Origin of the sequence: Terriglobus sp. 2YAB30_2, assembly GCF_052114765.1 — a bacterium.
GTDB lineage: Bacteria > Acidobacteriota > Terriglobia > Terriglobales > Acidobacteriaceae > Terriglobus.
The window spans coordinates 115,344-230,686 of the sequence record NZ_JBFRFJ010000004.1 but is presented as its reverse complement, the minus strand read 5'-3'; the positions used below and the strand labels follow the sequence as shown (position 1 = coordinate 230,686).

89 protein-coding genes and 1 tRNA gene (1 of these 90 only partly in view) are annotated in these 115,343 nt (G+C 59.6%); 46 read left to right on the top strand and 44 right to left on the bottom strand.

Going from position 1 to position 115,343, the window contains the following annotated elements; all coding sequences use genetic code 11:
- The first annotated feature begins 121 nt into the window (after nucleotides 1-121).
- Nucleotides 122-2,329 (top strand): GH92 family glycosyl hydrolase, encoded by a 2,208-nt coding sequence (locus AB4Y89_RS08605; RefSeq protein WP_442300506.1) that lies wholly within the window; start codon nucleotides 122-124, stop codon nucleotides 2,327-2,329.
- A 127-nt stretch (nucleotides 2,330-2,456) separates the two neighbouring features.
- On the opposite strand, the gene AB4Y89_RS08600 is transcribed toward AB4Y89_RS08605, so the two are convergent.
- From AB4Y89_RS08600 to AB4Y89_RS08590, 3 genes are read right to left on the bottom strand one after another with little or no spacing between them, the layout of a single operon-like run.
- Nucleotides 2,457-3,701, bottom strand: coding sequence for an RNA polymerase sigma factor (locus AB4Y89_RS08600; RefSeq protein WP_442300505.1), 1,245 nt, complete (start codon nucleotides 3,699-3,701; stop codon nucleotides 2,457-2,459).
- Nucleotides 3,698-4,090 carry a YciI family protein gene (locus AB4Y89_RS08595; RefSeq protein WP_442300504.1) on the bottom strand — a complete coding sequence of 131 codons (393 nt, stop codon included), beginning with the start codon at nucleotides 4,088-4,090 and terminating at the stop codon, nucleotides 3,698-3,700. The genes AB4Y89_RS08600 and AB4Y89_RS08595 overlap by 4 nt, the downstream gene beginning before the upstream one ends.
- A gap of 44 nt (nucleotides 4,091-4,134) precedes the next feature.
- Nucleotides 4,135-4,665, bottom strand: a complete 531-nt coding sequence (locus AB4Y89_RS08590) for a VOC family protein (RefSeq protein WP_442300503.1) — start codon at nucleotides 4,663-4,665, stop codon at nucleotides 4,135-4,137.
- A gap of 122 nt (nucleotides 4,666-4,787) precedes the next feature.
- Here AB4Y89_RS08590 and AB4Y89_RS08585 point away from each other — a divergent pair, with 122 nt between their 5' ends.
- The gene (locus AB4Y89_RS08585) at nucleotides 4,788-6,665 is read left to right on the top strand and encodes a mechanosensitive ion channel domain-containing protein (protein WP_442300502.1); all 1,878 of its coding nucleotides are present in this window, start codon (nucleotides 4,788-4,790) and stop codon (nucleotides 6,663-6,665) included.
- 182 nt (nucleotides 6,666-6,847) lie between these two features.
- Here AB4Y89_RS08585 and AB4Y89_RS08580 read toward each other — a convergent pair whose 3' ends face one another.
- Nucleotides 6,848-8,854: a M3 family metallopeptidase gene (locus tag AB4Y89_RS08580; RefSeq protein WP_442300501.1), complete on the bottom strand. Its 2,007-nt coding sequence runs from the start codon at nucleotides 8,852-8,854 to the stop codon at nucleotides 6,848-6,850.
- Nucleotides 8,855-9,232: 378 nt separating this feature from the next.
- The gene (locus AB4Y89_RS08575; RefSeq protein ID WP_442300500.1) at nucleotides 9,233-10,132 is read right to left on the bottom strand and encodes an SDR family oxidoreductase; all 900 of its coding nucleotides are present in this window, start codon (nucleotides 10,130-10,132) and stop codon (nucleotides 9,233-9,235) included.
- Nucleotides 10,133-10,246: 114 nt separating this feature from the next.
- Here AB4Y89_RS08575 and AB4Y89_RS08570 point away from each other — a divergent pair, with 114 nt between their 5' ends.
- Nucleotides 10,247-11,260 (top strand): AraC family transcriptional regulator, encoded by a 1,014-nt coding sequence (locus AB4Y89_RS08570; RefSeq protein WP_442300499.1) that lies wholly within the window; start codon nucleotides 10,247-10,249, stop codon nucleotides 11,258-11,260.
- A 2-nt stretch (nucleotides 11,261-11,262) separates the two neighbouring features.
- Here the strand turns inward: AB4Y89_RS08570 and AB4Y89_RS08565 are convergent, their stop codons facing one another.
- From AB4Y89_RS08565 to AB4Y89_RS08550, 4 genes are all read right to left on the bottom strand, one after another.
- A complete protein-coding gene (locus AB4Y89_RS08565; protein ID WP_442300498.1) occupies nucleotides 11,263-12,522 on the bottom strand; it encodes an MFS transporter in 1,260 nt (419 codons plus the stop codon).
- Between the two features lie 19 nt (nucleotides 12,523-12,541).
- Nucleotides 12,542-17,032, bottom strand: coding sequence for a M14 family metallopeptidase (locus AB4Y89_RS08560; RefSeq protein ID WP_442300497.1), 4,491 nt, complete (start codon nucleotides 17,030-17,032; stop codon nucleotides 12,542-12,544).
- Nucleotides 17,029-18,255: a DUF2891 family protein gene (locus AB4Y89_RS08555; RefSeq protein ID WP_442300496.1), complete on the bottom strand. Its 1,227-nt coding sequence runs from the start codon at nucleotides 18,253-18,255 to the stop codon at nucleotides 17,029-17,031. The genes AB4Y89_RS08560 and AB4Y89_RS08555 overlap by 4 nt, the downstream gene beginning before the upstream one ends.
- Nucleotides 18,256-18,333: 78 nt before the next feature.
- On the bottom strand, nucleotides 18,334-21,159 hold the full coding sequence (locus tag AB4Y89_RS08550) for a TonB-dependent receptor (protein ID WP_442300495.1): 2,826 nt from the start codon (nucleotides 21,157-21,159) through the stop codon (nucleotides 18,334-18,336).
- A 241-nt stretch (nucleotides 21,160-21,400) separates the two neighbouring features.
- On the opposite strand from AB4Y89_RS08550, the gene AB4Y89_RS08545 reads away from it, so the two are divergent.
- From AB4Y89_RS08545 to mtgA, 6 genes are all read left to right on the top strand, one after another.
- Nucleotides 21,401-22,090 carry a GntR family transcriptional regulator gene (locus tag AB4Y89_RS08545; RefSeq protein ID WP_442300494.1) on the top strand — a complete coding sequence of 230 codons (690 nt, stop codon included), beginning with the start codon at nucleotides 21,401-21,403 and terminating at the stop codon, nucleotides 22,088-22,090.
- A gap of 46 nt (nucleotides 22,091-22,136) precedes the next feature.
- On the top strand, nucleotides 22,137-24,119 hold the full coding sequence (locus AB4Y89_RS08540) for a hydantoinase/oxoprolinase family protein (protein WP_442300493.1): 1,983 nt from the start codon (nucleotides 22,137-22,139) through the stop codon (nucleotides 24,117-24,119).
- Nucleotides 24,116-25,726: a hydantoinase B/oxoprolinase family protein gene (locus AB4Y89_RS08535; RefSeq protein ID WP_442300492.1), complete on the top strand. Its 1,611-nt coding sequence runs from the start codon at nucleotides 24,116-24,118 to the stop codon at nucleotides 25,724-25,726. The genes AB4Y89_RS08540 and AB4Y89_RS08535 overlap by 4 nt, the downstream gene beginning before the upstream one ends.
- A gap of 228 nt (nucleotides 25,727-25,954) precedes the next feature.
- The gene (locus AB4Y89_RS08530) at nucleotides 25,955-27,244 is read left to right on the top strand and encodes a DUF2252 domain-containing protein (protein ID WP_442300491.1); all 1,290 of its coding nucleotides are present in this window, start codon (nucleotides 25,955-25,957) and stop codon (nucleotides 27,242-27,244) included.
- Nucleotides 27,245-27,296: 52 nt separating this feature from the next.
- Nucleotides 27,297-27,758 (top strand): ankyrin repeat domain-containing protein, encoded by a 462-nt coding sequence (locus tag AB4Y89_RS08525; RefSeq protein WP_442300490.1) that lies wholly within the window; start codon nucleotides 27,297-27,299, stop codon nucleotides 27,756-27,758.
- 643 nt (nucleotides 27,759-28,401) lie between these two features.
- On the top strand, nucleotides 28,402-29,121 hold the full coding sequence (gene mtgA, locus AB4Y89_RS08520) for a monofunctional biosynthetic peptidoglycan transglycosylase (RefSeq protein WP_442300489.1): 720 nt from the start codon (nucleotides 28,402-28,404) through the stop codon (nucleotides 29,119-29,121).
- 136 nt (nucleotides 29,122-29,257) lie between these two features.
- Here the strand turns inward: mtgA and AB4Y89_RS08515 are convergent, their stop codons facing one another.
- The 4 genes from AB4Y89_RS08515 to AB4Y89_RS08500 form a co-directional block, all read right to left on the bottom strand.
- Entirely contained in the window at nucleotides 29,258-31,264 is a 2,007-nt protein-coding gene (locus AB4Y89_RS08515) for a hybrid sensor histidine kinase/response regulator (RefSeq protein WP_442300488.1), read from the bottom strand.
- Nucleotides 31,265-31,271: 7 nt separating this feature from the next.
- Entirely contained in the window at nucleotides 31,272-37,574 is a 6,303-nt protein-coding gene (locus AB4Y89_RS08510; RefSeq protein ID WP_442300487.1) for a HAMP domain-containing protein, read from the bottom strand.
- Between the two features lie 130 nt (nucleotides 37,575-37,704).
- Complete coding sequence (locus AB4Y89_RS08505) at nucleotides 37,705-37,911, bottom strand: OsmC family protein (RefSeq protein ID WP_442300486.1); 207 nt, start codon at nucleotides 37,909-37,911, stop codon at nucleotides 37,705-37,707.
- Nucleotides 37,912-37,971: 60 nt separating this feature from the next.
- Nucleotides 37,972-38,463, bottom strand: a complete 492-nt coding sequence (locus AB4Y89_RS08500; protein WP_442300485.1) for a rhodanese-like domain-containing protein — start codon at nucleotides 38,461-38,463, stop codon at nucleotides 37,972-37,974.
- A gap of 299 nt (nucleotides 38,464-38,762) precedes the next feature.
- Between AB4Y89_RS08500 and AB4Y89_RS08495 the strand changes: the two genes are divergently transcribed.
- From AB4Y89_RS08495 to AB4Y89_RS08465, 7 genes are all read left to right on the top strand, one after another.
- Complete coding sequence (locus AB4Y89_RS08495; protein WP_442300484.1) at nucleotides 38,763-39,728, top strand: alpha/beta fold hydrolase; 966 nt, start codon at nucleotides 38,763-38,765, stop codon at nucleotides 39,726-39,728.
- On the top strand, nucleotides 39,729-40,991 hold the full coding sequence (locus tag AB4Y89_RS08490; RefSeq protein ID WP_442300483.1) for a DUF4331 family protein: 1,263 nt from the start codon (nucleotides 39,729-39,731) through the stop codon (nucleotides 40,989-40,991). It begins immediately after the preceding gene.
- The gene (locus AB4Y89_RS08485) at nucleotides 40,988-42,121 is read left to right on the top strand and encodes a tetratricopeptide repeat protein (protein WP_442300482.1); all 1,134 of its coding nucleotides are present in this window, start codon (nucleotides 40,988-40,990) and stop codon (nucleotides 42,119-42,121) included. The genes AB4Y89_RS08490 and AB4Y89_RS08485 overlap by 4 nt, the downstream gene beginning before the upstream one ends.
- A gap of 85 nt (nucleotides 42,122-42,206) precedes the next feature.
- The gene (locus tag AB4Y89_RS08480; protein ID WP_442300481.1) at nucleotides 42,207-43,067 is read left to right on the top strand and encodes a helix-turn-helix transcriptional regulator; all 861 of its coding nucleotides are present in this window, start codon (nucleotides 42,207-42,209) and stop codon (nucleotides 43,065-43,067) included.
- A 65-nt stretch (nucleotides 43,068-43,132) separates the two neighbouring features.
- Complete coding sequence (gene kdsA / locus AB4Y89_RS08475) at nucleotides 43,133-43,945, top strand: 3-deoxy-8-phosphooctulonate synthase (protein WP_442300480.1); 813 nt, start codon at nucleotides 43,133-43,135, stop codon at nucleotides 43,943-43,945.
- A gap of 365 nt (nucleotides 43,946-44,310) precedes the next feature.
- Entirely contained in the window at nucleotides 44,311-45,672 is a 1,362-nt protein-coding gene (locus AB4Y89_RS08470; RefSeq protein ID WP_442300479.1) for an Nramp family divalent metal transporter, read from the top strand.
- A 150-nt stretch (nucleotides 45,673-45,822) separates the two neighbouring features.
- Nucleotides 45,823-46,584 carry an alpha/beta hydrolase gene (locus tag AB4Y89_RS08465; protein ID WP_442300478.1) on the top strand — a complete coding sequence of 254 codons (762 nt, stop codon included), beginning with the start codon at nucleotides 45,823-45,825 and terminating at the stop codon, nucleotides 46,582-46,584.
- A 46-nt stretch (nucleotides 46,585-46,630) separates the two neighbouring features.
- On the opposite strand, the gene AB4Y89_RS08460 is transcribed toward AB4Y89_RS08465, so the two are convergent.
- Nucleotides 46,631-47,464: a hydroxypyruvate isomerase family protein gene (locus tag AB4Y89_RS08460; RefSeq protein WP_442300477.1), complete on the bottom strand. Its 834-nt coding sequence runs from the start codon at nucleotides 47,462-47,464 to the stop codon at nucleotides 46,631-46,633.
- A 158-nt stretch (nucleotides 47,465-47,622) separates the two neighbouring features.
- Here AB4Y89_RS08460 and AB4Y89_RS08455 point away from each other — a divergent pair, with 158 nt between their 5' ends.
- The 4 genes from AB4Y89_RS08455 to AB4Y89_RS08440 are packed head-to-tail and all read left to right on the top strand — an operon-like array spanning nucleotide 47,623 to nucleotide 50,435.
- The gene (locus AB4Y89_RS08455) at nucleotides 47,623-48,018 is read left to right on the top strand and encodes a GntR family transcriptional regulator (protein WP_442300476.1); all 396 of its coding nucleotides are present in this window, start codon (nucleotides 47,623-47,625) and stop codon (nucleotides 48,016-48,018) included.
- Nucleotides 48,015-48,953: an ABC transporter ATP-binding protein gene (locus tag AB4Y89_RS08450; RefSeq protein WP_442300475.1), complete on the top strand. Its 939-nt coding sequence runs from the start codon at nucleotides 48,015-48,017 to the stop codon at nucleotides 48,951-48,953. The genes AB4Y89_RS08455 and AB4Y89_RS08450 overlap by 4 nt, the downstream gene beginning before the upstream one ends.
- On the top strand, nucleotides 48,940-49,677 hold the full coding sequence (locus AB4Y89_RS08445; RefSeq protein WP_442300474.1) for a hypothetical protein: 738 nt from the start codon (nucleotides 48,940-48,942) through the stop codon (nucleotides 49,675-49,677). The genes AB4Y89_RS08450 and AB4Y89_RS08445 overlap by 14 nt, the downstream gene beginning before the upstream one ends.
- Nucleotides 49,678-49,688: 11 nt before the next feature.
- Nucleotides 49,689-50,435, top strand: coding sequence for a hypothetical protein (locus AB4Y89_RS08440; protein ID WP_442300473.1), 747 nt, complete (start codon nucleotides 49,689-49,691; stop codon nucleotides 50,433-50,435).
- A gap of 234 nt (nucleotides 50,436-50,669) precedes the next feature.
- On the opposite strand, the gene AB4Y89_RS08435 is transcribed toward AB4Y89_RS08440, so the two are convergent.
- On the bottom strand, nucleotides 50,670-52,607 hold the full coding sequence (locus AB4Y89_RS08435) for a hypothetical protein (RefSeq protein ID WP_442300472.1): 1,938 nt from the start codon (nucleotides 52,605-52,607) through the stop codon (nucleotides 50,670-50,672).
- A gap of 150 nt (nucleotides 52,608-52,757) precedes the next feature.
- Nucleotides 52,758-54,380 carry an inorganic phosphate transporter gene (locus tag AB4Y89_RS08430; RefSeq protein ID WP_442300471.1) on the bottom strand — a complete coding sequence of 541 codons (1,623 nt, stop codon included), beginning with the start codon at nucleotides 54,378-54,380 and terminating at the stop codon, nucleotides 52,758-52,760.
- Nucleotides 54,381-54,614: 234 nt separating this feature from the next.
- Between AB4Y89_RS08430 and AB4Y89_RS08425 the strand changes: the two genes are divergently transcribed.
- The 3 genes from AB4Y89_RS08425 (at nucleotide 54,615) to acnA (ending at nucleotide 59,276) form a co-directional block, all read left to right on the top strand.
- Nucleotides 54,615-54,974, top strand: a complete 360-nt coding sequence (locus AB4Y89_RS08425) for a YciI family protein (protein WP_442300470.1) — start codon at nucleotides 54,615-54,617, stop codon at nucleotides 54,972-54,974.
- 6 nt (nucleotides 54,975-54,980) lie between these two features.
- Nucleotides 54,981-56,225, top strand: coding sequence for an RNA polymerase sigma factor (locus AB4Y89_RS08420; protein ID WP_442300469.1), 1,245 nt, complete (start codon nucleotides 54,981-54,983; stop codon nucleotides 56,223-56,225).
- A gap of 270 nt (nucleotides 56,226-56,495) precedes the next feature.
- Nucleotides 56,496-59,276 (top strand): aconitate hydratase AcnA, encoded by a 2,781-nt coding sequence (gene acnA / locus AB4Y89_RS08415; RefSeq protein WP_442300468.1) that lies wholly within the window; start codon nucleotides 56,496-56,498, stop codon nucleotides 59,274-59,276.
- 602 nt (nucleotides 59,277-59,878) lie between these two features.
- Here acnA and AB4Y89_RS08410 read toward each other — a convergent pair.
- Nucleotides 59,879-61,447, bottom strand: coding sequence for a hypothetical protein (locus AB4Y89_RS08410; protein ID WP_442300467.1), 1,569 nt, complete (start codon nucleotides 61,445-61,447; stop codon nucleotides 59,879-59,881).
- A 201-nt stretch (nucleotides 61,448-61,648) separates the two neighbouring features.
- On the opposite strand from AB4Y89_RS08410, the gene AB4Y89_RS08405 reads away from it, so the two are divergent.
- From AB4Y89_RS08405 to AB4Y89_RS08390, 4 genes are all read left to right on the top strand, one after another.
- Nucleotides 61,649-62,029 (top strand): hypothetical protein, encoded by a 381-nt coding sequence (locus AB4Y89_RS08405; RefSeq protein WP_442300466.1) that lies wholly within the window; start codon nucleotides 61,649-61,651, stop codon nucleotides 62,027-62,029.
- A 106-nt stretch (nucleotides 62,030-62,135) separates the two neighbouring features.
- On the top strand, nucleotides 62,136-64,385 hold the full coding sequence (locus AB4Y89_RS08400) for a glycoside hydrolase family 31 protein (protein WP_442300465.1): 2,250 nt from the start codon (nucleotides 62,136-62,138) through the stop codon (nucleotides 64,383-64,385).
- 451 nt (nucleotides 64,386-64,836) lie between these two features.
- Nucleotides 64,837-66,534 carry an RNA polymerase sigma factor RpoD gene (rpoD, locus tag AB4Y89_RS08395; protein ID WP_442300648.1) on the top strand — a complete coding sequence of 566 codons (1,698 nt, stop codon included), beginning with the start codon at nucleotides 64,837-64,839 and terminating at the stop codon, nucleotides 66,532-66,534.
- Nucleotides 66,535-66,595: 61 nt separating this feature from the next.
- The gene (locus AB4Y89_RS08390; protein ID WP_442300464.1) at nucleotides 66,596-67,333 is read left to right on the top strand and encodes an endonuclease III domain-containing protein; all 738 of its coding nucleotides are present in this window, start codon (nucleotides 66,596-66,598) and stop codon (nucleotides 67,331-67,333) included.
- A 118-nt stretch (nucleotides 67,334-67,451) separates the two neighbouring features.
- On the opposite strand, the gene AB4Y89_RS08385 is transcribed toward AB4Y89_RS08390, so the two are convergent.
- Both AB4Y89_RS08385 and AB4Y89_RS08380 read right to left on the bottom strand, forming a co-directional pair.
- A complete protein-coding gene (locus AB4Y89_RS08385; RefSeq protein WP_442300463.1) occupies nucleotides 67,452-70,247 on the bottom strand; it encodes a M16 family metallopeptidase in 2,796 nt (931 codons plus the stop codon).
- Between the two features lie 384 nt (nucleotides 70,248-70,631).
- Complete coding sequence (locus AB4Y89_RS08380; RefSeq protein ID WP_442300462.1) at nucleotides 70,632-70,835, bottom strand: hypothetical protein; 204 nt, start codon at nucleotides 70,833-70,835, stop codon at nucleotides 70,632-70,634.
- Nucleotides 70,836-71,018: 183 nt separating this feature from the next.
- On the opposite strand from AB4Y89_RS08380, the gene AB4Y89_RS08375 reads away from it, so the two are divergent.
- A complete protein-coding gene (locus AB4Y89_RS08375) occupies nucleotides 71,019-71,453 on the top strand; it encodes an NINE protein (RefSeq protein WP_442300461.1) in 435 nt (144 codons plus the stop codon).
- A gap of 394 nt (nucleotides 71,454-71,847) precedes the next feature.
- Here AB4Y89_RS08375 and AB4Y89_RS08370 read toward each other — a convergent pair whose 3' ends face one another.
- Complete coding sequence (locus tag AB4Y89_RS08370) at nucleotides 71,848-72,777, bottom strand: sugar phosphate isomerase/epimerase family protein (RefSeq protein ID WP_442300460.1); 930 nt, start codon at nucleotides 72,775-72,777, stop codon at nucleotides 71,848-71,850.
- A gap of 112 nt (nucleotides 72,778-72,889) precedes the next feature.
- On the opposite strand from AB4Y89_RS08370, the gene AB4Y89_RS08365 reads away from it, so the two are divergent.
- Together AB4Y89_RS08365 and AB4Y89_RS08360 are read left to right on the top strand one after the other, a co-directional pair.
- The gene (locus AB4Y89_RS08365) at nucleotides 72,890-73,300 is read left to right on the top strand and encodes a hypothetical protein (RefSeq protein WP_442300459.1); all 411 of its coding nucleotides are present in this window, start codon (nucleotides 72,890-72,892) and stop codon (nucleotides 73,298-73,300) included.
- Between the two features lie 24 nt (nucleotides 73,301-73,324).
- A complete protein-coding gene (locus tag AB4Y89_RS08360; RefSeq protein ID WP_442300458.1) occupies nucleotides 73,325-73,855 on the top strand; it encodes an SRPBCC family protein in 531 nt (176 codons plus the stop codon).
- Here AB4Y89_RS08360 and AB4Y89_RS08355 read toward each other — a convergent pair.
- Nucleotides 73,824-75,500, bottom strand: a complete 1,677-nt coding sequence (locus AB4Y89_RS08355; RefSeq protein ID WP_442300457.1) for a diguanylate cyclase domain-containing protein — start codon at nucleotides 75,498-75,500, stop codon at nucleotides 73,824-73,826. The two genes, AB4Y89_RS08360 and AB4Y89_RS08355, sit on opposite strands and share 32 nt — an antisense overlap.
- A 168-nt stretch (nucleotides 75,501-75,668) precedes the next feature.
- Here AB4Y89_RS08355 and AB4Y89_RS08350 point away from each other — a divergent pair, with 168 nt between their 5' ends.
- Nucleotides 75,669-76,424: an ROK family protein gene (locus AB4Y89_RS08350; RefSeq protein WP_442300456.1), complete on the top strand. Its 756-nt coding sequence runs from the start codon at nucleotides 75,669-75,671 to the stop codon at nucleotides 76,422-76,424.
- A 121-nt stretch (nucleotides 76,425-76,545) separates the two neighbouring features.
- Here AB4Y89_RS08350 and AB4Y89_RS08345 read toward each other — a convergent pair whose 3' ends face one another.
- Complete coding sequence (locus AB4Y89_RS08345; RefSeq protein ID WP_442300455.1) at nucleotides 76,546-77,628, bottom strand: SPL family radical SAM protein; 1,083 nt, start codon at nucleotides 77,626-77,628, stop codon at nucleotides 76,546-76,548.
- A 569-nt stretch (nucleotides 77,629-78,197) separates the two neighbouring features.
- Nucleotides 78,198-79,583 carry a TldD/PmbA family protein gene (locus tag AB4Y89_RS08340; RefSeq protein WP_442300647.1) on the bottom strand — a complete coding sequence of 462 codons (1,386 nt, stop codon included), beginning with the start codon at nucleotides 79,581-79,583 and terminating at the stop codon, nucleotides 78,198-78,200.
- 73 nt (nucleotides 79,584-79,656) lie between these two features.
- Between AB4Y89_RS08340 and AB4Y89_RS08335 the strand changes: the two genes are divergently transcribed.
- Nucleotides 79,657-80,433, top strand: coding sequence for an SDR family NAD(P)-dependent oxidoreductase (locus tag AB4Y89_RS08335; RefSeq protein WP_442300454.1), 777 nt, complete (start codon nucleotides 79,657-79,659; stop codon nucleotides 80,431-80,433).
- Nucleotides 80,434-80,630: 197 nt separating this feature from the next.
- On the opposite strand, the gene tldD is transcribed toward AB4Y89_RS08335, so the two are convergent.
- From tldD to AB4Y89_RS08310, 5 genes are all read right to left on the bottom strand, one after another.
- Entirely contained in the window at nucleotides 80,631-82,073 is a 1,443-nt protein-coding gene (tldD, locus tag AB4Y89_RS08330; RefSeq protein ID WP_442300453.1) for a metalloprotease TldD, read from the bottom strand.
- A gap of 60 nt (nucleotides 82,074-82,133) precedes the next feature.
- The gene (locus tag AB4Y89_RS08325; protein WP_442300452.1) at nucleotides 82,134-82,505 is read right to left on the bottom strand and encodes a helix-turn-helix domain-containing protein; all 372 of its coding nucleotides are present in this window, start codon (nucleotides 82,503-82,505) and stop codon (nucleotides 82,134-82,136) included.
- On the bottom strand, nucleotides 82,480-82,881 hold the full coding sequence (locus AB4Y89_RS08320; protein WP_442300451.1) for a type II toxin-antitoxin system RelE/ParE family toxin: 402 nt from the start codon (nucleotides 82,879-82,881) through the stop codon (nucleotides 82,480-82,482). Before AB4Y89_RS08320 ends, AB4Y89_RS08325 begins: the two co-directional genes overlap by 26 nt.
- Before the next feature lie 113 nt (nucleotides 82,882-82,994).
- On the bottom strand, nucleotides 82,995-83,921 hold the full coding sequence (locus tag AB4Y89_RS08315; protein ID WP_442300450.1) for a hypothetical protein: 927 nt from the start codon (nucleotides 83,919-83,921) through the stop codon (nucleotides 82,995-82,997).
- 164 nt (nucleotides 83,922-84,085) lie between these two features.
- Entirely contained in the window at nucleotides 84,086-85,420 is a 1,335-nt protein-coding gene (locus tag AB4Y89_RS08310; protein WP_442300449.1) for an alkaline phosphatase family protein, read from the bottom strand.
- 66 nt (nucleotides 85,421-85,486) lie between these two features.
- Here AB4Y89_RS08310 and murQ point away from each other — a divergent pair, with 66 nt between their 5' ends.
- Nucleotides 85,487-86,392, top strand: a complete 906-nt coding sequence (gene murQ / locus AB4Y89_RS08305) for an N-acetylmuramic acid 6-phosphate etherase (RefSeq protein WP_442300448.1) — start codon at nucleotides 85,487-85,489, stop codon at nucleotides 86,390-86,392.
- Between the two features lie 264 nt (nucleotides 86,393-86,656).
- On the opposite strand, the gene AB4Y89_RS08300 is transcribed toward murQ, so the two are convergent.
- The 5 genes from AB4Y89_RS08300 to AB4Y89_RS08280 form a co-directional block, all read right to left on the bottom strand.
- Nucleotides 86,657-87,895: a diguanylate cyclase gene (locus AB4Y89_RS08300; RefSeq protein WP_442300447.1), complete on the bottom strand. Its 1,239-nt coding sequence runs from the start codon at nucleotides 87,893-87,895 to the stop codon at nucleotides 86,657-86,659.
- A gap of 54 nt (nucleotides 87,896-87,949) precedes the next feature.
- Entirely contained in the window at nucleotides 87,950-89,002 is a 1,053-nt protein-coding gene (gene ruvB, locus AB4Y89_RS08295) for a Holliday junction branch migration DNA helicase RuvB (protein ID WP_442300646.1), read from the bottom strand.
- Between the two features lie 244 nt (nucleotides 89,003-89,246).
- Nucleotides 89,247-89,726, bottom strand: coding sequence for a DUF488 domain-containing protein (locus tag AB4Y89_RS08290; RefSeq protein WP_442300446.1), 480 nt, complete (start codon nucleotides 89,724-89,726; stop codon nucleotides 89,247-89,249).
- Between the two features lie 11 nt (nucleotides 89,727-89,737).
- Nucleotides 89,738-90,217 carry a group II truncated hemoglobin gene (locus tag AB4Y89_RS08285; RefSeq protein ID WP_442300445.1) on the bottom strand — a complete coding sequence of 160 codons (480 nt, stop codon included), beginning with the start codon at nucleotides 90,215-90,217 and terminating at the stop codon, nucleotides 89,738-89,740.
- Nucleotides 90,218-90,236: 19 nt separating this feature from the next.
- A complete protein-coding gene (locus AB4Y89_RS08280; RefSeq protein ID WP_442300444.1) occupies nucleotides 90,237-91,016 on the bottom strand; it encodes an SDR family NAD(P)-dependent oxidoreductase in 780 nt (259 codons plus the stop codon).
- An 83-nt stretch (nucleotides 91,017-91,099) separates the two neighbouring features.
- Between AB4Y89_RS08280 and AB4Y89_RS08275 the strand changes: the two genes are divergently transcribed.
- Both AB4Y89_RS08275 and AB4Y89_RS08270 read left to right on the top strand, forming a co-directional pair.
- A complete protein-coding gene (locus AB4Y89_RS08275) occupies nucleotides 91,100-91,327 on the top strand; it encodes an AbrB/MazE/SpoVT family DNA-binding domain-containing protein (protein ID WP_147650416.1) in 228 nt (75 codons plus the stop codon).
- Nucleotides 91,328-91,329: 2 nt separating this feature from the next.
- Complete coding sequence (locus AB4Y89_RS08270; protein WP_442300443.1) at nucleotides 91,330-91,722, top strand: type II toxin-antitoxin system death-on-curing family toxin; 393 nt, start codon at nucleotides 91,330-91,332, stop codon at nucleotides 91,720-91,722.
- 9 nt (nucleotides 91,723-91,731) lie between these two features.
- On the opposite strand, the gene AB4Y89_RS08265 is transcribed toward AB4Y89_RS08270, so the two are convergent.
- Nucleotides 91,732-92,049 (bottom strand): GNAT family N-acetyltransferase, encoded by a 318-nt coding sequence (locus tag AB4Y89_RS08265; protein ID WP_442300442.1) that lies wholly within the window; start codon nucleotides 92,047-92,049, stop codon nucleotides 91,732-91,734.
- Nucleotides 92,050-92,326: 277 nt separating this feature from the next.
- On the opposite strand from AB4Y89_RS08265, the gene AB4Y89_RS08260 reads away from it, so the two are divergent.
- Together AB4Y89_RS08260 and AB4Y89_RS08255 are read left to right on the top strand one after the other, a co-directional pair.
- The gene (locus tag AB4Y89_RS08260) at nucleotides 92,327-93,037 is read left to right on the top strand and encodes a methyltransferase domain-containing protein (protein ID WP_442300441.1); all 711 of its coding nucleotides are present in this window, start codon (nucleotides 92,327-92,329) and stop codon (nucleotides 93,035-93,037) included.
- A 145-nt stretch (nucleotides 93,038-93,182) separates the two neighbouring features.
- Nucleotides 93,183-93,956 carry a CHAD domain-containing protein gene (locus AB4Y89_RS08255; RefSeq protein ID WP_442300440.1) on the top strand — a complete coding sequence of 258 codons (774 nt, stop codon included), beginning with the start codon at nucleotides 93,183-93,185 and terminating at the stop codon, nucleotides 93,954-93,956.
- Between the two features lie 118 nt (nucleotides 93,957-94,074).
- Here the strand turns inward: AB4Y89_RS08255 and AB4Y89_RS08250 are convergent, their stop codons facing one another.
- Nucleotides 94,075-94,977, bottom strand: a complete 903-nt coding sequence (locus AB4Y89_RS08250; protein WP_442300439.1) for a LysR family transcriptional regulator — start codon at nucleotides 94,975-94,977, stop codon at nucleotides 94,075-94,077.
- Nucleotides 94,978-95,107: 130 nt separating this feature from the next.
- Between AB4Y89_RS08250 and AB4Y89_RS08245 the strand changes: the two genes are divergently transcribed.
- The 4 genes from AB4Y89_RS08245 to AB4Y89_RS08230 all read left to right on the top strand — a co-directional run bounded on the left by AB4Y89_RS08245 (nucleotide 95,108) and on the right by AB4Y89_RS08230 (nucleotide 102,759).
- The gene (locus AB4Y89_RS08245) at nucleotides 95,108-98,305 is read left to right on the top strand and encodes an efflux RND transporter permease subunit (protein WP_442300438.1); all 3,198 of its coding nucleotides are present in this window, start codon (nucleotides 95,108-95,110) and stop codon (nucleotides 98,303-98,305) included.
- Between the two features lie 14 nt (nucleotides 98,306-98,319).
- A complete protein-coding gene (locus AB4Y89_RS08240; RefSeq protein ID WP_442300437.1) occupies nucleotides 98,320-99,522 on the top strand; it encodes an efflux RND transporter periplasmic adaptor subunit in 1,203 nt (400 codons plus the stop codon).
- Nucleotides 99,519-100,955 carry an efflux transporter outer membrane subunit gene (locus AB4Y89_RS08235; protein ID WP_442300436.1) on the top strand — a complete coding sequence of 479 codons (1,437 nt, stop codon included), beginning with the start codon at nucleotides 99,519-99,521 and terminating at the stop codon, nucleotides 100,953-100,955. The genes AB4Y89_RS08240 and AB4Y89_RS08235 overlap by 4 nt, the downstream gene beginning before the upstream one ends.
- 133 nt (nucleotides 100,956-101,088) lie before the next feature.
- Nucleotides 101,089-102,759 (top strand): trehalase family glycosidase, encoded by a 1,671-nt coding sequence (locus AB4Y89_RS08230; RefSeq protein WP_442300435.1) that lies wholly within the window; start codon nucleotides 101,089-101,091, stop codon nucleotides 102,757-102,759.
- Nucleotides 102,760-102,763: 4 nt separating this feature from the next.
- Here the strand turns inward: AB4Y89_RS08230 and AB4Y89_RS08225 are convergent, their stop codons facing one another.
- Genes AB4Y89_RS08225 through AB4Y89_RS08210 form a run of 4 tightly spaced genes read right to left on the bottom strand, consistent with a single transcriptional unit; the run spans nucleotide 102,764 to nucleotide 107,532 of the window.
- Nucleotides 102,764-103,552, bottom strand: coding sequence for an NIPSNAP family protein (locus AB4Y89_RS08225; RefSeq protein WP_442300434.1), 789 nt, complete (start codon nucleotides 103,550-103,552; stop codon nucleotides 102,764-102,766).
- A gap of 30 nt (nucleotides 103,553-103,582) precedes the next feature.
- Complete coding sequence (locus AB4Y89_RS08220; RefSeq protein ID WP_442300433.1) at nucleotides 103,583-105,829, bottom strand: xanthine dehydrogenase family protein molybdopterin-binding subunit; 2,247 nt, start codon at nucleotides 105,827-105,829, stop codon at nucleotides 103,583-103,585.
- Nucleotides 105,830-105,838: 9 nt separating this feature from the next.
- Nucleotides 105,839-106,846 carry an FAD binding domain-containing protein gene (locus tag AB4Y89_RS08215; RefSeq protein WP_442300432.1) on the bottom strand — a complete coding sequence of 336 codons (1,008 nt, stop codon included), beginning with the start codon at nucleotides 106,844-106,846 and terminating at the stop codon, nucleotides 105,839-105,841.
- Complete coding sequence (locus tag AB4Y89_RS08210; RefSeq protein ID WP_442300431.1) at nucleotides 106,843-107,532, bottom strand: 2Fe-2S iron-sulfur cluster-binding protein; 690 nt, start codon at nucleotides 107,530-107,532, stop codon at nucleotides 106,843-106,845. Before AB4Y89_RS08210 ends, AB4Y89_RS08215 begins: the two co-directional genes overlap by 4 nt.
- 241 nt (nucleotides 107,533-107,773) lie before the next feature.
- On the opposite strand from AB4Y89_RS08210, the gene AB4Y89_RS08205 reads away from it, so the two are divergent.
- Entirely contained in the window at nucleotides 107,774-107,935 is a 162-nt protein-coding gene (locus tag AB4Y89_RS08205) for a hypothetical protein (RefSeq protein WP_442300430.1), read from the top strand.
- Between the two features lie 49 nt (nucleotides 107,936-107,984).
- Here the strand turns inward: AB4Y89_RS08205 and AB4Y89_RS08200 are convergent, their stop codons facing one another.
- Both AB4Y89_RS08200 and trpC read right to left on the bottom strand, forming a co-directional pair.
- Complete coding sequence (locus tag AB4Y89_RS08200; protein WP_442300429.1) at nucleotides 107,985-108,671, bottom strand: phosphoribosylanthranilate isomerase; 687 nt, start codon at nucleotides 108,669-108,671, stop codon at nucleotides 107,985-107,987.
- A 6-nt stretch (nucleotides 108,672-108,677) separates the two neighbouring features.
- A complete protein-coding gene (gene trpC, locus AB4Y89_RS08195) occupies nucleotides 108,678-109,460 on the bottom strand; it encodes an indole-3-glycerol phosphate synthase TrpC (RefSeq protein WP_442300428.1) in 783 nt (260 codons plus the stop codon).
- 33 nt (nucleotides 109,461-109,493) lie between these two features.
- On the opposite strand from trpC, the gene AB4Y89_RS08190 reads away from it, so the two are divergent.
- The gene (locus AB4Y89_RS08190) at nucleotides 109,494-110,042 is read left to right on the top strand and encodes an outer membrane beta-barrel protein (RefSeq protein ID WP_442300427.1); all 549 of its coding nucleotides are present in this window, start codon (nucleotides 109,494-109,496) and stop codon (nucleotides 110,040-110,042) included.
- Between the two features lie 164 nt (nucleotides 110,043-110,206).
- Here the strand turns inward: AB4Y89_RS08190 and AB4Y89_RS08185 are convergent.
- Nucleotides 110,207-110,293: transfer RNA gene (locus tag AB4Y89_RS08185), tRNA-Leu, on the bottom strand.
- 173 nt (nucleotides 110,294-110,466) lie between these two features.
- Between AB4Y89_RS08185 and AB4Y89_RS08180 the strand changes: the two genes are divergently transcribed.
- Nucleotides 110,467-110,706 (top strand): hypothetical protein, encoded by a 240-nt coding sequence (locus AB4Y89_RS08180; protein WP_147645933.1) that lies wholly within the window; start codon nucleotides 110,467-110,469, stop codon nucleotides 110,704-110,706.
- A gap of 6 nt (nucleotides 110,707-110,712) precedes the next feature.
- Here the strand turns inward: AB4Y89_RS08180 and AB4Y89_RS08175 are convergent, their stop codons facing one another.
- Nucleotides 110,713-112,302, bottom strand: a complete 1,590-nt coding sequence (locus AB4Y89_RS08175; RefSeq protein ID WP_442300426.1) for a M28 family peptidase — start codon at nucleotides 112,300-112,302, stop codon at nucleotides 110,713-110,715.
- Between the two features lie 259 nt (nucleotides 112,303-112,561).
- Between AB4Y89_RS08175 and AB4Y89_RS08170 the strand changes: the two genes are divergently transcribed.
- Nucleotides 112,562-113,701, top strand: coding sequence for an acyltransferase family protein (locus tag AB4Y89_RS08170; RefSeq protein WP_442300425.1), 1,140 nt, complete (start codon nucleotides 112,562-112,564; stop codon nucleotides 113,699-113,701).
- A gap of 8 nt (nucleotides 113,702-113,709) precedes the next feature.
- Here the strand turns inward: AB4Y89_RS08170 and AB4Y89_RS08165 are convergent, their stop codons facing one another.
- Nucleotides 113,710-114,639, bottom strand: a complete 930-nt coding sequence (locus AB4Y89_RS08165) for a LysR family transcriptional regulator (protein ID WP_442300424.1) — start codon at nucleotides 114,637-114,639, stop codon at nucleotides 113,710-113,712.
- 81 nt (nucleotides 114,640-114,720) lie between these two features.
- On the opposite strand from AB4Y89_RS08165, the gene AB4Y89_RS08160 reads away from it, so the two are divergent.
- Nucleotides 114,721-115,343 carry the 5' portion of an MFS transporter gene (locus AB4Y89_RS08160; RefSeq protein ID WP_442300423.1) on the top strand. The gene runs 586 nt beyond the window's last position, so only the first 623 of its 1,209 coding nucleotides appear in the window; its start codon is at nucleotides 114,721-114,723; the stop codon falls past the right edge of the window.

Genomic DNA, 115,343 nt, shown 5'->3' with positions numbered 1-115,343 from the left:
TGGCAAAAAGGTTCGCGCTACGCGCGAATACCCACGTCCCAAAAGCGGGATATGGGGCACCCAGGTATAGGCCGGGCCGGAACTATATGATGATCTGGCACTAGATAACACGAGGTTTCCCGTGGCATTGCTGATCCCCGCAAAGCAGCTTCTGTCTCGCATCGCCTGCCTGGCTGCTCTCTTTGTTGCAACCGTCTCGGTGCAGGCACAAGTGGAGTATGTCGATCCGACGATCGGCAACGTAGGCATCCTGCTTGTCCCGACGCGTCCAGCCGTTTACCTGCCCAACAGCATGGTGCGAATGTATCCGCTGCGGTCTGATGCGATGGACGACCGGATTCATTCCTTTCCGCTGACGATCAATTCACATCGCATCAACGAGTTATTCAGCATCATGCCCGGCGACGGCTCCCCTGCTGCCTACGATCAGGAGACAACGACGCCGTATTACTACGGGTCGCGGTTGCGGAACTCAGGCATCGTCACGGAGTTTACGGTAACCGAGCGCTGCGGCTACTTCCGCTTTACCTTCCCTTCCGGCAAAGCCGGCCTGGTGCTTGCTAATCGCATTGCCGGGACACTCGCGGTCCACGACGGCAATCTCGTCGAAGGGGAAGAGCGCTTCGATGGGATGAAGGCGTATGTGTATGGCGAGTTCAGCAAGCCGGTCACCGCCACCTCTCATGAGGCAAGCAACAAACAGAGCCTCGCGATCGCTTCCAATACCGGCACGCTCGAATTCCGCTACGGCATTTCGTTCATCAGCGTGGAGCAGGCAAAGAAGAACCTGCAGCATGAGATTTCATCGGAAAACTTTGAGAGCATTAAGACCGCCGGCAAAGCCCGCTGGAACCAGACGCTGGGACGAGTCGCAGTCGAGGGCGGCACTGAGGCACAGAAGAGAGTCTTCTATACCGCGCTCTATCGCAGCTCGGAGCGGATGATCAACGTCACCGAAGACGGACAGTACTATAGCGGCTTCGATCACAAGGTCCACGCCGACAGCCGTCCGTTCTATGTCGATAACTGGCTGTGGGATACCTTCCGCGCGCTGGAGCCGTTGCAGACCATCCTCAATCCGGAGATGGAAGCGGACAAACTGCAATCGTATGTGCGCATGTATCAACAGAGCGGCATCATGCCGACCTTTGCCATCCTGACCGGGCCATATGCGTGCATGAATGGCAACCACTCCGCTCCGTGGTTTGCCGATGCATGGTTCAAAGGCGTGCGCAACTTCGATCTGCCCACTGCCTATGAAGGTATTCGCAAGCGGTCGCTCGAAAGCACGCTGCTTCCGTGGCGACTGGGACCGAAGACAGCTCTTGATGAGTTCTACGCAGCTCACGGCTATATGCCCGCGCTACACCCTGGAGAAACTGAGACCGTCGCACAGGTGCATCCCTCTGAAAAGCGTCAGCCGGTTCCGGTAACACTGGGCAACAGCTTCGATGACTGGGCCATTGCACAGCTTGCACGCGAGCTGAAGAAGCCGGAGGATGAAACCCTCTTTCTGAAGCGCGCAGGAAACTACCGCAATCTCTTCCGCACCGATAAGTCACTGATGTGGCCGAAAGATGATGCCGGAAATTGGATTGAGCCGATGGACCCGAAGTTCGGTGGCGGCATGGGCGGACGCGACTTTTACGACGAGAACAATGCCTACACCTATACCTGGGACGTCGCGCATGACTATGCGGGCCTGGTCTCCCTGATGGGAGGCACGCAAAAGGCCGAGGCAAACCTCGATCAGCTCTTCCGGGAGCCACTGGGCCGATCGAAATACGAGTTCCAGGCAAAGTTCCCTGACTCCACCTCGATGGTGGGTCAGTTCTCCATGGGCAACGAGCCCAGCTTCGCGATTCCCTACATCTACGATCGCCTGGGAGCTCCGTGGAAGACGCAGGAGCGGGTGCGCATGCTGCTCGATGCCTTCTTTACCGACACGCTGCAGGGCATTCCCGGCGACGAGGACGGCGGCGGTATGAGCGCCTTCGTTGTCTTTTCGATGATGGGTTTCTATCCCGTCACACCCACGGTACCGGCGTACGATATCGCCAGCCCTGTCTTCGAGAAGACGACGATCCACCTGCAGAACGGCAAAGACTTCGTGATCGTTGCGAAGGGCGCGTCGAAACAGAATAAGTATGTGCAAGCTATCAAGCTGAATGGAAAGACGCTCGATCATGTCTGGTTCCGCCACACCGACCTGACGCAGGGAGGCACGCTGGAGCTGACGATGGGAGATACGCCGAACACGCAGCTTGGTGCGAAGCCGGAGACATTTCCTCCGGCTTCGATGGATGTGCATCCGGAGAGCTATCGGTGATCATTTTGTTCAGTTGGGAGCTGTGGGCTTCAGCCCGCTGCTCCCACCCGGCTTTGCTCGAATAGTTCACCCCACGAATCAAGTTCGTCGGAGCCCCGAATATCCCACCCGGATTTGCGTGCTCCCCTCATAGCCGTTCGCACAAACGGGCGGCCTGCGTCTGCAGATACTGCTGCTCTGGCAGGCTGGTCGTGCGAGTGGCAGCCAGGCGGTAATGAGTGATAGCGGCCTTGTAGTCCCCGGCCATCTCAAACAAGTGAGCGCGAGCAGCGTCGAGGCGATGATGCCTGGCAATGCGCTCATCGGCATCGAGAGCCCGCAACAGTTCGAGCCCTTTCGTTGGCCCATGAACCATAGCGGCAGCAATGGCATGATTCAACGCGACCATTGGGTTATCGGAGATGCGTTTCATCAGCTCATAGAGAGCCAGGATTTGAGGCCAGTCCGTCTCTTCGGCTCGTGAAGCTTCATCATGCAGCGCTGCGATGGCTGCCTGAAGCTGATAGGCTCCAACGGCTCCCCGGGAGATGGCTGTTTGCAGCAGTGCCGCACCTTCATTGATCTCAACTTGTTTCCACAATCTCCGATCCTGACGATCGAGTGGGATCAGTTTCCCGCCCGTTCCAGTTCGCGCCTCGCGCCGCGCATGGGTTAACAACATCAGGGCAAGCAGACCCTCTACCTCGGAGTTCTCCGGCATCAGGGCATGGAGCGATCGTGTCAGGCGGATCGCCTCCTGCGAGAGCTCGATACGCTGCGCCGATTCGCCGGCGCTGGCGACATACCCTTCGTTGAAGACGAGATAGAGGATATGCAGTACGGCCGCAAGCCGTTCGCTTTGTTCCCTGCCTTCCGGCATATGAAAGCGTGAACCAGCAGCCTTGATCGCCGCCTTCGCGCGGCTGATGCGTTGCGCCATCGTCGCCTCCGGCACAAGAAAGGCACGAGCGATCTGCGCCGTCGTTAAACCGCCAACTGCCCGGAGCGTTAGCGCAATGGCCGATGCCGGCGTCAGCGAGGGATGACAACAGAGGAAGAAGAGCGTGAGGGTGTCATCAGGATCTACATCCGTAACATCCTGACGAAGCGCTTCGAGGGCTACCTCCTGTTCGCGCTCTCTCCGTGCGATGTCGCTGCGGATCGCATCGAGCATGCGTCGCGAGGCCACGCGGATGAGCCAGCCACGCGGGTTCTCCGGAACGCCCATTTGTGGCCACTGCAGCGCTGCGGCAATCAACGCCTCCTGTACGGCGTCTTCCGCAGCAGCGAAGTCACGGTAGCGGCGAGCGACGATACCCAGCACCTGCGGCGCAAGATCGCGCAACAGGTGCTGGGAACGCTCGTCCAGCTCTCCGGTGAGACTGGCGCTCATAGATCGCCGGTCCTCCGTGTCATGATCTGCCGCACTTCGATCGGCATGGCAGTAGAACCACCTCCGGGCGCCGGCCCTGCGGAGATCCGCGCCGCGATCTCATAGGCCCGCTCCGGGCTTTCGACATCCACGATCCAATAGCCGAGCAGAAATTCTTTGGATTCGGGAAAGACGCCGTCGGTAACAGGCACGCCGTCTTTGCCGGCAGTAACTATACGCGCCTGTTCGGGGCCGGCCAGAGCTTCGGTGGCAACAAACTCTCCGGCTTCGGTGAGCTCCTGGTTCACGCGATGCAGGAAGGCGAAGTGCTTCTCCACATCGGCCTTTGGCCACTGACGGTACGAGTCCACGCCTGCCTTGTTGCTGGTCATCAACAAAATGTAGTTCATGTACTTTGCTCCTCAAGTCTCTTTCTGTTGTGTGAGATATGTTGCTACTTACCGGTGACAAACATCCAGCGGACACCGAATCTGTCGTTGAGAGCTCCGTAGGCGCCGAAGAACTGCTGCTGCAGCGGATCGGTGATCTCGGCCCCGTCGGAGAGCTTGTGGAAGAGCCCAGTAAGGGCTTCCAGCGTCCCTCCGCTGAGATAGAGACAGGTCATATTGCCGCGCGCCATCTTCCTGTCGGGATGCAGCCAGTCTGAAGCGGAGATCTCAAGCAGATCGCTACGCAGGTTGGCATTGAGAACCTTCTCCTGGTGCGCGGCCGGCATATGGTCCTTCACAGGCGAGTCTTTCACCTTGAGGACTTTTAGTTCGCCGCCCAGGCAGGAGCGATAGAACTCCATTGCCTGGAGGCAGTTGCCGTCGAAGAGAAGGTATGGGGTCAACGTGGTTCGTTCTGCATCGTAGGTGCGCATGGTTTGACTTACCTCCGAGTGGGATGGAGCCGCGACCAGGGCGGCAGCAGAAGCTGCAGTGGCGACGAACCGGCGGCGGGTGAGTGAGTTGGTGTGAGACATGGCTGACTTTCCCCTTTCACGCAATAGTCGGAGCCAGGGATCCGTTTCTCGACATGGCCATGAAAAAATTCAGCTTAGGGGAGATATCACCGGTCTTAATCAAAACCTGTGAGAATACAGGCATGACAACGCATCCCCATGCGCCGGCGCCCGCCCCCACAACACGGCGGACTGTTTTCGGACGCACAAAACTGCTGCTGCTTCTGGCGTTAGTGGCACTGCTGGTCTTTTTTCTGGCCGTCTCCTGGACGACCCGCGACTCGATGGCGCATCTTCCCTTCCTGAAAGGACAAGGCAAGGCACGGGTACTGGCTGACCAGGACACCCTTGTCGACACACGGCCGTGGCAGACGGCGCAGGCCCTGGCTCCGCTGGCAGTGACCGCGGAAGAGGTAGAGTATGCGCGCCAGGCTGAGAAGCTGGCCGACCATGAAGTCGACCAGGCTTTCGCTTCTGCATTGCGGATGGCAAGCGCACAGGTACAGCACAAGTCTCTCTCTGGAGAAGCTCTGGAGCTCTCACAAAAGGTCAAAGAGCTGCAGACGCTGGTGAAACAGGACCAGGCAGCGGTGCAGGCCTTAACTCCCGCGTCTGCTCCTGCGACAAGTGCGCCCGGTGGCGCCGCGCAGGCAGCCGCAAGCTCCGACGATCTGGAGATCGCTAAGGCGCAGCTTGGGCTCGATACGGATCAGCTTGCCGACGCACAGCAGGACCTGGCGCGCGCGGTGGGCGACCAGCGCAGTCGGATTCAGGAAGAGCTTGCCGAGCGCGAAGCCGCGGTAAAGAAGTATGACAGCGAAGCGCATGGCAACACCCAGACAGCGGTTCTCTCCGCGGGACAGTACGGCACCCTGGCGGGACGCATCCGGGCATGGATGAACCAGCGCAGCCGCTATCAACTGATTCAGCAGGCGCTGCAACAGGCGAACGCGGACATCGCAGCCCTGACCGCGCAACACAATGCGCTGGAGGCGAAGGCCAACACTGCAACCAACGGTGCAGCAGCCGGCGGCGGCGACCATGCCTCCCGGCTCGCCAGCCTGAAGGAGCGTGCCGCCGAGCGACAGATCCTCAGCATCTTTGACGACCGCATCCAATCGCAGCAGCAGCTCGCTGATGTCTATCGCAAGTGGAGCGACCAGGTACTGTTACAACACCGTATCCTGCTGCATCTGTTGCTGCAGTCGCTGGCGGTGATTGTGGCGATCCTGGTGTGCATCATCCTGACCGAAACTCTGATTCTGAAGTTGCTGGAGCGCCCCGCACTCGATCGCAGGCGCAAACAGACGCTGCAGACAATTTTGCAGTTGGGCGTCCAGGTCATGGGCATTCTGCTGGTCCTGCTGGTGATCTTTGGATCGCCGCGACAGATGACTACCATCCTGGGACTGGCGACCGCCGGCCTTACCGTTGTGCTGCAGGACTTCATCCTCGCCTTCTTCGGCTGGTTTGTGCTGATGGGCAGAAACGGCATCCGCGTCGGCGACTGGGTAGAGATCAATGGAGTCGGCGGAGAGGTAATCGAGATCAATCTCTTCCGCACGACGATGCTCGAGACCGGCAACTGGACCGACAAAGGACATCCCACCGGCCGCCGCGTGACCTTCATCAACAGCTTCGCCATCCGCGGACAGTACTTCAACTTCTCGACCACCGGCCAGTGGATGTGGGATGAGATCTCCGTGAGCATCCCTGCATCGGAGACCACCTACGAGGTAGTGGAGGAGATTCATGACGTCATCGTGCAGGAGACGGAGAAGAGCGCTCGACTCGCCGAAGACGAGTGGAGACGCAGCACACGGCAATACGGCCTCAGCCAGTTCAGCGCCGATCCAGCGATCAACCTGCGGCCTTCAGGTGCAGGAATCGATCTGGTGATCCGCTACATCACGCGGGCAGCCGAGCGGTTTGAGACAAAGAACCGGCTGTACCAGCGCGTGATCGATGTAATGCACAAGCCGCCTGCACTTGCAGGGCGTGCAGTGGAGAAACAGGGATAGACGAGTCACCTTTTGGTTTGTCATCCTGAACGAAGTGAAGGACCCGCCTCTCTACCGATGCCTCTTCGGCACCCTTAAGCAGGTCCTTCGCGTTGCTCAGGATGACAAGCAAGAACAAACGAGGGTTTGAGCAAAGCTCAAACCCTCGCCCCATTCAACCATTCAACGATTCCACCATTCAACTACCTCGCAAACTCCGCATTGATCCACTTCTTCGTCGCATCGTACTGCTGTGGACGGCCCAGGAAGTTTTTCACCAGGGTATTTGCGCTCGCCGCACCGCCCGGCTCCAGCACTGTCCTGCGATAGCGCATTGCCGCCGGACCATCGAGCAGGTTCTTCGGATCGAACTGTCCGAAGAAGTCCAGGGCAATCACCTTGCTGAGCTGGTACGTGTAGTAGTTCGACGAATAGCTGACCAGATGCGTGAAGGTCGCATACATGCGCACATCGGGTGACCCGGCGTAGGGTGAGTACTTCGCCTGTGCCGTATACCAGAGCTTATCGACGTCTACGTCCTTCGCCGGAAGATGGAACATCTCCAGCGCATAGGTGCAGAACTGTAACTGGCGCTCGACGCCGGTTCCACGGCCGAACTCATCGGCCCGGATCATGCCATCAAAGAGTTGCTGCGGCATCAGTTCGCCGGTCTTGTAGTGTCTGGCGAAGGTGTCGAGCACTGCCTTTGAGGCGAAGAACTCTTCCAGCATCTGTGAGGGAGCCTCGACAAAGTCCCACTCAATCGAGAAGGCACCGGTGCCTGCCCACTGCTGCCGGTTGCCGAAGATGCCATGCAGCATGTGACCGAACTCGTGAAAGAAGGTCACCACATCGGCATACTGCATCAGACCGGGATCGGTTGCGGTCGGCTCCGGGAAGTTTGCGTTCAGGCGAGCCTCGGGAAGAGCGATCCCCTTCTTACCCTGCACGACCGTGCCGGCGTTGAACCACTTGTTCTTGCCGGCACGCGGATGCATGTCGAGATAGATGATGCCGATCTTCTGACGATCTGGCGTGGAGCGGTCGAAGACATCGAAGGCCTTAACCGACGGATGCCAGAGCGCAGCGTCCTTCATCTGGACGAACTCGATATGGAACATACGAGCGGCGGTGTCGAGCACACCCTTCTCGACCTCTTCGTAGGGGAAGTAGGCACGCACCGCCTGGGAGTCGAAGTTGAAGTGGTCGCGGCGGAAGAGCTCGCCGAAGTATGAGGCGGAGTAGTCGGAGATCTGCGTCAGGCCGGGCTCCTGCTTCTGTGCGAAGGCGAGAAGCTGCGCATACTCCTTGTCCATGGCGGGACGGGCGGCCTTGTCCAACTCGTCGATCAGCGACTGGATGTTGGCGGGTGTGCCGATCATCTTGTCGGCGCTGGACAGTTCAGCCCAGCTCTTCATACCGATCAACTGCGAGATCTCTTCGCGTAGAGCGATGAGCTGTAGCAGGAGATCTTTATTGGCCGGATAGCAGCGGCCCATGTAGGTGAGGTAGAGCTGCTTCCGTAGCGCGGCCGACTTGGCATAGGTGATCACCGGGCGATAGTCGGGCTCGTCTGTGGTGATGGTAACCATGCCATGCTCATCGGGCTGATGACGGGCGATGTAGTCGGCGGGCAGGCCGTCGAGCTCACCGGCCTTGACCTGGATGCTGGCGGTACCTTCGGCGATGTTGCGATTGAACTGGAGGGCAACGGCGGTGAGCTTGTCGCGCAGGTCGCGGATCTTTGCGCGCGTGGCCTCGTCCTTATCAACACCAGCAAGACGATATCCCTTCAGCTCGCGCTCGAGATAATGCTTCGTCTCGGCGTCGAGACTGTCGGTCTTGATCGCAACCAGCGCGTCGTAGAGCTTGCGGTTGAGGGAGATCTCCGCACCGACGGAGGAGACACGCCGCAGCTCGGTCTGTGCTACATCGCGCAGCTCCTTCACCGGAGAGGCATTGTTCAACAGCGACGGCCCCATGCTCGCGGTGGAGAGAGCGCGACCCATCTCATCAAACGGGGCCAGGGTGTTCTCCACCGTGCGCGGTCCCGGGGCGTCAAGTATCTGTTTCTCCAGGCGGGCGACATCGTCGAGATGACGCTGCACCCAGGCCGTCACTCCGGCAGGATCAGGATTGCCGATCCAGACATGCAGCGGATCGTTGGCTGGCGTTTCGGCGATAACGGGGGCGGTGGTAAGTGTACTCATCAACAATCCTGCAACGAGAAGTTTGCGCACAAGAGACGTGCTCCAATTCGATCTGGATTGGGATGAGGATAACGCACTGAGAGACAAAAGCCCCGCTGCCATGAGCGGAGCTTTTCTTTACTGGGCGTACCGACAAATCCATTTAGCCTGAGGTGGTCTCAGACAACCGTGAAAATGGGTGGGAGCAGCGGGCTTCAGCCCGCTGATAAAGGATAAGAAGTGAATGGGCTTCAGCCCTGGGCTCGCTTGTCCATTAGAGGAAAGGCCCACGGCTCCATCCGATTCGAGCTTCGCTCGAACATCCCACCCATCGCGATGCGATGGATGGGGCACCCAGAGTTTGGGCTCCGAAACTTCGGACATCGCCCGGAGACTGCTTCAGGCTTCGACATAGCGCATATTCTTCAGGTCTTCGATCAGGCTTGGTCCAACAGGCTTCCAACCCAGCGCCTGTTGTGTCCATGCGCTGGAGGCCGGCATATCCAAACCGGCGAAGATAGCCAGCCAGCCGAAGTGCTCCGCCACCTGTTCTTGTGTGATGGAAACTACCGGGACCTTCAGGCCCTGGCCGACGACCTCGGCGATCTCACGCATGGAAACACCCTCTTCCGCCACGGCGTTATAGCGCTTTCCTGCTTCCCCCTTCTCCAGTACCAAGCGGTACAGCTCTGCTGCAGCAAACCGAGGCACGGCGGGCCAACGGTTACGCCCCTCGCCGATGTAAGGAGAGATGCCCTTCTGGCGTGCGATCTGAATGGCGTAGCTCACCAGGCCCTGCTTCTCGGTGTCGTGCACTTGGGGGAGACGAACGACCATCGTCCGGACTCCGCCTTCTGCCACCGCAGCCACGGCCTCTTCGGTTGCGCCACGGGGAATGATCTTCGAGCTCACCGGAGAATCGGTCTCCAGACCGATGTGGCCGTTGCCGCCATGGCCCGCAATACCGGTACCGGAGGTAACGATCAGCGGACGATCGGAACCGGCGAGTACCTCGCCCAGCGCCTGGATGACTTGGCGGTCGGTCTCGCAGTTGGCCGCGAACCGGGAGAAGTCGTGATTGAAGGCGGTGTGAATGACGGCGTCCGCATTCGCCGCCCCGTTCCGCAGACTTTGAAGGTCTTCGAGGTCGCCGCGATGCACCTCTGCTCCGGCCTTGCGGAGTTGCTCCGCACCAGCATCGGAGCGCGTAAGGCCAAGGACCTTGTGGCCCGCCTGAATGAGCTCCGGAACAATCGCCGAACCGATAAATCCTGTTGCACCCGTAAGGAAAACCCGCATCGATACTCTCCTAGTTAGAGGGGCAAGAGCCCCTCTAACTAGGACGATAGGCAATGCGCGGCATACGATCTATGCTTGAGAATCCGTAATACCTTCGCGAGCGTCCAATACAGCATGGATCCCCTTTCGGCCGTGCTGTCGTTGCTGAAACCGCGCAGTTACACCTCCGGCGGTATGGATATGGGCGGCGACTGGTCGATCCAGTTCGGTCCGCACGACGGCATCAAGTGCTACGCCGTGGTCTCAGGCGAGTGCTGGCTTGCGGTGGACGGTGCTCCCGAGTCGGTGCATGTCTCCGCGGGCGACTGCTACCTGTTGCCCTCGGGCCGGCGCTTCCGGATGGCAAGCGATCTCTCGCTGCCGCCGGTCGATGCACAGACCATCTTTCGCTTCCCTCTGAATGGCGCTATTGCAACGTACAACGGCGGAGGTGCGTGCTTCGGACTGGGCGGGCACTTTGCCCTCTCAGGAGACAGCAGCATGCTGCTGAAGGTACTGCCGCCGATCGTGCATCTTGCAAAAGAATCAGACCGCGCCGCGATGCGGTGGTGCCTGGAACGCATGATGCAGGAGTTGCGCGATCCGCAGCCGGGCGGATATCTGATCGCACAGCAGCTCACCCACATGATGCTGGTACAGGCGCTGCGCCTGCATCTGGCGGAGCCAGCCAACGGCAGTGTCGGCTGGCTGTTTGCGCTGGCGGATAAACAGATCAGTGCGGCGATGAGTTGCATTCACAATGAGCCGGCGCGGCGATGGACGCTGCAGCAGTTAGCCGAAGAGGCGGGTATGTCGCGGTCGAGCTTCGCGGTGAAGTTTAAAGAGACGGTTGGTTCTTCTCCGATGGAGTATCTGACACGGTGGCGTATGCTGCTGGCTGCCGATAAGCTGGCGAATTCTGCAGAGCCAGTCTCTGCGATTGCGTTGTCGCTGGGGTATGAGTCGGAGAGCGCGTTCAGCACAGCGTTCAAGCGGGAGATGGGATGTTCGCCGCGGCAGTATGTGCGTGGGCGTGATGCGACTCGGCTTCCGGGGACGACATCTCCGCGAGAAGCAAAAGGCGGTTCGCGCGACGCGCGAATACCCACGTCCCAAAAGCGGGACATGGGGCACCCGGTGCACGGGTGATTTTAGGAAACCACGACCTGCGGTTGCACTTCTTCCTGGCTAATCTTTGCCCAGTCCTGCTTCAGGAACAGCGCAATCGCTGCTGCTAGCAGAAAGCCTGCGGCGGTAATCGAAAGCCCGAAGCTGAACCCGCGCTCCTGCGCAATGCGGCCCACGGTAAAGGGCGCGACTGCGCTGGCGATGCGGCCGAGGTTGTAGGCGAAGCCCATCGCTCGCCCGCGTAACGCCGTGGGAAAGGCTTCGCTGGATATAACGGAGAAGCCGCTGAAGAAACCCGTGCCCCAGAAGCCAACCACCGGACCGAGCAGTAACAGCGCAGTCGGCGTCTTCACCACTGCATAGAGCGGCACGACCAGCGCGGCCATCAACAGAAAGGTGACGTAGACCGGTTTGCGTCCGAAGCGGTCTGCCAGCGGACCGAAGCTGACGTAGCCAAGAAACGTACCGAGTTGCATCACGATGGTGAACGTGGACGTATGCAGCACATCGAGACCGTGGCCGCCTTTGCTTACCGGAGCAGAGAGAAACGACGGAGCCCAGGAGAAAAGTCCCCACCAGGCGAAGAGGCTGGCGGCGTTCATGCTGGTGATGACCAGTGTGCGCTGAGCGAGCTTGCCGCGGAAGAGTGCGCTGGCAGATACGTTGGTCGCAGGCGTCCAGTGTTCCGGCTCCTTCACCTTACGGCGGATCCAGATCGTGATCAGTGCGGGAAACAGGCCTGCGAGAAAGACAGCGCGCCAGCCGAAGTGCGGCATGATGAGCGCGACAACTCCGGCAGCCAGCGCATAGCCGATAGCCCAGGCACTCTGCACCAGTGCCAGAGCCTTGGCGCGATGCTGCTGCGGCCAGGTTTCCGCAACCAACGCCGCGCCCGCAGCCCACTCGCCGCCCATACCGATACCGAGCAGGAACCGACAGATCGCAAGCTGCGGAACTGTATGGACAAAAGCACAAAGTCCCGTACAAACCGTATAGATCAGAATCGAAAGCGAGAGCGCACGCGTGCGTCCCAGGCGATCGGCGACGAAACCGAACCCGATACCGCCGCCCGCGGCGGCAAGCAACGTGAAACTCATGATGAGCCCGGCGGTGGCGGAGCTCATGCCAAGGTCTTTCTGTGCCGCAGGAATGACCATGGAGTAGAGCATGACGTCCATGCTGTCGAGCATCCAGCCGAGGGCCGCGGCCAGCAAGGCGTTACGCCGTGCCGGGTGCTTGGCCAGGGACCAGAAGGCTGGGTTGTCGACCAGGGTGTCCGTCACATGCGCTCCTGTCTGTGGGTTAGTGATGCGCCGGGGTTGGAGGTGCGGGCTGCGGCGTTGCGGGCGTCGGATTCGTCTCCAGCGGCTCACCAGCCGTGCCGGTAGGAGCGGTGCCTGCTGTTGCCGGCTGCCCCGTTGCCGGCTGCCCAGGTGCCGCCGCCGATGTGGCCTCTTTGGTCTCCGGCAGAACTGGGCGATCGCGGTTCACAGACCACTGCACGCCATCGAAGAACTCCTTCTGCGTGCGCTTGATCTTGAACTTGCCATCGGTAAGGAACTGCAGGTGAGCATGATCGTATGCGAGCCCGGCGCCGGCGACAAGATGTAACCACTCGCCGCGTGCGGTTTCGTCCGGAGCCTCGGTGTAGCCATCGTCATAAGTCACATCCGGGAAACGTGCGCTGAAAGCTGATGCGCGTGCGCCCGGTTGCTGCCCCGTAACCGCCATATAGACGCGCACACCTTTATAGATGGGCTGCTGGAAGGCGCGCGGATCCCACTGCTGACCATAGCGGAAATAGCGTGCGTTCATACGCGCGTTCATGTCGAGCACGCCCGGCGCCTTAGCCATACCGTCGACGATGTAATCGCGCAGCGTGTAATTCACAGTCTTACTCTGCGGATGGTCGGCATCGTTGAAGTAATAGAGGCTGGTGAACCATCCACGCGGAGCCCACCAGGCGCGTCCCAACTCTGCTCCGTTGCGGGAGATGACCCAGGCCGAGTACTCGGAGAAGGGCTGCACCCACTCGTGGGACGGATAGCCGTGCGGGTTGAGGAAGCCGTCAGGCAGCCACGCCTCCCAGAGCTGACGCCGCGTGCGCGACTCGGGATAGAGCGGGTCCTGCTCCCACAGGCCGGTGATCATGTCAGCCGTGAGCGAGGCGTGATAGCCGGCATGCAGCATGTTGTCTGGCGTGATCTTCGCCAGGTCCATCGCCAGCTCGGCGCCGTCAGGATTGGTGATGGGATGAAGAACGACGTTGACCTTCTCAAGCGACTTACGCCGCGCATCATCAAGGACAAGCTCTTCGGCGAACTTGTGGATGTGGCTGGTGCTGCTGACCTCATTGGCGTGCTGGCGGCCGGAGTAGACGATGGCCGCCTTCAGCGTCGTCTCCTTCGCCATGGAGCGCAACGCGGAGGGCGTGGGCAGCATGACGTCCGCCGCCCAGATGTTATTGCCCATGTAGCTGCGGCCCATCCAGTAGATGTTCACACCGGGGAAGGTAGACAGGCGCGAGAGCAGACGCTCATTCTCCTCAAGCCCGATGGGTTGATCCCACTGTACGTAAGTCTTGTCAGATTTCTGCACAGCGGGGGTAACATCAGCGATCTGCGGACGTGGATGCACCGGCACGGGTACGGCAGCCTGCGCAGTAAGAGTCTCGGGCTTGGTGTGCTCGGCCGGATGCAGTTCCAGAGGAAGATCGAACTCGAAAGCAAGCTGTTTCAGATGTGGGTAAGCAAGGCGCGCGGTATAGAGGCTGGCCGCGTGCATCTTCTCCAGCCATGCGAGCTCTGCCTTCGCCTGCTCGGCAGAGAGGACCGTACGCTCCAGCGTGTCCTCGGTGACGAGGTTGCGCCACTCTTCAAACTTGTCTTCATTGCTCGCGACCGGAAGGCTCCATGTAAGCGCGGTCACGGAATCGGAGCCCTGCTGGATGCGGGTTGCTACCAGCCGCGGGTCGCCGGCTTCAAGCGCCGAAAGATCGCGCTTGAACTCATCGCCCGCATCACCCGCCTTCCATGCAAGCTTGACTTGTGGATGCGAGGCATCGCTGCCATAAAACTCCACATGAATGCGCGGATCTTTGCCCTCATCGGAGAGATGCGCGATGGGGACGATGCGCCCCATATAGTCCATAATGCCGGTCGAGAAGGTATTGCCAAAGATATAGAAGGAGTTCTGCGTCGCGAAGAGAAGATCTTCCTGCAGGCCTTCGAGCGAGGAGATACGTTCCTGATCGAGACCGAGAGCGTAGTCGGGCTCGCTCATGTGAAAGTCGACCTTGATGGTGTCGAAGAGCGGCTGATACTCAAGCTTGGGTTTGCCGTTGCTCTGCGCCAGGATCTGATGAATGATCTTCGGCATGGTTGTGTCCTGGTAATGCTCCCAGAACATCTCCACGTCCGTGGGCACACGCTCGGTTACGATGCACGATCCATCGGCAGCGCTAAAGGTCACCCAGCCCGTCTCAATGCCGACCTGCTCGTAGTTATTGAACTCAGTGGAGTAGGGCCGTTGATGTACATAGGTCGTGAACTCGCGAGTCAGGATTTCCTTACCGGCTTTATCAAAGGCGCGGACGCGATAGGTGGGGCCGCCGTCGCTGCTCATCTTCTTGAAGGCAATGTTGACCAATGGAAGCTTAAGGTCGCGCGCGAGGATTTCGTCAACGGGATAGAGCTCCTGCACCCAGCGCTCTTCGGTGCGCATCGTGGATTCGCTCTTAGGATCGCGGTAGGGTGCGAACTCGATGATGAGCTTGTCTGCGTGCTTCGTGGCAAGTTCCGGCTCAACCGAGTCGACCAGCCAGCTATATCCCTGCTTGTAGGATGAGAGGACTTCCACACGCGCATTCTTCACACCTGCGGCCTCGAGCGCAGACTTGAGTTGTGTGGCGAGAAGCTTGCGTTGCCCGGGACTTTCGCTGACGCCTGCCTGCACCAACACAGGCTCGCCCGCATGCGCTTGCGCAGCGAGTTTCTGCGCCGTCGCCAGCATACGCTTGCCCTCCCACTCAAAGGTGAGATCTTCGGCGAAGGTAGGCGTGGTCTGCTTGAAGGGCGCAACCTCAGACTGCAGGTGCATGGGAACATCGCCGTCGCAGCACTTCACACCAGCGTGTTTGCTGCCGGTAACGACTTCAATGTTCGTCGTATGCAGACGCTCGGCAAGCATGCCGCGAATGAAGCTGTTCAGTTTGGGGTCAACCTCATCGACATCGACATCGGCGCGAATGCTGGTAAGTCCGGTGGGGTGATCTTTCGCAAGCTTCGCCGACCACTGATCGAGATGGTAGAGCGCCGCCGCGGCCTGCCCCACATCGGACTTCTGTCCGAAGAAATGCCGCAGGTCGTCACGCACCTCTTCGACAGAGGCGTAGCGTTTGTTCGGCTCCCAAAGATAGGGCAGATGGTTTGCAGCATAATCGAGTGCGGCCGTAGCGCCCGCACTGTCGCCGCGTATCAGCAGAGCATCGCTCTTACCGGCGGCATGATCCACGATGCGCAGCTCGCCCTCGCCGGCAGCAAGTGTCGGAAGAGCCTTGCCTGCGCCCGGTTGCATCTTGTCGAGGTCGATGTTCGGCTTGGCGGCGAGCAGGTCGCGCAGGTGGTCGGCCGCGGGCGATCCTTCCGCCATCACCGGAGTTCCCTGCAACTGCGAGGGCGTAACACCGGTTTCAGGCACAGCCAGCGGAAGCGTAATCCCGACCGTTTCAAGACCGATGCGTGCTGCCAGATTCGCCATCGCGATTCCCTGCGGACCTGCGGGAACGTAGAGCTTTGCGGCGGTACCGGCAGGAATAGGCTTCTTGGCGTTGCCGGTCAGCAGGCCTTTGATGGTGTAAAGCCGAGCGAGATCGAGGACGCGGGCATCACCGTTGCCTTCCGGCATCGCAGGTAGCGCACCGGCGCGAGCCGCCGCCGAACCAGCAAACGTCAGCGGTGTATCGCCAAGCATAATCTGCACCTCACGTACGGCGCCGAAGGATACGGGTGTTCCAGCTCCTTCTTCCGGTTTCAATAGCTTCTGCAGTGTGGCAACATCGATCGTTCCGTCCAGCTTCAACACCGCGCGGCGAATGCCGCCATTGTTACCGGCAAAGACCAGTGCCTGCAGTTCCGTCTTAGCGGTGCTCTTCCCTTTTACGAGTGCGGCATTGATGTTCTTTGCGGGTAGGCCGATCTTGTCCCCCGGAACAGACCATAGGAACGGCGCGCGCTGCGCATACGCATTGGCAGCATTCAGCAGACCTACGGGATCCGGACCGACGACCGCAATACCGCCGTCGACCGCGACCACGGCTCCTTCGCCGAAGCCCAGCGTACCGGCCACGGCACGAACAGCCGCGGACGCTGCCGCAGGAACTGCGCTCTCGCCAATCCAGATATTCGGTGCGCTGCCGGTACATCCTGTCACAGCCTGTGGAGCCCCATGAATCACCACRGGCAGCGTCAGTGCGGAGGTCTCATAACCTACACGGGCTGACAGATTGGCGGCAGCAGCGTTCTCGGCCGCATTTGGATTCGTTGGGACGATAATGTGTCCGCACACAGCATCCGCAATCTTGTCACCGTTGGTGTCCTGCAGCAGCATACCGGGCTGCCATGGGTTCTCGAGGAAGGTCTCCTTCTCCACCGCGGGTGCGGGAGCCGCGGCATCCGCCGCTGGGGTGGGCTTCGATGCCGCCGCTGGAGCAACAGGCTTCTTCTTCTGACTGTGCAGCGGCGACGCGGCTGCGAGCACAAGCGTGCATGCGATCGGCAGTGCAAGACGTTTCATCGAGATCTGTCTCCGTTCACAGGTTTGGTGGAGTCCACGGGAGGAAGAGCATTGGTGGGGCCCGAAGGCTGCGGTGGCGCATGACGCGCCGCGCGCAGATAAAGTACGGCATACGTACCCAGCCAGTGTGAACCCAGATAGCCCGCATCGGGAAGGCCCTTCAAACCGCCGGCAGCGTTAATGGCCGCAAGCTGCTGCAGCAGGGCGATGCGCGCGTCTTTCGCTGGAAGCGCATCGGCGATCTCGGTCATGGCGTAGGCACGATCGAAGGCAAGACCGATGAGGTGCGACTTGCCGGCGAACTCTTCCTTATCGGTGATCCTGGAGACGTCGACACTTTTTGCCAGCGTCTGGAACTGCGGCGACTCCAGCGGCGGAAGGAAATCGGCCAGCCACTGCGGAAACTGTTCCCGCGGAAGAATACGGCTCATCAGCTGAGCTTCTGCCAGGCAGGGCGAGAGGAACTCGGTGCCGCCGGGCTCAAAGGCAGTGGGGCAGTCGCGGTCCGTAGCAAAAAGCCGGTTGGCGTTGCGCGCCACAGCGTCCTTCAATTTGTCATTGGGCACAGCGCTCAGCGCATCGAGTACCAGCACCATCGACATCGCGGTATTCGGATGCACGCCCGCGCGGGAGGCGACGGGCAGATGATCGTAGTACTCAATCAGCTTGGTGGAAAAGAACTCCTGCAGCGGCTTGATATTCGCCGTGAGCTTGGCCGCTTCAGGATCGTTCCACATGCTGAGCTCGGCGTGCAGCTTCAAGAGCCAGGCATAGCCGTAGGGTTTCTCAAAGTTCTTTGCGGTCTTGAAGAACTCCAGCTCGCCGGCGATGTTCTTCTCTCCGAGATGTTCCGTGAGCTTCTCCTGCATAAGGCGGCGCAGGGGAAGATCGGGATAGTCCTTGGACAACGCGACCATCATCCAGGTACTGTTCACGGCGGAGTGCCAATCATAACAGCCATAAAAGGCGCGGGTTTTGTCGTAGTCGAACGGCAGTTTCGGGCGTTCTCCGTAGAGCCACAGATACTGTGCGCCTTCGGGCGCTGCCTGAGGATGATCGACACACGAGAGCGGCCATGCCGCCAGATAGGTGGCCTGTTCAAGCCCGAAGCTGGGGACTGTCACCTTTGGCAAAGACTTGCCGTAGGCAGCAAGCTTCGACGTATCCACAGAACGATGCTGGGCCACGGCAATAGCCGAGCCCAGCGTGATAACCAATGACACAGACTTCCATCCAACTGCCATGCCTGCCCTCGCAGAAAAAGGGTCCCGCCGCGCAGCGGGACCCGGGTCACGACGACGTTAGAAGGTGAAGCGGGCCGCCAGCTCACCCTGTTGACGATTGCCTGAGTCAGTAGCGCGGCCGAAGGTGGCCGATGCCGCCGAGGTTGTAATGCTGTTGTAGAGGTAGTTATTCGCGCCGAAGAGGTTGAAGGCCTGACCATAGACCTCGAGGCTGAAGCGGTCGTGGATGCGGAAGTTCTTCAGCAGCCGCAGATCGAAAGACTTGTACGCACTGTTCTGCACGGTGGATGGGTCGACCGCCGCCAGGCCGCGCGACGCGCGGTAGGTGTTGATCAACGAGAAGTCCACATCGCGGTTGACCTGGTTGCGGGTGGTGCCGGGCACATATTGCGTTACCGAGTCGGCATTCACCGTCGCGGCATAAGCACTGAACGGGGTGGCCGAGCGAAGCGTGAGGATGCCGCTGCTCATAATGCCCCAGGGAAGCTGATATCCGAAGCTGGCCACCAGGGCATGGCGACGGTCTGCGTTGCCAGGGCCCCAGTCGAGCCCCAGATTCAGTGGGTTGGTAGCCGTCGCCTGCGGGTTGTTATCACGCGTGCTCTGCAGCGTGTAGGAGACGGTGTACATGTGACGACGCGACAGCCGCTTGTCGACGCGGACAAAGAGCGCCTTGTACTTCGAGGCAGCGATCGGCGCACGCATGTTGATGATGTTCCATCCCGTCGTCGGGCGGGTGGTGCCGCTGGTGGGAAAGTTCAGGTCGATAGTGCGGTAGTCGTGCAGGCTGTAGCTGTACAGGCCATCGAGGTTGACCGAGAGATTGTTGGAGATCTGCCGCGAGTAACCTGCCGAATACTGCTGCGCGTAAGGGTTCTGGAAGTTCGGCGCCATGAAGGTCACGGTCGGCTTGTTCGTCGAGCAGTAGTCCGCCGCCGTCTTACCCGCACCGAACGGATTCGGATACGAAGGGTTGACGATGGAGATGCTGCAGCTTGCCAGGTTGCGGGCTTCAGAGAAGTTCTGCAGCGTCTGAATGTTGTTGTAGTAGATGCCGTAGCCAGCGCGGATCACATCGCGCGACTTGCCGGTAATATCCCACACCAGGCCGATACGCGGAGCGAAGTTGTTGCTGTCGCCGCGAGCCTTGTTGTTATTGATGAATGGAATCTGAGACTGAGCGGTCGTATAGTTCAGCCGCTCATTGAACGATCCGAACTGGCGTTCCCAGCGAAGGCCGAGATTGACAGTGATTTTGCGCGAAACCTTCCACTCGTCTTCGCCGTAGAGACCGAGCGGCGTGGTGGGAATCTTCGTCGAGATGAACGGAATCGTCTGCGTGTACGAAGTAGGATTCTTCAGCGCAGCGATGGTGGATGCGTTATTCGGATCGAAGACCTGGTCCGTACCGAAGGTCCAGGTGCCGTTGTAGTTGCTGGCCGCACCGTCGGTGAACGGAATGTAGCTGACGTCGAAGCCCGCCTTGAAGGTGTGCTTGCCAAGAACATAAGAGACGCTGTCGAGAAGCTGGAAGCGGCGCTCCACACCGGTGTCGGCATAGCCGAAACCATAGCTGAAGCCGGGGAAGGTGTACGCCGTCTGCAGGCTGTTGAGCACCTGCTGCGAGTAGCTACCAGGATTGGTTGGGATAGGGGCATTCGGCGGGCCGAGCTGGTAGGAGGCGTATGCGTACTGGAAACGAAGATCGTTCAACAGCCGCGGCGAGAGCGTGTAGGTATGGCCGACGACGAGCGACTGGCGTGGAATCTCGCCGTTGTAACAGTTACGGACGGTGGCGCCGCCGCAACCCTGGTAGCTAAGCAAGTTCCACTCCTGCGCGTAACGGGCGAACAGAGCCTGCTTCTCCGTCAGCTTATGATCGACGCGCGCTGTGAACATCTGGTCGTGACTGGGCTTTGTGAACGCTCCGTTGTTGGCGCTGTAGTAGGTCGGGCTAGCAGCGACGGTGTAGACCTCAGAGGTCTGCGTGCGCTCAAAGGCCAGATAGAAGTGCGTGCGGTCTTTCAGGATGGGGCCGCCGATATCACCTCCGAACTGATTGCGATTGAAATCGGGGTTGACGGTCTGGTTGAACTTCGGCGCGTTGATCGCCTTGTTACGCCACAGCTCGAAGGCTTCACCATGAAAAGCATTCGTTCCGCTCTTGGTAACGACGGAGATAAGGCCTCCCATTGAGAGGCCATACTCTGCCGGATACTGCGTGATGTTGACCTTGAACTCCTGCACGCCGCCCTGGGGGAAGTTCTGACGAGGCTCACCCATCTCAGCGAAGACATTGGAAACGCCATCGATCACGAAACCGTTGGTGTAGTAGCCGGAACCGCCACCGATCTGCACGTTGTTATAGAACGAGCGCGATGCATCCTGACTGGTGCCCGGAACAAGCAGCGCGAGATTCAGGTATTGGCGTGTGTTGACGGGCAGCTTGTCGATCTCGTCCTGAGTCACCACACCACCGACGCTGTTGCTCTCGGTATTGATCTGTGGAGAGTAGCCGTTAACCTCCACGACTTCGCCGGTGCTCCCCACGCTCAGAGTTACATCCTGTGTGAGGTGGGCATCCAGGTTCATGGTGAGGTTGCTGATACCCGTCTTGCTGAACCCAGCAGCCGCGATCTCCAGCCGGTAGTGACCGGGCGCCACCTGCTGAAAGCGATAACCGCCATCGCCTCCGCTGGTCTGGCTGGACTTGATGCCGGAGTCGGTGTTGACCAGCGTGACAGAGGCGTTAGCAATGTCTGCTCCGGTCACATCATGCACCGTTCCTGTGATGTCACCAAGAGTACTTTGGGCCGCAAGCGTGGCGGCCGAAGACAGGAGGAGTAGACAGAAGAAGACCTTGGTGCCAGACAATGGGCGCATCGCATCCTCCGGGCTCAGCCAGGAGGCAGCCGCGCCCTTTCACAGAGTTTTAACTGCGGGTTCCTTGCTTATAAAAACGAAATCTGTTTTTGTCAAGAAATAATTTATGGGCAGCACATGTCTCGGTTTCCTCAAAAAATCCCTGCAAATTGTGGCGTTGTTCAGTTTGCACGAGAATTAGTGCCTTTCGCAGATCTAAAAATTTCTGGATTGTATACAGGTTGCGTGCAATAATTCGCTCGTGACGGAAGCCATACGGATCTACAGCGAGATGCGCAACGACATCATCAGTTGCGATCTGGAGCCGGGAGCCTCGGTGTCGGAAGCGGAGTTATGCGCCCGCTACAACGCCAGCCGCACTCCTGTACGCGAGGCCTGCCGGCGGCTGCAGGAGGAAGGCCTGCTGCAGATTGTTCCCTTCCGGGGATACACCATCTCTCCGCTGACCATCGATGAGTACCGCAGCCTGAATGAGATGCAGCTTGTGCTCGACCCGGCCGCTGCCGCCATGGCCGCCGAGCGCGCCAGCGACGAGCAGATTGCAATGATCGAGCGCTGGGCCAACTACATCTACCACGCCGGCGAGAAGAAGAGTTACGAGACCTTTCTGGAATGGAACCGCAACTTCCATATCGAAATTGCGCAGGCAACCGGCAACGACATCATGGTCGAGATGACGGTAAACCTGCAGACGCGATTGATCCGTTACTTCTACCTGGTGATCTCCATGGCGAGTTACGGCAAGGAGCTGGTGAATGAACATCAGGCGATGGTGCGCGCCATCCGCGCGCGTAAACCGGAGCAGGCACGCGACCGGGCAACCGAGCACGTTATCCGTACGATGGAGAGAACATCGCTGATCCGTATTCCGCAGGGAGGCTTCCGCGGCGATCCGCGAAAGGATATACAGCCTGTCCGCAGCCGGGCATGATGCACCTTCCAGGAGTGCAGGCATATGATTCCTTCTAAATGGAGCAGTGTCTTTGCGAGTAGCGATCGATAGTGGCGGCACCTTTACCGACTGCGTGTATCTGGTGGACGGCGAAGTTCGGGTCTTGAAGTTGTTTTCGACTCCGGCCGATCCCGGCCGTGCGGTACTGGATGCGGTAAAGCAGGTAGCAGAAAGTCCTGCGGTTCCGGAGGTGCGTCACGGCACGACCGTCGGCACGAATGCAATGTTGGAGCGCAAAGGTGCGCGGGTCGCGTTCGTCACCACCGCCGGCTTTGAGGACACCATCGCGATAGGCCGCCAGGCGCGCACCAGCCTCTACGACTGGTTCCGCTCTCCACTGCCTCCTGTCGTTCCCAAAGAGCTTCGTTTTGGAGTGGACGAACGTGTAACTGCTGAAGGCCTTGTACTGCGCACTCCATCGGAAGAATCGCTGCGGCAACTTGCAGAGACAATTCGAACCAGCGGAGCAGAAGCGATCGCCGTCTCGCTGCTCTTCTCTTTTGCAAATCCTGCCAACGAGATCATGGTGGTCGAGGCGCTGCAGCCACTGGGGCTGCCAATCTCGATCTCTCATCGGATTCTGCCCGAGTTCCGGGAGTATGAGCGCGGCAGCACCGTCGTCACCAATGCCTATCTGGCGCCAAAGGTTAGTACCTATCTTCGCCGTCTGGGAACAGAGATCGAGACTGCGTTTCCCGGTGGAAGTGTTCAGGTGATGCAGTCCTCGGGCGGCATCATCGCCGCGTCGATTGCGGCCGAGGAGCCGGTACGTACGGTGCTGTCAGGCCCGGCGGGCGGCGTGATAGGAGCCTACCGGCTGGCTCGCCTGGCCGGCTTCGATAAGATCATCGGCTTCGATATGGGTGGAACATCCACGGATGTCTCGCTGATCGATGCCGCGGAAGGCGGACCACGCACCACCAGCGACGCCGTCGTCTCGGAGATACCGGTGAGCGTGCCCATGCTCGACATCCATACCGTAGGCGCAGGCGGTGGCTCCATCGCACGCTTCGATGCAGGTGGAGCGTTGCATGTCGGGCCGGAGTCCGCCGGCTCCGTTCCAGGGCCGATCTGCTATGGACGCGGAACACTGCCGACCGTTACCGACGCCAATGTCACGTTGGGACGGCTTGATCCCGATCTCTTTCTCGGCGGCAAGATCCGTCTGGATGACACACGCACGCTGCAGTTGATGGAAGAGGCGCGTGGTTCCCTTGGCAGTGTCGAGCAGTTTGCCGCAGGTATCGTACTGCTGGCCGAAACAGCGATGGAGAAGGCTATCCGTGTCATCTCTATCGAGCGCGGCTACGATCCGCGTGAGTTTACGCTGGTTAGCTTTGGCGGCGCTGGTCCGCTGCATGCCTGTTCGATGGCGCGCTCGCTGCAGATTCCGCGTGTGCTGGTGCCTCGGCTTCCGGGAGTACTGTCCGCGCTGGGAATCCTTCTTGCCGATACCGTCCGCGACTACAGCCGTACCGTCATGCTGCCTGCATCCGATGCGGAAACACTTGCAGCCCAGTTGCAGGAGCTCGAAACGCGAGCTACTGAAGAGTTGCAGCGGCAAGGGCTCTTCGGCGAGGCCGAACACTCTATTGACCTGCGTTACGTCGGTCAGGGGTATGAGCTGAATGTGCCCTACGGCACAAGCCATCTTGAGGAATTTCATTCTCTCCATCGCAAACGTTATGGCTATGCCAGTGCGGAAACTCCAGTCGAGGTGGTGAACGTACGCGTCCGTGTCACGGTGCGCACCACCCCAGTGGACCTGCCGAAGTCAGAGCTGATTGCAGGCGACGGGTCGCAGGCGGTACTCAGAACACGTCCGATCTACTTTGATGGAGCATGGAGAGAGAGCAAGGTCTATCAGCGTGAACAGCTCAGATCGGGCGATCGATTCGCAGGCCCTGCCCTGATCGCGGAGTACAGCTCGACCACCGTGGTTCCACCTGGATGCATCGCCGAGGTCGACGCCTTTGGCAACTTAGTGATCGAGGTATACGTCGCATGAGTACGGTGCAACTCTCAGAACCTCAAGCCGCGGCGGCTATCGATCCGATTGAGCTCGCGGTCTTCAAAAGCGCGACTCACTCCGTCGCCGAAGAGATGGGTGCTGCGCTGCGCCGCACCTCCTTCTCACCGAATATCAAAGAGCGCCGCGACTACTCCTGTGCGGTCTTCGACAGCATGGGTCAGGTTATTGCGATGGGCGACCATATGCCGGTGCATCTGGGATCGATGCCCATGTCCGTCAAAGCAGTGATGGAGAGCATGACACTGCGTCCCGGCGATATCGCCATGCTAAACGATCCGTACGCAGGCGGAACGCACCTTCCGGATATCACGCTGGTGCTTGGCGTCTTCTCAGAAACCGATACGGAGTCGCCGGTCATGTATGTCGCCGTGCGAGCGCACCATGCGGATGTGGGCGGGCTGTATCCCGGCTCCATGGGCCTGTGCCGCGAGATCTACCAGGAGGGCTTGCGAATTCCTCCCGTTCGTATTGTGGATGGCGGCGAGATCAACCGCGCGATCCTGCAACTTGTGCTGCATAACGTACGCACTCCCGAAGAACGCGAAGGCGATCTGCTCTCTCAGATCGGCGCATGCCGTGTGGGCGAGCTGCGTCTGTTGGAACTGATCGCAAAACACGGCGCTGAACGTCTTCGGCGTCTCACCGTCGCGTTGCTCAACTATTCCGAACGCCTGATGCGGGCACAGTTCGCACAGTGCGTGAGTGGCAGCTATGCCGCCGAAGACTTTATGGACAGCGATGGCTTCGACGAGATACCGCTGCCCATCCGCGTCACCATCACGCTCGACAGCGAAGCGCAGACGGCGAAGGTCAGCTTTAAAGATTGCCATCCGCAGGTGAGGAGCAGCATCAACGCCGTCTATGCCATCACTTATTCAGCGGTGTACTACGTGCTGCGCTGCCTGCTGCCAGAAGATGCTCCGGCCACCGCCGGCCTGATGCGCCCGGTCATCGTTGAGACAGAGCGCGGCAGCATCGTCGATGCGGTACTTCCAGCCCCTGTTGCCGGCGGCAATGTGGAGACCTCGCAGCGCATTGTGGATGTGCTGCTGCGCGCCCTTGCCAAGGCAATGCCCGACCGCATTCCCGCCGCAAGCTCCGGAACAATGAACAACCTCACCATCGGTGGCGTGGATCATCGCACCGGCAAACCCTTCGCCTACTACGAGACCATCGCGGGAGGCATGGGTGCGCGTCCCACGGCGGATGGCATCTCCGGCATTCACACCCACATGACCAACTCGTTGAATACACCGGTCGAGGCGCTGGAGTATGCCTATCCCTTCCGCGTCATCCAGTACGGCTATCGCGATCACTCCGGCGGCGAGGGGCAGTATCGCGGCGGCGATGGCATTGTGCGTGAGATCGAGCTGCTTTCGCCCAGCACCATTACGCTGCTGACCGAACGCCGCAAGTTTGCGCCGTATGGTTTGCAGGGAGGTGCGGACGGAGAGCGTGGCGTCTCCTATCTGCGGAGTGGAGAAACAGAAGAAGAGCTGCCGGCCAAATGCAGTATCCAGGCGAAGGCCGGTGACCGCATCCGCGTGGAGACACCGGGCGGAGGCGGATGGGGCAAGCCATAAAGAGAACTGCCGTAATCCGGGGTGCCCCATGTCCCGCTTCTGGGACATGGGTATTCGAGCGAAATCTCGAATAGTCTTTCGTCATTATCGGCACTTCGCTAGAGCATTTTCCCTGTGGGTGCAATGTAGGGCTTCCGCATCTATGGCGTTTTCCGCGATGAAAACGCCGCGGCATGCTCCTCCCGGGATACCCAGCAACAGGGAAAACGCTCTAGACTAGCAACCACCATGAAGAGAGACGCAACCGTTGCTGTGCAACGCGGGGCACAACATCGCAAGTCCGTTGCCCGTACCGAACTCGGTCACTGGGATGCCGCACAGCGCACCGCCGATCCGCGCAAACTGCTGGCGAAGGCAATGCGTGGACGTGTCCCTGCCTTGCTCCCGCTCAAGAACGAACGCATGGCTGCCTCCGCCTTTGCGTTCTTCCGGGGCGCTGCTCCAATCATGGCCTTCGATCTCTCGCTTGCGCCCCACACTCCCATCGCGTGCCAGCTCTGCGGCGACGCTCATGTGCAGAACCTCGGCGCCTATGAGGGCGACGATGGACGCCTTATCTTCGACATCAACGACTTCGATGAGACCATCCGCGGCCCCTTTGAATGGGACATCAAGCGCATGACCACCAGCATTCTGCTGGCAGGAGACGATGCCGGAGTCCACAAGACCGGATGCCATTCTGCCGCCGATATCTTTCTTGCCAGCTATTGCGGGCTAATGGAACACCTCGCTCGTCTGCCGGTGCTGGAGGCCGCACGTTTCCAGGTGCATCGGCTGCAGGCGGTATCGTCCATCTCTGAGATTCTGCGTAAGGCCGAGCGCTCCACACCCCTGCACACGCGCGAGCACCTGACGGAAGAAACCGCGCGCGGCCGCGTCTTTCGCACCCTGCCGCCGGTATTGCATCGCGTCAAAGGAGAGCGGAAACGTGCTGTGCTCGCCTCGCTTCGCCGTTATCGCGAGTCGCTGCAGCCGGAGCGCCAGCACTTCCTTGCCCGCTACAAACCGCTCGACGTTGCCTTCAAGGTCGTCGGCACCGGCTCCGTCGGTATGCGCGATTATGTGATTTACATGGAGGGCAACGGAGCTGACGATCCGCTTTTCCTACAGATCAAAGAAGAGGCCACCTCCGTCTACGCCCCTTACCTTGCAGCCAAGACTGTCATCGCGCCCAACCAGGGACAGCGCGTGGTGAACGGACATCGCGCCATGCAACTACAGAGCGACCCAATGCTGGGGTACACGCGCTTCGAAGGCCGCGATTACCTTGTTCGGCAGCTCAACGATCACAAGGCCACGCTCGACGTCACGCATCTGGATGAAGCCGCACTGCAGCAGTATGCTGAGGTCTGCGGAGAGCTGCTGGCCCGTGGCCATGCACGTTCAGGCGATCCGGGATTGATTCAGGGATACATCGGCAAAGGCAGACGCTTCCGCGAAGCCATGCTGGAGTTCGCGCATGCATACGCTGCGCAGAGCAGAGATGACTGGCAGAGGTTCAAGGCGAGTTTGGCGTAGCCTGTGTCATCGCAGTACCATGCTGTCGCCGTCGCGGAGATGAGGAGGACATATGGGAACCTTTGACGATCTGCTGGAAGCAGCCAAGCGCGGAGATGAGGAGGAGGTCAAAACCCTCGTCAGCCAACATCTGGAGCTCCTGCACCAGCGAGACGAACGCGGCGCCACCGTCCTGCATCATGCCGCGTTTGCCGGTCACCGTGTGATTGCGGAGTTTCTGATTCACCAGGGAGCAGAGATCAACGCGCGCGACAGCGAGTTCGGAGCCACACCTGCGGGCTGGGCCATCGAGTATCTCCGCGAGATGGGCGGCTTCCTCGCCATCGAACTGGACGATCTCGCCTTCGCCATTGAGAGAGGGGATGCGATATGGATTGCACGCCTTCTCAGGCGATTCCCGGCACTTCGGCGCGCCAATAACTCCGAAGGAACACCATTCTCACGGCTGGCTGAACAGACGGGAGATCCGCAGATAACAAGATTATTTCGGTTAACAGAACACATAGGTGAGTGATTCGGGACGTGACGAATATCATGGGCTCCGATGGCTCCGAATCCGTTGCTCTAAAGTACTCCCAACGCTCCGCGCTGCAGCGCACTACAAATTGCTCGCAATTTTACTTCTGGTGATCGATCGTCGCGGATGCCACCGTTTACCCAGAGATAACATCAATCCATTTCTTCTGAACCCATCCAGACCGGCATGCCTTTACCTTCTGCATATTGAGTCCATTTTCCGACGTGGGACCGCATGGGCCGCTAGGTTCGCTGTAAGAGGCCTTGAACCACTCGCCACGTTCGTCGCAAATATAGATCTCCTGTCCGGATCGCAGCCTGTCTACCCGTCGAAAGTCGCTTCCCGCTCCTGCCCGGACAGGAACAGAAGTTACTTTTCCTGAGCGGATTTTCACTTTCGCAAAGTTGCGCGTATAAGCGCCACTCGAACTCTGTGCGAATTCCAGCTTTGGGAAAATCGTTATCAATGCAATGAATAGGGTGACTCTTAGATACTGCTTCAATCGAAGTTCCCAAAATCCAAAGAACATCGCAGATGCAATCGTTGCGCAATATGTAACAGCTTTCAACCAGAACATCATGGGCCAGATTCTACTCTGCATGACGGCCAGCAATCCCGCTGCATTTTGACGGCGGACGCTATGATTCTGACAGTGGCTCTCACGTCAGACATGCAGCCCAGGCTCCGGACTCGCAGACCTTCTGTCCTGCGCCTTCTTCGATGGCTTGGTCTCGGCCTCATACTTCTCTGGTTGTTTGCGGCGTTATCTCTGATAACGCTGCGGTGGATCGACCCACCGACCACCGCCGTCCATATGCAGCGCCGCATCCAGTCATGGACGCATAGCGGGACCTACAACAAACGTTACAGGTTCGTTCCCCTTAGCCAGATCTCGCCCGACCTGCAGCATGCCGTCGTTGCTGCGGAGGATGCACGCTTCTACCAGCATCATGGCTTTGATTGGAGCGAGATTCAGAAAGCAGCCAAAGACGACATGGAGGGCGAGCGCACGCGCGGAGCCTCCACCATTACGCAGCAACTGGTGAAGAATCTGTTCTTCGGAACAGGCCGCTCTGTCATCCGCAAGGTTGCAGAGGCAACGCTGGTACCGGTGGCTGAGCTGGCGCTTGGGAAGCAGCGCATTCTGGAGCTCTATCTCAACCTGGTGGAGTGGGGGCCAGGAATTTACGGCGCCGACGCAGTCTGCCGCACGGACTACAGAACTTCAGCTCGCGGTATTAACCGGGCGCAGGCGGCACGGCTGGCCGCGATTCTTCCTGCTCCGCTGAAACGCAGGCCCGAACGCATGAACAACTACAGCGGAATCATCCTGAAGCGCATGACGCAGATGGGCTGGTAGAGCATTTCTCCTGTAGGTGTAGTGCAGGGTTTCCACATCTATGGGCGTTTTCCGCAAATGAAAACGCCACTGCACGCCCTTTCGGGATACCTAGGAACGGGAGAAATGCTCTAGCTCTGCCCTCACATCACGAACATCAGGACGTCTTGTGTGTTGAGAGGAAGATCTGGAAACAGGTGGCCGTTCCCTTGGCTCCGAAGTGGCTTCGGAAGGTAAGCGCGCCATCATGTTTTTCGACGATGCCGCGGCTGATCCACAGGCCGAGACCGGTGCCCTTGGTTGATTTGGTGGTGTAGAAGGGTTCGAAGAGACGCCGTGCATCTTCCGGTCGTATGCCACAACCGCTATCCGTAATGCTGACCACGATTCCCGGCAGGTATTCGCCGCGGCGGATGGCATTCCTCACCCGGATGCGGAGACGCCCTCCCTGGGGCATCGCCTGGATTGCGTTGGCAATCAAGTTCATGAACACCTGCTTGAGCTCTCCTGGGAAGCCGTGCACCTCACCCGCAACCTTGTACTGCGTCTCCAGCCGGATGTTATTCGAGACCAGGTTGGCGTGCTGCAACTCGAGAACGTCTTTCAGCAGATCACTAAGCTGTAACGGCACGGCGATCTGTGACTCGCGGTAGAAGCTGAGCGTCTGCTTGGTGATGTGCGAGACACGCGCCAGTTCCTGCTCGGCGAGTTGGGCATAGTAGCGTGCCTCCTGATCAAGCGAAGGATGGTTCTGCAGCAGGAAGAAGGCATTCGTAATCGCAGCGAGAGGATTATTGATCTCGTGAGCCACGATACCTGCGAGTTTGCCCATGGCTGCCAAACGATCGTTGCGCCGCAACGCCTCTTCCGCCTGGAGTTGTGCGGTGATATCGCGATTAATCTCGAGCACCATTCCACCGCTCATCGTCAGCGCCTGACGACTGGCGACGACGACTTCACGGCCATCCTTACAGCGGTGCACCAGATCGCCATCCCATCGGCTGTGCACCCGGAGCGCCTCCCGCATGTTTTCAAGACTGACGGGCCACCTGGTAGCAAGAAGGGCATGTGCGTTCTGTCCGATGGCTTCCTCACGGCTCCAGCCATAGAGAGCTTCAGCGCCCGCATTCCAGAAATGGATGCTACCCCACCAGTCGCGCACCATAATGGCCTCGGAGGCCAGCTCCAGCAGTTCCGCGCGTTCCCGGAGTGTCTCTTCCATGCGTTTCTGCTCGGTGATATCGAAGAATGCGCCGACAGCGCCGCGAACCTGCCCGGCTTCATCGAAAAGCGGAGACGCGCTCGCCAGAAGTGATTTCGCGAGGCCACCATTGCGGCGAAGCTCCAGCTCCGTGAGTCCGGTGGGCTGCATGGTGCGCAACGAGGTCTGCACCGGCATCTCCTCTGCATCCAATTGCCTTCCATGCTGGTAGGCGGTATAGCCCGCGGTTGCGAAGGCCTGATCGATCGGCTTGTCGGCGCTATCCAGACTGAGAATCTCACGCAGGGCCGCGTTGGTGGTGATTTCGTCGCCCTCGGGGCTCTGGGCTACGGCAACACCGACCGGCAGAACCTTCATGATAGATTCCAGCTCGGCGACGCGTTCCTGTAGCTGCGCATTGAGTGAACGTAGTGCCTCGCTGCGTTCGGCAACGCGAGCCTCCAGCTCGCGGTTCAACTGCTGCAGTTGGCGCGTGGTGCGGTGCAGCTCGGCGAAGACACTGACCTTTGCCCGCAGAACATCTGGCACCACCGGCACCGAGATGTAGTCCACAGCACCGCTCTGGTAGGCGCGAATGCGATCGACATCAGTAAGGTGTACGGCGGAGACGAAGATGATGGGCGTCATCTGGAACCGCGGATGCTGCCGCATCATATCGGCCAATTCGAAGCCGTCCATCTCTGGCATGCTGACGTCCAGAAGAACCACGGCCACGTCGAGCTTCAGAAGGCAGTCCAGGGCTTCGCGCGCAGACGTCGCTTTGACCAGCGCCTCCCCCAGATCGCGCAGGATGACCTCATAGCTGAGCAGCTTTCCGGGCTGGTCGTCCACCATCAGAATGGTGACCGGGGTCTTTCCTGTCTGCGGCTGAACCTGCACTTGGCCCTCTGCCGGAAGCGGTACGTCCGGGATAGTTTTTGGAGCGTCGATTTGAGCTGCCACGTTCATATCAGCGATGAAGCCACGTTCTTAGTCCGGAAAGCAGCTGGTCCGTATTAACCGGCTTTGCCATGTAATCAGAAGCTCCGGCTTCGAGGCACTTCTCGCGATCTCCCTTCATAGCCTTGGCGGTCAAAGCGATGATGGGCAGCCGGTGAAACTCAGGATTCTGCCGGATCACCTGCATGGTCTCATAACCATCCATCTCCGGCATCATGATATCCATCAGCACGATGGATATATCAGGTGTTTTTGCGAGTGTTTCGATAGCTTCACGCCCGGTTCCGGCGGTAAGCACCACCATCCCGCGCCGTTCGAGCACGCTGCTGAGCGCGAAGATATTCCGGACATCGTCATCCACCACCAGCACCTTAGTCCCGACCAGCGCCTCATCGGACTGATGCAGGCGGTCGAGCATCCGCTGCTTCTCCACCGGCAGATCGCTGACGACACGATGCAGGAAAAGGGCGGTCTCGTCCAGAAGGCGCTCGGGAGACTCGACGTCTTTCACAACAACGCTGCGGGCGAGCGTATGCAGGCGGGCATCCTCTTCTGGAGACAAATCCTTTCCGGTGAAGACCACGACGGGAAGCTCGTGCAGTCTCTCGATCTCATGGATCTTTTCAAGGACCTCGAAACCGGTCATATCCGGAAGGCGAAGGTCAAGGACAACGCAATCGAAGTTGTCCCGTTCGAGAGCGGCAAGGGCGGAGGCTCCACTGTCGGTGATCTCCACATCGATGTCGTCGTGCCCCAGCAGTGCACAGATGCTGGTCTGCTCAGCCGGGTTGTCTTCGACGATCAGCAGCTTCTTCCTGCGGGGCGTCGAAAACTCCTTGATACGTGCGATGGCATGCGCCAGACCTTCGGCGGTCGTGGGCTTGGTGACATAGGAAAATGCGCCACGCGAAAGGCCATGGTGCCAGTCCTCGTCCTGGGTAAGCATCTGGACAGGAATGTGACGGGTGAGTGGGTCCTGCTTCAGATGATTCAGGACGGCCCAGCCCAGCATATCGGGGAGGAAGACGTCGAGAGAGACAGCGGTGGGACGAAACTCGCGGGCGAAGGCCAGGGCCTCTGATCCGCGCATTGCCACCAGCACCTTGAAGCCCTTATCGCGCGCCATATCGCAGAGGATACGGGCAAAGTGGGGGTCGTCCTCCACGATAAGCAGCGTGGGATCGCCTGGCTCGACGTTCCCGCGGTCGTCTTCCACGCGATCGACAATCTGCTCCGCGGCCGCGGCGGGAAGAGTGAGATTGATGGCGTAGTGGGTAGCCGGCGTGCGCTCAGGATAAGAGACAACAGTCGCCGTCGGCCCGACATAGGTCTGCGGGATATAGAGGGTGAAGGTGCTGCCCTCACGGGGGATGCTGCGAAGCTGAATCTCGCCGCCGAGCAGGCTTGCGAGCTCACGGCTGATGGCCAGGCCGAGTCCGGTGCCGCCGTACTTACGGCTGGTGCCGGCATCCGCCTGCTGGAAGGCCTCGAAGATAATACGTTGCTTCTCCTGCGGAATACCGATACCGGTGTCGGTCACCTCAAAGGCGATGACGTTGCCGGCGCCGTTCAGGATGGGATGTCCGTCGCTCCATCCCGAGGCAACCGGGGAGACCTTGAGCTTCACGCTTCCCTTCTCCGTGAACTTGAACGCATTGGAGAGCAGGTTCTTCAACACCTGCTGCAGGCGCTTGGAGTCGGTAACCAGGCTGCGCGGCAGACGGGAATCAGCGTCGATCTCGAAGCTGAGTCGACGGTTCTCCGCTTCATGTCGGAAGGGCCGAGCGAGGGCTTCGAGCAAGGTGCCAAAGAAGAGCTCTTCGGCTTCGACGGAGACCGTTCCGGACTCGATCTTCGAGAGGTCGAGGATATCGCTGATCAGGTTCAGCAGATCCGTTCCGGCGCCGTGAATCGTCCGTGCAAACTCCACCTGCTTCGGTGTGAGATTGCCGTCCGGGTTGTCGGTCAATTGCTGGCCGAGGACCAGAATACTGTTCAGCGGCGTGCGCAGCTCGTGCGACATGTTTGCCAGGAACTCTGACTTGTACTTCGAAGTAAGCGCCAGCTCCTTGGCCTTGTCTTCCAAAGCGCGGCGAGCCTGCTCGATCTCCTGGTTCTTGCGTTCCACTTCCGCATTCTGTTCGGCAAGCTGTTGTGCCTTCTGCGCGAGCTGCTCATTCGTAGTCTGCAACTCGGTCTGCTGCGTCTGCAGCTCGGTTGCAAGCTGCTGCGACTGTTTCAACAGACCTTCTGTCTGCATGGTCGCCTCGATACTGTTCAGCACGATACCGATGCTGGCGGTGAGCTGTTCGAGGAAGGCCATGTGCGAAGCAGTGAAATAGTGCAGCGTGCCGAGCTCGATGACGGCCTTCACACGGCCTTCAAAGAGCACCGGAAGAACGATGACATTGCGCGGTACGGCTTCAAACAGTCCGGAGCGGATCGGCAACGTTCCCGGTGGAAGATCGTGAATCAGCAGACGGCGCTTCTCGAGCGCGCACTGCCCAATGAGTCCCTCGCCAAGAAGGATGCGTTCCTGATGTGCTTCCGGCGTGCCGGAGTAGGCCGAGAGCAGCACCATCGTCCGCGCATCTTCCTCATCCATCTGATAGATGAGTCCCTGCTGCGCGGCCACCAGCGGAACCAGCTCAGAGAGCAGCAAGCGGCCCACGGTTGCCAGATCGCGCTGGCCCTGAAGCATGCCGGTAAAGCGGGCAAGGTTCGTCTTCAGCCAGTCCTGTTCGTTGTTACGGTCGGTGGTGAGACGAAGGTTATCAATCATCGTGTTGATGTTGTCCTTCAGCTCGGCCACCTCACCACGCGCCTCCACCTGAATCGACCGGGTAAGGTCACCTTTGGTCACGGCGGTGGCAACCTCTGCGATAGCACGCACCTGGTTGGTCAGGTTGTCGGCCAGCAGGTTCACATTGCCGGTGAGATCTTTCCACGTTCCGGAAGCTCCGGGCACATTCGCCTGTCCACCGAGACGGCCTTCTACACCGACTTCACGCGCGACCGTGGTCACCTGGTCGGCAAAGATGGCCAGTGTGCCGGTCATGTTGTTGATGGTCTCGGCCAGCGCGGCCACTTCGCCCTTGGCGTTTACCGTCAGCTTCTGCGTCAGGTCACCGTTGGCGACGGCCGTCACTACCTTCACAATGCCGCGCACCTGTTCGGTGAGGTTGTAGGCCATGACGTTGACGTTGTCGGTAAGGTCTTTCCACGTACCGGCGACACCCTGCACCTCGGCCTGGCCGCCCAGCTTACCGTCGGTACCGACTTCACGCGCCACACGCGTTACTTCGCCGGCGAAGGCGTTGAGCTGATCCACCATGGTGTTGATGGTGTTCTTCAGCTCGAGGATTTCGCCCTTCACATCCACCGTGATCTTGCGGGAGAGGTCGCCGCGGGCGACGGCCGTCGTCACTTCGGCGATATTACGCACCTGACCGGTAAGATTACCGGCCATGGCGTTGACCGAGTCCGTAAGATCCTTCCAGGTACCGGCAACACCGGGCACGTTCGCCTGACCGCCAAGACGGCCTTCGGTACCGACCTCACGCGCAACACGCGTAACTTCGGCAGCGAACGAGCGGAGCTGCTCGACCATGGTGTTCAGCGTTTCTTTGAGCTGCAGAATTTCGCCGCGTACGTCTACGGTGATCTTCTTCGAGAGGTCGCCCGTCGCAATGGCTGTCGCCACTTCGGCGATGTTACGCACCTGACCCGTAAGGTTCGAGGCCATGAAGTTGACGTTGTCGGTAAGATCTTTCCACGTTCCGGCGACACCAGGCACCTCAGCCTGACCGCCAAGCTTACCGTCCGTACCCACTTCACGCGCCACACGCGTAACTTCGGCAGCAAAGGCGTTGAGCTGATCCACCATCGTGTTGATGGTGTTCTTCAGCTCGAGGATTTCGCCCTTCACGTCTACCGTGATCTTGCGTGAGAGGTCGCCACGAGCGACGGCCGTCGTCACTTCGGCGATGTTACGCACCTGGCCGGTAAGATTACCGGCCATGGAGTTCACTGAGTCAGTAAGATCCTTCCACGTTCCCGCAACACCGGGCACATTGGCCTGGCCGCCAAGACGGCCTTCGGTACCGACTTCGCGGGCCACACGCGTTACTTCACCGGCGAAGGCGTTGAGCTGATCCACCATCGTGTTGATGGTCTCTTTCAGCAGCAAGATCTCGCCGCGCACGTCCACCGTAATCTTCTTCGACAAGTCGCCGTTCGCGATGGCTGTTGATACTTCGGCGATGTTACGCACCTGGCCCGTCAAGTTGGAGGCCATGGAGTTTACCGAGTCGGTAAGATCCTTCCACGTTCCGGCCACACCAGGCACCTCGGCCTGTCCGCCCAGCTTGCCGTCCGTACCTACTTCGCGGGCGACACGCGTCACTTCGGAAGCGAAGGAGCGGAGCTGATCCACCATGGTGTTCAGCGTTTCTTTCAACTGCAGAATCTCACCGCGTACGTCTACCGTGATCTTGCGGGAGAGGTCGCCACGGGCCACGGCAGTAGCAACTTCGGCGATGTTACGGACCTGGCCCGTAAGGTTCGAGGCCATGAAGTTTACGTTGTCGGTAAGGTCCTTCCAGGTTCCGGCAACACCAGGCACAGCCGCCTGTCCGCCCAGCTTACCTTCTGTACCCACTTCGCGGGCAACACGTGTTACTTCGCCGGCGAAGGCGTTGAGCTGATCCACCATCGTGTTGATGGTGTTCTTCAGCTCGAGGATCTCGCCCTTCACGTCCACTGTGATCTTGCGCGAGAGATCTCCGCCCGCCACAGCCGTAGTCACTTCAGCGATGTTACGGACCTGGGCCGTCAGGTTGCCGGCCATGGAGTTTACCGAGTCGGTAAGATCCTTCCAGGTTCCGGCCACACCAGGCACCTCGGCCTGGCCGCCCAGCTTACCGTCGGTACCGACTTCGCGCGCCACACGCGTTACTTCGCCGGCGAACCGGTTGAGCTGGTCCACCATGGTGTTCAGCGTCTCTTTGAGCTGCAGGATCTCGCCGCGCACGTCTACCGTGATCTTGCGGGAGAGGTCACCGTTGGCGATAGCTGTTGCGACCTCGGCGATATTACGCACCTGACCCGTCAGGTTCGAGGCCATGAAGTTTACGTTGTCGGTAAGGTCCTTCCAGGTTCCGCCCACACCAGGCACCTGCGCCTGGCCGCCGAGTTTGCCTTCGGTACCGACCTCGCGGGCAACACGCGTTACTTCGCCGGCGAAGGCGTTGAGCTGGTCCACCATGGTGTTAATGGTGTCTTTGAGTTCGAGAATCTCGCCCTTCACGTCTACCGTGATCTTGCGGGAGAGGTCGCCACGGGCTACGGCCGTTGTTACCTCGGCGATATTACGCACCTGGGCCGTCAGGTTACCGGCCATGGCGTTTACTGAGTCGGTAAGATCCTTCCAGGTTCCGGCCACACCAGGCACCACCGCCTGGCCGCCCAGCTTACCGTCGGTACCTACTTCGCGTGCGACCCGCGTCACTTCGGAGGCGAAGGAGCGCAACTGATCGACCATCGTATTGATGGCCTCTTTCAACTGCAGAATCTCACCGCGCACGTCTACCGTGATCTTGCGGGAGAGGTCACCGCTGGCTACGGCCGTTGCCACCTCGGCGATGTTGCGCACCTGGCCGGTAAGGTTACTGGCCATCGAATTTACTGAGTCCGTAAGGTCTTTCCAGGTTCCGGCCACCCCGGGTACCTGCGCCTGGCCGCCCAGCTTACCGTCGGTACCTACCTCACGGGCAACACGCGTCACCTCGGACGTAAAGACGCTGAGCTGCTGAATCATCGTATTAACGATGTTGGCGGAGCGCAGGAACTCGCCTTCCAGGGGTCGACCGTCCACGTCAAGCCGCACGGTCTGCGTCAGGTTGCCCTGGGCCACAGCGCCGATCGCTCGGGTTACTTCGACCGTCGGACGGAGCAGATCCTCGACCAGCGTATTGACGCTGGCCTCCATCTCTCCCCAGGAGCCACGACGTTCCTGAAAGCACGACCGCTCGCGGGTTCGGCCCTCTTTACCGACAACCTGGCCGACGCGTTTCAACTCGCCGGCCATCTGCTGGTTGGCTGAGACGATGTCGTTGAAGGAATCTGCGACCTTACCTTCAACTCCCGTCCAGTGATTGGGGAGGCGCACCGAGAAGTCGCCATCGCGCATACGGCGCAAGGCGTCCAGAACGATCGCAATGTCAAACTGGGATCGGTCCGCGGCAGGGAGTTCAGCAGTAAGTACAGAAGCTGCAAGATCAGTCTTAGCTGACTTGCTGACAACTCGTTTCACGCATCACCCTCACTCAGGTGTTGAGCGCTTGTTGCTCACTACCAGAATTTAAATGAAAACCAGGCAAACGGTCAGATGCCAGATGCGTTAGGGGTGGTTGCTTAGTAACGAGGCCACCTCACACCGAACGTTATACAGATACTACGGCCACCGTACCTGCTTCCACTGTTACTTTTGGCGGATGGGTGAGTGTGTTGTGCAGAACACAGTGGTGCACGCTGTCATCGACGCCGGCCTGATGCTCCGGGGTCAGCTCCGAGGGCGTATGAACGACGATACGTATCTCCCCCAGCCGGGCCGGGGAGGTCAGCTTTTCAGCGGAGATAGGCCACCGCATAGAAGGCGGCACAGGCACCGCGGCACCCCTTCCGGGATACCCAGCTACAGGGAAAATGCTCTAACGATCCCTCAACGCCGTGAAGACAAGGCATATGCCGACGCAGGCGGTCGCCAGGAGCCATTTGGGGCTCATAAAAGCGGCGGCAAGCGTCGTAAGCAACACAACCACTCCGGAGACAAGACGAAGCGTCCTCTCGAACGACCAGCCTGCCGGCGCTTGATAGTGCAGAGGCCGCCCTTCGGTATACCACCCTGCCGTACCGCCGCGCAGCACGTAGGACTCGATGCCAAACTCCGCAAGGCGGTGCGCGGCCATCCGGGCACGCGCTTCGCCCTGGCAAACCAGTACGATACGCTCCCCGGGTTCTACTGGGATCGGCCCCAGCGTCTCCAGTGGTTGATTCACCGCCCCAGGCAGATGCCCGGCTGCAAATTCACACGCAGACCGAACATCGATCACTCGAACCGGCAGATGCCGTTGCCGCCACCCTTCGAGAATTGCGGAGGGAATCTCCACCACCGTCTTTTTATGTCGTGGCCCCGAGTTCATCGCTCGTTCTCCTCAGAGGAATAGAGCCTTTTTCCTGTAGGTGTAGCGCAGGGCTTGTGCATCTATGGGCGTTTTCCCCAATGAAAACGCCACTGCACGCTGCCCCCGGGATACCCAGCAACAGGAAAATGCTCTAACAAGGGCCCGCACCACGGCAACAAGGAGGCGCGATCACTCCTTTTTCTGCATCAACGGACTTCGGCGCCGACGACAAAATCGCTAAAGATTCTGACAGCGCCTCCCTTTACTGCAATGGCCTACTAAGGTTCAGTTCTTCAACGACAAGGGAGATGTCATCCATGCACCGTAGAGATTTTCTTCGCCTCAGCAGCGCCGCAGCGGCCTATGCAACCGCATGCCCTTTCTTCTTCGGCCAGATCTCGAAAAACTTGAGCGAGCTCAGTGCCTCTGACTTTCATGCGGCACGCCGGTTCCTCACCACATCGCAGGGCCGTATCTCTCATCTCGACCTTGGAAAGGGACCTGCCGCCCTCTTTCTGCATGGCTTCCCGCTGAACAGCTTTCAATGGCGCGGCGTCCTTCCGCAGCTCGCAAAGACACACCGCTGCATCGCTCCTGACTTCCTCGGCCTCGGCTACACCGAAGTTGCCGAAGGTCAGGAGGTTACGCCCCAGGCTCAGGTCGCGATGCTCGCGGAGTTACTCGATAAGCTTTCCATTGCGGATGTCGATATCGTCGCCAACGACAGCGGAGGCGCCGTCGCCCAACTCTTCAGTGTTCGCTACCCGCACCGGGTCAAAAGTCTTTTACTGACCAACTGCGATACCGAGCCCGACAGTCCCCCTCAGGCGGTAGCTCCCGTGATTGAGCTCGGCCGCAAGGGAAGGTTTGCCGACGAGTGGCTTGCCCCGTGGGTTGCGGACAAACCGCTTGCTCGCTCTGAGATCGGACTCGGAGGCATGTGCTACGCGAATCCCCAACATCCGGGCGACGAAGCCATCGACACCTATCTCACTCCTCTCGTCAGCTCTGAGAAACGCAAGAAGCTGACGAACGCCTACGCCGCCGCACTCGCTCCCAATCCGCTGGCCGGCATCAGCGCCAAACTCAAGACATCCTCCGTCGCAACACGGGTCCTGTGGGGCACAGGCGACACTATCTTCTCGCAGCAGAGTCCCCAGTACTTCCATGCCACTGTTGGAAACTCGCTTGGTTACCGTCTCGTGCCGGGAGCGAAGCTCTTCTTTCCCGAAGAGATGCCCTCTCTCATCGTCGAAGAAGCCGAGTTTGTCTGGAGCCTGTGAATGAATCTCTACAGATATACAGCCTCTTACCTGCTCTCGTTTGCCGCAGGGGTCGCGAGTTTCTTCTTCGTCGCAACCGCGCTTGCCTCCGACCATCTGGATACACCAACCGTTATCAAGGATCCTGCGGCGGATATCGGTGACCTCTATGCCTGGATGTCACCTGACGGCAAACGACTGAACCTGGTGATGGACATCGTGGCCCACAAGTTCTCCGACAGGCTACAGTATGTCTTTCACATCGACAGCGGGAACCGCTTTGGAGCGACTTCTGCAAGCGCCATCGTCATCTGTACATTCGACGTTGCCAACAACGTCGAATGCTGGACAGACAAGCCAGATCATGTCAGAACCGATCATGTCAGGGGCAATGCGAATGTGGAGACCGGCATTGAAAGTGACGCCCACAGCTTCACGGTCTTTGCAGGCCTGCGGGACGACCCGTTCTTCAACAATGTGAAAGGAACGCGGGCCGCATACGACGTTGCGAAAGCCGCACTGCAGCACGGAGCCCCTGTGGATGGTGCAGGCTGTCCCCGCTTCGACACATCAACCTCACACACCATCCTCGATACCTGGCGCCATACCAATGGTGGTCCGGCATCAAACTTCCTCGCTGGATGGAAGACCTCATCACTGGTCGTTTCCATCGATGTCGATACCATCGCGCGTGGAGGCAAGCTGCTGGCCGTCTGGGGATCGGTGCACAGGATGCCGCGCGCAGGAAAAAGCAAACACACAGGTGTTCCCGCGTTTGGCGAACAGATCGAGCGCACCGCCCGTCCCCTGATCAAGAACGCGCTCGTCGGCAGTCCGCTGGCGCCGGAGGCAATAAGCGATCGCCGGAAAGAAGCCTATAACCGTGTCTCGCGCTCAGGATGGTCGCAGTTCACGCGGGACATTGCAACAACACTCGGCCTGTATGACAGCTTCGATGGAGAGTGCGGAAACCAGTGGCTGGCTAATGCCCATGCCGCTCCGGCACAGCGCTATAAGCCGCTTGCGGTCCTGCTTGCGGACGATCGTATCTGGGTTAACAGCGCATCCGGTATATGCACACAGTTTCTTGCAGTCGAATTCAACGCTCTTCATCGGTCTGACGCTGTATCGGATGACTGTGGCGGCAGAACTCCAAACTACGACGCAAACAATATCTTCCGCTCGCTCCTCACTCTCGACCGGATGAACGGCGTCGACGATGGCCTGCTGCACGACGACCAACAACACTCCCCCAGTACCTTCCCCTTTTTGGCGAAACCATGAATAGACTCGGATTTTCTCTTATCGGCGTTGTGATCGGTCTCAGCCTGCAAACATCCGCCATCGGCGAAGGGCGCGCGGACATTGCACGGGAAACCACCGCAGGCGTGATCGCAATAGCGAACCTTGACGCCCAGATCGCGCAGATTGGAAATCTTCCCGGCGTGGAAGATCTGCTGCTTGCCAGAGCGCGTTATCTGGCAGATTACGATGCGCTGGAGCGGGCTTCTGCTCTCACCGAGCAGCAGCCGGCGAGCGCCAAGGCGTTGTTGCAGAGAGCTCGCACGCGGGCCGCGCTGCACCGGTTCAGCGACGCGCTTCACGATGTTGAGGACGCGGAGACCGAAGGAGCCGACCGCGGCCAGACCGTGCCACTGCGAGCTTCCATCCTCATCGCGACCGGCAATGCAGCCAAGGTAAGGCCATCCCTCGAAGCCGAGGTCAAACAACATCCAGGCATCGCCTCGCGCACCATGCTTGCCGCTGCCTACGCGATGCTCGGGCGCTTGCGCGAAGCAGACCAACTGTATGCCGCAGCTCTGGCCGATCTCCATACCACCCTTCCCTTCCCCTATGCCTGGATCTGTTTTGCGCGCGGCTTGATGTGGGCAGATCAGGGTCAGGATCTGGCGCGGGCAGAAGGCTTCTATCGGCAGGCGCTCAGTTATCTTCCCGAATTCGCAGCGGCCAACATCAACCTTGCCGAGATTGAAGCAGCTCGCGGTGAGACACAGTCTGCTATCGCGCGGCTAACCGGCGTTATCAAAGCCACGGATGAACCGGAAGCCTATGCCTTGCTGGGATCGCTGCATCTACGAAGCGGTCTTCTGGAACAGGGCCGGCAGGAGATCGATCACGCCCGGCAGCGCTTTGACCTGTTGCTGATGCATGCGCCACTCGCGTTCGCCGATCATGCCGCCGAGTTCTATCTCGGCCAGGGTCATGACGCCGAACACGCGTGGGTGCTTGCGTTGCAGAATCTTCACAATCGCGAGACCGATCGCTCCGTCGCGCTCGCCGTCAAGGCAGCTCTGGCCTCCGGCAGGCGGAACGAAGCAGACACGCTGCTCCGGACACATGGACCCTCTGTTGGGCTCTATCTTCAGAGCCTCGAGCGTACTCTTCCCAAGTAATATGCCCGCCCTCGTCGCGACCGTATATCGGAGAAAAACGTGCATCGGCCGGTGGTATGCTTCTTGGTGCCAGACCTCCAGAGCCGTGCGATCGAAGAGCCACAACAAACCGGTAACGCCGGAGCTTTCCGTCGATCTTCTGCTGCACTCCCCCAGTATCTCGGTGCGCGACATCTATTGCGCCGGTATCTGCAAGGGACACAGCCCGGAGGAACACGCGGCCGCAACCGAGCTTGTCTTTCCCTATCGCGGCATCTACGTTCGCCACGTCGGACAGGACCAGTCCGTTGCCGAAGCGAATCAGGTGCTGCTCTTCAATCGAGGTCAGGGCTATCGCGTCAGCCACCCCGTCGAAGGTGGAGACGCCAGTCTGTCCTTGTTTCTATCTCCGTCGTTGTTGGCAGAGCTTTCCCCCGTGTCGCTCCTGGTTGACCGCTCTGAGCCCACGTATAAGACACAACGGCTTCGCGTCGATACCCACACCCAATCTCTGCTCGCCACGCTGCGGCACCGGCTGCGCCAAGGAGTCGCAGCGCCGTTGGAAGCGGAGACACTCGCGCTGGAGCTGGTGCAACATACGCTGGGACCTCGTACCGCCCACGTCGCCGGCGGGAGTGCGGGTCATCAGCGTCTGGTTGACCGCGCCAAGCTGGTTGTCGCCAGCGACCTTGGACGCCGGTGGACGCTCGCGGAGGTTGCCGCTGAAGTTCGCTGTTCGCCGGTTTATCTCACACAGGTCTTTCAGCAGGTGGAGGGCATTCCTCTTTATCGTTATCAACTACGGCTGCGGCTCGCACGCGCGCTCGATCTTCTGGAAGAGTATGAGGATCTTACCCAGCTCAGCCTGGACCTTGGCTTCTCCAGCCATAGCCACTTCAGTGCTGCCTTCCGCGAGACCTACGGCAAGTCTCCCTCAGCTTTCAAACAGTCCGCCCTGGGACGCTGATCACCCACTCTCCGTCTTCGTCGGCGCCAAGTGCTGACGATACTTGTGTTCCAATCCTAAGAAGTATGAGTTCCTTTGATCTCTCCGGAGTTCGAGTCGGCGGCGGCAAGCTCTTTCTGATCGCAGGCCCATGTGTCATCGAGAGCGAGGCCCACGTCCGCAAGATGGCGGATGCGATTCAGCGCATTACCTCCGACCTCGGCGTTCCTTATATCTTCAAGGCCAGCTACGACAAGGCCAACCGCACCTCCATCAAGAGTTTTCGCGGCCCCGGCCTGGCAGAAGGCTGCCGCATCCTGAAGGCCGTGCGCGAAGCACACGGTTTGCCCGTGCTGACGGATGTACATACACCACAGGACTGTGCTCCGGTAGCCGAGTCGGTAGATGTGCTGCAGATTCCCGCTTTCCTCTGCCGGCAGACTGACCTGCTGATTGCAGCAGCCGAGACCGGCCGGGCCATCAACGTGAAGAAGGGCCAGTTCGTCGCCCCGCAGGACATGCGGCACGCCGCGGAAAAGATCCGCGAGAGCGGCAATGAACGCGTCTTCCTGACCGAGCGCGGCGCCAGCTTCGGCTACAACAACCTCGTCGTCGATATGCGCTCGCTGCCAATCATGCGCGGCTTTGCCCCCGTGGTCTTCGATGGAACGCATTCCGTGCAGACGCCCTCAGCCGCCAACGGCGTCAGCGGTGGTCAGCCGGAGTTCATTCCCGTACTCGCGCGCTCAGCCGTGGCCGCAGGTGTTGACGGCGTTTTCCTGGAGGTCCATGACGACCCGCCGAACGCCAAGAGCGACGGAGCCAATGCATTGCATCTGAATCACTTGAAGCAGGTGCTGGAGCAGCTACTGGCAGTGCATCAGGCTGTGCAGCCCTAAGAATTCTTCAAAGATAATTCGGCGGGAGTCCCCGGCTAGCCTTGCTGGCTGGAGTGTTCAGCGGGCTCCAGCCCGCTGAAAAAGAATAAGAAGCCCAGGTTTAAAGCCTTTTATTGAGCCGATAGACCGCGGGCTGAGAGCCCACGCCTTTTCCCATGTCCTCCCGCCTGATTCGTGCATAGCGCGAATGTCCCATCCATCGCGATGCGATGGATGGGGCACCCAAGGTATGGGCTTCCGAACTCTATCAAGCCATCTTAAATTCCTGTATCAGGAAAATGGAAAAGCAATATTTCGCGGATGACAAACAAAAACGTCTCGGTGCTAGAATTAGGCAAGCCTAAATTAGGTTTGCCTAAGGATTCGTGATCGAGACTCAGACCAACCCGGAGACGCCTGCAACTGAGACGGCCCCGCATGGGCGTTTCCGCCTGCTGCCGGAGCTGAAGCGCAGCGAGCTGTGGACGTACTTTGGTCCGGCATTCGTGGCCTCGGTGGCCTACATCGATCCCGGCAACTTCGCCACCAACATCGACGGCGGAACCCGCTACGGCTATCGCCTGCTGTGGGTCCTTCTGTGGTCGAATGTCATGGCCATCCTTATCCAGTACCTGTCGGCCAAGCTGGGCATCGTGACCGGTCTTACCCTCCCCCAGAACTGCCGCAAAACCTACTCGCGCGGCACCAACATCTTCCTGTGGGTGGCGGCGGAGATCGCCGCCCTGGCTACCGATCTGGCGGAGTTTCTGGGAGCGGCACTGGGCTTCTATCTGCTCTTTGGACCCGCGCTGCTGGAGCATGGATGGTCGCGCACCGGTGTGATGTTTGCCGCAGCGATGCTCACCACGGTCTGCGTCTTCTTGATCCTTGCGCTCGACCTTGCCGGCTTCCGCTTCCTGGAGTGGGGCATCATGGCCTTCGTCGGTGTGATCGGTATCTGCTACGCCATCGAGATCTTCCTGGTGCACCCGGACTGGAAGCTCGCAGCCTTCCACGCGCTGGTTCCATCCTTTGATCGCACAGATCTGCACGGCAGCATCTACGTCGCCGTGGGCATGCTGGGCGCTACCGTAATGCCGCATGTGGTCTATCTGCACTCCGCCCTGGTGCAGCCCCGCATCAAGCAGGCCACCCATCGTTCCGGCCTTCCGGGAAGGCTCTTCCGGTCACGCTATCTCCGCTTCGAGCTGGTAGACGTCTTCGTCGCCATGAACGGCGCCTGGCTGATCAACTCAGCAATGATCATCATGGCCGCCGGAGCCTTCGCCAGCTTTGCCGCTCGCGGCCTGGCGCCGGTAGCCAGCATCGAAGATGCGCACCATACGCTGGGCCCGTTGCTCGGCGGCATCTCGGCGACGGTCTTTGCCGTGGCCCTGCTGTGCTCCGGTCTCTCCTCCTCAACGGTCGGTGTCATGGCCGGCCAGGTGGTGCTGGAAGGTTTTCTCAACGTCAAGTTCTCCATCTTCCTGCGCCGTTTTCTGACGATCATTCCGGCGTTGGTGGTCATCGGTCTCGGCCTCGATCCGCTGAAGATCCTGATCCTCTCGCAGGTGGTCCTGAGCTTTGCCCTTCCCTTCGCTCTGGTGCCGCTGCTTCTGCTCACCAGCCGCCCCGATGTGATGAACAGCTTCGCCAACCGGAAACGGACGAAGTACACCGGCTGGTTGATCGTGACGATCATCGTGAGTTTGAATGCGCTGCTGTTGTGGCAGACATTTGTTCGCTAGAGCATTTCTCCTAAAGGTGTAGAGCGAAGCTTTGACTATTTGCGCCGTTTTCCTTCGGAGAAAACGGCATTCGCAGATTTATCCAACACTACAGTATTAGGAGAATTGCTCTAGTCCCCAGGCATGAAGCACTGCCGCTAAGCTAGAGTCATGTTGGAAACGCGTATCACGTTTGCAAACGGGCGCACCCTCACTCTCGTCGGTGACCTGGCCGTTGCCAGCCCCACCCATATCGTCATCCTTTCGCATGGCTTCGCCAGCGACCGTAATGGACGCGGACGCCTGCCTGCATTGGCTGCTGCACTGAATGCTGCAAGCATCTCCACACTGCGATACGACTTTGCCGGCTGTGGAGAGTCGGACGATGACACGCTCACACCTGAAGGCCTGCGCGACGACCTTCGCTCCGCGATCCGTTTCCTGCAGCAGAGGGGATTCACGCACATTGGGCTCTATGGGCACTCGCTCGGAGGAACCATCTCGCTGTGGTCGTTCACGCCGGAGATCAAGGCGCTTGCTACGACCGGAGCGGCTACGGGACCGGTGCATTACAACTTCGACGAGTTCTTTCCGCAGACAGCGGTCAATAAACTGCGTCGCACCGGCATCATGCCCGTGCCGTCAAAGTCAGAGCGCAGGCCTGTTGTGCTCGCGTCACAGGCGTTAATGGATAGCTTCAGTACGTTCTCTTCGGAAGAGTTGTTGAGCCCTATCACTGTGCCGGTTCTGCTGATTCACGGCGGAGGCGACGATGAGGAGCGCATGCTTGCAGCCACCTCACACGAGGGAATTCATCGGCTGCCAGAGGGATCAGTACTGGAAGTATTTCCCGAAGCACCGCACGACATGCACGCCGTCTGGCCGCAGGTCACGGAGAAACTGGTGATTTGGTTCCGGAAACATCTGGGGTGAATAGTAAAGTGCACCGCGGGCAATTGAGCTCGCATGCAGGCACGAATCACATCTTAGCGCCGCGCCCCTCAGCTAGCGCCTTCTGTGCATCAAGTCTCGCCTTCCGTAAGGAGGCCACCGGATCCGTAGTAGGTGCGTATTCCATCCCGATGACGCGGTTGTAATTCAGCTTCCCTAAGCTGCGATAGATGTTGGTGTAGTCGATTTCACCGGTTCCCGGTTCATTCCTACCCGGAACATCCGCGACGTGAACCAGCCCCACCCACTCGATATTTGCTTCGAGCTTCTCGATCAGGTTTCCGCCACCGCGCTGCTCGTGATAGAAGTCGTACAACACTTTCACGTTGGGACGGTTTACCGCGCGCACAATCTCAAAGCCCTCCTTCACTGACGTAAGGAAGATGGTGGGGTTCTCAATCAGATCAATTGGCTCAATCACGATATTGATTCCCTGCTTGTCTGCAATGTCGGAGGCACGCAGCAGATTTTCGACAGCGGCGGTATATTGCACCTGCGGATTGACGCCCGGTAGCTTCTTGCCGGATTTGATGTTGATCTGAGGGCATTCGAGCCCCTTGGCAATGCGGCAGTGTTCTGTCACACTCGTCGCAAATTCTTCAGATTGCCCCGGAATCGCAAAACTCGCCTGAAGTCCGCTCAACATATCGATTACTACGTCGAGGGATCGCATCTTCGCCAGAATGCGCCGCTGTTCCTCGGGTGTCCACTTCTGGAAGTATCCGATAAGCTCCACCCCCTGGTAGCCCGCCTCGGCGATGACTTCAATACAGCGGTCGTACGAGGGCAGCTTTAGCATGTGGATCTCGCAGGAGAACTTCGAGGCGGAAAGAGCCGGCGTCTGGGGGGTGAAGAGGTTCATAGAGCGCTCAAAGGCGGAATCTGTAGCGAAGATGAGTGTATCGGGCTACACGTTTCCGACTCAAACGAGAAGCCAACATCACGTTACCGCTGTCTCTGATTCCTTTTATTAAGACTCAGATTGACACTCTGTACCAATACTGTGGTACAGTTTGCGGCATGATCTTTCGCCTCAACCCGGCCTCCGGTCATCCTCTCTATCTCCAGCTCATGGAGCAGGTGCGTCATGCTGTCGAGACCGGCGTTCTACAGGACGGCGACCTCATGCCCAGTATCCGTACGCTCGCCGAAGAGCTTGTCATCAGCCACAACACCGTCGCCAAAGCCTACATGGAGCTGCAGCACGAAGGCCTGCTCGAACTGCGCCATGGCTCCGGCGCTTACATCTCCGCGCCGCGCAGTGGTAAGCTACGCGCCGCCAAGCTGCTCAAGGCACAGACTCGCGTCCGTGGTCTCGTTGAAGAGATGCTCGACGACGATTTCTCCGCCGATGAGATTCGGCGTCTCTTCGAGGCCCAGCTCATCCACTCCACCGTCACCGCGAGGAAGCCATGATTCCCGAGCGTGTCATCCAGACCAGCGAACTCACCAAGAACTATGGCAGTTTCCGTGCAGTCGACCATCTCAACCTCAGCGTCCGCGCCGAGCGCATCACCGGCTTTCTGGGCCGCAACGGAGCGGGCAAAAGCTCCACCATCAAGATGCTCCTCGGCATGATTCAGCCCTCCTCCGGCTGCGGCTCCGTTCTCGGCTACCGCATCGATGAACCCAAACAGAGCATTGAGATCCGCCGCCGCATCGCCTACGTCGGCGAAGACAAGGGCCTTTATGGCTATATGACCGTCGCCGAGCTTATTCGCTTCACCCGCTCCTTCTATCGCGACTGGCAAGCCGATACCGAACGGCGGCTCCTTGCCGAATACCGCCTTCCCTCCAACCGCAAGGTCAAAGCGCTCTCCAAAGGCATGCGCACCAAGCTGGCATTGCTGCTTGCACTCTCACGTCATCCGGCGCTCCTCATCCTTGACGAGCCCACCGAGGGCCTCGACCCTGTCTCGATCGAAGAACTCCTGCAGACGCTTGTCAGCGCACCCGCAAATGGCACTGCCGTCTTCTTCTCCTCGCATCAGCTCTCCGAGGTCGAGCGTATCGCCGATGACATCCTCATGATCGACCGCGGCACTGCCGTGCTTGATATGTCGCTTGAGCAGATTCGTGAGAACTATCGCCGCATCTCGCTCGGCTTCCCCAATCCCGCACCACAGCTTCAGTCCATCCTCGGCGTACAGAAGATGCGCAGCGAAGGCCGCCAGATCACCATTCTTGCCAGCAGCAACGCCGACGCCATCGCACAGATGGGCCGTGAGCATGGTGCTGTCGATATTGCCGTCTCACCCGTCAATCTGCGCGAGATATTCCTTGAGACTGTGCAGGAACGGAACCGGCAGGACCAGCAGCGCCATCTGGAGCGCGAAGATGCTCTGGTATAAATCCCTCCGCGAGATCCGCACCGTCACTCTCGTCGGCTCTGCCGCGATGGCCGCCGCCTGCGTGCTCATCGTTTTCTATCAGCAGGCCATGCGCGCCAGCACCGATGCACCCATGACTTACATTGCCTACATCTGGAAGTCGGTCTACAACAGCATCGGCCGCGATATCTTCCTTATCCTCTCTGTCATCCTGGGTTCCGGCGGTCTGCTGCAGGAGCGTGGGCACGGCACCTCGGGCTTCACCCTCTCACTGCCCGTCAGCAGGCGACACGTCGTCATCACCCGCGCCGTCATGGGCTATTGCGGCGTACTCATGATTGCCGCTGTACCCGTCTTCGCCCTGCCGATGGCTTCGCGTTACATCGGCGAGTACTACCCCGTCGCGCAGACCTGCGGCTTCTTCGCTCTCTGGGCCGGTTGCGGAGCAGTCTTCTATGGCTTCACCTTCCTCCTCGCTCACCGGTTCGAAGGCGACTACATTGCCGTACTGCTTGCTATTCCCTCGCTCATGCTTTACGGGGTGCTGCTCAATCTTCCCTGGCTCGCACGCATACCAATGCTCAATATCTTCCATGTCATCAATGGCGAGGACATGCCCTTCTTCAATGAAGCCCAGCATCTGCTCGCCGCTCCGCTTCCCTGGCTTACACTGGCCGCTATGCTTGCCGTCAGTGCAACCTTCATCCTTCTTGCCGCGCGGCGTATCCAGCCGCTCGATTTCTAAGGAGAGTACCTATGCTCTGGTACAAAGCCTGGCGCGAAAGCAGCCTTCGATTCCTGATCAGCAGCGCCGCCATCACTCTGATGTGCCTGATTTACACACTCTTTCAGAGTCGCCTCTATCCGATCGTCGTGCATGCACAACCGCGCATCCACAATTACACGCAATACATTCACTGGACCATCTTCGGTGGTGCCACACGCGGCATACTGCAACTCAGTTGCCTCCTCCTGGGACTCGGCGGGCTCCAGCGCGAACGCAAGCAGAACACGCTGGGCTTCACGCTCGCGCTTCCCGCCAGCCGCCTCAGCCTGATCGCCTCACGTGCTGCACTCGGCCTGCTGCAGGTACTTGCTCTCGCGATGATCCCGTCGCTCGTCATCACTGGCGCATCGCATCTGGTCGGCCAGCAGCTTCCGTTGAACTACTCCCTGCGCTTCATCCCGCTCTGGGCCGTGGGCGGTATCTTCACCTACGCCATCTCATTGCTCGCATCCGTACTCTTCCCCAGTGAATACGTCTCGCTTGCCGTCGCCTACCTCGCTTACATCTTTTATCTCGCAGCAGCTCGCCTTCCCAGCCTCAGCCCCTTTCATCTGCATGTAGCCGACTTCATGAGCGGCCTCTTACCCCACTACCTCGACCGCAGCACGATGCTCTGGACAAACTCTTACGCGATAGCACCAATTGCGGGATTTTTCATCGCGGCCACTATATTGCTCGTCGTAAGCGGACTCGTCACAACGAAACAAGCTCTATAGCCTGCCGGCAGCTCCCAACTTTATTCAGAGTTGCGGATAGACCGGCCCATCGGCCCTCAGGGGCTAAAAGCCCCGCTCTATTGGCTATTGGTGCGGGACGGCTGAAGCCGTCCTCTTAAGCAAACATTCGCACCTTGCGATGCGAACGGACGGCAGGTTCTTGTTATGTCAGCATAACTAAAAGAATGGGGAGGCCCCTTAGCCTCCCCATTCTCTGCTTGCATTATCCAACAACTACCGTCCGTGGCCGTGTTCGCCACCACGCGGTTGGTCAGGATGTCCGCCTCCCTGTTGTGGGCGCGGGGTTTCCATTCGCTGCTGCGGTTGTTGCTGGCGTTGCTGCTGTTGCTCTTGCCGCATTTGCTGCATCTGCTGCTGGCGCTGTTGGTCCATCTGCTGACGCTGCTGCTGTTGCATCTGTTGCTGGCGTTGCTGCTCCTGCTGGCGTTGTTGTTGCTGCATTTGCTGTTGTTGCTGCATCTGCCGCTGCTGGTCAGCCTGCCGCTGCTGCATCATCTGCTGCTGACGCTGTTGTTCCTGCACACGCTGCTGGTTCTGCATCTCCTGCTGGCGTTGCTGCTGCGGTTGTTGCTGACGCTGCTGATCCACCTGCTGACGTTGCTGCATCTGGCGTTGCTGATCGGCCTGACGCTGCTGCTGTTCCTGCATCTGTTGTTGCTGACGCTGCTGCATCTGCTCCTGCTGTGTCTGTTGACGCTGTTGCATCATCTGCTGCTGACGCTGCTGCTCCTGAACACGCTGCTGGTCCTGTATACGCTGCTGGTCAGGGCCGCCGCGGTTGATGTTCTGCTGCTGCCCGTTCGGATTCTGTCCCGGAGCCACCAGGCCAGGATTCCGCCCGAGGCCGCCGCGCACCGCCTGATTCTGCGATTGCTGGTTGGGCTGCTGCTGTTGCGTCTGTTGACGCTGTTGCATCATCTGCTGCTGGCGCTGTTGTTCCTGCACTCGCTGCTGCTCCTGCTGACGCTGCTGATCGAAGCCGCCGCGATTGATGTTCTGCTGCTGCCCATTCGGATTCTGTCCCGGAGCCACCAGGCCGGGGTTCCGTCCGAAGCCGCCACGGACCGCCTGACTCTGCGGTTGCTGGTTAGGCTGTTGCTGTTGTTGCTGGCGTTGCTGCACCATCTGCTGACGGGCCGCCCACTGCGGGTTCACTGCATTCGGAGCCGGACGCTGGAAGCCATGATCGGCCTGCAGCGGACGATTCACGGCGACAACCTGCGGACGTCCACGATTCGCCGCGAAGAACGCATTGCGGTTCTGCATCGCCTCGTGCTGTACGGCGACCTGCTGCGTCATCGGGCGCACATGCTGCTCGCGATAGGCGAAGCGCTCCTGCTGAGCCGGCGGACGGTTGATACCGCCACGCCCACCGTAGTACGCCACACGTGTGTTGTTGATGTACGTGTTGTTGATCACCGTAACATTGCGCTGGTAGACGTAGGTCACCCGCGGAGGAACACGGTTGCACACACGGTTGTAGTAAAAGTGCGGTCCATTCCAGTAACCGCCCTGATAGCCGAAACCGATGTAGCCGAAGCCATAATTAATGCCGCCGTAGAAACCGATGTGCGGTCCCCAGTAGCCGCGGTAGAAGCGGTAGTGGCCGCCATGCCAGCCCCAGTAGCCGGGGGTCCAGAGCGCGCCAGTATATGGCGGGTATACCCACGCACCCGGCACCCAGTAGTAGCCGGTATCAGCGTAGTACCAGTAACCAGGCGTCCAGATGTAGTCCGGTCCGGGAGCCTCGGGCTGCTCATACTCCGGCAGCGCAGGCGGCGGATTGTCGGCGACAGCCTCATCGAGCGCATCCGCGCCCTGCTGATAGCTATCGTCGTCGTTCTGACCCTGGTCGTTGGCGTACTGCCCTTGATTGGGATCCTGATATTGCGCATTCGGATCCTGGTTTGGGTATTGCGCATTGGGATTCTGATACGCGGGCTGTGCCGTCTGGGCAGGCTGATAGGTCTGCGCAGTCGGCTGACCGTTCTGGTAGCTCTGCGCCTGACTCACCGCCTCATTCTGCTGGCTGTTTCCCTGGATGGRCTGGGCCATGTTGGAGTCGGCAGGATTCCCCGCACCCGGCTCCTGCAGCGCCGCCTGCACGCTACCCCGGCAACCGGCCAGCGGCAATGCCAAGAACGCCGCCATCACACTGATTCTGAGAGTATTTCCGTTCCCACCCATAGGTCACCTCTTCATACCGGATCTTTCTCACCGCCCGGCTGGTACCCATAGATAGACACACCCTGGCTCGCACACGTTGCCGCATCTTTTTGTTGCAAACGGTGTTGCCGGGGTTTACTTCACGAAGAGACGAAGTCCGTAGTAAATACTGCCCGCAATAAAGGCCGCCGCCGGCAGGGTGAAGAGCCACGCCAGCAGGATATTGCGGATCGTCTGCATACGCAGGCCGCTGCCATTGGCCAGCATGGTTCCGGCCACGCCTGAGCTCAGCACGTGGGTCGTACTCACCGGCAGATGGAAGCGATCCGCTGCGATGATGGTCGCCGCGGCGACAATCTCTGCCGAAGCACCCTGCGCGTAGGTGAGATGTTCCTTACCGATGCGCTCACCCACCGTAATAACGATGCGGCGCCATCCAACCATGGTTCCTAACCCGAGAGCCAGAGCAACAGCAACCTTCACCCAGACAGGAATAAACTTGGTCGCGTGATCGAGGTGGTCTTCGTAGTTCTTCAGCGTCTCCTTATCGGCGGCGGTGAAGGGCGGAACACCCTTTTCCTCGTTCGACTTGGACAGCAGGCGGATGGTCTCGCCCTCGACATACATATCGTTGCGGACGTTGCGCTGCTGGTCATCCGGAACGTCGGCGAGCTGATGGTGCGGGGCGACCTGGTGAGTGATCTCATCCGCCATACGCCGCGCCGCCGGAATGACGTCGGGCACCAGTTCCTTGGAGCGGATGTATGCGGTCAGCACTGTCCTGGCATCATTCACCTCGATGCCTTGCGGGGCATAGTGCTGGAAGACGCGCGCGGCCGACTCGCTGACAGCAACGAAGTCCTGCGTCTGCGAGAAGCCGAGAGCATGGTTCAGCGCATACGCCGTGGGAACCGTACCGATCAGAATCAGCATGATAAGTCCCATGCCCTTCTGACCGTCGTTCGATCCGTGCCCGAAGCTGACGCCGGTGCAGGTAAGGATAAGCAGGACGCGGATCCAGAACGGAGGCGGGTCATTGCCGACCGGCGCCTCGTAGAGCTGCTGGTCCTTCACCACCTGCTTCAGAATGATGAGCATCAACGCCGCGAACGAGAAGCCGACGATCGGGGAGATGAAGAGCGCACGGAAGACATTGGCCACCTGGCCCCAATCCACGCCGCTGGCTCCGTTGGAGCCGTTCATCAACTGGTTGGCGATACCGACGCCAATCATCGATCCGATCAGAGTGTGCGAGCTGGAGGCCGGAAGGCCAAGCGCCCAGGTGCCCAGGTTCCAGGTGATCGCCGCAAGCAGCAGAGCAAAGACCGCGGCAAATCCCGCGCCGGAACCGGCTTTCAGAATGATCTCAATAGGAAGCAGTGAGAGGACCGCAAAAGCGACGCCGCCCGAGGAGGTGAGAACGCCGATCAGGTTCCAGATACCAGACCAGATCACGGCAACATGCGGATCAAGCGAATGAGTATAGATGACGGTGGCTACGGCATTGGCAGTGTCGTGAAAGCCGTTGACGAACTCAAAACCGAGAGCGACGAGGAGGGCGATACCGAGCAGGATGTAGGGCCATCCGCTGATATTGTGAACGCGGCTCAGGTCGTTGGCAACATGAACCCCGGCGTACACAACTCCCGCCAAAATAATGGCGCCGAAGACAACGAAGCTCTTTTTGCCTGGGGAGCGTTTGAGTTTGGCCTGTAAAGCAGCGGATTGACCAACGCCTTCTTTGACGGCTACCGTCACAAATACACTCCGACGCGCTCGCCTTGGACAAGCCGCCACATGGATAGTACCAATCCCGCCAATGTCGAAGGCTACGGGATTGTTACAGAAACGTTAAAAGCAAAGAATTTGCACCACTTCTTGTGAAGTGGGGAAAAACTTCGAAATTTCCTCTCCATCTTTGCGTCATACCTGTCGATCCACGTGCGGCGCGTTCGATTAACCCGCAGACAGGCAAATGGAGGCCTGGAACCCATGCAATATCTGCTGCTGATCTATGACAACGAAGCCAAGCTCAACGCCCTGCCCCCGGCTCAACTTGTTGATATGTATTCCGAATACGGTGGTCTGACGCAGTCGCTGAAAAATTCCGGCCATCTTCTCGCCGGCCGTCAGCTTCATCCGGTAGCGCAGGCCACCACCGTTCGGATTAAGGATGGCAAGCAGACGGTCACGGACGGTCCGTTTGCGGAGACGAAGGAGCAGCTCGGCGGTTTTTATATGGTGGAAGCGTCCGATCTGGACGAGGCCGTCGCCATCGCCGCCCGCATTCCCTCCGCCCGTACCGGATCGATCGAGGTCCGTCCCCTGGTCGAGCGTAAGGACCAGAACTAAGCCACTATGCCGCTACCGACGGAAACCGGGCAGGCCGACTTCGAGACCATCTATCGCGAAGAGGCTGCCCGGGTCCTGGCCACGCTGATCCGCCTGCTCGGCAGCTTCGATCTGGCCGAAGAGGTTACCCAGGAAGCCTTCACCATCGCCCTCCGGCAATGGCCGATCGATGGCCTGCCTGCCAATCCCCGGGCCTGGCTGATCTCGACCGCACGGCACAAGGCGCTCGACCTGATCCGCCGCCGTGCGAGCTTTGCGGACAAACAGACCGAACTGATGCACTTCCTGCAACCTTGCGAGCATGATGTGCCGGCGCAGGAGGCCGCGATGCTTCGGGCAGAGCAGCCGATCGAAGACGATCTGCTCCGCCTTATCTTTACCTGCTGCCACCCGGCGCTCTCGCAGGAGGCCCAGGTCGCCCTGACACTGCGCACGCTGTGCTCCTTAGAGACGGAGCAAATCGCCCGCGCATTTCTAGCGCCGGTCACCACCATGCAACAGCGCATCGTCCGCGCCAAACTGAAGATCCGCGACGCCGGCATCCCCTACCGGGTTCCGTCGCATGAGGATCTACCGCAGCGGATTTCCGCCGTAGCGCTGACCGTCTACCTGGTCTTCAACGAGGGCTACACCCACAACAACCGGGAATTCGCCGCGGAGGCCATCCGCCTGGCCCGGCTGCTACATCGGCTGATGCCCGCCGAGGCCGAACTGACCGGGCTACTGGCACTGCTCTTATTACAGGACTCCCGCGCGGCGGCCCGTCTCTCCGCCGAAGGGGACATCATCCTTCTGGAGGAGCAGGACCGCGGTCTCTGGAACCGCACACAGATCGACGAAGGTCTGGTGCTCGTCGAAGAAGCCCTGCGGCAAGGGCCTCCAGGCCCCTATGCGCTGCAGTCAGCCATTGCTGCCCTGCATGCGCAGGCACAGACAGCCTCGGCGACCGACTGGCCACAGATTGCAGCGCTCTATACCCTGCTCTATCGTCAACAGCCCACACCGATCATCGAGCTCAACCGCGCAGCCGCCGTTGCCATGGCCTATGGAGAAGAGGCGGGACTCAGGTTGCTGGCTGAGATCGAAGAGCGCGGCGATCTGAAATGCTATGGCCACTTCTATGCGGCAAAGGGGAACTGCTGCGTCGGCTCGACCGGCGCGCGGAAGCTGCCGCCGCCTATGAACGGGCACTCGGTCTGGTGTGTTCAAAAGAAGAACAACGATTTCTTAGCAAACGCATTGCCAGCTTGAGATGACCATACCTTCGTGCCCCACTGGATGTTCCATATCCCCGAGGGTCATTCCCTTCTGAAAGTTGCCGGAGCTACAATAATCGCCATGTGCAGCCCCTTCATCCTGAAGCGGTTCCGCCGCGGAAAACACGACCGCGGCCGCATCCTCCTGTAACCCTCCTTTTCCTGTAGATTTGTTACGCTTCCTACGCTTGCAGATCGCCCCCTTGGACCGTGCGATCTGCGGAAACCCGCGCCCTTTCGAGGCGCCACTTGAGGACCCGATACCATGAGCACCGTCAATAGCTTTGGCGCAAAAGCCACACTGACCGCAGGCGGCAAGAGCTACACCTACTACCGTCTTGACGCACTGCACACCGTCCAGCTCACCCGGCTTCCGTTCTCGCTGAAGATCCTGCTTGAGAACCTGCTCCGCCGCGAAGACGGAGTCTCCGTCACCGCCGACGATATTAACTTCCTCGTTAACTGGGACTGCTCCGCCGAACCCAGCCGCGAGATCGCCTATATGCCCGCCCGCGTCCTCATGCAGGACTTCACCGGCGTGCCCGCCGTCGTGGATCTCGCCGCGATGCGCGATGCCATGAAGGCCCTGGGCGGTGATCCGCAGAAGATCAACCCGCTGCAGCCGGCCGAGCTGGTCATCGACCACTCCGTTCAGGTGGATGAGTACGGCACCGCCAACGCCTATGAGCTGAACTCGCTGCTCGAGTTCCAGCGCAATCGCGAGCGCTATGCCTTCCTGAAGTGGGGTCAGACCGCCTTCCGCAACTTTTCCGCCGTGCCTCCGGGTATGGGTATCTGCCACCAGGTGAACCTGGAGTACCTGGCCCGGGTCGTCTTCACCACGGACGACAACGTCGCCTATCCCGACACCCTGGTCGGCACCGACTCGCACACCACCATGGTCAACGGCCTGGGCGTTCTGGGCTGGGGCGTGGGCGGTATTGAAGCCGAGGCTGCCATGCTGGGCCAGCCCGTCTCCATGCTGGTGCCGCAGGTCGTCGGCTTCCGCCTGACCGGCAAGCTGAAGCAGGGCGCCACCGCCACCGACCTGGTTCTTACCGTCACCGAGATGCTGCGCAAGCACGGCGTCGTCGGCAAGTTCGTCGAGTTCTTCGGACCCGGCATCAGCGGTCTGCCGCTGGCTGACCGCGCCACCATCGCCAACATGGCGCCTGAGTATGGCGCGACCTGCGGTATCTTCCCCGTCGATGCAGAGACCCTGAACTACCTGCGCCTGACCGGCCGTAGCGAGGATCAGATCGCCCTGGTCGAGGCCTATTACAAGGCCCAGGGCATGTTCCACACTGCCAACGCGAAGGAGGCTACCTACTCCTCCGTGATGCACCTCGATCTCGGTATGGTGGAACCCTCCGTCGCCGGCCCCAAGCGTCCGCAGGATCGCGTTGCGCTCTCTCGCACTGCCGAGAGCTTCAAGTCGCAGCTCCCCTCACTCTTCGGCCCCAACTCCAACAAGAACGGCGACCGCCAGCTCGTTCGCTGGCAGGGCGAGGGCGGTCATCTCGCCGCCGACGAAGAGGTCAAGAGCGAAAAAGCGACCGAGCCGATTGCGAGCATCAAGGATCGCCTGGGAGTGGACGTCGACAAGTACCTCCATCACGGATCGATTGTCATTGCGGCCATCACGTCCTGCACCAACACCTCCAACCCGAGCGTGATGCTGGCCGCAGGCCTGCTGGCGAAGAAAGCAGTTGAGCAGGGCCTTTCCACACCGCCATGGGTGAAGACCTCGCTCGCTCCCGGATCGCGCGTCGTCACCGACTACTACGAGAAGGCGGGCCTGACCCAGTATCTGGACAAGCTGCGCTTCAACACCGTCGGTTACGGCTGCACCACCTGCATCGGAAACTCAGGTGCGCTGCCGACCGATGTCACCAAGGCGATTGAAGATCACGGTCTGGTAGCGGTCTCTGTACTCTCCGGAAACCGTAACTTCGAAGGCCGCATCAACTCCGACGTCCGCGCCAACTACCTGATGTCGCCGCCGCTGGTGGTTGCTTACGCACTGGCCGGCCGCATCGACTTCGATTTCGACAACGAGCCGCTGGGCAAGGGCAAGGATGGCCTGCCGATCTACCTGACAGACATCTGGCCGTCGCAGGAAGAAGTCGCTGCCACAGTCGCCAGCTCCATCGACAGCAGCATGTTCCACAAGGAGTACTCAACCGTCTCCCAGGGTGACATCAACTGGCAGAACCTGAAGTTCCCCTCGGGCGACACCTATGGATGGGAGGGTGACTCCACCTACATCCGCCAGGCGCCATACTTCGACAACATGCCCGCAACGCCGGAACCGGTGACCGATATCGCCGGAGCCCGCGTGCTGGCTGTCCTGGGCGATTCCATCACTACCGACCACATCTCTCCTGCAGGCTCCATCAAGCTGAACAGCCCTGCAGGAAAGTACCTCACCAGCAACGGTGTGAAGCCGGCCGACTTCAACAGCTACGGCTCACGCCGCGGCAATCACGAGGTGATGGTGCGCGGCACTTTTGCCAACGTTCGCCTGAAGAACAAACTGGCTCCCGGAACCGAAGGCGGCGTCACTCGTCTTCTGCCCGAGGGCGAGCAGATGTCCATCTACGACGCCTCCGTCACCTATGCGGAACGCAGTACGCCGCTGGCTATCCTCGCAGGTAAAGAGTATGGTTCCGGCTCCTCGCGTGACTGGGCTGCCAAGGGCACGCGCCTGCTGGGCGTACGCTTCGTACTCGCCGAGAGCTACGAGCGTATCCACCGCTCGAACCTGGTAGGCATGGGCATTCTTCCGCTGCAGTTCCTTCACGGACAGTGTGTCGAGTCGCTCGGCCTGACTGGCGAGGAGGTCTATGACATCCCGGGACTGAAGGCGATGCTCGACTCGAAGTTCGCCGGCGGCAAGGTGATCACGGTGCATGCCAAGGCTGCGGATGGTTCCGTCAAGAACATCCAGGCTCAAGTCCGCATCGATACACCGCAGGAGATCCTCTACTACCAGCACGGTGGCATTCTGCAGTACGTACTCCGTCAGCTTGCAGGCAAGGCATAACACAACATCAGAAAGGTCGTTAAACATAAGGCTCGGAAATATTCCGAGCCTTATGTCTTTGCATGGGTATCTCCCTTACAGGCCCTGCACTATACCTACAGGAGAAATGCCCTACTGAATAATTCGCCGAAACCAACAATAGGGAAACGCTTTAAGCGTGTACCTCAGCGGCTAAAGCCGCGTTTCTTCTTAAGGTCTGATACGGGACGGCTGAAAGCCGTCCCCTTAAGCAGGGCATTCGCGCCTTCGGTGCGAAATGGTTGCGCTACGCGCAACGGAAAGACGGAGCTGAGCACGATCCCCCTGTATCCGGTCGCGCGCAGCGCGATGTCGTGCTTAAGGGCACGGCTTTAGCCGTGCCGAAGGGAGCTAGAAGGAGGCTGCGGCTTTAGCCGCTGAGGGCTTGCATCTAGGTGTGGTGAGTCATTAATTCGCCAGATCTCCTGTCATGGTAAAAACGCTTGCCCCTAAATAAGTGTGGTTAATCAATGACTCACCACACTGAAGCATTTCTCCTGATACCTGTAGCTTTGGAAAAATCTGCGAATGCCGTTTTCTTTGCGGAGAACGGCGCAAACAGCGACATCTACAGGAGAAATGCTCTATCGCACGATCTCGATACGGACGCCCTCGGGAACCACGCGCGAGAATTGCTCTAGCTTGTCTCGTACGATCTCAGCCTCTTCGGGTGTGGTTGCAACCACATCAACAGCGGTCTCGGCAGTTGTCCGGTGAGCAATCAGCAGATTACGAATGTGGCCTGCAACGATCCACTCTTTCGGGATATCGGGGTACCACTTCGTATAGATCATCAGGAGTTTCACATTGTGTTCTCTGGTGACTGAACGAAGAAACGCAGCAGTCTTGTCATGGGTCGCCGTCTCAAACGAGCCTAGTCCAACCAGATCGAGGATGTAGATATTCGGGTCGTGATCGAAGGCGACACAGCCCAGGTCATTGACCGCCACAGGCTCGTGATAAAACATCTCTTCGAAACGATGCATCTGCATCTGCTGGAGATAGACGGAGCGGGCCGCATAAGGAACGCGTCCGACAACCTCAGCATAGGTCACACACCAGATAATCGGCAGAATCAGAATCCATGCGGTGCGGCGCCACTGAGCAATGAGACTCATGCAAAGCAGCAGGCAGAAACCGCTCACGGCGGCGTCGTAGCGGTAGAACCAGCCTTGTGGCCCGAGAAGAAGAAGAAGAACAATCGCCGCCGTACCAGCAAGAATCGCATTTCGCTTTGTACGGTCGTGACGGATACGGAAGTACGCCGCGGCAAGAATCACCAGGCTGAGGAGGAAGCGCCCGCGATGGATCAGGCTCTCCAGGTTGCCCTTGATGATCTGCATAATGTTGCTCGTCATCGAGCGATTCATGTTGGTGGTTGCTGTGGCTGTAGCGCCTTTAACCAACACCGATGTGGGTAGAAATGGGAGCCCCTTGGATCTCAGGTATAGACCGAACAGCACCAGGGGAGCGGCGCCGAGAATGAAGATCGCAATTGCCGAAGCGCGCTTCTGCTGGAACCAGCAAATCAGTGAAATCGCTAACGTGAATGCCAGGTTCTCGTACCGGATTGCCGGGGCAAGCACGGCAGCAACCAGCACAAAATTCGGTATAGACCTTCCGGCATAGGCCTCCATCACACCGTATGCGCAGGCAATTGCCAGAAGGAGCTGCAGGGTGTGCTCCATGCCGATAAAACTCAACCCAATGAGGTTGAGCGCAAGCACGATGAAAAACGCGACCGTCAGGCGATAGAGAAATGGCGATTTTCCATCTTTCCGCACAAGGACATCCCAGCGGTCAAAGAAACGCCCGAGCAGGAAACAGCATCCCGCACCCGCGACAATGTTATAGAGCAACGGAATCCAGACACGAACGGCACTCGTGCTGAACGGAACCAGAAGATATGGCCACAGGATGCTCGACGCCGGGGAAGCGGACTCTCCGAAGTTAATGGTGTAGCTGCCGTGCAGCAGACGCTGGGCCAATGCCAGGTGAATATAAGGATCGTCCAGAGCATAGGTAAAGCTTCCGTGGCAGAACCAGAGAACAACAGACAATGTTGCGACGGTCAGCAGACCATATATTGCCAACAGCATTCGGCTGAAGCCGCCGGTCGCTTGAACTCCTTCAGCAGACTGGACAGTGGACATATTTCCGAGTGTAGCCGGGTTAACCCAGTGGGGCAAACAATGTTGTATAGCAGTTTTATGAGTTTTATGCACGCTTCATCGTCTCCCCAAAGAGGCGATGCGCTATGTATGAACTTCAATCCAACTTTCGCGCAGCAACTCTCCATCCCAACACGGGTATTCACAAGTGCCCTCGATGTACATCGGGTGGAGGAAAAGAAAATGATGAACAAACGCTTTGCAGGACTTACTCTCGCGGCTGTGATGATGACGGCTACCTTTGCCGCTCCAGCAATTGCACAGGGCCCACCGCCTCCACCTCCTGGATATGGATCTGGATATGGCCCGGCATATGGATGGGACGCACCTCCTCATGAGTTTCAGGAGATTCAACGTCAGGGATTCCATGACGGCATTTATGGTGCACAGAAAGACTTTGAGAACCACCGCAGGCCGACTCCGAACAATCGCGATGAATATCGCCGTCCTCCGGTGAGCCCGCGCGATCGCAACGCATATCGTATGGGCTTTGAGCGCGGTTATCGCATTGGCTGGGATCACATTATGAATCGTGGCGGCGGCTACGGCTTCTATGGCCGATAACCGACTCATCCATCGCGCGTTGTTTCGAACCAGATAGAATGGCCTGCATCGCTAAACAAAAAGCATGCAGGCCGTTCTGCTTTAACGGCTCCTGGAGTGACTTCGCGTGACCTCTCTTCGCAGACTTCTTCCTATCTTTGTGCTTTCCGCAGCCGCGCTTGGGCAGAACCAGCGCGTTGCCGACCAGCGTGTCGGCGAAGCTCCTGTGAATGGCCTTGAGCGCCGCGGCACTGACTCCATCGCTCTGACGATTCCCAGCCTGCGGCCAGGGCCGACAGCGATCGAGATCAAGGATCTGGTCCTGCATGAATTCACCTTCGAGGGATCGCCAGTCGCTGCATCAAAGCTTCATCTGAAGCAGTTGAGTGAGGGCGTCTATGAGATCACCTCTACTGCATATGCAGTCGGCGACTGGGAGTTTCAGGTTCACGATGGCGCTGCCGGCTACTACGGTCTCGGCGAACACTACAACACGCTGAACCACACGCATGAAGTCATTCGCAATCTGTCGCAGGACAACGCGTACAGCAAGGGCGCAGGTACGTATAAGCCGATTCCCTTCTATCTGTCCACTACTGGTTATGGTCTATGGGTCGACACCACCGCCGAAGCTGTCTTCGACATGAACGCTGCTGACCGCTATGAGGTGAACATCTCTGTTCCCGCCGAGCGGTTGCGCATTGTGCTGTTCACAGGCCCGGAGTTTCCAAAGATTCTCGATCGCTTCACCGCACTTGTGGGACGCACCATCCTTCCACCGTACTGGGCCTTTGCTCCGTGGGTTGGCCGCGATTACCACCGCAACGATGGCGATGTGCGCGAAGACGTAGACAAGACCCGCGCACTCGGTCTGCCTGCCAGCGTCGAACTGATCGACTCACCGTGGTCTACCGGATACAACAGCTACGAGTTCAATCCGAAGCAGTTCTCAGACATCGGCGGCACCATCAAGTACGTCCATGACAACGGCTTCAAACTGGTGCTGTGGCACACGCCCTGGATCAATAACAAGACCAAGACGCCAGGTGAAGCCGGCTTTGCCGACAAGCTCGATGTTGAGAGCTCCAACTACAAGGAAGCTGCAGCCGGTGGCTACTTCGTCAAGAATGAAGACGGCACACCCTATGTAGGGACGTGGTGGAAAGGCGAAGGCTCCATCATCGACTTCACCAGTCCGGCTGCAAAGGAGTGGTGGCAGAACCAGGTCCGCAAGGTCATCAAGCTTGGCGCTGATGGCTTCAAGGATGACGACGCAGAAGGCAACTTCATCGGTCCCGTGAAGTTTGCCGACGGTACCGATCAGCGGCTGATGCGTAACCGCTTTGCCGTGCTCTACAACAACGCGATGGAAGAGCTGGTCCAGAAGGACATGAAGGGCAACGGTGTTCTCTTCGCCCGTAGCGCCACCGTTGGCGATCACAACATCGCCATGCTCTGGGGCGGTGATAACGAAGGCAACTTCTCCGAAGAGGACGGCCTGCCGACCATCGTGACTGCGGGTCTGGGCGCCGGGCTAAGTGGTATGGCCATGTGGACCGCCGATCTGGGCGGTTACTTCGGCGGCGCCGAGCCTGATCCGGCGAACTTCATGCGCTGGACGCAGGTCGCTGCCTTCTCCCCCGCCATGGAGGTTCTGAACACCAAAAACCGTGGCCCCTGGAACTACGGCGACGAGGCGCTGAAAAACTACCGCAAGTACGCCGTACTGCACATGAGCCTCTTCCCCTACCGCTACGCTGCGGCGCAGCAGGCCCACAAAACCGGCATGCCGCTGATGCGCGCCCTGGTGCTGAACTACCAGGACGACAAGCAGGCCCGCGAAACCCGGGACGAATACCTCTTCGGCGATGACTTCCTGGTGGCTCCGGTGCTCCATGAAGGAACGCAACGGCCGGTCTATCTGCCCGCGGGCGACTGGGTGAATTACTGGACCGGAGCGCAGGCCACCGGCGCCAGGACGGTCGTCGTCGATGCGCCGATGGATGTGCTGCCCCTCTACGTCCGCGCCGGAGCGGTGATCGCGAAGATCCCCGAAGACGTCATGACGCTGGTGCCTTCGGAGGAATCCGGCAACAAGACGGCAAAGGGCCTGGACGATCGCCGTATCTATGAGCTGATTCAACCATTTACAGGATCGGCAGCCCAAACGACGGAGGACTTCGAAGGCCGCACGCTGACCCGCGACGCCGGCTCGCTGAAGATCAAGGGGAAAGCCGCCAGGGTGAGCGTCCGCTGGAGGTTCGGCAAAGTGCGGTCGGTAACCGTAAACGGAGCTCCGGCAAAGCTGCTGACGGACACCGCCGGACCCTACGTCGAGCTGATCCATACGGATGAATCCTCCATCGAGTGGAAATAGAGCATTTCTCCGAATACCGTAGCTTTGGATAAATTTGCGAATGCCCTTTTCTTCGAAAGAAAACGGCGCATACAGCCAAAGCTCCGCACTGGGAGAATGCTCTAGCGCGAAACATTTTCATAGCCTTCCAGAGGCGACCGTCCGGAGCTTCGCCGCATCCCTTCTGCAAGTACTTGACCGGCGTACGGAGGGGCACGGAAATGAGTCCTGAGAGGGCTTTAGCGCGTCTAAAGAATGTGGTATCCTGTGGTTCGCTGGGATTCTGCGCCCATACTATGCCCTCGCCCACTGCGGAATAGAGGAGCTGTGGCCCAGGCGGTCTAGACCGCTACTCCGTTTTCCAGCCCCCGTAACAACCCCGGGATACGTGTCGACGAGAATCGCCAGACACGAAAATATTTTTACCCCGCGACTCGATCGTGGGAAGGGATGCATTGTGGCTAACGAGGAAATGGATAATTTCGGAGAGACAGCGCTAGACCAGGACAGTCTGGATAAGCTGATCGATGCCGGTAAAGAGAAGGGCTACCTCACCTACGGCGAGGCGAACGACCTGATTCCAGGTGATATGACCAATCCAGATGATCTGGATGACCTGCTGACGACGATCAATACGCAGGGTATCGATGTCCTGTCGCCTGACGCGAAGTTCGACAAGCGCGATGCCTACGATCTGGACGCTGAGGATGAGGACGTTGAGCTTGACCTGACTCCGGGACAGCTTGAGAAGACCAACGACCCGGTGCGCATGTATCTGCGCGAGATGGGTACGGTTCCGCTGCTTACCCGTGAGGGCGAAGTTGAGATCGCGAAGCGCATTGAGCGCGGCCAGTTGCGCGTCATGAAGGCCATCTCGCGCTCGCCGATCGTCATTCGCGAGATTCTCGCTCTAGGCGACGACCTGAAGCGCGGCGTACGCAACATCAAGGAAGTTGTCACCTTCGACGAAGAAGAGCTGACCGAAGAGATTCTGATGTCGCGCGTCAAGGCGACCGTCAAGAAGATCGACGCTATCTCCAATCACCAGAAGAAGGCCGAGGAGTACACGGCCAAGCTGGCCGATGGCAAGCTGAAGTCGCACAAGGATCAGCGCAAGCACCGCTGGCTGGTCGGGCGCGAGCGTGTGAAGGCGACGCGCATCGTGCGCGAGCTGAAGTACACCAACTCTGAGAAGAAGCGCCTGCTCGACAAGGTCAACAAGACCGTCGACTCCATGCGTACGTTGGAGCGCCAGATCAAGTCGCTGGACCAGAAGTTCGAGGCATCGCGTTCCGAAGAGCTGAAGAAGGAATACCGCCGCCAGCAGAAGAACTGCCGCACCGACCTGGAGCGCCTGGAGAGCGAAGCCGGCCTCACCATCGAGGAGCTGAAGCGCACGCAGCGCGAGATGATCCAGGGCGACATGGACGCGGAGAAGGCCAAGCGTGAGCTGATCGAGGCCAACCTTCGTCTCGTGGTCTCCATCGCGAAGAAGTACACCAAYCGCGGCCTGCAGTTCCTCGACCTGATTCAGGAAGGCAACATCGGCCTGATGAAGGCCGTCGATAAATTCGAGTACCGCCGCGGTTACAAGTTCTCCACCTACGCCACCTGGTGGATCCGTCAGGCCATCACGCGCGCCATCGCGGACCAGGCCCGTACGATCCGTATCCCGGTGCACATGATCGAGACCATCAACAAGCTGATCCGCACCAGCCGTCAGCTGGTGCAGGAGCTTGGCCGCGAGCCCAGCTCGGAAGAGATCGCGAAGCGTATGGATATCCCGGTCGCGAAGGTCCGCAAGGTCCTGAAGATCGCGCAGGAGCCCATCTCGCTGGAGACGCCGATCGGTGAAGAGGAAGATTCGCACCTTGGCGACTTCATTGAAGACCGCATGGCCGTCTCTCCGTCCGACGCCGTGATCTCGGTGAACCTGAAGGAGTACACCTCGCAGGTACTGCGCACGCTGACCCCGCGCGAAGAGCGCGTGATCAAGATGCGCTTCGGCCTCGAAGACGGCTCCGAGCACACGCTCGAAGAAGTCGGCCAGAGCTTCCAGGTCACCCGCGAGCGCATCCGCCAGATCGAAGCCAAGGCGCTGCGCAAGCTGCGTCATCCCAGCCGCAGCCGCAAGCTGCGTGCCTTCGTCGATGGCGTGAAAGAGATCTAACGCTGCCGCGTTAGCATAGAGACAAAGGCCGCGATTCGCTCGCGGCCTTTGTATTGTTCAAATGTCTTCGCTCTTCGAACCCACACCGCCGAACATCCTGCCGGAGCTTCATCAGCGGCTGCTTGCCTTCTATGGCAAGCCCGCTCCGCGCGATGTGTGGGACCCGCTGACACAGTTGATCTATTCACTGCTCTCGGCCCGTACCAAGACAGAAGTGTCGCTGCAGATCATCCGCGACCTGCGCAACCGCTTCGATGGCTGGCAGGGTGACTGGACACGGCTGCGCGATGCCTCCATCGAGGAGATTGAAGAGGTCATTCGGCCGGTAACGCACTACGAGAAGAAATCGCACCAGTTGAAGGAAACGCTCCAGCAGATCAGCGACCGCATCGGCGTGCTGCGGTTGGAGCCGCTCGGGCGATATCGCACGGAGAAGATCCGCGCCTGGATCGAGCAGCTTCCAGGTGTCGGCGTGAAGACCTCCGCGGCCGTCGTCAACTTCACCACATTACGTCGCCGCGCGCTGTGTATCGACGGCCATCACCAACGCATTGCGCAGAGGTTGGGCCTAAGTTCTCCCAAAGCCGATGCGCGCCAGGTGGAGGCAGACCTGATGGCGCTGGTGCCTGAGGAATGGACGCCGGAGATGCTGGACGAAGATCACTCACTCTTCAAACTGCATGGACAGACACTGTGCACGAAGAATGAGCTGCGCTGCCGCAAGTGCCCGCTGCTTGATCTATGCCCGACGGGCAAGGAAAGGGCCACGCCGAAGCGTGGCCCATATCCGGTCGATTGACGAACTAGAGCGTTTTCCCCGTTGCTGGGTATCCCGGAAGAGCGTACAGCGGCGTTTTCATTGCGGAAAACGCCCATAGGGTGCGGAAGCCCTACACTACACCCACAGGGAAAATGCTCTACTGCTTCGGTGTTGCGTCGACGGTCCACTCCTCAATCGGCGCCAGATTCAGATCTTTCAGACCGGCTTCGATCTTGGCCTTGTCGCCAACGGCAACCAGAATCATCTGGTCTGGATGGATGTAGGAGGTCGCTGCCTCTGCAGACTGCTTCAACGTCACTGCATCGACCTTCGCAGGCAGAGCACGATAGTACGTAAGCGGTAGACCATAGGTGAAGATATTGCCCATGGCCCCAACCACACCAGCGTTGGTTTCGAAGTCGCCAGGCAGCGAACGGGCATAGCTGTCGCGCGCCATCTTCAGCTCGCTATCGCTCAACGGCTCGGTGCGGATGCGCGTCAGCTCACGCATCAGCTCTTTGGCAGCCGGCGCAGTGACATCCGTACGAACAGAAGCACCAGCCAGGAACGGCCCATTGCCGCGGCGGAAGGTAAAGCGCGAGCTTGCCCCGTAGGTGTAGCCGTGCTCCTCGCGCAGGTTCATGTTAATGCGGCTGGAGAACAGGTCGCCCAGCATGGTGTTCATCACCACGACCGGCACATAGTCCGGAGTGGAACGAGGCAGGCCAAGCTGGAAGGCATAGAGAGCGGTCTGCGGAGCTCCGGGTTTGTCCACCAGGATCACGCGCTTGGTTGCCACAGCGGGAGCGGTTGGAGGTGTCGGCACAGAGGCCGTACCCGTCCATCCGCCGAAGTACTTGGTTGCCAGCGCACGCGCCTTGGCCAACGTGATGTCGCCGGACAATACCAGGGCGGAGTTCTTTGGACCGACGTTCTTCGTGTAGAAGCCCGACAGATCGGTGGAAGAAATCTCCTTCACCGAATCCGGCTTGCCGAGCGAGTTGTGCCCATAGGCGCTTGTGGGACCAAACAGGGCGGCAGCGCCGACCTGCTGCGCCACGATCGGCGGCTGATCGCGCTGCTGCAGCAACTGCGTCAGGCGGCGCTTGCGCACACGCTCCACCTCACCTCCATCGAAGGCAGGATGCAACGCCACATCCGCAAAGAGGTCGACGGCGTTGTCCAGCTTCGTCGTCAGTCCGCCCACAGAGACACTCATCGCGTCAGAGGTAGCGGTTCCGTTGAGTGAGAGCGCAAGGTCTCCCGTCTGATCCGCAATCGCCGTCGCCGAGCGAGTCTTCGTCCCCTCGGTCAGCATCGCCGCAGCGAAGCCGGCAACGCCGGGCTTATCCGTTGGATCCTGCGAAGCTCCACTGAGTGAAACCAGGTTCGCAGCAAAGAGCGGCAGCTTATGGTTCTCCGCCACATAGACCTTCAGGCCATTCGCGAGCGTAAAGGTCTGCGGCACCGGGAGAGCAAAGGACGGCGTCGGTCCGGGCTTGGGCGCAGTCTTGCGCCATGCCTGCGCCGCATCAAACTCGGCGGTATACTCCTTTTCGATCTTGACGTCGGCATCCGTATTCTCCGGACTGCGCGCAACGTCATGAATCACCTTCTCACCGGGCACACCATAGACAACGACACGATGATTGCTCGCCAGCAGATCCTGCGCATACTTCATCACAGAAGCACCATCCGCATTCTGATAGCGGGCGATATCTTTCGGAAGATATCCGGGGTCGCCGGTGAAATGGTTGTAGTAATTCAGCTTGTCTGCAACAACACCAATGCGCTCCAGGGGACGAATCAGGCTGGCGATGGATTTGGTGCGGGCACGCTCCAGCTCTTCCGGCGTCGCACCATTCTTCAGAAACTCATCGATCACCGCGTTCGCGGCCTTCTCCAGATCTGCAGCTTTGGTACCGGGACGTGCTGTGATCTCGCAATTGAAGATCGAAGCCACCTGAGCTGACTCGTTGTAGCACTGCGCTGCCTGTGCGATCTGCTGCTCGTAGACCAGCTTCTTATACAGACGGCTGGAACGCCCACCGCCCAGAACATCGGCTGTGATGTCCATCTCGGCATCGCCCGGAGCAAACGCCTTGGGCGAGAGCCATGCAAGGTAGACCTTCTCCAGTTGCACGGTATCGGTCACCGTGAGCCGCTTCTCTTCCGTGATCGACGGCGTCACGACATCGAGCTTCGGTACGGTCTCACCCTTCTGCAAGGGACCAAAGTACTTCTCCACCAGAGCCTTTGCCTGAGCCTTATCGAAGCTGCCGGCGACGACCAGCGTGGCATTATTCGGCGCATAGTAGGTCTTGAAGAAGTCGCGGACATCAACCAGGCGTGCCGCCTCGATGTCCTTGTGCGAACCGATCACGACACCGTGGTAGGGATGCGGTTCCGGGAACAGGTTGCCGTAGACCTCTTCTTCCACAACACCGTAAGGCTGGTTCTCACGCGACTGGCGGCGCTCATTCCGCACTACATCCCGCTGATTGGTCAGCTTGGCGCGATCCAGCGTATCCAGCAGAAAACCCATGCGGTCGCTCTCCAGCCACAAGGCGAGCTCAAGCTGATTCGAGGGCACCGTCTCGAAGTAGTTCGTACGGTCGAAGTTCGTGCTTCCGTTGATGTCGGATGCGCCTGCCGCCTCGAGATACTTGAAGTGATTCTTCTCACCCACATTCCTCGATCCTTCAAACATCATGTGTTCGAAGAGATGCGCGAAACCGGTGCGGCCTGGGCGTTCATTCACCGCGCCGACGTGATACCAGACGTTCACGCTGACCAGAGGCAGGGACTTATCTTCGGTAAGAAGAACCTGCAGACCGTTGGGCAGACGGTACTCTTCGTAGGCCATGGTGGGCGCTTTAATCGCTGATGTCTGCGCCAGCGAAGAGACGGTAAGGACGAAAGCAGAAAAGAGAGCTGCAATGCGCAGTTTCATTGGGGACCTACTCCGTGGAAGCAGAATTGGGTTCACTTCAGGGCGTGTCATCCAATTGCTGTCGTCAGCGTTGCGAGCGAAAATTCGTCCAGACGAGGCGGAGGTCGAAGGCTGTGGTTGTTCCCACTGTCGAGGCCGACAACGAAGTATGGACGAATTTGCACCGCAACCCAAGGGCCGGGCAGATTTTCCCAATCTCTTCGTCATTCGTCGTTCCAGTAGACCAGCTACAGTTCTCTCCTCACTCCTAGAGCTCAGAAAAATCTGCTCCCGGCGCTGACCACAGCAATTGGATGACACGCCCTAGCGTATCTCCGTCCACGCCAAAACGAAAGAGGCTGCGCCATGCGCAGCCTCCATGTGAAATGGGTGGGATGAGGGAGACTAAGCTGCGGCCGCCGGAGTAAACCCGTCGCAACCGCTGATCGGAGTGACCTTCAGGTGCAGGCCGGAATGCTTCGGATGACCGCAGTCGTCCACTACCGTTGCTTCCGCCTGGTGGCTGGTGACAATGGAGATAAGTTTGTTGTCTCTATGCGTCTCACCGAAGTGAGAACAAAGCCCGCATTGACCGTTCGAAATCTGCATAAGAAACCTCCATTCGATTCGATTAGAGATCGCGGCAACGCCCTCACGTTGCCTTGCCAAGCATCATGCGCCTCTTTCCGGAAGCTGTAAATTCCGACAAAACCAGACCGACATTCTGCTATATATCTACGGAACCGCAACTTCACCGGCTGCGTATCTGGCTGCGAGAGAAAGAGGTATCGGATGACAGGCGATCCTTACACAGCAGGCATGACAGACGCGCAGCGCGCGTACTTCTACTCCGAATATCAGAATCAGCGTAAGGATGAGGTCGCAGGCATCCTGTTCGCCTTCTTCCTGGGAAGCTTCGGCGCACATCACTTCTACCTGAAGCGCAACAGCATGGGTATCCTGTACGCTTGTTTCTTCTGGACCGGGATTCCTGGCCTGGTTGCACTGGTTGAGTGCTTCTTCATGCCGGGACGTGTGCGAGAGTACAACGCTCTGCTGGCTCTACAGATACAGCAGATGATTCTGAATGGCACACCGGCGCCTGCAACCCCGCCCGCTAACAACCATAATCCCTATCACGCCAACGGCCGTGTCTGCAGCCAGTGCGGTGCGCAGTTGGAGCAGGGCGCCCAGTTCTGCCCGAAATGCGGCACGCGGGTTGCATAGGACATGCTCTTGGGCGTATCGATAAATTCGGTCGAACCAGTACTCTGAGCGCTGAAGGCGCGTTCTATACCCAGCCTGGGGCAAGGCCCCAGGTTTCGGGGCATGTGAAACGATCAAAGGGCTGAAAGCCCGCTCTATAACTCCCAATGCAAAGCGAATCTATGAACACACCGTAGAAGAAATTCTGCCTGCGAGGGAAAAGCCGGGCTCATATGCCCGGGGGCACCACTCTGATAAACAAATTCGCTCGGGCTCCCAATATCCCACCCATTGCGTTGCGATGGATGGGCATCCAGTGCATGGGCTCTATCAAACATGTCGATCCCTCTAGCCCTTCCTAACAACAAAAGCGCGGGCTCTTGAGCCCGCGCTTTGTACTTGAGTCAATCTCCGCTTACGACAGCGAATGCAGATAGTCGAAGTCGGCCTTTGCCGCCTCAAGCGGAGGCAGCGTGTAAGGAGCTTCCTGCTCGACGAAGATATGCTCGACTCCGGTGCCCTTTACGCTGGCGAAGATCGCCTTATAGTCCACCTTGCCCTTGCCGATCTCCGTACCCTTGGCGCTCTCGCCGGTCTTACCGCTCTCCCAACTTGAGAAGTCCTTGATGTGCAGCATCTTGATGCGACCGGGGAACTTCTTCACGTAGTCGCCCGGCTTGTATCCGGCGACGGTGATCCAGCCGCAGTCGATCTCGAACTTCACATTGGCCGGGTTGGTGTTCTTGAGCAGATAGTCGTAGCCTGGAACGCCATCCACCAGGGCAAATTCCATGGTGTGATTGTGTGCTGCGAAGACCAGGCCGTTCTTCTTGGCCTCTTCACCCACCTTGTTCATGACCTCAGCCAGCTTCTTGAAGTCATCGCCCGTCAGCGGAGCGACCATCTTCGCGCGCCATGCGGCGCGTTCGGCGTCTGACATCTCAGCCGGTGACTTGGTCATCTTCTCCTGGATCAGTTGCTTTGGAACGGACGCCGTTGCGTACTTGCAACCCAGCGCCTTGGCGTCATCGAATGACTTCTGCAGATTGTTGATGTCCCACTGCAGGTGAGCGCTGGGGCACTTCAGACCGGCGTCATCCAGCACCTTGCGGAACTCGGCCGCTGTTTTAATGGTGCCGTAACCAGCCGTCTCAACTTCCTTGTAGCCCATCCCGGCAATCTGCTTCACGGTGCCCACGGTGTCTTTCATCATGGGATCGCGCACGGTGTAAAGCTGGATACCGAGAGGCAGGCCGAGCGGATCGGCCCATGCCATCCGTCCCATCACACCTGCCGCCGCAACCGCCGCCGCGCCGCCCATAAACTGCCGCCGATTCATCCGCATCTCTCTTTTCTCCTTGTGGGAAACCTTCGATTGCGAGTCTCTGCGCTTTTCTGGTGGCTTGTCAATCTGCGTCATGTAATATTGGCTGCACCCATCCCCGAGGAGACCATCGATGAAACGCTTCGCCGCGCTTGTACTCTCGCTAACGGCCACCGCCTTTGCCGCCACCACCACTCCTGTTGCAGGCAGTTGGAAGATCTATGGCGACGTCAACGGCTATCCGGTCAATGAGAGCTGCACGTTCTCGATCGACAAAGACAATAAGATCACCGGGAAATGCTCGCTCAGCAACAAGTCGTACGACGTGACTGGGACGCTGGAGGACACGAAGCTTACCTTCAAGCATGGCGGCGAGTATGAAGGCCAGGCGCTCATTCTGACCTGGGTCGGCACCATCGCGGAAGACGGCTCACTGGCTGGCACCATCGATGTACAGCCTCTCGGCTATCCCGGCACCTTCACGGCCAAGAAGGCAGAAGACGACAAGCCGAAGGCTGACGATAAGCCCGCAGCGGCGCAATAATAATCTCAATCCGGGAGGCTTCGCATGTTGAAGCTGATTGCAGCTGTCTTTGTTCTCGCCGTAGTCATCATTCTGGTTCTGGCCGCTACCAAGCCGGCCACCTTCCACGTCGAGCGTTCCGCCACCATTGCAGCTCCGCCGGAAAAGATCGCCGCCTTCGTCACCGACTTCCATCACTGGGACGCATGGTCTCCGTGGGCAAAGCTCGACCCAGCGATGCAGGTAACTTACTCCGGACCAGACTCGGGAACGGGCGCCATCTATCACTGGAAGGGCAACAGTAAGGTCGGCGAAGGCGAGATGGAGATCCTCTCCGCCACGCCGGAAAAGACCGGCATCCGTCTGGACTTCATCAAGCCCTTCGAAGGCAAGAACACGGCAATGTTCTACTACTCCGGTTCGCCTGCCGGCCCCACGACAGTCCGCTGGACCATGGACGGCCCCTCCAGCTTCATGACGAAGCTCATGATGGTCTTTACCAGCATGGACAAGATGGTTGGTCCGGACTTTGAGCGCGGCCTGACTAATCTGAAGTCAGCTGCCGAACATCCGTAGCAGGCATGTGCCCGGCGAAGACCACGCGGTTCCGTCCTGTCCGCTTGGCCTGGTAGAGGGCATCGTCTGAGAGTTGACGCAGCGTGTCCAGATCGTGAGCGTCTGCCGGATAGATAGCGACACCGATACTGATGGTGATGGGGATAATCAGACCGTTGATATGCAATGGCCGGTCAAATAGCCGTAGCAGGCTTTCTGCCAGGCTCCTGGCGCCATCCTCTGACGAGATGTGGTTGACGATCAGGGTGAACTCCTCGCCACCGGTGCGCGCCAGTGTATCGCTCTGCCGAATACGCGACTGCATCCGCGCTGCTGCCTGTTTCAGGCACTCATCGCCRACCASATGGCCGTAGGTGTCGTTGATATGTTTGAAGCGGTCGAGATCGAGCGTCATTAGCGCCGCCGGTTTGTCGCTGCGCTGCGCGATGGCAAGCCACTGGCTCATGCGGTCTTCCAACAGCGTCCTGTTCGGCAGACCAGTCAGGTGATCGTGTTGTGCCTGGCGCACCAGCTCCCGGTTGAGTTCCACGTGCTCAGTCGTGTCGACCACCAGCAGAAACCGCGCCCACTGGCCCTGGAAGGTAACCGGATACATCGTCATCTCCGCGTGAAAGCTGCTTCCATCCTTTCGGCGGGTGAGCGTCTGATACCTTTCGAACCTTCGTTCATACCGCAACATCTCCGCGCGTGCCGCTGCATCCTCCGGCGGGAAGATCTCCGGAACCGACAACCCGAGGAACTCTTCCATGCCATAGCCGTAGACCCGAAGCGCAGCCTCGTTGGCCGAGAGGAATCGCCCGTCTTCTGGAGAAAAGACGAGCATCGGATGAGGATTCCCCTCGTAGAGCAGACGGTATTCCTCGGTAAGTGTACGAACCCGCTCCTGATCCTCCTCCATGACCCGCAGAATCATGCCGAAGGCAACAAGATACTTGGGCAGATACCACAGATTGGTGAGCGTAATGAAGGACGATTCCCAGCCGGGTCTGTCCCCCATCCACCAGTACAGCGGATATTGCAGCGCCCAGAAGAAGAAGCCCTGCGATGCGATCCACTGGCCCGCGAGGTTGCGTGACGGCAGCGTCAGGAACATCAGACCGCAGGCAGTGAAGATCTCCGCCAGAATGACGGCGTAGATCACCTCCATCTGATTGGTGGCTACCAGCCGGAGCATGACCGCGCCGGAGACCACCGCCAGGATATCGAGCACCAGCAGCCGCACCTTCGATTGCAAGCCATAGCTACGCCGCAGCGACCAGTCCGCCAGCACCTCCCCGCCGACGATCAGAACAACGATCATCCACTTGCGTGCCGTCCCGTTATTGATCAGGAGAATTCCAAGGCACGCAGGAACACTCAGCGCAAGGCCAAAGCTGCACAACTGCCGGAACGTAAGGTCCTTCTGCCCGAAGGAGAGTAGGAAAGCGATTCCCGCAAAGACGATGGCCCATATCCGTACCGTCTCAATGACGGGGGTGCTGATATGGGAGATCTGCTCCCACTCCCAGATGGCCATGCTGGTAAGCTCCAGCAGCCAGCCGGCGAGCCATAGCCGGTAGCGACGCTGCGGCCTTCCCTTTTGCAGCGCGGCAAAAAAGAAGGTCATCAGCGGGACCATGATCAGATCGAACAATTCTTGCCGCATCAGGCTCCCGGACTACAGACCTGCGCCTTCCAGTTCAGCAGAGATTTCCAAGGCATCAATTACTGTTACTATCCCATCCGAAACGCCGCATTGCAGCAGAAGTTTTTCTGCAAATCCGCGACGGTAACGGTTTTGGGTAATGTTGAAATGTGATTGGAGCACATCTACATGCGTAAAGTCCTGGTGATCGATGTCGGCGGCACCCATATCAAAGTCCTGGCCACCGGAAAAAAGACCGCCATCAAGATCGCTTCCGGACCGGACGCGACTGCCACTTACATGGCAGAAGAGGTACTGGCAGCTACCGAATCCTGGCAGTACGACTGCGTCTCCATTGGTTTTCCTGGTCCGGTGGTCGGCAACCGCCCGGCCGACGAACCGCATAATCTCGGCTCCGGCTGGGTGGACTTTGATTATGAAGCGGCCTTCGGGAAGCCGGTCCGCATCCTGAACGATGCAGCCATGCAGGCCCTGGGCAGCTACAAGGGCGGCCGCATGCTCTTTCTCGGCCTGGGCACCGGCCTGGGCTCCGCAATGATTCTGGACGGCGCCATCGCTCCCATGGAGCTGGCACACCTGCCCTATCGCAAGGGCAAAACCTACGAAGAGTATGTCGGCAAAGAGGGCCTGGAACGCCGCGGCCGCAAGCGCTGGCAGCGGTCTGTCCACGACATCATCGAGCGCCTGCGCGCTGCCCTGCTCTGCGAATACGTGGTGCTCGGCGGAGGCAATGCCAAGCTGCTGGACGAACTGCCCGAGGGCGTCCTGCTCGGCGAAAACGTGAACGCCTTTGCCGGCGGCTTCCGCCTCTGGGAACCTCCGAAGAAAGAGGCATCGCCTCACGCCGCCATCGATGCCGGCCGGGCGCATGTCCGCCTGTCAGCGGCACAGAAGCACCAGGAAGCGCATCCCCGGAAAAGCTAGTTGGTTGGTTGAATAGTTGAATGGTTGAATAGTTCCCTTAGCCCCTGTGGCAGCCGCAGAGTTCGCGGGCTGGAACACCGACGTCCCGAGACACTATTCAACTATTCAACAATTCAACTATTCAACCAAAGAGCCGTTGCTGCGCCGGTCCCCTCACAGCCGCCGCAGGCATCTTCTGTGCGGTCTCCTGCGAGAGCAGGGAGTCCATCGCACGCTTATTCAGGCCGTGCTTGCGGCAGATCGCCGTTACCATCGCGCTCAGGCGTGCAGCGTAGGCTTTGTCGGCAAAGTCCCGATCCTGGAACCGGCGGGCGTATTCCGGCCCCAGGTCGGGAAAGTGTTCGCGGATGAAGCTCAGGTAGGTAGGTCGCGAACACGGTTTCAGGAACAGCGGGTTGGCGGCAAAGAAACAGGCTCCGTGGTCAGCGGCCAGCTTCGCCATGCGATCGATCGCTGTCATGGTGTCGGTAATACCGGGCAGCAGCGGTGAGTTCAGAACGCCCACGATGATGCCCGCCTGACGGAGCTTCTGCACGGTCGCCAGCCGCAAGTCGGGACGCGGAGCGCGCGGCTCCAGCTTCCGCGCCAGCTCCACGTCCGGTGTGGTGACGGTGAGGTGCACCACCAGAACGCTCTTGCGGGCGATCTCCTGCAGCAGATCGAGGTCACGGAGGATAAGCGTGGACTTGGTCACGATGCCGAGACGGATTCCGCTACGGCGCGCCAGAACCTCCAGCAGGCTCCGCGTCACCTTCTGCCGCCGCTCGATCGGCTGCCATGGATCGGTCGCCGTACCGAGCGCGATCTCGTCCGTGATGTGTCCCTGTCTCTCCAGCCGGCGCAACTCCTGCTCCAACAGCCAGGCTGCGTTCTCCTTGACGAAGATCTTCCGTTCGAAGACCTCCGGATCGTGAAAGTCCGGCTGGCCTTCCGCAGGTCCATCCTTCGGCGCCAGAAACTCATGGGTATACCGCGCATAGCAGTAGCGGCAACCAAACTCGCATCCGCGGTAAGGGTTAATGCTCCAGGCCATCCAATGCATCCGCTTGGAAACGGAGCGGTTGAGGATGCCGCTAACCTTCATCCCGCAGAACTCGACATCGTGGCCGTCATCTACATGTTCGGCCTGCGCCGCCATACGGACCATACCGGTAGCTCCCGGCAGAATGGGGAAGAGTTCTTTCGCTTTTTCTTCGCCATCCATGAAACGAGCTTAGGCCCGTTCCAGCGGTCCGTCAAGCGTGCATTCTGTGGAAGGATTTAGGGCGTACAGCGGCGTTTTCGTTGCAGAAAACGCCCATTGGATGGAGAGCTTCTAACCGCGATGGTAATGGCGGCGGGCCGCCTTATGGCGACGGTGCGCACGAACATTGGTACGGTGAGTCCGAGCCATCATGGCGTCGGCGAGAGGTGCAAAGCAGAACAACATCAGAAGTGCGAGGACGATCGAACGTTTGTACATAATGCCGCGATGATGACACGGTTCCCTGCTGATGGGAAGGAATCTTCTACGCTACCTATCAATATCTTTTTGTTTGTCATCCTGAGCCGAACGGGGTCCCCGGCCAGCTTCGCTGGCTGGGGCAGGGAGGCGAAGGACCCGCTTCTCTACCGAGACATCCCAAACCGGGTGCCCCACCCTCACGAAGTTAGGGTGGGCGAAGAAGCCACGAGTAATCAAAGAACGGATCGAGCTTGCGCTCGATACTCCCAGGTAAGCTTCGCGTACCTGGGGCACCCGATTATGGGCTCACCGGATACTGGTGATACGTTCTAACTTCCCGCAATCGTAATTCCTTCAATCCGAATCGTCGGGCTCGCACTCGATGACCGGAAGTTCAGATCATTCCCGATCGCCACAATATTGCGGTACATGTCCTTCAGATTGCCGGCGATGGTGATCTCTTCCACCGGATACGCCAGCTCGCCATTCTCGATCCACAGACCGCTGGCGCCCTGCGAATAATCGCCCGTCACCAGGTTCACCCCGAAGCCCATCGTCTCCGTTACGTACAGGCCGCTCTTCACATCGCCGATCAACTGCTGCGGCGTGATGCTGCCGGGCTGCAGGAAGAAGTTCCCCGCACCGATACCAGGCGTGCCCGCCAGGCCGCGCGAAGCATTGCCCGTCGACCGCAGCCCCAGCTTGCGGCCGGTGTAGCTGTTGAGGACGTAGCTCTTCAGCACGCCGTTCTCGACAATAACGGTGCGGCGCGTCGGCAGGCCCTCTCCATCGAAAGGCGAGGTACCGAACCCCGCCGCACCGTTGAAGACCAGCGTCCCGTCATCGACGATGGTGACGTTCTCTCCGGCAACCTGCTCGCCGAGTTGGCCGGCGAAGAAGCTGGCGTGGCGATAGATCGCGTCCCCGTTCGCAGCATCGAAGATATTCGACATCAGGCTGCGCGCGATCTCCGGCGAGAAGACGACCGGAGCTTTCTGCGTCGGCACACGACGCGCTCCCAGGCGGCGCAGGGCGCGGCGGGCCGCTTCTTTTCCGACCTCTTCGGGTGACTCCAGAGCTCCAATACGCCGTGCCGCGGAGTACCAGTAGTCGCGCTGCATGGTTCCCGTCGTGTCCTGCGCGATGGGAGAGACAGAGAACCCGCAGTAGCTGCGGCGATACTCGCCACTGAAGCCGCGCGAGTTAACGACGATCTTGCGCGAGGTAGCGGCGTCGAAGTCCGCTCCTGAGGAGTTCTGGATGCGCGTATCCGCCGCCATCGCCGCAGCCTCGCACCGGCGCGCCATCTCGATGCGCTGCTCCACCGGAAGCGAGTAGACATCGTCGAAGTACAGGCCCAGATCGCCGGACAACGAACCAAACTCATCCGGCTCCGGAAGTCCGGCGAAGGGATCTTCACTGGTAATCTTCGCCAGTCCGACTGCACCTTCCACCAGGCGGCGGATCGATGCTTCCGACAGATCCGACGAAGACGTGTTCGCCGTCCGCTGCCCGATAAAGACCCTTAGACCAACGGCACGTGAACCCGACTCCTGCAGCGTCTCGACCTGGCCCAGACGGACGCTGGTAGAAAACTCATCGCCCTCGTAGACCACAGCCTCGGCGTCCGTGGCGCCGGCCTGCAGGGCGCGCTCCACCACCTGCTGTGCGAGAGAGTTCAGATCCAGTTGCTGCGAGAGTTCTTCCGTTGTCATTGTCATTCCGCCTTCAAGGATATCTGCTGCCACTCCCTGATGTGCGAGACTTCTCCTCGACAGAGGAGAAGGAATGGAGCACACCTCGCAATTTGCGACCTACCCCAGCCTGCGTGACCGCGTCGTGCTGGTCAGCGGCGGAGCCACCGGCATCGGCGAGGCCATCGTGGAGGCCTTCGCCCGGCAGGGTGCCCGCGTCGCCTTCCTGGATCTACATCAGGAAGCAGGCGAGGCGCTCGCCTTGCGGTTGCAACAGAATGGCTTTCCAGCTCCTCTCTTTCTGCGCTGTGACCTGACCGACACCACTGCTGCACAACAGGCTCTACGCGCCGTAGAAACGCAATGGGGAGCGCTCGACGTACTGGTCAACAATGCCGGCAACGACATTCGTCATAGCCTGGACGAAGTTACGCCGGAGCGCTGGGACGAGCTGATGGCCGTGAACCTGAAGCACCAGTTCTTCCTGTCGCAGGCTGCGCTTCCCGGCATGCGGCAAAAGCAGCACGGATCGATCGTCAACATGGGCTCGATCTCCTGGGTCATTCCCTCCACCGACCTGCCCGTCTACACCACCGCCAAAGCCGCAATCGTAGGCCTGACAAAGACGCTGGCCCATCTCGCCGGCAAAGATAACGTCCGCGTGAACTGTGTGATGCCGGGCGCGATTTTGACAGAAAAACAACAACGCCTGTGGCTGACGCCTGAGTACACCGCCACGGTCCTGGGAGCGCAGGCCATCAAACGCATGATCCTGCCGGAGGAAGTCGCACGCCTGGTGCTCTTTCTCGCATCGGACGATAGCGCAGCCATCACAAACCAGTGCCACGTGATCGACGGCGGCTGGATCTAGGGAAGTAGTTGAATGGTTGAATGGTTGAATGGTTTTCAGCGCTGAAGGCGCGTTCTATACCAGCCTGGGGCAACGCCCCAGGTACCCGGCCCAAGAAGAATTAAAGGGCCGAAGGCCCGCTCTATAACTCTGTCGCCTGCCTACCCACCTACGCTTTTTGTTGGGGCACTTAAGGTTGTTTCAAAATCTCAAACGCCTTAATTCGTTCCACCCACAGTCATCTTGTCGAGCTTCACCGTCGGCATACCCACACCCACAGGAACACTCTGCCCACTCTTACCGCAGGTGCCAATCCCCTCATCCAGGGCCAGGTCATTCCCCACCATCGAGACATACTTCAACGCCTCGGGCCCATTACCGATCAGCGTGGCCCCCTTCACCGGAGCCGTCACCTTGCCGTCCTCGATCAGATAGGCCTCGCTCGCCGAGAAGACGAACTTGCCGTTGGTGATATCCACCTGCCCACCGCCGAAGTTCACCGCATAGAGACCGCGCTTGACGCTCTTGATAATGTCCTCGGGCATGTCCTCGCCGTTGAGCATGTAGGTGTTGGTCATGCGAGGCATGGTGATGTGCTGATAGCTCTCACGGCGTCCGCTGCCGGTCGACGGAATCCCCATCAGCCGCGCCGAGAGCTTGTCAGAGAGATAGCCTTTCAGGATGCCGTTCTCGATCAACACATTCTCGCGCGTCGGTGTGCCCTCGTCGTCGACGTTCAGCGATCCGCGCCGATTGGGGATGATGCCGTTATCGACCACCGTTACCTTCGAGCTGGCAACCTGCTGACCAATAAGACCCGCGAACGCCGAGGTCTTCTTGCGATTGAAGTCTGCTTCGAGTCCATGCCCCACAGCCTCATGCAGCAGCACACCCGGCCAGCCAGGACCAAGCACGACCGGCATCTCGCCTGCAGGAGCGGCAATCGCTCCAAGCTGCAGGATGGCCGTACGCGCCGCTTCGTGGGCAAAGTGTTCGGGCGTCTTCACCGTCTCAAAGTAATCAATGGTGATGCGTCCGCCCCCACCGCTGCTGCCGCGCGCCGTATTGGTTCCATCCTTCGCAATGACAAAGACATTGAAACGAGCCAGCGGCTGCGTGTCGCTCGCGAACGTACCATCGCTGGCAGCGACGAGAATGCGGCGCAGCTCATCGTTGTAGCCGGCACGCACCTGCGTAATCCGTGAATCGTAAGCGCGAGCGGCACGATCAGCCCGCAGAATCAGCTCCAGCTTGCCGGCGATCTCAGCATCAGTGCTGGCGCCTGCGACAGGATAAAGCTCCGGCGTCGTGGGCGAGGTGAATCCCTGTACCTGCTGCTTCGCCGGTCCGCTGGCAATCAACGCCGCAGTACGAGCAGCACGTAGCAGCCGCTCCGGCGAGAGATCGTCGGTATACGCAAACCCCGTCCGCTCACCACTCAAAACCCGAATGCCGCAACCAACGCTAATGCCCTGGCTGGCCGACTTCACCAGCGATTCATCAACGCCAATCGAAGTTGACGTCACCGATTCAAAGTAAAGATCGGCATAGTCACCACCGGCGGAAAGAGCCTCACCTAGGCAGCGCTCCATCAGCCGCTCCGAGACGCCGAGAGTATCGATGAAGTAGCGCTTGTGGTCGGCAGCGGAAGGGATCGTCATGAATACAGATTCTACGCTTCCACGGTCCGCCACACTGTTCCCATCGCCCGCGGTTACTCTCTAAGCGGAGGCACGTCTCTGACGCTTTTCCTGCGCCCAGGTTTGTGAAACTGGCCGTTTGATGGTTTTTGGTGCGGTCAGCCTAACGCTCACATTCAGATTCAAATTGACGGCATATCGAATCAGGGTTCCAAACGCAAACTTGGAAAGCTTGCCGTTGAGCAGATTGCTGACTTCAGGCTGATGCACGCCGAGAAGTTGAATCAGATTCTTCTGTGTGAGCTTCTGTTTCTCGATCTGGGCGATCAAATCTCTCCAGAGATCCGCTTTGACTTTTGCCTCCGCTGCCTCCTGCGGAGAAAGCCCCAGGTCATCGAAGATGTCTCCTCTGGTTACGTGCGTCGGCTTATTTTGTACCTTTGTGCTTGGCATCCCGTCGCTCCTCCATGAGCCTTTGACGTACCTGTTTCAATCGCGTTGCTGCTCGATCGAGGTCTTTCTTCTCTGTCTTGCGAGTGTCTTTCTCAAAACAGTCAAGGACATAGAGGACGTCATCGATTCGAGCCAGATACAACAGCCGATACCATTTCGCTTCGTCGTCCGTCTTCAACTCAAAGACGCCCTGACCAATTGAGGGCATCGGTCTAACATCAAGCCGTGCCGGACGCCCTTCCTGCATTTCGCGAAGAGAGTTGCCGAAGTCAATCCTTACCGCCGATGGCCATCCGAGAAGAACTTCTCTGCTATTTCCCTCCCACGAAATAACCGCGGACCTCGGCTTCTGCTCAACAGGTGATTTCGCCGTCACGCCATCTAGATTATAGGAATATTCCTATAAAAACAAAGCTCCCCTAAAACAAAAAGCCCTGCGACTATCTCCTTCTCCGGAATAGTCGCAGGGCCTTTCCAATCTTGTTATTGCTACATGTTCGCCTTGCCGGCGCGCATATCCTCGTTGAACTGGGGCTTGGTGAAGTTCACCGAGTCCTGCATTTCCTTCTCATACTCTGCACGATGATGCATCAGGCCCTCGGTTGGCGTCGCATACTCGGCTCCAGCCGTGAGCTGGATGACGCCGTCCGACGCCAGGGCAGTCGCTACCTTCTTCAGGTCTTCGACCGTGGTGTTCAGATACTGCGCATCGCGCGGATCGAGCACCCATACCGGCTGGCCGCCGCCGAGCACGCCCGAGAGCCAGAAGACCTTCTTCGCGATGAAGTCGAGGCGCTGCTGCTCGACGGTGTCGTTGAAGACGAAGGTCTTGCGCCAGCGTGAGTAGTAGCGGGTCGTGACCGGTACCGGCTGGCGGTTACCGGATTTCACAAACTCCAACTGGCCCTGGTCCATGGTCTTGCGGACGGCGTTGTAGATGAAGCTCTCGGCGAAGGGCTGCTCCATCGCCGGAACGATCTCGGCGAAGGTCAGCGTCATCGACGCCGAGACCTTGGCGTGCAGCACCGGCTGCGCTCCGTCTTCCAGCCAGGCCTCGCCGTGCACGATGTACGTGTCCGCGCCCGAGGTGGAGGTGTGGAAGGGCCACGCGAACTTCGAGAAGCTGATCGGCAGGCCGTGCATGGTGACGTAGGTGTCAGGCCGCGGATTCTTCAGGCGCTTGGCGGAGTCGGCAAAGTAGGTCTTCAGCTCGGCCTGAGTCTCCGCGCGGCCGAAGTCGAAGTCGGCGCTGATCTCCAGCGTCTCAGACTTGCCCTCGGGGTTGGCGAGGGTGAACTTCGCAGTGGGCTTGCCGCTGAAATCGGCACCGGAGGTGGTATTGCTGACCGTAAGACCCGCGACGCGGGCGGCCTCTTCGACCTGCTGCTGCAGGCTGAGCTGGGTTGCTGCTGCCATGGTTCGTGTTTTCTCCAAGAATCTCTATTATTTTAGAGCGTTTTCCCGGTTGCTGGGCATCCCGGAAGAGCGTGCTGCGGCGTTTTCATTTGCGGGAAAACGCCCATAGATGCGGAAACCCTACGCTACACCTACAGGAAAAACGCTCCAGGACATCTGCGGGACTATTTCAGGTCAATCGCCTTGCCATCGGCCGTTGAGAGCTGCGCCCCCAGCACGCCCGCCAAAGTGGGGGCAATCTGCCGCATGTCGATGAGCCCTAAGTCTTTACCTGGTTTCAGGCCGGGTCCCATGATGAAAAATGCCGACCGCAGGGCCGGATCGCTGGCAAGGTAGCCGTGTGCTCCCAGGTTCGAAACTCCGGTCGCCACTTCCGGCTTCAGCTCCGCAATCGCCTGCCAGCCCGGCCGCAAAGCCACCAGGAAGGCCGCTTCCGGATAGCCGCCCATCGCCACCGTCTCCTCGCGGTTGTAGACGTGGCCGATACCGTTGGCCGGATCGATCGCCAACTTACGCAGCAACGCCGATACCGCCTGCTTCGTCTCCGCATCGTTGGGGTCGTTGAGCATGATGGCCGCCGTTCCGCCCGAGACCCACGGCATCGCTTTCCATGAGGTGACGTTGCCCTTCGCGTCCACCGCGATCAGCCCAGCATCGACAAACGCCCTCTTGAGCGAGACGTAGTAGTTCACGGGCTCAAAGCCGTGATCGCTCAGCACACAGAAGATGACGTTCTTGTCCTGCGCGTAGGCAGCGTCGTAGATCTCCTTGAGCAGCTTGTCCTCTTCCTGCACGGCGGCGTTGGCCGCCTCCGAGAAGGGACCGTGATCATGCTGCGCCGTATCCAGACCGGCGAGATGCACTGCCAGTAGACCCGGGTGGTACTGCTTCAGGATGGCGACCGCAAAGGCGACCCGCTTATGGTCGTTGGCGACATCGACCACCTTGCTGGGATAGCGGCCGAGGGTCTTTTCGAGATCCTTCAGCATGCCCGCAGGCGTCGATGCATTTTCGAGCGTACTGCCGTCATCCTGCGGCGACGGGTTCCAGAACTCCGGAATGTTGTAGTCGATGGGAGCGCCCTGGGTCACCGGCCAGTTCACGGCTGCTGTCTTCACGCCCGCATCGTGCCCGGCCTGCCACAGCGTCGGCACCTTGATGGTGGAGAAGCTCCACCACCACGCCGAGGGATCTTTTCCGAGAGGATCAAACGGGCGATTGTTCAGCACGCCATGCTTCGCCGGCCAGACGCCGGTCACCAACGTGGTGTGCGAGGGATAGGTGTAGGTGGGCAGCACACCGATGACGCCGTGAGCGTAGACGCCGTTGTGCATCATGCCCAGCAGAAAGGGCAGCTCCAGCTTGTGTTCTTCGGCGTAGGTTACGTAGTCGGGCCGCATGCCATCGACTGAAACCATAACCACCAGAGGCTTCTTCGCCTGCGCTACGCAGGCGACGGCTGCCGCAAACAGGACAACAAGGAAACGGAACTTCCGCATGACACCCCTTTTGCGCCAACCCCGGCCGAACTGACAACTCCATGGGCGCAACTAGATAATTGTCTCGTGCCGATCGATTCTGTCCAACTCGCCAGCATTCCTACCGAGAGCCGCAACCCCCGCACCACCGCCATCGATTCCCTGCCGACGGAAGAGATGCTGCGCCTGATCAACCGCGAGGACGCGGCCGTGATCACCGCGGTGGAAGCCGAGGTGCCGCACATCGCCGCTGTGTTGGACGCTTTGGTACCTCGCATCGTGGGCGGCGGACGGCTGTTTTATATCGGCGCCGGCACCTCAGGCCGCCTGGGTGTGCTCGACGCCTCGGAATGCCCACCGACCTTCTCCGTTCCGCCGACGCTGGTGCAGGGCCTGATCGCAGGCGGCGATTCGGCGCTGCGTAAGTCGAGCGAGAAATCAGAGGACTCCCGCGAGCAGGGCGCCGCGGACTTAAAAGCAGCGGACTTCACCTCGGGAGACACCCTGGTCGGGATCGCCGCGAGCGGGCGCACTCCCTATGTTCTGGGCGCTATCGCCTGGGCCCGCGAGATCGGCGCGCTGACCGTTGGCCTGTCGTGTGTTCCCGGCTCGCCGCTGGCGAAAGAAGCTGAGATGGAGATCACTCCTCTCACCGGCCCGGAGGTCCTGACCGGCAGCACCCGCATGAAGGCCGGCACCGCGACGAAGCTGGTGCTGAACATGCTGTCGACCGGCCTGATGATCCGCACCGGCCTGACCTACGGCAACCTGATGGTGAACGTGCAGCCGACGAACGAGAAGCTGGTCGATCGCGCCGCCCGCATCATCATGGAGATCACCGGAGTCGATCAGAAAACTGCCGCCGAACTGCTGATCGAAGCCGGCAGTGTAAAGGTCGCGGTAGTGATGCAGAAGCTCGGCCTCTCCACCGATGCGGCCGTCGCCAAGCTGCAACAAGCCGGCGGCCGCTTACGCGAAGCACTGGAAAGCTAACCACCTCAACACTGGATGCCCCATATCTGGCGGCAGCATCGCCAGATGTGGGTGAGCGCCACCGTCATCCAAGCATTCTGCAAACCCACATCTCGGCGTTGCCGAGATATGGGGCACCCAGTTGTTGGGGATCAGCAAATAGAGCATTTTCCCTGTTGCTGGGTATCCCGGAAGGGGTGTGCAGCGGCGTTTTCATTGCGGAAAACGCCCATAGATATGGAAGCCCTACACGACACCTACAGGGAAAATGCTCTAGTCGGAAACTTACCGCTCTGCGCGAATCTCTACAACACCGGGCAGCGGCGTGGGAGCCCAGTTCTTTTCCATGCAGACGGCGACGCAGTTCCGACCGGCGCGTTTCGCACGGTACAACGCCACATCAGCGCGGCGGTGCATCAGGGGCCAGGCATCGCCATTGCCCAGGTGTATTGTGATGCCGACGCTGATTGTCAGGTGCACGACCGCCGCCTCGGTGACGATATCGAGCGTGGCAATGCTGGCGCGGAGTCGCTCCGCGATCTCCTGTGCTGCGGTGAGGCCGGTTTCCGGCAGCAGGATCGTAAACTCCTCGCCACCGGTACGCGCCAGCACATCGCCACCGCGGATCTGCAACAGCATCTGCTCAGCAACCTTCTTCAGCGCGATATCACCGGCGGCGTGTCCGTGGGTGTCGTTGACCTGCTTGAAGAAGTCGATATCAATCGCCAGCACGCTCAATGCTGTGCGCTTGCGGGCGGCGCGCAGCACCTCGCGCTCGGCTTCATCTTCCATGGCACGGACATTCAACACACCGGTGCGGGCATCCGTCCGCACCTGCAGGCGAAGCGCGCGGTTCATCTCCCGCTCGAAGAACCAGAGATAGACCACGAAGAAGCACGCTGAGACAAACATCATGCAGGCCAACGTGGCGAGCCAGAAGGGATCCTGCCGCGCCGGGCGGAAATGACCGCTGGTGTTGACGTCGTACCGGAAGAGCACCATCGGCGTGCGGATGGCAATCAGAGTGAGATGAGCAACCAGAACCGTAATGCCTGCTCGCACCACCGTCCGCATCTCAGGATCCTGATTGCGCCGCAGCACCTGAATGGAGAGGATGCATAGCGCGAAGATAGGAGTAATGCTGAAGGCAAAGGTGTGCGAGAAGCCGGAGAGAAACAGGGTCGAAAAGGTCAGCAGTTCCGCGGCCAGCACGGTCGGCCAAAGCCTGCTTTGCAGCGGTCGACGCACAATCGCCCAGCGAAACCCCATGTAGATACAGAAGAAGCTGATGATATTGCACAGCGAAGGCAGCAGAATGCTGAGCACAAGGGGAAGCACGCCAAGCGTTCCCAGAAGCGCATTCCGCAACAGACCGATCAGCGCCGCCGCCATAAACCAACGGTGCGCTCGCAACTGCGGATGATGCAACGCAAGCAGAACCATGGCGCCCGCATAGACGACACCCGTGGCCACATCGCAGATGAAAAGAGTCTGGTAGTTGAGCAGCATAGCGGCAAAACTCAACGGCGTTTCAAAAAGACTAACGGAGTGGTCCCTCTACCTTACGACACTTTCCCGTTAGAAAAGAGAGAGTTTTCCCGGCATGGGAATCCCCAGATGGTCGTATGCCAGCCGCGTCGCCACGCGGCCTCGCGGGGTGCGGTTCAGGAAACCGATCTGAATCAGAAAGGGCTCGTACACCTCCTCCAATGCATCTTCTTCCTCGGCCAGCGCCGCGGCCAGCGTATTCAGCCCTACCGGTCCGCCATCGTACTTTTCGATGATGGTGCGCAGCAGGCGGCGGTCGAGCTCGTCGAAGCCGTGGGAGTCGACCTCAAGCATCTCCAGCGCCTTGGTGGCGGTTGGCCGGTCGATGACCCCGTTGCCGCGGACCTGCGCATAGTCACGTACCCGACGCAACAGGCGATTGGCGATACGCGGTGTTCCCCGGCAGCGCATCGCGATCTCAGCCGCTCCGTCCTCGTCGCAGGCAATGCCAAGTACCTCGGCGGAGCGCTGCACGATGAAGCGCAACTCGTCGTCGGTGTAGAACTCCAGCCGCAACAGGATGCCGAAACGTGACCGCAACGGCGAGCTAAGCAACCCCGGCCGGGTGGTGGCAGCGACGAAGGTAAACGGCCGCAGCTCCATGACATGCGTCCGCGCCGCAGGTCCCTGGCCGATCATGATGTCGAGCTTGTAGTCCTCAAGCGCCGTGTAAAGCTTCTCTTCCAGCACCGGCTGCAGCCGGTGAATCTCATCCAGAAAGAGCACCTGTTTCTCGCGCAGATTGGTCAGGATCGCCGTCAGGTCTCCGGCGATCTGAAGCGCAGGACCGCTGGTCTGCTGAAAGCCGACCTCCAGCTCATTGGCAATGATGGTCGCCAGCGTCGTCTTACCCAATCCCGGAGGCCCGAAGAGCAGAACGTGGTCCAGTGCCTCGCCACGCGACTTCGCCGCCTCCAGCGCGATGGCAAGCTGCTCCTTGGCTTTCGACTGCCCGATAAACTCGCTGAGCTTTTTGGGACGAAGCTTCAGCTCGAAGGCGGAGTCCTCATCCGTCGCCCCGGCAGAGACCAGCCGCTCCGCCTCATCTTGGGCACGGCGGTTCAGATCGATCTTTTTGTTTATGAAGCTCGGTTTCGAAAAGTCCACGCAAGAAGCCTGCTAAAGGCGATGGTACGGCGAAAGTCTGCCGACCGCAAACCTCGCAGCCCCATGCACTGGGTGCCCCATCCATCGCAACGCGATGGGTGGGAGATTCGAGCGCCCGCTCGAACCCGTCTTTTGTCTGTCATCTCGCGCTGAACGGCTGATTCGCAAATATCCCACCCAGTGCATGGGGCTAAGCAAACTTGTCAACACACGTGACTTCTCAAAAGAGCCGGTTTTGCACGGGAACCGTGCTCTCTACCCGTCCATCACCGCGGATGTGCAGGACTTCCATATGCCGTTCAGCCATCGCAGGACCAAGCATTAGCCAGCGGTGGCAGTGCATGGGATCCTCCTCGGCGCACATGATGGCGGTGTTGCTTGCGCCGGCTGTCTTCTCCAGAAGCTCCATCCCGGTCTGGAAGCGCGGTGTGGCGCGGACTGCCGCGTAGTCCACCCCACCATCGGAACCGTGCAGCGCCGGGTCACGCGGTTTCCCGCCGAGCCGGTCGCCCATCCAGACATAGCGAATGCCTGCTTCCATTAGCGCCGCAGCCAGCGGCTCCCGCGAGAACCACGGCATACGCCGGGATGCGGGGATGGAGCGGATATCAGCAAGCGTCTCAATGCTGTGCTGCCGCAGTAGCTCGATAAAGACAGCCATTGGATGACGCGAGTGACCGATGGTGTGAATGCGTGTCAATGCGTTTGCTACTAACCCTGGTACGGCCCACCCACTGCACCCCAACCCCACTGCGGCATCGGTGCAGTCGTATCTTCAGTCGCTGCCGGATCGAGCTTTGAGTTGATCACCGCCAGACGCGAACCCCACTCCAGGTAACCGACAAAGGCCGAACGAAACTCAGGATCGTCCGGCAGACCCACTTCGTCCGCGGTCTCGAGCAACAAGCTCATCCAGCGGCGGCGCTGCTCGTCCGTAAGGTTGCGGCCCATGTGTTTCCGAATCATATGCGCGTGCCCGCCGTGCTCTTCGCTGTAAACCTTCGGTCCGCCAAGCACCTCACCGACAAAAGCCGCAACGTGCTGTGCGTGATGCGGATCCATCTGCGCAAAGACATCGCGCAGCAACGGCTCCTGCGGCACGCGCTCGTAAAAGCGCACGAAGAGACGCTCAAGGGCCGGCGAACCACCGGCCCACTCATAGAGCGTAGGAACTGTTTTCTGCTCGCTCATGCCAGCAGGATACTCTGCCTCAGTAAATGGAGCGCAGCAGGCCACCCTCGGCGCGTACCGCTGCACCCGTCGTTGCCGCACTCAGCGGGCTGGCCAGGTAAACCACCAGGTTGGCCACCTCGGTGTCGTCAATCAGACGTTGCAGCAGCGAGCTCTGGCGATGCTTCTCGAAGAACTCCTTCTCCGCCTCTTCGGGTGTGGCGTTGGGCTTCGAGGCCATCTTCTGCAGGAACTCCACAATGCCCTCGCTCCGTGTCGGCCCCGGCATCACCGTGTTGACCGTCACATTGGTTCCCCGCGTGGCCTCAGCCATGCCGCGGCTGATGGCGAGCTGTGCCGACTTGGTCATGCCGTAGTGCACCATCTCACCCGGAGTCATGATGCCGCTCTCGCTGGAGATGAAGAGAATGCGGCCCTCGTTCTTCTGGAGCATCTGCGGGAAGTAGTGCCGCGCCAAACGAACGCCGCTCATCACATTCACCTCGAAGAGCCGGAACCATTCGGCATCTGTGATGTCTTCAAACTTCTTCGGCTCATAGATCCCGAGATTGTTCACCAGGATGTCGGTCGATGGAACCGCCTTGATGATGGCCTCGGCTCCCTCAGCCGTACCTGCATCCGCAACAAGCGTCGTCACCGCAGCCCCCAGCTCACCGAGCGCCGCCTTCAGCTTTTTCTCGTCGCGGCTAGGAACGGTAACCCGCACCCCTTCGGCGATCAGCCCCTTTACGATTGCCAGACCAATGCCGGCGCTGCCTCCGGTGACGAGCGCGTGCTTGCCTTTGAGCTTGAGATCCATGAATTCCTCCACAGCATCCGATGCCGTAAGCCGCTGGATCGACGCAGGCAGCCAAAGTTATAACTTTTGTTATACTAAAATCCATGGCTACCACCATCAAGATCACCGCAATCGGCAATTCGGCGGGAATCATCCTGCCGAAGGAGACTCTGGCTCGTCTGCATGTCGAAAAGGGCGACGTTCTGTATCTCACGGAGACCGCCGACGGGATCCAGCTCACGCCGTACGATGAAGAGTTCGCAAGGCAGATCGAGGCGATGGAAACGGTGATGCGCGAGAACCGTGATGTTCTTCGCCGTCTGGCCGAGTAGTGATGCAGGAACCTCTTTGGATTAAGAAACCGGCAGTCCTGCAGATTCATGCGCGTGAACTCTCCATCGATGGTGGTGCTTCTGGAGTTCGCGATGAAGGTCTGCTGGAATCGGCACTGGCGCGGCCGCTGAATACCTTCGCGTATGACGATCAGGCGACCTTATTCGATCTTGCGGCGGATTATGCCTTTGGCATTGCCCGTAACCATCCGTTCGTGGACGGCAACAAACGCACCGCCCTGCTGGCGTGCGAAGGTTTTCTGTTCCTGAATGGCTACCGCGTCGCCTCAGAGAAGGAAGAAAAGTACCTGATGTATATCTGGATCGCCGCCGGACAGATCAGTCAAGGCGAGTTCACTGATTGGCTGAAACAGCGTGCGACTCCGGTGAAATAGCTCCTGCTCTCACAACGCACGCTGCATCAGCAGGCTATCCAGCGCGCGGTCGAACTTCCAGCCGACACCCTGCAACACACCGGCGCGAACAAAGCCGAGCTTCTCATGCAGCCGCGCGGAGGCGGCATTTTCGTCGCCTCCGCCAATTACCGCCACCATCTGCCGGGCGCCCCACTGTGTGCAGTGCTCCAGCAACTGCTCCATCAACAAACGACCGATTCCCTGTCCTGCAGCCTCATGGTGGATATAAACCGAGTTCTCCAGGGTGAATCGGTACGCCGCCCGCGGACGGTACGGTCCAGCGTAGGCATAGCCCAGCACGCTCATCCCGCTCCGCCACCAGCCAGGGCAGGCCCTTCTCCGCGATCGCGTTCATCCGCAGGAGGATCTCCTCCACCGTGGGGGGCTCCAACTCAAAAGTTGCTGTGCTGGAGCGGACATAATGACCGTAAATCTCTGCGATTGCCTGCGCGTCCGCCGTCCCTGCCGGACGCACCCGTATCTCTGTCGCCATCTCTTCATCTTGCATCCGATTGGGCTCCGCTTGCACCCGATTCAGACTTCGCTTGCACCCGAGCAGCCTTCGCCTGCACCCTTGATATACGTGGCACGTAAGCAGACAGCTCCGGTCGTTCATCCCTTCGACGCAAAGTACGGCACCGAGACCGGCGGTCTTATCCCCGGCACGAGGCTCAAGACCGGCCACATGCACGACCGCCACAACACCGCCTACCACGGCACTGCGCCTTCGCTCTTTGCGCAACTGATGGAGCGCTGGCAGAACACCTGGACTCCAGTGCCGCCCAGCGACTACGCCTTTGTCGACGTCGGCGCCGGAAAAGGCCGCTCCTCTTTTCTGGCCGCGCGCATGCACTTCCGCAGCGTGACCGGCGTCGAACTGAACCCCCTGCTGGCAGGAATCGCACAGGAGAACATCGCCCGCTTTACGCCCTACGCCGTCTCCCCTGTCAGCATCGTGGAAGGCGACATCATGACCCTGCCGCTGCCGGCCGGACCATTGCTGCTCTACCTCTTCAATCCCTTCAGCGCCACGGTGCTCCGCCGCCTCCTCAAACGGCTGGACGCCCGCCAGGCCACCGCTCCCACGGCGCTCGACATTCTCTACGTCAATGACGAGCAGCGCGCCGTGCTGCTGAAACATGGCGGCCTGCGCGAGCTGTGGACTGGCGACCTGCACCTCTCCGACGAGGATGACGAGGCCGACCGCGCCACCATCCGCCGCGACGCACATGGGCTCTACGCCGTAGAGGGTTATGAGCGCTGCAGCATCTGGAGATGGCAAATAAACGAGTAGAGCATTTTCCCTGTTGCTGGGTATCCCGGAAGAGAGGTACAGCGGCGTTTTCATTGTGGAAAACGCCCATAGATGCGGAAGCCTACTCCACAACTACAGGGAAAATGCTCTAGCCATCCTGCCCGTTCCCCTCATCTAACCGGAGATGGCACGACCGATCCAGGCACTCCGAGAGCAGGCCACCACCCTGGAAGCTGCACTGACCGTGTGCGTGGCGCACCCAGGAAAGAAGGCCGTACACCAGCTCCGCACCTCCACACGGCGCATTGAGGCACAGCTCGAGCTGCTGATGCAGTTAAGAGATCTACCCTCCTACCGCACGAAGGCCGCCGCATTCCGGCGCGCGGTGAAATCTATCCGAAAACTGGCTGGACAGGTGCGCGATCTGGACGTCCTGCAACAGATGCTACGGGGGTTGCGGTTACCGCAGCACAATCATCGACAGAAGCTGCTCAAGGCGCTTGAAGACCGCCGTCAGAAGCGGGCTGACGATCTGAAGCAGGATCTGGAGCAACACATTCCCAAGGTTGCGAAAGCAATCGAAGAGCTCTTCACCGCGCTTAAACCGGCTGAAGAGCTGGCGCTGCCGCTCAGGCAACTTCTGCCCCTGGCCGATGCCTGGTATGACCGGCGCACACGTGGCATAAAAGCCGTTCGCGAAGACGATCTGCACACCATTCGCAAAATGGCCAAGGTCGYGCGCTACATCGCCGAAACCGGCCTTCCGGCCAAGCAGGCTACCACCGTCGCCGCGCGCTACAACCGTCTGCAGCAGAGCGGCGGGCACTGGCACGATGCGCTGCTTCTGGCGCAAGAGGCAAAGAAGAAACTCGGCAAGAAAGATCCTCTGACAAAGCTGACAAGTGAGCGCGCAAAGACCCATCACAACGGCTTCGTTCGCCTATTGAACGCCGCTTAAGTACAAGCCCACATCTGCTTTCAGTTGAAATTTTGAGGTGTTCCTTACTCACCCTCGCGTTGCGAGGCTTGGCACCCAATAGGGTTATCGAATTTGCTGATCAACTAGCAACCAGCAACTAGACTTTTCCGCCCGCTTCGCGGATGAGCTGCTGCAGATGACGCAGCACCGTCGATTCACGATCCGGCGACCAGGCCATGACCAGATCGATTGACGCGTTCTTCTGCTTCAGCGGACAGAAGACAAGTCCGGTCTTAGGCAGTTCCTGCAGCGTATTTGCCGCCAGAATCGCAATCCCCTCGCCTGCCTGTACCAGCAGCACGATGGAGCTCCACACATTGGCCGTGTTCACAATCTCAGGCGAAAAGCCCGCCTCGGAGCAGAGCTCGATCATCTTGTCGAAGAGCGATGGCGAGGTTTCACGCACGCACATCACGAAACGCTCATGCGAGAGCGCGCGGATATCGACAACACCCCGCGCCAGGGGATGATTCTTCGGCAGCACCGCATAGAGAAGGTCCTTGCGCAGTACCTCGGACTTCAGGAAGTTGGAATAGGGAACCTCCAGGCGGCGGGTAAACGCAATGTCAATCGTGCCTTCGGCCAATGCCTTCCACTGCAGCGCCGGAATCATCTCATGCAGCGCAATATGCACCCGGGGGTGTGACTGCCGGAAGCGCTGGATCAGCCGCGGAAAGTTCGGCCCCACCCCGCCGGTAAAGAACCCGATGCGGATCTCACCCAGATCACCCGAGGCTGACAGGCGCGCCACCTTGATGGCGGCATCGGCGCCGGAGAGCAGCTTGCGCGCCTCCTTCAGAAATAATTCTCCGGGAGCGGTGAGTACCGTCCGCAGCCGCGAACGGTCAAATAGTTGTACACCGAGCTCCGACTCAAGGTCGGCAATCTGTTCGCTGAGCGCCGACTGCGAGACATACAGACGGCGGGCGGCGCGGGAAAAACCGCCATAATCCGCGACAGCTACGAAGTAGCGCAGATGACGCAGTTCCATACCAGTCATCTTATCGGTTTTTCCGATCAAGCCCTTCGGAACAAAACGTGCGACTCTTAAGGGTGAAGACCAATCATTATTAGTAAGCCGTTTTCTTGCCGCGTGATCGGCTCGACACTCTCCTTGAAGGAAGACGCCGATGTGGATCGTCAAGCTTGCTCTGAATCGTCCTTACACCTTCATTGTGCTGGCGCTGCTGGTTCTGCTGCTCAGCCCGGTGATGATCCTGCGCACGCCGACGGACATCTTCCCGAATATCAATATTCCTGTAATCTCGGTCGCCTGGACCTATACCGGTCTGAATCCTGAAGAGATCGAAGGCCGTCTCACAACGCCCTATGAAAAGGCGTTGACTACTCTGGTCGACAACATTCAGCACGTCGAGTCCACCAGCTATAACGGCGGAGCGGTGGTCAAGATCTTCTTGCAGCCGGGCGCCAGCCTCGACACAGCCAATGCGCAGGTGACCGCAGGCTCGCAGTACCTGTTGCGCCAGCTTCCGGCCGGCATCCTGCCGCCACAGGTCATCAACTTTTCGGCATCGAGCGTACCGATTCTGCAGCTCGGCATCAGCGGCGAGGGCCTGAGCGAACAGGTCCTCAACGATAACTCCACCAATGTCATCCGTACCCAGCTGGTCACCACGCCGGGCGCCGTGGTTCCTTTGCCCTTCGGCGGAAAGCAGCGCCAGATCAACATCGCCATGGATCAGGCGGCGATGCAGTCCAAAGGCATTGCTCCCGGCGAGATGCTCGCGGCTCTCGCGCAGCAGAACGTTGTCACGCCTGCCGGGACCATCAAGATCGGCACCAAGGAGTACGACGTTATTCCTAACGGAGCGCCGCGCTCGATAGAAGAGATTGCAGCCCTGCCCATCAAGCAGGTCAATGGCACCACCATCTACCTGCGCGATATCGCCACGGTCAGCGACGGCTTCCAGGTGCAGAGCAACGTTGTGCGTCAGGACGGCCACCGCGGTGTTCTCATCAGCGTCCTGAAGAGCGGCGATGCCTCCACGCTCGATGTTGTGAGCGGCACCAAGAAGCTGCTGCCCCGTGTGCAGACTCTGGTTCCACCGGAATTGAAGATCACGCCGCTGAGCGATCAGTCGATCTTCGTACGCGGCGCTGTTCAGGGTGTAATCCGTGAGGCCGTAATCGCCGCTGCTCTCACCGGTCTGATGATCCTGCTCTTCCTCGGAAGCTGGCGATCGACTCTGATCATCGCCGTCTCCATCCCGCTCTCGATTCTGACCAGCGTCATTGTCCTTGGCCTTCTGGGCGAGACCATCAACACCATGACCCTTGGTGGTCTGGCACTGGCCGTCGGCATCCTGGTTGACGACGCCACCGTCACCATCGAGAACATCGAGCGCTTCCTCGAAGAGGGACAGGGACTGCACGAGTCTATCCTTGAGGGCGCCGCGCAGATCAGCGTTCCGGCGCTGGTCTCTACCCTCTGCATCTGCATCGTGTTTCTGCCGATGTTCTTCCTCAGCGGCGTCTCGCGGTACCTCTTCGTTCCGCTGGCGGAAGCCGTGGTCTTCGCCATGCTGGCCTCCTATGTTCTGTCGAGAACGCTTGTGCCCACGCTGGCCATGTATCTGCTGAAGGCCAAGAGCCATCACGGACCGGCCGCGACGCGCAATCCTCTGGTTTTGTTTCAGCGCGCCTTCGAACATATCTTCGAGCGCATCCGCACCGCCTATCATGGCCTGCTCGAAACCTTCGTTGCACACCGCAAGATCTTCATCCCCAGCTTCCTGGGCGTGTGTCTGCTGATGTTCCTGCTGATCCCCTTCCTCGGCCAGGACTTCTTCCCCTCGACTGATAGCGGCCAGTTCATCCTGCATGTACGCGCCGCCACTGGAACCCGCATCGAGGATATGGCGCGTTTGACCGACCAGGTGGAAGACCATATCCGCCAGGAGATTCCCCCCAACGAGGTCGGCAATATCCTCGACAACATTGGCCTGCCGTACAGTCAGATCAATACGCAGCACCTGACCAACGGCGCCATCGGCCCCTACGATGGCGACGTGATGGTCTCACTGAAGGAAGATCACCACTCGACCGATCGATACATTGCGCACCTTCGCCGCGATCTGCCGAAGCTCTTCCCGGGCACGACCTTCTACTTCCTGCCCGCCGATATCACGACGCAGATTCTGAACTTCGGTCTGCCCGCACCGATCGATATCCAGTTCGAAGGCAGCGATGTGAAGCAGAGCCACGAACTTGCCTCGCAGTTGATGGAGGAGCTGCGCAAAGACGTACCAGGGCTGACGGATCTGCGCATTCAGCAACCCTTCGACTACCCCACGCTGAAGGTGAACGTCGATCGCACCAAGGCGCTGCAGGGCGGCTATACCTCCACCGATGTCGCCACCAGCCTGCGTAATACGCTGAGCGGCAGCTTCCAGGTGAATCCTCAGTTCTTTCTCAACTGGAAGACCGGCAACCAATACCCGCTGGTCGCCCAGACGCCGCAGTACAACATGGACACGCTGGCGGCGATGCAGAATATCCCGCTGAACCGCGGCTCGCTTGGCAACGCGGCCGGACGTCAGCAGGAGACCTTGAACAACGTGGCCACCATCGAGCGCGGCACCGAGATGGGAACCATGAGCCACTACAACATCCGCCGTGTAATCGACATCTACGGCTCGGTGCAGGGCCGCGACCTCGGCGCTATAAGCCGCGACATCGACCGCATCCTCGACCACCACCGCAAGACACTGCCGCGTGGCACCTACGTCACACTGCGCGGCCAGGTAGAGACGATGAAGACCAGCTACATCGGTCTTCTGGGAGGCTTGGCCTTCTCCATCGTTCTGGTCTACCTGCTCATCGTGGTGAACTTCCAGAGCTGGGTCGATCCGTTCATCATCATCACAGCGTTGCCCGCGGCCCTGGCCGGCATTGTTTTGTTCCTCTTCATCACCGCGACGCGCCTCAGCGTTCCCGCGCTGATGGGCGCCATCATGTGCATGGGCGTGGCCACCGCGAACAGTATTCTTGTCGTCAGCTTTGCCAAGCTGCGCTATGAAGATCACGGCGATGCCATACGCGCCGCCGTAGAGGCAGGCTTCACCCGTTTCCGTCCCGTCATGATGACCGCACTGGCCATGATCATCGGCATGGTGCCCATGGCGCTTGGACTGGGAGATGGCGGCGAGCAGAATGCGCCTCTCGGCCGCGCCGTGATCGGCGGCCTGATGTGCGCCACCGTCGCCACCCTGGTCTTTGTTCCCACCGTCTTCGCGCTGATCCACGGACGCAAGCCGAAGCCGACGAACGTTCCTGTAACTGAGAGCGCGGAAGCGCTGCCGGCGTAACGGAGAAAGAGCTTATGAGCGAGACAACACAGCAGACTGTAACCACACAAACGACGACCAATCGCAAGCCCATGTATATTGCCGTGGGCATGGCCGCTGTTGCTCTAGTGGCCGCTGTCGCCTGGGGCATCCATGATCGCGTTCATGCCGAAAGCGAGCTGAAAGAAGAGACCCGCATCTCCGCCATCCAGACCGTACATGTCGTGCACGCCAGCGGAGCCGGCGGTAAAGACGGTCAGGAACTGATCCTGCCCGGCAATGCACAGGCCTATACCGATACGCCCATCTACGCTCGCACCGGCGGATATCTGCGCAAGTGGTACGCCGATATCGGTCAGCACGTGAAGCAGGGACAGTTGCTCGCGCAGATTGAGACGCCGGAACTGGACCAGCAGCTCCAGGCCGCCGAGGCCGATTTGAAGCAGGCCCAGGCCAACCTGGACCTGGCCAAAACCACCAACGACCGCTGGCAGGCGCTGGTCTCAAAGCGCGCCGTCTCCAAGCAGGAGGCCGATCAGGCGCAGTCGACCCTGGAAGCCCGCCGGTCGTTGATGGCGGCGTCAGAGGCGAATGTCCGCCGCCTGCAGCAGTTGCAGAGCTTTGAGCGCGTTACCGCTCCCTTCGACGGCACCATCACCGCACGTAATACCGATGTCGGCGCCCTGATCACCGCGGCCGGCGGCGGCTCGGGAGCTACCGGAAGCGCACAGGAGCTCTTCCACCTCGCCGCCGTGGGTAAGCTGCGTGTCTATGTCGCTGTCCCGGAGATCTACTCCAGCGAGATTCAGGACGGCATGAAGGTCGAACTGACACAGGACGCCACGCCCGACCAGAAGTTCACCGGCACAGTTGTCCGCAACTCCAACGCCATCGACCAGAGCTCTCGCACCCTGAACGTCGAGGTGGACGTCGATAACCCGCAAGGTAAGCTGATGCCGGGAGCCTACGTCTTCGCTCACTTCCGTCTTGTAGGCAAAGCACACGCGGTGACTCTGCCCTCGAATGCGCTGCTCTTCCGCTCGGAGGGCCTGCGTGTCGGTATCGTGCGTGACAATCACGTCCAACTGGTTCCCATCCGCATTGGCCGCGACTTCGGATCTACCGTGGAAATCACCAGCGGCCTGAATGGCGATGATGCCGTGATCCTGGACCCCTCGGATTCTCTCGAGAACGGCATGGAGGTAAAGGTCGCCCAGACGAAGGGAGCGCAGAAGTGAGTACGAAGAATCTGCTTACCCTTGCCGTCGTTGCCGTATCGCTTGCCGGCTGCCGTGTCGGCCCAAATTACGTAAAGCCCGACGTCCCGACGGCGCCGACCTTCAAGGAAGGCGACACCTGGAAGACCGCTACCCCCAACGACGCCATGGCCCACGGCAAGTGGTGGGAGATGTATGGCGATCCGCAGTTGAATGCCCTGGAAGAACAGATCGACCCTGCCAATCAGACGCTGAAACAGGCTGAGGCCAACTTCCGCGCGTCGCGTGCAGTGATCAAGCTCAACCGCGCCGACATGTCACCGACGCTGAGTGTCGATCCCACGCTGGGTGCAACCCGGGTTACGCCCAACGCTCCCTATCGCGGTAACCTGACCCCGGACAACGGACAGGGCAACTTCATTCTGCCTCTCGATCTGAACTACGAGGTCGACCTGTGGGGCCGCATCCGCCGCAGCATCACCGCTGCGCAGGAGACCACGCAGGCCTTCGCCGCCGACCTTGAAACCGCCCGCCTGAGTCTGCATGCCGAGCTGGCGATCGACTACTTCAACCTGCGCAGCGCCGATGCCCAGAAAAAGTTGCTGGATGAGACGGTCGCCGCCTACAGCGATGCCCTGCAGTTGACCATCGATCGTGCCGACGGCGGCGTCGCTCCGCAGTCTGACGTCGCGCAGGCACGGACACAGTTACAGCAGGCGCTGGTGCAGTCGACCGAAGTAACGATCGCCCGCGCGCAGTTCGAACACGCTATCGCAGTATTGACCGGTAAGCCGCCTGCGCAGCTCACGCTGGTTGCCAATCCTCTTACCGAACAGACACCGGCACTGCCTGGAATCCCGGCTGTACTGCCGTCAGAGCTCCTGGAGCGCCGCCCGGATATTGCCACAGAAGAGCGCCTGATGGCCGCTGCCAACGAACAGATTGGCATCGCCAAATCGGCCTTCTATCCGCGGCTGAACCTCGCCGCCGCTGCCGGTTTCCAGGGCAGCTCCATGCTCAACTGGTTCACCTGGCCCAGCCGCATCTGGGCTGTCAGCCCGCTGATCTCGCAGACCGTCTTCGACGCCGGCCGCCGGCGTGCGCGCACCGACATCGCGATTGCACAGTATGACTCCCACGTCGCCAGCTATCGGCAGTCAGCACTCGATGCCTTCCAGCAGGTGGAAGACAATCTCGTAGCACTGAAGCAGCTTGAGACCGAAGCGCAACAGCAGCGTGATGCGACCTCTTCCGCAGAGGAGGCCCTGGGGCTCTTCCGGACTCGCTATGAAGGCGGTGTGGATACCTACCTGCAGGTCATCACCTCGCAGACGATCGCACTGCAGAACCAGCGCAACGAGATCGACATCCTACGCCGCCGTCTTGATGCCAGCGTTCTGCTGGTGAAAGCCGTCGGTGGTGGATGGAACGTCTCGCAGCTTCCCAAGGTGTAAGCGGGTGCCCCAGGTCCGGGGTCCCCAGCGAAGTTACTTCGCTGGGGTGGTGTCCCTCGGGACCTGGGTGTTCGCGCTCCGCGCGAATGCTTTTTCAGGTAACGTGCCGCCCTAAATCATCATCGAACCGTCTATGCGTTTTTATGCCTTGCTCCTGCTCCTTTGTCTTCCGTGCGCCGTTGCGCAGCAGCAGGAGGCAACGCAGACTCCCACCGCTACTCCCCCTCCTGCGCAGGTAGACGTTACGGTCGAGCAGTACATCCGCAATGGATGGGCGCCGCTGACGCGATCAATTACCGACTGCGCCACCGTGCATGACCCCAAGCTTGCTGGGGCCTCCGTTGTCTATCTTCCCCATGGATATGCCATCCCGTCCGCCGTTGCCGCACTGCGCAGCAAGTGCAATGTCCGTGTCGAACATCTACCGCACGCCATCGCCAAAGAAGGCGACCTGATGCCGTCGGAGCTGAAGACACCGGGGCTGCTCTACCTGCCGCACCGCTACGTCGTGCCCGGTGGCCGCTTCAACGAGATGTACGGATGGGACAGCTACTTCATCTTGCTGGGCCTGCTGAGCGAAGGCCATGAGGCCCTGGCGCGCGGCATGGTGGAGAACTTCTTCTTCGAGATCGAGAACTACGGCGCCATCCTCAACGCGAACCGCACCTACTACCTCACTCGCTCCCAGCCTCCCTTCCTCGCTCGGATGGTCGACGAGGTCTATCGCACCATGAATCGCCGCGATCCCGATGCCGCAAAAGCATGGCTCGAAAAAGCGATGCCCTTCCTCGAAAGCGACCATGCGTTATGGATGAGCGATGCACACAAAGCCGGAGACACCGGACTCGCACGCTACTTCGACCTGGGCAGCGGTCCCGTGCCGGAGATGGAAGATGACAGCACCTACTACGTCGACGTGATCAAGTGGCTGCTGGCCCATCCCGAGGTGAAGACCAACTACCTGACACAGGCTGCCGATGGCCAGGCATGCGCCTCCGGAGCAAGCGCCGTCTGTGCTCACACGGAGTACCAGGGCTGGCGGCTGACACCCTCCTTCTATCGCAGCGACCGCGCCATGCGCGAGTCAGGCTTCGACGTCAGCTTCCGCTTCGGTCCCTTCAGTGGATCGACCGAGAACTATGCCCCTGTTTGCCTGAACGCGCTGCTCTATCGCTATGAGATCGACGTTGCCGGCCTTTATACCAAGCTCGGCGACGATGCCAAGGCAAAGCAATGGACCGATGCCGCCGAAGCGCGTAAGACGGCGATGAACCGTTATCTCTGGGATGTACGGACCGGCACCTTTGCCGACTATGACTTCGTACACCATCGCCGCTCGACCTACCTCTATGCCACGGCAGCCTATCCTCTATGGGCCGGGCTCGCTACACGTACTCAAGCCGCATCCACCATGCGTCAGCTTCGTACGCTTTCGCATGACGGCGGCCTGGCAATGAGCAACACCACCAGCGGCATGCAGTGGGACGCTCCCTTCGGCTGGGCGCCGGTTAACTGGATCGCCGTCGACGGCATGAGCTGCTATGGCTACGGCACAGCCGTGGGACGCATTGCCCACGGCTTCATGCATTCCATCCGCGAGAACTACGAGCGCGACGGGACGCTACGCGAGAAATATAACGTCGTCGATCCGCAGAAGGATGTCGAAGTTGCCGCGGGCTACAAGAGCAACGTCATCGGCTTCGGCTGGACCAATGCCGTGTACCTAAAGATGAACGGCCTGCTCTTCACAGGCCGTTCCAGCGATTGCGCCTCAACCATTCCAGCGCGCGGCGCACAACAATAATTCCCTACACCTGCGAGAACGGCAGCGGATTCAGAATCAGGCTGTCGATATTGGTCACGATCGGCTCGAACGCATATCGCGGATCGGCCGCAAGCTTCTTCCATTCCGGGTGCGACAAAAAGCCTGCCCATCCCTTTTCCAACGCGGCTAGATCCGGGAAGGTGAGCATGTAGGTCAGCGATGGCAGTTGCCGGCCGATGAGAAGATCGCCGTAGAAGACCTGCCCGCAGCCGGACTCCTGGAAGATCTTGAATTCACCGTGATGGAACATCTCCACCTTGCGGATGTGATCGCCATGCGTGGAACTGACATACGTGCGCAGATGGAAGATGCGCTTCTGTTTCGTATCCGGAGGCGTGATGTGCGGCCAGCCATCGAATGCAGCCAGCAGCGAGCTCTCCGCATCGACAAACGGTGAGGCATCTTTTCCGGGCGAGGACCAGAAGGGCTCGGCTGCTTTTAAGAACGCCTCATCTTTGGCCAATAAAAGATCGAGATTGGTCAGCGTAAAGAGGTCCGAGCTCGGGATCAGCAGGTAGTATGTCGGTGTCTCCGGACCGTAGTTCACCGAAAAGGCGCCGATGGTCTTCATGCCCATACGATTCAGTGTGGGAATCAAGGCATCGCGGAAGTACTTCTCCGTCATTGCAGAGCCGGTGCCGCGGCTGAGATGGTACTTGCGCAGTTGATAGTACTCGCGTCCGCCGGAAGGCTGAGCAAGCGCTGTGCCGGCTGATGCAGCCGAAGCAACCGATGCGGTAAGTGCGGATTTCAAAAACGTGCGGCGTTGCATGGGAAGGGACTTGCTCCTTAGGCGTTGAAATCAAGCTCGATGTTTTTGGGTGACGGTCTGTAAGAGGTCTTCCATGCGTACCGGCAGTTCACGCACACGGACCCCGCTTGCATGATAGACCGCCGCGGTAATGGCTGGCGCGACCCCGGCCAGACCAATCTCACCGATGCCGCGTGCGCCGATCTCGCTCATCGCCTTGTCGGGATAGTCGAGGAAAGTGACATCGATCGCCGGAGGGCAGTCCGCCTGGGTCGCGACCAGGTAGTCGGCATAGTTGGCATTCACCGGATGCCCATAGCGCTGGTCGTAGACCGTCTCCTCCAGCAGCCCCATTCCAACCCCCATCACAATGGCGCCCTCCACCTGGTTGGTCGCAGCCTTCAGGTTGATGATCTGCCCGCCGTCGATGACCGTAACCACCCGCGAAACCCGCAGACGCGCAATACCCGGATCCCACTCCACCTCGACAAACTGCGCGCCGAAGCTATGCAGGGAGAGCCCCTTCGCTTTCGGGTCCTGCTGCGATGCAACCGAGGAGCCTTCGCCGATGGCGAACCGTAGATTGGCCGAACTCAGTACATCCTCAAAACTCACTCCGGAGGCGCTGCCGTCTGCCTTCCGATACACGCGGCCCTCAGAAAACCCGAGATCATCAAGCTTCGCTCCTTTGAACGGAGAACGTACGCCGTTTACGGCAATCTGCAACAACTGCTTTGTCGCCGCATTCACGGCATCCTGAATCGCTGGAAACAACGATCCGGTCACGCGCGATCCACCAGAGAGCGGCCCCGGCGGAAGCGAGGTATCTCCCAGTGCCACCTCGATGCGCCCCATGGAGATGCCGGTGATGTGGTGCACCATCTGCGAGAAGACGGTATAGGTGCCTGTGCCGATGTCCTGCGTAGCACAGCCGATACGCACCGATCCGTCGTCACGGAAGGCGAAGTTCGTGGAGGTAGGTATACGTCCCGCTCCCCAGGACGCTCCGGCCATGCCCCAACCCAGAATCGTTCCATCGGGCTTCTTCATCGATCCCACGACAGGATTGCGTTTCGCCCAGCCGAACTTCTCCGCACCCAGCGTCAGACACTCCTTCATATGCCGCGACGAAAACGGGAGGCCATTTGACTCGTCCTTCTCCGGCTCATTCAGCAGGCGAAGCTGCACTGGATCCATCTTCAGCCTGATCGCCAGCTCATCCATCGCGGACTCAAGAGCGAAGAGTCCTGGTACCGCTCCGGGACCGCGCATGGCTGTCGGTGTGCCTACGTTACGGCGGGACATCGAGGAACGGACGCGCAGGTTCGGCGTGCTCCACAGGAATGGTGTCGACTCGCCGCAGTTTTCTCCAACGTTATCGAGGATGGATGTCTCCGACGAGTAGTCATGCTGAATGCAGGTCAGCTTGCCTTCAGCCGTCGCTGCCAGCCGCAGGCGCTGCTGCGTGCGCGGACGATGCCCCACGTTTGTGAACTGTGAATGACGATCCGTGACCAGCTTCACCGGACGCCGCAGATCCCGCGCCGCCGAAGCCGCAAGCAGCGAGTGCTGCCAGACCCAGAGCTTGCCGCCGAAGCCCGATCCCAGAAACTTCATGATGATCTGCACGTTCTCAACCGGGACACCTAATATCTGCGCCATCGCCGCTCGATGATTCACGATCGACTGCGTCGTCTCGTACAGGACGAACTTTCCGTCGTAGTACGTCGCTACCGAGGCATGCAGTTCCATCGGGTTGTGCGTTTCGACCGGCGTGATGTAGGTCGCGTCGACCTTGACGGCCCCTAAGGCGAAGGCCGTATCGACATCGCCACGCTTATTGGCCTCATGCAATGCATCTTCCTGAAGTCCTTCCGAGAGGTCCAGGCGGTTGTCCGGCTTCTCCGCCGCATACATCACCTTCACCGCGCGCGCTGCGGCCCGAGCCTGCTCGATCGTCTCGGCAACAACCACAGCGACGTATTGACCGGAATAGTAAACGTACTCATCCTCAAAGGCCGGCCGGGCCTCATCGACACGCGCGTCGCGCGGTATGGGCCGGTAGAGATGCGGCGCATTGCCGTAGTGATAGATCTTCAACACACCGCGCATCGCCTCAGCCGCGGCGGTATCGATACCCGTGATCTTTCCTTTCGCAATGGTCGCGCAGACCGGCACCGCGTGTAGCAGGCCGGGGAAGTTGTGATCCGACGCGTACTTCGCTGTCCCCGTAGTCTTGTAGGGACCATCGATACGTGGCACCGGAGTGCCGATGGTGGTTGCATTGTCCTTCAACATCGCTCCTCCTTATGCGCCAGTGGCCGTCGTCAAAGCGCGAATCATACAAAGCTTCGCCAGCTCAACCTTGAATGCATTGTCGGTGTGCGGTCTGGCGCCTTTCAGCGCAGCATCCGCCGCGGCGCGAAACACCCGTTCCGTCGGCGCCTGGCCCTCAAGCACATGTTCAGCCTCGGGCATACGCCACGGCCGTGTCCCCACCCCACCCATCGCGACGCGGACATGATGCAGCTTGCCGCCCTGCACCTGCATCACGATGGCGGCTGAGGCCAGAGCAAACTCATACGAAGCCCGGTCGCGCAGCTTGAGGTAGATCTGCTTTGTCTTCTCTGGAAGAGGAGGAAGTGTGACATGTGTGATCAGATCGCCGGGCTCAAGCGCATTCTCGATATGCGGTGTTGTGCCGGGGAGCTTATAGAACTCACCGATCGGAATCGTCCGGTTTCCCTTCGTGCCCTGCACATGAATCACAGCGTCCAGCACCACGAGGGCCACATCCATATCCGAAGCATGTGTGGCGATGCACTGATCGCTCACACCCAGAATGGCGTGGTTGCGGTGATATCCGCCGATAGCGGCGCAACCCGAACCCGGAGTGCGCTTGTTGCACTCCGCAAACGCCAGGTCGCGGAAGTAAGGGCATCGTGTACGTTGCAGCAGATTTCCCGAAGTGGTGGCTTTGTTGCGGAGCTGCGCTGAGGCGCCTGAGAGCAGCGCCTGCGAGAGCACCGGATACTCGGCCACGACCTCAGATGCCTGGGCCAGATCGGAGTTCCGCACCAACGCGCCGATCTTCAACGATCCATCCGGCTGTTTCTCCACCTTCGCCAGGTCCGGAATGCGGTTGATGTCGACCAGATGCTGCGGTGTCTCTACATCGAGCTTCATGTAGTCGATCAGGTTGGTGCCACCCGCGATGAATCGTATCGTGGCTCCCTGTTGTGCCGTCGGTGTTGCAGCAGCAATCTGAATGGCGGCATCGGGAGTGCCGACGCGTGTCAGCTCAAAGTCGATCATGCGTCTACCCCCTGCTGGCTGACGCGGCTGCGCACCATCTGTATCGCCCGCACAATGTTGGGGTAAGCGCCGCAGCGGCAGATATTTCCGGACATCGCCTCGCGGACATCCTTATCAGCCGGTCCCCAGGGCTCCTTCAACATGCCTACCGCTGAGACGATCTGCCCGCTGGTGCAGTAGCCACACTGGTAGCCGTCATGCTCCACAAACGCAGCCTGCATGGGATGCATCTCCTGCGGTGTGCCCAGGCCTTCGATCGTCGTAATCTCGTCTCCCTCATGCATGACCGCAAAGCTCAGGCAGCTATTGATGCGGCGGCCGTTGACCAACACCGTGCAGGCTCCGCACTGCCCGTGATCGCACCCCTTCTTCGTTCCGGTAAGCTGCACGACTTCACGCAGGCAGTCGAGCAGTGTGACGCGTGGCTCAAGCTGCAGTGTCTGGCGCTTGCCGTTGATGCTGAGGTGAACCGCTTGAGTCCCGGCGCGGCGCGCAGATGGAGTCTCGGGCGCGTCCACAACGTTTGCTATCGCAACGGCCGGGGATGTGGCCGCAATTCCTGTGGCGCCAAACCGCGTAAGGAAGGAACGGCGACTAAGGCTGCTATAGGTACCAAATGCCGGCGGCTTCTCTTTCCGGGTTGTCTCCGGTCCTGCGACTTCGGGCTCCCCCGTTTTCGGATTCATACCAAACCTCATTCTGTACAGGTTGCCGTGGAGAGGAAAAGAACCTGCTGACAATACGGCAAAACGCCAAATGACAGTACATCAGAGACGCACGATCCCAGGCCTTGGTTTGCTGCGATGAGCCGCGAAAAAAGCCGCCCCGAACGTGCCGGCGCAAGGAGTCGAGTATTTACGGCCTTATTGGCGTTCCTGGGGAAAGCCGAAGGCGTAAATCGTGTTGCCGGCGGTAGCGAGATAGATCATGCCGCTGGCAATACCGCTGGTGGTAACGGGCGAGTCGATCGCCGTGCCGCTGTTCCAGAGAGCTTGGCCGGATTTGCGTCATACGCATAAAGCACCGCCGACGTTCCTTGGCGCGAGCTGCAAGGTCGGCACTGCCGCGCTGCTCGCCGGTCCGCAATGAAAACGCAGCAGCACGACCCTCCCGGGATACCCCCGACAGGGAAAATGCTCTAAGCTCCGTTTCTCTCAGCTTGCCTGGCGTTCGTGATGAACGCCTGCAGTTTCTCAGGATCCTTCTTCCCCGGTGCACTCTCCACGCCGCTGGCCACATCCACGCCCCACGGACGCAGAGTCCGGATGGCCTCGGCCACATTCTCCGGCCTGAGACCTCCCGCGAGGATGATAGGCATTCCCCGCCGCGCGATCTCAAAACTCGCCCGCGCCAGATTCCAGTCGAAGGCCGTCCCTGTACCTCCGCTGGCGGAAGCAGTCTTCGCATCGACCAGCAGCCGGGCGGCTAACCCATCTTCCGCGATGCGACGCGTACTCGCCTCAAAGGCCTCAGCCTGTTCCAGTCCGGCGGTCACCTGCCAGTGCAGCGTCTGCAGAATCGTGACCGGCGTGCTCAGTTCCTTGCGCAGTCCCAGGATCAGCTCCGGCGTGTACTCTCCGTGCAACTGCACCGCTGTCAGGCCAGCGTACTCCACCGCCGCGCGAATCGCGGCCAAGTCAAGCTCGGCGAAGATACCGACCTTCTCGATCGATTCCGGGAGCTCCTGCACGATCGGCGCCACCTGCTGCGGCGTCACCCGTCGTGAACTCGCAGCAGCGAAGACAAACCCAAGCGCATCCGCTCCCAGCTCTACGGCGAGCTTCGCGTCCTCGAGGTTCGTATTGGCGCAGATCTTTACCCACATGACGGCTTATCCGATCAGCTCACGCAGCATAGCGCCCGGCGATGGCTGACGCATCAGTGTCTCACCGATGAGGAAGGCATCGAAGCCTGCCACACGCAGATTTTCGACATCCTGTCGCGAAGCAATACCACTCTCCGCAACCCGCACTACACCTTCCGGAAGCTGCGATGCCAGCTCCACGGCGCGTTCGATGGAGACATCGAAGGTCTTCAGGTTACGGCTATTCACGCCGACGCACTCGCAGTCCAGGTCCAGAGCACGATCCAGCTCCTCCTGGTCGTGCACTTCACACAACACATCCAGACCATAGGTGCGCGCGGTATCGCGCAGCACCCGCAGATCTTCATCCCCGAGCGCCGCCATGATCAGCAGAATGGCGTCCGCACCGGCGGCACGGGCTTCCAACACCTGGAAGGGCTCGACCATAAAGTCCTTGCGCAGGCAGGGAATCTTCACTGTGGCCGAGACACGGCGCAGATTCTCAAGACCTCCCTGAAAGAAGACCTCATCGGTCAGCACCGAGAGACAGGCCGCGCCTGCCGCCTCGAGCTCCGTGCCCAGAGCCACCGGTTCAAACTCTGCACGGATCAGCCCCTTGGAGGGCGACGCTTTCTTCAGCTCCGCAATCACAGCAGGTCCGGTCTTCGCGCGCTCACGCAATGCGCGGGCAAAGCCTCGCGGCATATGTGCCGCCGCGGCTCCTTCCAGAGCAGCAAACTCGGCGGCTGCCTTGCGGGCAGAGACTTCTACGCGGGTATTGGCCAGAATACGTTCCAGATGAGTCGACATGCCTGTCCCCATTGTAGATACACTGGTGCCAGCATGAATTTCCGTCGCCTTTCGCTGTTGCTCGCCCTTACTGTTGGTGTCTTTTCCGTCTCTGCCCGTGCCCAGTTGGGCGTCTATGGCACTGTGAATGTGCAGCAGGTAAGTGTCAGCGGAAAGAATGTTGCTCCAGTCGGTGGTGGTGGCGGCGTCTATTACGACTTCAAACAGATCGGCCGCATCAAGCTTGGCGCCGACGTCCGCGGCAGCGTTGTCAGCAGCAAGCAAGGCAACGACAATGGCTTCAACGGCGTGGGCACCCGCATTCATACCGCCCTCGGCGGCGTGCGTGCCAGCACTACGCTTCCCGTGAACTGGATCAAGCCCTATCTGCAGGGTTCAGTCGGCTGGGGTGGCAGCAACTTCGGAGCTTCGCAGAATATCAGCGGTGGTGTCGCCTACGAGGCCTTTGCCGGCGTCGACCTGAAGGTCGCTCCCATTATGGATGTCCGCCTGGCCGAGTTCGGGATCGGCTCCATTCATGCGAATAACAGCAATCACGAGTTGAAGACCATCAGCTTCGGCGTCGTTCTCCATCTGCCGTAATAGAGCATTTCTCCTAATACGGTAGCCTTGGAAAATCTGCGAATGCCGTTTTCTTCGCGGAAAACGGCGCAAACAGCGAAACTCCGCTCTACACCATCAGGAGAAATGCTCCTAGCTTCGGACTTAAACAGAAAACCCGGCCAATGGCCGGGTTTCAATCTTTATGGTGCCGAAGAGAGGACTCGAACCTCCACACCCTTGCGAGTACATGGACCTGAACCATGCGCGTCTGCCAATTCCGCCACTTCGGCACGGGACAACCACAACAGCGCGTCGTGGCCTTGCAGAAACACTAGTGTTTCAAACCTTTGCGGCCATGTCAAACCAACACGGATTCGCCTTGAACCAACATAAGCTTGCCCTTCGCTTCCCCGGCCTGTATCTTTTGTGAAACATCGCGGCCCCTGGAGCGTCAGAAGGAAGCATGAACGACCCGAAACAGGAACAGGTCATCCCGGAGGATCTCGCTCTTGAGATCCGTAAACTCGCCCATGATCTCTCGAATGCCCTTGAGATCATCGTGCAGACCAGCTACCTGCTCTCTACCGCCGAGCTGAAGCCGCCCGCCTCGGACTGGCTGGGCATGATGGACTCCGGTGTGCAGAAGGCGCTGGACCTGAACCTGCAGCTCCGCAACTACATCAAGACCCACAGCCCCAAATAACGAGGTCTACTTCGCTACTTTCGTCGCAGCGAATGAGCTCTCCGGGTACCACTCCGGCCTGCCCTTGGCATCGGCAACCCGCGTCGCCAGTTGCGCCAGCAGGCTGGTGAACTGGGCAGCACCGACCTTATCCACCGGCTGATTCAAATCGTCGGACGGACGGTGATAGCGCACCGCCACCCAGGTATTGAAGGTCTTCTCTTCTGGTGAATCTGGGGTCCAGCCAAACTTGAAGGCCAGTGCTGGAATCCCCTGCTTCACAAAGTTCACCTGGTCCGAGCGGATAAACCGGTTCTCATCTGGCTGCTTATCGAACTGCGGCTCCACGTCATTCAATTGGCATACGGCACGAGCGTCGTTCCCTAGAGTCGACTCACCCAGACCCTGAATCTCCAGATAGCGCAGTGGGAACAACGGCAGATACATATCCATGTTCAGATCGGCGATGATCGCCGATTTCGGCACCGTCGGCCTGGTCGCAAAGTACTGTGATCCCAGCTCGCCCATCTCCTCGGCTGCGAGCGCCACAAACAGGATCGACCGCTTCGGATGTGTCTCCGCCGCAAGCAGCTTCGCCGTCTCGATCAGCGAAGCCACACCGGAGGCATTGTCCATCGCTCCGTTGTAGAGGCTGTCGCCATCCACAGGGCGCCCAATCCCCATGTGATCCAGATGCGCGCTGATGACCAGGTACTCCTTCTTCAGCTTCGGATCAGACCCCTCCAGCAGGCCAACGACGTTCGGCGCATGAAGATGCTCCGCGGTCTTGACGGCGGTCGTTACATGCAGCGTACCCGGAAAAGCGAAGTGCACTAAAGGCTTGCCTGCGTCGCCCGCTGCCTTAATGTCGGCGAAGCTATGCCCGGCAGTGGCGAAGAGCTTCTCCGCCCCCTTCTCCGTAAGTGCGGCATAGACCTTCAGGCCGGGCAGGCTTTCCAGCGCAGGATCGGCATACAACATGACCGGCGGTGGCGCGTTGCGATTCCCCGCTGCGGGGTTCGGCGGAGCTCCCGGACGCGGCGGCGTAAACAGCACCATGCCGATCGCTCCCGCCGCATGCAGCGCCTTCCAGCGCTCCCCGGCAATACGGGAATAGGCACGCTGCGGACCCAGCAAATTCGCCGGAGCACCGCCGTAGATCACCACTACCTTGCCCTTCAGATCTTCGCCGGCAATATCATCCACATGCTTCTTCGGCAGGGACAAGCCGTAACCCAGAAAGACCATCGGCGCATCCAGCGTTCCGGCCCCATCGACATGGGCGTTCAACTGCAGCTCCGCGGGTAGCTCGTACCGGACGTTATCCACAGCGAAGCTCGATTTTTCCACGTCGATGGATGTGGGCACCAGTTCAATATCCTGCCCGTATCCATTGGTTCCCGCGGGCTTCAGGCCTATCTGCTTGAACTGAGTTTCCACGTATTCCACAGCCTTGAAGTATCCCGGCGAACCGGCACGGCGGCCCTCCAGTTTGTCATCGGCAAGGTACTGTACGTGCGACCACCAGGCGTTTGCCGCCGGGGTCCAGTCTTTTGTCTGGGCATGAAGAACTGAGGTCAGGACAAGCGCAGAAGCAAGCAGCGAAATACGCGGCACGGCAGCTCCGGAATAAGGGATATGGCGAGTATGGCATGAGAGAGCATTTTCCCTCTGGGTGTGGAGCAGGGTTTCCACATCTATGGGCGTTTTCCGCAATGAAAACGCCGCTGAACAACCCTTTGGGGATAACCCAGCAAAGGGAAAACGCTCCGGGAATCCGAAGAGTAATCACGGCGTAACGAGAATCCTCATTCGCTTCGAGTAGAGTGACTTTACTCGGGCTCGCTATACCGCGATCTTTACCGCGAGATTCATTGTGAACAATCAAATATCTACCAGGCTTCATGGCCTGGACACCCTTCGTGCGCTTGCCGTACTGGTCGTCGTGCTCTATCACCTGACCATCTTTGGCGAATTGCCTATACGCCTCCTCCCCGTCACTTACCACGGCTGGATGGGCGTCGACCTATTCTTCGTCCTGAGTGGCTTTCTGATCGGCCGGCAGGTGCTGAAACCCTTGGCCAGCGGGCAAAAATTCTCCATCGCGGACTTTTACCGGCGCCGCGCCTATCGCATTCTGCCGGCGTATCTCACGGTTCTGGCTCTCTACGTCTTTGTGCCCGGCTGGCGAGACTTTCCGCGCATTATGCCGGTATGGCAGTTCCTCACCTTCACCATGAACTTCGGCTTCACCTTTGCTCGGCGCGGCTTCTCGCACGCCTGGTCGCTCTGCGTAGAAGAGCACTTCTACCTGCTGCTACCGTTGCTGGTCGTCTGGCTCATGCGACGCCCCTCAGCGCGTAAGACCGCGGCTGTGATCGCCGGGGTATTTCTCTTTGGAATTGCGCTGCGATGGTTCCTGATCAAGCGCTTCCCCGATGAGGTCTGGACCAGCATCTATTACCCCAGCTACACGCGTCTCGATGGCCTTCTGACCGGTGTCGCTCTGGCTGTCGTGCGCACCTTCCGGCCGGGATGGTGGCATCACTGGATGCAGCACGGACATGCACTCTTTCTCACCGGCTCCGCCTGTGTCACCTGCGTCGTCTGGATGTTCCGTAACCGGGATCTTGGCAATGCAACCGGACCGGCGATGTGGGGTGTCGTCCTCGGCTTCCCTCTTCTCGCCATTGGCCTTGGACTTATCACTGCATCAGCCGTCAGCGAGAACGGTCTGCTTTCCCGGATACGCATTCCCGGCGCGGAAACACTCGCAACCCTGGCCTTCGCCCTCTATCTCACCCACAAGCCGATCGGCCATCTGGTCATGGTGCACTTCCCCTCCATCACCCAATCAAAAGGTCCGGCCTCATGGCTGCTCTATACCGTCGCCTGCCTGGGTGCCGCCTCGCTGCTGCACCTCGCTGTCGAACAACCATTCATGCGCCTGCGCGACCGGCATCTTCGCCGCATAGCACCTGTAGCAGTAGAGGAAGAAAGAACCGTCGCATCCTGATCGTCCCATCAGCGGGGCGATGACTTCAGGTCTCCCACTGACGCCAGACCCCGGGGGCGGTATGCCAGGCGGATGAAGTTGTGAACGAGTGGGTCCAGTGCATCACCTTTGCGCGGATCGACTTTACGCCAGGCGAGGCCGATCTTCCATTTCGCTTCTTCCAATCCTGTATCCAGCAAGCGAACATTCGGCACGTGCATCAGATTCGCCGATCGTGGCACCAGACTTACACCCACGCCACCGCGCACCAGATTCAGAACCGTAAACAATTCGTTGACCTCCTGCACGATGCGGGGACTGAAGCCCGCGGCACGGCAGGTTCGCGCCACATGATCGACAAAGCTGGAAGAGACACTGCGCGAAATCACCACAAAAGGCTCATTGCGCAGACTGGCCAAGCCCTTTCGGTAAGGCATGCCACGCGGAATGGCCGCGACCAGTCTCTCTTCGAGCACAGGTACGGTCTCCAGATCAGGATGTTCGACAGGCAGACGTACAAAACCAACATCGATATCGCCCTGCTCCAAAGCACTGATCTGGTTTGGTGTCGACATATCCGCCATCGACACCTGCACCGCCGGAAAATGCTGACGGAATCGCGTCAGAATATCCGGCAGACCCGCGGCCAGCGAGGCGATACCGAAGCCGATGCGCAACAAACCTGCCTTGCCATGTACAGCGAGACGCGTGATCTCTTCCGCCATCTCCGCTTCGCGCAACAGACCCTGTGCTCGCTCACGCAGGATCTCTCCTGCCGGTGTAAGCGACACACGGCGATATCCACGCACCAGCAACGGTCCACCGACTTTAGATTCCAGCTTTTGAATCTGTTTGGTCAGCGCGGGCTGGGTGACATGCAATGCCTCTGCCGCCTCACCGAAGTGAAGATGCTGCGCCAGCACCAGAAACGAGCGCAATTCTGGGAGCTCGAGTGCCATTCCTGTACGTTATCAGAATTGCTCCTACGATCTATTGGACAGAATCGATGCGATCCCGGAGCCTAGTAGTAGGTGACTTGCATGGTGCATCCAGACAACGCGTTCAACCGTACCGGAATTAAACGGGCGAGGTGGGCGCTCGCCATGCTCTTTGTGGTGGATGGAGTCGGTTTCGGAACCTGGGCATCGCACGTACCTGTCTTCCAGCAACTGCTTCACCTCGAGAATGGATCGCTCACCTTCGTTCTGGTCAGCCTCATCATCGGCGCCATCATCACGATGCCCATCACCGGGCACCTCATTGAACATTACGGCAGCCGCCGGGTGGTCCGGGTAACAACCGTCCTCTATGTACTGATGGTCGCGCTTCTGGCGCAGGCCTCCAACCTGTTCTTCCTGATCCTGTTCGCCGGTATGTATGGAGCCGCAAAAGGAGCATTGGATGTCGCCGTCAATGCACAGGCGGTTACCGTAGAGAAACAATACGGCCAGCCGATCATGAGTTTCTTTCAGGGCTGCTGGAGCGCCGGTGGATTGTTTGGTGCAGGCGCTGCAAGTCTGATGCTTCAGCGCGGTGGTACTGCCCGAATCGATCTCTCGCTCACCGCGGGCGTACTCGCTCTCTGCGGTCTGTGGGCAATGCCGTTGCTTGTCTCGGAAACCGAACGCGAAACAGGAAAACCGCGCAAGCCTGCGAAGTTCAT

Excerpts from the sequence above, each read along its gene's own strand:
- AB4Y89_RS08600 (WP_442300505.1), bottom strand. The coding sequence starts at position 3,701 with ATGAGCGCCAGTCTCACCGGAGAGCTGGACGAGCGTTCCCAGCACCTG.
- AB4Y89_RS08595 (WP_442300504.1), bottom strand. The coding sequence starts at position 4,090 with ATGAACTACATTTTGTTGATGACCAGCAACAAGGCAGGCGTGGACTCG.
- AB4Y89_RS08590 (WP_442300503.1), bottom strand. The coding sequence starts at position 4,665 with ATGTCTCACACCAACTCACTCACCCGCCGCCGGTTCGTCGCCACTGCA.
- AB4Y89_RS08585 (WP_442300502.1), top strand. The coding sequence starts at position 4,788 with ATGACAACGCATCCCCATGCGCCGGCGCCCGCCCCCACAACACGGCGG.
- AB4Y89_RS08580 (WP_442300501.1), bottom strand. The coding sequence starts at position 8,854 with ATGAGTACACTTACCACCGCCCCCGTTATCGCCGAAACGCCAGCCAAC.
- AB4Y89_RS08575 (WP_442300500.1), bottom strand. The coding sequence starts at position 10,132 with ATGCGGGTTTTCCTTACGGGTGCAACAGGATTTATCGGTTCGGCGATT.
- AB4Y89_RS08570 (WP_442300499.1), top strand. The coding sequence starts at position 10,247 with ATGGATCCCCTTTCGGCCGTGCTGTCGTTGCTGAAACCGCGCAGTTAC.
- AB4Y89_RS08550 (WP_442300495.1), bottom strand. The coding sequence starts at position 21,159 with ATGCGCCCATTGTCTGGCACCAAGGTCTTCTTCTGTCTACTCCTCCTG.
- AB4Y89_RS08535 (WP_442300492.1), top strand. The coding sequence starts at position 24,116 with ATGAGTACGGTGCAACTCTCAGAACCTCAAGCCGCGGCGGCTATCGAT.
- AB4Y89_RS08530 (WP_442300491.1), top strand. The coding sequence starts at position 25,955 with ATGAAGAGAGACGCAACCGTTGCTGTGCAACGCGGGGCACAACATCGC.
- AB4Y89_RS08525 (WP_442300490.1), top strand. The coding sequence starts at position 27,297 with ATGGGAACCTTTGACGATCTGCTGGAAGCAGCCAAGCGCGGAGATGAG.
- mtgA (WP_442300489.1), top strand. The coding sequence starts at position 28,402 with ATGATTCTGACAGTGGCTCTCACGTCAGACATGCAGCCCAGGCTCCGG.
- AB4Y89_RS08505 (WP_442300486.1), bottom strand. The coding sequence starts at position 37,911 with ATGCGGTGGCCTATCTCCGCTGAAAAGCTGACCTCCCCGGCCCGGCTG.
- AB4Y89_RS08500 (WP_442300485.1), bottom strand. The coding sequence starts at position 38,463 with ATGAACTCGGGGCCACGACATAAAAAGACGGTGGTGGAGATTCCCTCC.
- AB4Y89_RS08495 (WP_442300484.1), top strand. The coding sequence starts at position 38,763 with ATGCACCGTAGAGATTTTCTTCGCCTCAGCAGCGCCGCAGCGGCCTAT.
- AB4Y89_RS08490 (WP_442300483.1), top strand. The coding sequence starts at position 39,729 with ATGAATCTCTACAGATATACAGCCTCTTACCTGCTCTCGTTTGCCGCA.
- AB4Y89_RS08485 (WP_442300482.1), top strand. The coding sequence starts at position 40,988 with ATGAATAGACTCGGATTTTCTCTTATCGGCGTTGTGATCGGTCTCAGC.
- kdsA (WP_442300480.1), top strand. The coding sequence starts at position 43,133 with ATGAGTTCCTTTGATCTCTCCGGAGTTCGAGTCGGCGGCGGCAAGCTC.
- AB4Y89_RS08465 (WP_442300478.1), top strand. The coding sequence starts at position 45,823 with ATGTTGGAAACGCGTATCACGTTTGCAAACGGGCGCACCCTCACTCTC.
- AB4Y89_RS08460 (WP_442300477.1), bottom strand. The coding sequence starts at position 47,464 with ATGAACCTCTTCACCCCCCAGACGCCGGCTCTTTCCGCCTCGAAGTTC.
- AB4Y89_RS08455 (WP_442300476.1), top strand. The coding sequence starts at position 47,623 with ATGATCTTTCGCCTCAACCCGGCCTCCGGTCATCCTCTCTATCTCCAG.
- AB4Y89_RS08450 (WP_442300475.1), top strand. The coding sequence starts at position 48,015 with ATGATTCCCGAGCGTGTCATCCAGACCAGCGAACTCACCAAGAACTAT.
- AB4Y89_RS08445 (WP_442300474.1), top strand. The coding sequence starts at position 48,940 with ATGCTCTGGTATAAATCCCTCCGCGAGATCCGCACCGTCACTCTCGTC.
- AB4Y89_RS08440 (WP_442300473.1), top strand. The coding sequence starts at position 49,689 with ATGCTCTGGTACAAAGCCTGGCGCGAAAGCAGCCTTCGATTCCTGATC.
- AB4Y89_RS08425 (WP_442300470.1), top strand. The coding sequence starts at position 54,615 with ATGCAATATCTGCTGCTGATCTATGACAACGAAGCCAAGCTCAACGCC.
- AB4Y89_RS08420 (WP_442300469.1), top strand. The coding sequence starts at position 54,981 with ATGCCGCTACCGACGGAAACCGGGCAGGCCGACTTCGAGACCATCTAT.
- acnA (WP_442300468.1), top strand. The coding sequence starts at position 56,496 with ATGAGCACCGTCAATAGCTTTGGCGCAAAAGCCACACTGACCGCAGGC.
- AB4Y89_RS08410 (WP_442300467.1), bottom strand. The coding sequence starts at position 61,447 with ATGTCCACTGTCCAGTCTGCTGAAGGAGTTCAAGCGACCGGCGGCTTC.
- AB4Y89_RS08405 (WP_442300466.1), top strand. The coding sequence starts at position 61,649 with ATGATGAACAAACGCTTTGCAGGACTTACTCTCGCGGCTGTGATGATG.
- AB4Y89_RS08390 (WP_442300464.1), top strand. The coding sequence starts at position 66,596 with ATGTCTTCGCTCTTCGAACCCACACCGCCGAACATCCTGCCGGAGCTT.
- AB4Y89_RS08385 (WP_442300463.1), bottom strand. The coding sequence starts at position 70,247 with ATGAAACTGCGCATTGCAGCTCTCTTTTCTGCTTTCGTCCTTACCGTC.
- AB4Y89_RS08380 (WP_442300462.1), bottom strand. The coding sequence starts at position 70,835 with ATGCAGATTTCGAACGGTCAATGCGGGCTTTGTTCTCACTTCGGTGAG.
- AB4Y89_RS08375 (WP_442300461.1), top strand. The coding sequence starts at position 71,019 with ATGACAGGCGATCCTTACACAGCAGGCATGACAGACGCGCAGCGCGCG.
- AB4Y89_RS08370 (WP_442300460.1), bottom strand. The coding sequence starts at position 72,777 with ATGCGGATGAATCGGCGGCAGTTTATGGGCGGCGCGGCGGCGGTTGCG.
- AB4Y89_RS08365 (WP_442300459.1), top strand. The coding sequence starts at position 72,890 with ATGAAACGCTTCGCCGCGCTTGTACTCTCGCTAACGGCCACCGCCTTT.
- AB4Y89_RS08360 (WP_442300458.1), top strand. The coding sequence starts at position 73,325 with ATGTTGAAGCTGATTGCAGCTGTCTTTGTTCTCGCCGTAGTCATCATT.
- AB4Y89_RS08350 (WP_442300456.1), top strand. The coding sequence starts at position 75,669 with ATGCGTAAAGTCCTGGTGATCGATGTCGGCGGCACCCATATCAAAGTC.
- AB4Y89_RS08345 (WP_442300455.1), bottom strand. The coding sequence starts at position 77,628 with ATGGATGGCGAAGAAAAAGCGAAAGAACTCTTCCCCATTCTGCCGGGA.
- AB4Y89_RS08340 (WP_442300647.1), bottom strand. The coding sequence starts at position 79,583 with ATGACAACGGAAGAACTCTCGCAGCAACTGGATCTGAACTCTCTCGCA.
- AB4Y89_RS08335 (WP_442300454.1), top strand. The coding sequence starts at position 79,657 with ATGGAGCACACCTCGCAATTTGCGACCTACCCCAGCCTGCGTGACCGC.
- tldD (WP_442300453.1), bottom strand. The coding sequence starts at position 82,073 with ATGACGATCCCTTCCGCTGCCGACCACAAGCGCTACTTCATCGATACT.
- AB4Y89_RS08325 (WP_442300452.1), bottom strand. The coding sequence starts at position 82,505 with ATGCCAAGCACAAAGGTACAAAATAAGCCGACGCACGTAACCAGAGGA.
- AB4Y89_RS08315 (WP_442300450.1), bottom strand. The coding sequence starts at position 83,921 with ATGGCAGCAGCAACCCAGCTCAGCCTGCAGCAGCAGGTCGAAGAGGCC.
- AB4Y89_RS08310 (WP_442300449.1), bottom strand. The coding sequence starts at position 85,420 with ATGCGGAAGTTCCGTTTCCTTGTTGTCCTGTTTGCGGCAGCCGTCGCC.
- AB4Y89_RS08285 (WP_442300445.1), bottom strand. The coding sequence starts at position 90,217 with ATGAGCGAGCAGAAAACAGTTCCTACGCTCTATGAGTGGGCCGGTGGT.
- AB4Y89_RS08280 (WP_442300444.1), bottom strand. The coding sequence starts at position 91,016 with ATGGATCTCAAGCTCAAAGGCAAGCACGCGCTCGTCACCGGAGGCAGC.
- AB4Y89_RS08275 (WP_147650416.1), top strand. The coding sequence starts at position 91,100 with ATGGCTACCACCATCAAGATCACCGCAATCGGCAATTCGGCGGGAATC.
- AB4Y89_RS08270 (WP_442300443.1), top strand. The coding sequence starts at position 91,330 with ATGCAGGAACCTCTTTGGATTAAGAAACCGGCAGTCCTGCAGATTCAT.
- AB4Y89_RS08265 (WP_442300442.1), bottom strand. The coding sequence starts at position 92,049 with ATGAGCGTGCTGGGCTATGCCTACGCTGGACCGTACCGTCCGCGGGCG.
- AB4Y89_RS08250 (WP_442300439.1), bottom strand. The coding sequence starts at position 94,977 with ATGACTGGTATGGAACTGCGTCATCTGCGCTACTTCGTAGCTGTCGCG.
- AB4Y89_RS08245 (WP_442300438.1), top strand. The coding sequence starts at position 95,108 with ATGTGGATCGTCAAGCTTGCTCTGAATCGTCCTTACACCTTCATTGTG.
- AB4Y89_RS08240 (WP_442300437.1), top strand. The coding sequence starts at position 98,320 with ATGAGCGAGACAACACAGCAGACTGTAACCACACAAACGACGACCAAT.
- AB4Y89_RS08230 (WP_442300435.1), top strand. The coding sequence starts at position 101,089 with ATGCGTTTTTATGCCTTGCTCCTGCTCCTTTGTCTTCCGTGCGCCGTT.
- AB4Y89_RS08225 (WP_442300434.1), bottom strand. The coding sequence starts at position 103,552 with ATGCAACGCCGCACGTTTTTGAAATCCGCACTTACCGCATCGGTTGCT.
- AB4Y89_RS08220 (WP_442300433.1), bottom strand. The coding sequence starts at position 105,829 with ATGTTGAAGGACAATGCAACCACCATCGGCACTCCGGTGCCACGTATC.
- AB4Y89_RS08215 (WP_442300432.1), bottom strand. The coding sequence starts at position 106,846 with ATGATCGACTTTGAGCTGACACGCGTCGGCACTCCCGATGCCGCCATT.
- AB4Y89_RS08210 (WP_442300431.1), bottom strand. The coding sequence starts at position 107,532 with ATGAATCCGAAAACGGGGGAGCCCGAAGTCGCAGGACCGGAGACAACC.
- AB4Y89_RS08205 (WP_442300430.1), top strand. The coding sequence starts at position 107,774 with ATGCCGCTGGCAATACCGCTGGTGGTAACGGGCGAGTCGATCGCCGTG.
- AB4Y89_RS08200 (WP_442300429.1), bottom strand. The coding sequence starts at position 108,671 with ATGTGGGTAAAGATCTGCGCCAATACGAACCTCGAGGACGCGAAGCTC.
- trpC (WP_442300428.1), bottom strand. The coding sequence starts at position 109,460 with ATGTCGACTCATCTGGAACGTATTCTGGCCAATACCCGCGTAGAAGTC.
- AB4Y89_RS08190 (WP_442300427.1), top strand. The coding sequence starts at position 109,494 with ATGAATTTCCGTCGCCTTTCGCTGTTGCTCGCCCTTACTGTTGGTGTC.
- AB4Y89_RS08180 (WP_147645933.1), top strand. The coding sequence starts at position 110,467 with ATGAACGACCCGAAACAGGAACAGGTCATCCCGGAGGATCTCGCTCTT.
- AB4Y89_RS08165 (WP_442300424.1), bottom strand. The coding sequence starts at position 114,639 with ATGGCACTCGAGCTCCCAGAATTGCGCTCGTTTCTGGTGCTGGCGCAG.